Origin of the sequence: Enterobacter sp. BWH64 (assembly GCF_001037645.1) — a bacterium.
GTDB lineage: Bacteria > Pseudomonadota > Gammaproteobacteria > Enterobacterales > Enterobacteriaceae > Enterobacter > Enterobacter hormaechei_C.
Window position 1 is genome coordinate 2,278,504 of record NZ_KQ089922.1, and the last position, 110,622, is coordinate 2,389,125.

At 54.0% G+C, this 110,622-nt stretch carries 130 protein-coding genes and 1 tRNA gene (2 of these 131 cut by a window edge); 76 read left to right on the top strand and 55 right to left on the bottom strand.

Going from position 1 to position 110,622, the window contains the following annotated elements:
* From SK50_RS10825 to mdtH, 7 genes are all read right to left on the bottom strand, one after another.
* Positions 1–76, bottom strand: the 5' portion of a protein-coding gene (locus SK50_RS10825; protein WP_003858014.1) for a YceO family protein. 38 nt of this gene lie to the left of the window's left edge; the window shows 76 of its 114 coding nt (coding positions 1–76); it begins with the start codon at positions 74–76; the stop codon falls past the left edge of the window.
* Positions 77–126: 50 nt separating this feature from the next.
* On the bottom strand, positions 127–1,245 hold the full coding sequence (gene solA / locus SK50_RS10830; protein ID WP_045344094.1) for an N-methyl-L-tryptophan oxidase: 1,119 nt from the start codon (positions 1,243–1,245) through the stop codon (positions 127–129).
* A gap of 114 nt (positions 1,246–1,359) precedes the next feature.
* Positions 1,360–1,614: a biofilm formation regulator BssS gene (bssS, locus tag SK50_RS10835; RefSeq protein ID WP_015570838.1), complete on the bottom strand. Its 255-nt coding sequence runs from the start codon at positions 1,612–1,614 to the stop codon at positions 1,360–1,362.
* Between the two features lie 274 nt (positions 1,615–1,888).
* Entirely contained in the window at positions 1,889–2,134 is a 246-nt protein-coding gene (gene dinI / locus SK50_RS10840; protein WP_017384741.1) for a DNA damage-inducible protein I, read from the bottom strand.
* A 74-nt stretch (positions 2,135–2,208) separates the two neighbouring features.
* Positions 2,209–3,255: a dihydroorotase gene (pyrC, locus tag SK50_RS10845; protein WP_017384740.1), complete on the bottom strand. Its 1,047-nt coding sequence runs from the start codon at positions 3,253–3,255 to the stop codon at positions 2,209–2,211.
* Positions 3,256–3,383: 128 nt separating this feature from the next.
* Entirely contained in the window at positions 3,384–3,944 is a 561-nt protein-coding gene (locus SK50_RS10850; RefSeq protein ID WP_017384739.1) for a lipoprotein, read from the bottom strand.
* 99 nt (positions 3,945–4,043) lie between these two features.
* On the bottom strand, positions 4,044–5,252 hold the full coding sequence (gene mdtH, locus SK50_RS10855) for a multidrug efflux MFS transporter MdtH (RefSeq protein ID WP_003858008.1): 1,209 nt from the start codon (positions 5,250–5,252) through the stop codon (positions 4,044–4,046).
* 236 nt (positions 5,253–5,488) lie between these two features.
* Here mdtH and rimJ point away from each other — a divergent pair, with 236 nt between their 5' ends.
* The 4 genes from rimJ (at position 5,489) to murJ (ending at position 9,324) form a co-directional block, all read left to right on the top strand.
* Entirely contained in the window at positions 5,489–6,073 is a 585-nt protein-coding gene (gene rimJ / locus SK50_RS10860) for a ribosomal protein S5-alanine N-acetyltransferase (protein WP_003858007.1), read from the top strand.
* Between the two features lie 9 nt (positions 6,074–6,082).
* Complete coding sequence (locus SK50_RS10865) at positions 6,083–6,733, top strand: YceH family protein (protein ID WP_045344096.1); 651 nt, start codon at positions 6,083–6,085, stop codon at positions 6,731–6,733.
* 2 nt (positions 6,734–6,735) lie between these two features.
* Positions 6,736–7,659 carry a Gfo/Idh/MocA family protein gene (locus SK50_RS10870; RefSeq protein ID WP_045344099.1) on the top strand — a complete coding sequence of 308 codons (924 nt, stop codon included), beginning with the start codon at positions 6,736–6,738 and terminating at the stop codon, positions 7,657–7,659.
* Between the two features lie 129 nt (positions 7,660–7,788).
* Positions 7,789–9,324, top strand: a complete 1,536-nt coding sequence (gene murJ, locus SK50_RS10875; RefSeq protein WP_017384735.1) for a murein biosynthesis integral membrane protein MurJ — start codon at positions 7,789–7,791, stop codon at positions 9,322–9,324.
* A 59-nt stretch (positions 9,325–9,383) separates the two neighbouring features.
* On the opposite strand, the gene flgN is transcribed toward murJ, so the two are convergent.
* The 3 genes from flgN to flgA form a co-directional block, all read right to left on the bottom strand.
* Positions 9,384–9,809 (bottom strand): flagella biosynthesis chaperone FlgN, encoded by a 426-nt coding sequence (flgN, locus tag SK50_RS10880; RefSeq protein WP_003858003.1) that lies wholly within the window; start codon positions 9,807–9,809, stop codon positions 9,384–9,386.
* 4 nt (positions 9,810–9,813) lie between these two features.
* Positions 9,814–10,107: a flagellar biosynthesis anti-sigma factor FlgM gene (flgM, locus tag SK50_RS10885; protein ID WP_003858002.1), complete on the bottom strand. Its 294-nt coding sequence runs from the start codon at positions 10,105–10,107 to the stop codon at positions 9,814–9,816.
* A gap of 93 nt (positions 10,108–10,200) precedes the next feature.
* Positions 10,201–10,860 (bottom strand): flagellar basal body P-ring formation chaperone FlgA, encoded by a 660-nt coding sequence (flgA, locus tag SK50_RS10890; RefSeq protein ID WP_045344268.1) that lies wholly within the window; start codon positions 10,858–10,860, stop codon positions 10,201–10,203.
* A 157-nt stretch (positions 10,861–11,017) separates the two neighbouring features.
* On the opposite strand from flgA, the gene flgB reads away from it, so the two are divergent.
* The 11 genes from flgB (at position 11,018) to flgL (ending at position 20,875) form a co-directional block, all read left to right on the top strand.
* The gene (gene flgB, locus SK50_RS10895; RefSeq protein WP_003857999.1) at positions 11,018–11,434 is read left to right on the top strand and encodes a flagellar basal body rod protein FlgB; all 417 of its coding nucleotides are present in this window, start codon (positions 11,018–11,020) and stop codon (positions 11,432–11,434) included.
* 3 nt (positions 11,435–11,437) lie between these two features.
* Positions 11,438–11,842, top strand: coding sequence for a flagellar basal body rod protein FlgC (gene flgC / locus SK50_RS10900; protein WP_003857997.1), 405 nt, complete (start codon positions 11,438–11,440; stop codon positions 11,840–11,842).
* An 11-nt stretch (positions 11,843–11,853) separates the two neighbouring features.
* Positions 11,854–12,564 (top strand): flagellar hook assembly protein FlgD, encoded by a 711-nt coding sequence (gene flgD, locus SK50_RS10905; RefSeq protein WP_003857994.1) that lies wholly within the window; start codon positions 11,854–11,856, stop codon positions 12,562–12,564.
* Between the two features lie 26 nt (positions 12,565–12,590).
* On the top strand, positions 12,591–13,799 hold the full coding sequence (flgE, locus tag SK50_RS10910; protein WP_015570832.1) for a flagellar hook protein FlgE: 1,209 nt from the start codon (positions 12,591–12,593) through the stop codon (positions 13,797–13,799).
* A gap of 20 nt (positions 13,800–13,819) precedes the next feature.
* Positions 13,820–14,575: a flagellar basal body rod protein FlgF gene (locus tag SK50_RS10915; protein ID WP_003857990.1), complete on the top strand. Its 756-nt coding sequence runs from the start codon at positions 13,820–13,822 to the stop codon at positions 14,573–14,575.
* A gap of 11 nt (positions 14,576–14,586) precedes the next feature.
* On the top strand, positions 14,587–15,369 hold the full coding sequence (flgG, locus tag SK50_RS10920; protein ID WP_000625853.1) for a flagellar basal-body rod protein FlgG: 783 nt from the start codon (positions 14,587–14,589) through the stop codon (positions 15,367–15,369).
* A gap of 57 nt (positions 15,370–15,426) precedes the next feature.
* Positions 15,427–16,125, top strand: a complete 699-nt coding sequence (gene flgH, locus SK50_RS10925) for a flagellar basal body L-ring protein FlgH (protein WP_003857987.1) — start codon at positions 15,427–15,429, stop codon at positions 16,123–16,125.
* A 12-nt stretch (positions 16,126–16,137) separates the two neighbouring features.
* Positions 16,138–17,235 carry a flagellar basal body P-ring protein FlgI gene (locus SK50_RS10930; protein WP_017384733.1) on the top strand — a complete coding sequence of 366 codons (1,098 nt, stop codon included), beginning with the start codon at positions 16,138–16,140 and terminating at the stop codon, positions 17,233–17,235.
* A complete protein-coding gene (flgJ, locus tag SK50_RS10935) occupies positions 17,236–18,189 on the top strand; it encodes a flagellar assembly peptidoglycan hydrolase FlgJ (protein WP_017384732.1) in 954 nt (317 codons plus the stop codon).
* A 75-nt stretch (positions 18,190–18,264) separates the two neighbouring features.
* Positions 18,265–19,905: a flagellar hook-associated protein FlgK gene (gene flgK, locus SK50_RS10940; protein ID WP_017384731.1), complete on the top strand. Its 1,641-nt coding sequence runs from the start codon at positions 18,265–18,267 to the stop codon at positions 19,903–19,905.
* Between the two features lie 16 nt (positions 19,906–19,921).
* On the top strand, positions 19,922–20,875 hold the full coding sequence (gene flgL / locus SK50_RS10945; protein ID WP_017693643.1) for a flagellar hook-associated protein FlgL: 954 nt from the start codon (positions 19,922–19,924) through the stop codon (positions 20,873–20,875).
* A gap of 75 nt (positions 20,876–20,950) precedes the next feature.
* Here flgL and SK50_RS10950 read toward each other — a convergent pair whose 3' ends face one another.
* Positions 20,951–22,162, bottom strand: coding sequence for an MFS transporter (locus SK50_RS10950; RefSeq protein WP_017693642.1), 1,212 nt, complete (start codon positions 22,160–22,162; stop codon positions 20,951–20,953).
* Positions 22,163–22,256: 94 nt separating this feature from the next.
* On the opposite strand from SK50_RS10950, the gene SK50_RS10955 reads away from it, so the two are divergent.
* Positions 22,257–23,210, top strand: a complete 954-nt coding sequence (locus tag SK50_RS10955) for a LysR family transcriptional regulator (protein WP_048229404.1) — start codon at positions 22,257–22,259, stop codon at positions 23,208–23,210.
* A 40-nt stretch (positions 23,211–23,250) separates the two neighbouring features.
* Here the strand turns inward: SK50_RS10955 and rne are convergent, their stop codons facing one another.
* A complete protein-coding gene (gene rne, locus SK50_RS10960) occupies positions 23,251–26,367 on the bottom strand; it encodes a ribonuclease E (protein WP_045344104.1) in 3,117 nt (1,038 codons plus the stop codon).
* Positions 26,368–26,937: 570 nt separating this feature from the next.
* Here rne and rluC point away from each other — a divergent pair.
* Positions 26,938–27,885 (top strand): 23S rRNA pseudouridine(955/2504/2580) synthase RluC, encoded by a 948-nt coding sequence (gene rluC / locus SK50_RS10965; RefSeq protein WP_003857970.1) that lies wholly within the window; start codon positions 26,938–26,940, stop codon positions 27,883–27,885.
* Between the two features lie 77 nt (positions 27,886–27,962).
* On the opposite strand, the gene SK50_RS10970 is transcribed toward rluC, so the two are convergent.
* A complete protein-coding gene (locus SK50_RS10970) occupies positions 27,963–28,547 on the bottom strand; it encodes a Maf family protein (protein ID WP_017693639.1) in 585 nt (194 codons plus the stop codon).
* 140 nt (positions 28,548–28,687) lie between these two features.
* Here SK50_RS10970 and yceD point away from each other — a divergent pair, with 140 nt between their 5' ends.
* The 14 genes from yceD (at position 28,688) to ptsG (ending at position 41,014) form a co-directional block, all read left to right on the top strand.
* The gene (yceD, locus tag SK50_RS10975; protein ID WP_003857966.1) at positions 28,688–29,209 is read left to right on the top strand and encodes a 23S rRNA accumulation protein YceD; all 522 of its coding nucleotides are present in this window, start codon (positions 28,688–28,690) and stop codon (positions 29,207–29,209) included.
* Between the two features lie 16 nt (positions 29,210–29,225).
* Complete coding sequence (rpmF, locus tag SK50_RS10980; RefSeq protein ID WP_003857964.1) at positions 29,226–29,399, top strand: 50S ribosomal protein L32; 174 nt, start codon at positions 29,226–29,228, stop codon at positions 29,397–29,399.
* 81 nt (positions 29,400–29,480) lie between these two features.
* Positions 29,481–30,515 (top strand): phosphate acyltransferase PlsX, encoded by a 1,035-nt coding sequence (gene plsX, locus SK50_RS10985; protein ID WP_219810776.1) that lies wholly within the window; start codon positions 29,481–29,483, stop codon positions 30,513–30,515.
* A 6-nt stretch (positions 30,516–30,521) separates the two neighbouring features.
* On the top strand, positions 30,522–31,475 hold the full coding sequence (locus SK50_RS10990) for a beta-ketoacyl-ACP synthase III (protein ID WP_003857960.1): 954 nt from the start codon (positions 30,522–30,524) through the stop codon (positions 31,473–31,475).
* Positions 31,476–31,490: 15 nt separating this feature from the next.
* Positions 31,491–32,420, top strand: coding sequence for an ACP S-malonyltransferase (gene fabD / locus SK50_RS10995; protein ID WP_015570824.1), 930 nt, complete (start codon positions 31,491–31,493; stop codon positions 32,418–32,420).
* 12 nt (positions 32,421–32,432) lie between these two features.
* Positions 32,433–33,167, top strand: coding sequence for a 3-oxoacyl-ACP reductase FabG (gene fabG / locus SK50_RS11000; RefSeq protein WP_003857956.1), 735 nt, complete (start codon positions 32,433–32,435; stop codon positions 33,165–33,167).
* Positions 33,168–33,321: 154 nt separating this feature from the next.
* Positions 33,322–33,558: an acyl carrier protein gene (gene acpP / locus SK50_RS11005; protein ID WP_003857954.1), complete on the top strand. Its 237-nt coding sequence runs from the start codon at positions 33,322–33,324 to the stop codon at positions 33,556–33,558.
* A 91-nt stretch (positions 33,559–33,649) separates the two neighbouring features.
* Positions 33,650–34,891, top strand: coding sequence for a beta-ketoacyl-ACP synthase II (gene fabF / locus SK50_RS11010; RefSeq protein ID WP_017693637.1), 1,242 nt, complete (start codon positions 33,650–33,652; stop codon positions 34,889–34,891).
* A gap of 120 nt (positions 34,892–35,011) precedes the next feature.
* Complete coding sequence (gene pabC / locus SK50_RS11015) at positions 35,012–35,821, top strand: aminodeoxychorismate lyase (RefSeq protein ID WP_015570822.1); 810 nt, start codon at positions 35,012–35,014, stop codon at positions 35,819–35,821.
* A gap of 2 nt (positions 35,822–35,823) precedes the next feature.
* A complete protein-coding gene (yceG, locus tag SK50_RS11020; RefSeq protein WP_017693636.1) occupies positions 35,824–36,846 on the top strand; it encodes a cell division protein YceG in 1,023 nt (340 codons plus the stop codon).
* Positions 36,836–37,477, top strand: coding sequence for a dTMP kinase (tmk, locus tag SK50_RS11025; RefSeq protein WP_015570821.1), 642 nt, complete (start codon positions 36,836–36,838; stop codon positions 37,475–37,477). Before yceG ends, tmk begins: the two co-directional genes overlap by 11 nt.
* The gene (holB, locus tag SK50_RS11030) at positions 37,474–38,478 is read left to right on the top strand and encodes a DNA polymerase III subunit delta' (RefSeq protein ID WP_017384721.1); all 1,005 of its coding nucleotides are present in this window, start codon (positions 37,474–37,476) and stop codon (positions 38,476–38,478) included. Before tmk ends, holB begins: the two co-directional genes overlap by 4 nt.
* 10 nt (positions 38,479–38,488) lie before the next feature.
* Positions 38,489–39,283: a metal-dependent hydrolase gene (locus SK50_RS11035; protein ID WP_017384720.1), complete on the top strand. Its 795-nt coding sequence runs from the start codon at positions 38,489–38,491 to the stop codon at positions 39,281–39,283.
* Between the two features lie 297 nt (positions 39,284–39,580).
* On the top strand, positions 39,581–41,014 hold the full coding sequence (gene ptsG / locus SK50_RS11040) for a PTS glucose transporter subunit IIBC (RefSeq protein ID WP_003857942.1): 1,434 nt from the start codon (positions 39,581–39,583) through the stop codon (positions 41,012–41,014).
* Positions 41,015–41,155: 141 nt separating this feature from the next.
* On the opposite strand, the gene fhuE is transcribed toward ptsG, so the two are convergent.
* Complete coding sequence (fhuE, locus tag SK50_RS11045) at positions 41,156–43,345, bottom strand: ferric-rhodotorulic acid/ferric-coprogen receptor FhuE (RefSeq protein ID WP_048229407.1); 2,190 nt, start codon at positions 43,343–43,345, stop codon at positions 41,156–41,158.
* 353 nt (positions 43,346–43,698) lie between these two features.
* Between fhuE and hinT the strand changes: the two genes are divergently transcribed.
* The 8 genes from hinT (at position 43,699) to SK50_RS11085 (ending at position 49,782) form a co-directional block, all read left to right on the top strand.
* Positions 43,699–44,058, top strand: coding sequence for a purine nucleoside phosphoramidase (hinT, locus tag SK50_RS11050; protein WP_006809243.1), 360 nt, complete (start codon positions 43,699–43,701; stop codon positions 44,056–44,058).
* Between the two features lies 1 nt (position 44,059).
* A complete protein-coding gene (locus SK50_RS11055) occupies positions 44,060–44,434 on the top strand; it encodes a YcfL family putative periplasmic lipoprotein (RefSeq protein ID WP_003857939.1) in 375 nt (124 codons plus the stop codon).
* Between the two features lie 13 nt (positions 44,435–44,447).
* On the top strand, positions 44,448–45,092 hold the full coding sequence (gene lpoB / locus SK50_RS11060) for a penicillin-binding protein activator LpoB (protein WP_085939398.1): 645 nt from the start codon (positions 44,448–44,450) through the stop codon (positions 45,090–45,092).
* Complete coding sequence (gene thiK, locus SK50_RS11065; protein WP_017384718.1) at positions 45,073–45,897, top strand: thiamine kinase; 825 nt, start codon at positions 45,073–45,075, stop codon at positions 45,895–45,897. The genes lpoB and thiK overlap by 20 nt, the downstream gene beginning before the upstream one ends.
* An 11-nt stretch (positions 45,898–45,908) precedes the next feature.
* Positions 45,909–46,934, top strand: coding sequence for a beta-N-acetylhexosaminidase (gene nagZ, locus SK50_RS11070; protein WP_003857934.1), 1,026 nt, complete (start codon positions 45,909–45,911; stop codon positions 46,932–46,934).
* Positions 46,935–46,965: 31 nt separating this feature from the next.
* Positions 46,966–47,508, top strand: a complete 543-nt coding sequence (gene ycfP, locus SK50_RS11075; protein WP_006809239.1) for an alpha/beta hydrolase YcfP — start codon at positions 46,966–46,968, stop codon at positions 47,506–47,508.
* Positions 47,509–47,744: 236 nt separating this feature from the next.
* A complete protein-coding gene (locus tag SK50_RS11080) occupies positions 47,745–49,049 on the top strand; it encodes an NAD(P)/FAD-dependent oxidoreductase (protein WP_017693633.1) in 1,305 nt (434 codons plus the stop codon).
* Between the two features lie 193 nt (positions 49,050–49,242).
* Positions 49,243–49,782 (top strand): glycine zipper 2TM domain-containing protein, encoded by a 540-nt coding sequence (locus tag SK50_RS11085; RefSeq protein WP_017384715.1) that lies wholly within the window; start codon positions 49,243–49,245, stop codon positions 49,780–49,782.
* A 60-nt stretch (positions 49,783–49,842) separates the two neighbouring features.
* Here SK50_RS11085 and SK50_RS11090 read toward each other — a convergent pair whose 3' ends face one another.
* Positions 49,843–50,478, bottom strand: a complete 636-nt coding sequence (locus SK50_RS11090) for a TetR/AcrR family transcriptional regulator (protein ID WP_015570813.1) — start codon at positions 50,476–50,478, stop codon at positions 49,843–49,845.
* Positions 50,479–50,723: 245 nt separating this feature from the next.
* Here SK50_RS11090 and bhsA point away from each other — a divergent pair, with 245 nt between their 5' ends.
* The gene (gene bhsA / locus SK50_RS11095; protein WP_048229409.1) at positions 50,724–50,981 is read left to right on the top strand and encodes a multiple stress resistance protein BhsA; all 258 of its coding nucleotides are present in this window, start codon (positions 50,724–50,726) and stop codon (positions 50,979–50,981) included.
* A gap of 77 nt (positions 50,982–51,058) precedes the next feature.
* On the opposite strand, the gene SK50_RS11100 is transcribed toward bhsA, so the two are convergent.
* The 3 genes from SK50_RS11100 to SK50_RS11110 all read right to left on the bottom strand — a co-directional run bounded on the left by SK50_RS11100 (position 51,059) and on the right by SK50_RS11110 (position 57,257).
* A complete protein-coding gene (locus tag SK50_RS11100; RefSeq protein WP_045344111.1) occupies positions 51,059–52,024 on the bottom strand; it encodes a L,D-transpeptidase LdtC in 966 nt (321 codons plus the stop codon).
* Positions 52,025–52,169: 145 nt separating this feature from the next.
* Positions 52,170–55,616, bottom strand: a complete 3,447-nt coding sequence (mfd, locus tag SK50_RS11105) for a transcription-repair coupling factor (RefSeq protein WP_045615711.1) — start codon at positions 55,614–55,616, stop codon at positions 52,170–52,172.
* 567 nt (positions 55,617–56,183) lie between these two features.
* Positions 56,184–57,257, bottom strand: coding sequence for an acyltransferase family protein (locus SK50_RS11110; RefSeq protein WP_040117497.1), 1,074 nt, complete (start codon positions 57,255–57,257; stop codon positions 56,184–56,186).
* 256 nt (positions 57,258–57,513) lie between these two features.
* On the opposite strand from SK50_RS11110, the gene lolC reads away from it, so the two are divergent.
* From lolC to cobB, 5 genes are read left to right on the top strand one after another with little or no spacing between them, the layout of a single operon-like run.
* Positions 57,514–58,713, top strand: a complete 1,200-nt coding sequence (gene lolC / locus SK50_RS11115; RefSeq protein WP_017384712.1) for a lipoprotein-releasing ABC transporter permease subunit LolC — start codon at positions 57,514–57,516, stop codon at positions 58,711–58,713.
* Positions 58,706–59,407 (top strand): lipoprotein-releasing ABC transporter ATP-binding protein LolD, encoded by a 702-nt coding sequence (lolD, locus tag SK50_RS11120; RefSeq protein WP_017693629.1) that lies wholly within the window; start codon positions 58,706–58,708, stop codon positions 59,405–59,407. Before lolC ends, lolD begins: the two co-directional genes overlap by 8 nt.
* Entirely contained in the window at positions 59,407–60,651 is a 1,245-nt protein-coding gene (gene lolE, locus SK50_RS11125) for a lipoprotein-releasing ABC transporter permease subunit LolE (RefSeq protein WP_017384711.1), read from the top strand. The genes lolD and lolE overlap by 1 nt, the downstream gene beginning before the upstream one ends.
* A 54-nt stretch (positions 60,652–60,705) precedes the next feature.
* On the top strand, positions 60,706–61,617 hold the full coding sequence (gene nagK / locus SK50_RS11130; protein ID WP_045344128.1) for an N-acetylglucosamine kinase: 912 nt from the start codon (positions 60,706–60,708) through the stop codon (positions 61,615–61,617).
* Between the two features lie 14 nt (positions 61,618–61,631).
* Positions 61,632–62,453: a Sir2 family NAD+-dependent deacetylase gene (gene cobB / locus SK50_RS11135; RefSeq protein ID WP_048229411.1), complete on the top strand. Its 822-nt coding sequence runs from the start codon at positions 61,632–61,634 to the stop codon at positions 62,451–62,453.
* A gap of 34 nt (positions 62,454–62,487) precedes the next feature.
* Here cobB and potD read toward each other — a convergent pair whose 3' ends face one another.
* Genes potD through potA form a run of 4 tightly spaced genes read right to left on the bottom strand, consistent with a single transcriptional unit; the run spans position 62,488 to position 66,296 of the window.
* A complete protein-coding gene (potD, locus tag SK50_RS11140; protein WP_045344131.1) occupies positions 62,488–63,522 on the bottom strand; it encodes a spermidine/putrescine ABC transporter substrate-binding protein PotD in 1,035 nt (344 codons plus the stop codon).
* Positions 63,519–64,310 carry a spermidine/putrescine ABC transporter permease PotC gene (potC, locus tag SK50_RS11145; RefSeq protein ID WP_015570805.1) on the bottom strand — a complete coding sequence of 264 codons (792 nt, stop codon included), beginning with the start codon at positions 64,308–64,310 and terminating at the stop codon, positions 63,519–63,521. The genes potD and potC overlap by 4 nt, the downstream gene beginning before the upstream one ends.
* The gene (gene potB / locus SK50_RS11150) at positions 64,307–65,164 is read right to left on the bottom strand and encodes a spermidine/putrescine ABC transporter permease PotB (protein ID WP_017693625.1); all 858 of its coding nucleotides are present in this window, start codon (positions 65,162–65,164) and stop codon (positions 64,307–64,309) included. Before potB ends, potC begins: the two co-directional genes overlap by 4 nt.
* A complete protein-coding gene (potA, locus tag SK50_RS11155; protein WP_162837914.1) occupies positions 65,148–66,296 on the bottom strand; it encodes a spermidine/putrescine ABC transporter ATP-binding protein PotA in 1,149 nt (382 codons plus the stop codon). The genes potB and potA overlap by 17 nt, the downstream gene beginning before the upstream one ends.
* 237 nt (positions 66,297–66,533) lie before the next feature.
* Here potA and pepT point away from each other — a divergent pair, with 237 nt between their 5' ends.
* Both pepT and SK50_RS23695 read left to right on the top strand, forming a co-directional pair.
* Positions 66,534–67,757, top strand: a complete 1,224-nt coding sequence (gene pepT, locus SK50_RS11165) for a peptidase T (RefSeq protein WP_006809220.1) — start codon at positions 66,534–66,536, stop codon at positions 67,755–67,757.
* A gap of 100 nt (positions 67,758–67,857) precedes the next feature.
* Positions 67,858–68,349, top strand: a complete 492-nt coding sequence (locus tag SK50_RS23695; RefSeq protein ID WP_017693623.1) for an REP-associated tyrosine transposase — start codon at positions 67,858–67,860, stop codon at positions 68,347–68,349.
* 88 nt (positions 68,350–68,437) lie between these two features.
* Here SK50_RS23695 and SK50_RS11175 read toward each other — a convergent pair whose 3' ends face one another.
* From SK50_RS11175 to phoP, 3 genes are all read right to left on the bottom strand, one after another.
* Positions 68,438–69,559 (bottom strand): ribosomal protein uL16 3-hydroxylase, encoded by a 1,122-nt coding sequence (locus SK50_RS11175; RefSeq protein ID WP_017384706.1) that lies wholly within the window; start codon positions 69,557–69,559, stop codon positions 68,438–68,440.
* A gap of 91 nt (positions 69,560–69,650) precedes the next feature.
* A complete protein-coding gene (phoQ, locus tag SK50_RS11180) occupies positions 69,651–71,114 on the bottom strand; it encodes a two-component system sensor histidine kinase PhoQ (protein WP_015570801.1) in 1,464 nt (487 codons plus the stop codon).
* Complete coding sequence (gene phoP / locus SK50_RS11185; RefSeq protein WP_026094318.1) at positions 71,115–71,786, bottom strand: two-component system response regulator PhoP; 672 nt, start codon at positions 71,784–71,786, stop codon at positions 71,115–71,117.
* A 389-nt stretch (positions 71,787–72,175) separates the two neighbouring features.
* Between phoP and SK50_RS11190 the strand changes: the two genes are divergently transcribed.
* Positions 72,176–72,568, top strand: a complete 393-nt coding sequence (locus SK50_RS11190) for a hypothetical protein (protein WP_168928031.1) — start codon at positions 72,176–72,178, stop codon at positions 72,566–72,568.
* An 86-nt stretch (positions 72,569–72,654) separates the two neighbouring features.
* Here the strand turns inward: SK50_RS11190 and purB are convergent, their stop codons facing one another.
* Genes purB through rluE form a run of 5 tightly spaced genes read right to left on the bottom strand, consistent with a single transcriptional unit; the run spans position 72,655 to position 76,990 of the window.
* The gene (purB, locus tag SK50_RS11195) at positions 72,655–74,025 is read right to left on the bottom strand and encodes an adenylosuccinate lyase (protein ID WP_023305884.1); all 1,371 of its coding nucleotides are present in this window, start codon (positions 74,023–74,025) and stop codon (positions 72,655–72,657) included.
* Positions 74,026–74,044: 19 nt separating this feature from the next.
* A complete protein-coding gene (gene hflD, locus SK50_RS11200; RefSeq protein ID WP_006809213.1) occupies positions 74,045–74,674 on the bottom strand; it encodes a high frequency lysogenization protein HflD in 630 nt (209 codons plus the stop codon).
* 27 nt (positions 74,675–74,701) lie between these two features.
* Positions 74,702–75,814, bottom strand: coding sequence for a tRNA 2-thiouridine(34) synthase MnmA (gene mnmA, locus SK50_RS11205; protein ID WP_032667904.1), 1,113 nt, complete (start codon positions 75,812–75,814; stop codon positions 74,702–74,704).
* 40 nt (positions 75,815–75,854) lie between these two features.
* The gene (locus SK50_RS11210) at positions 75,855–76,328 is read right to left on the bottom strand and encodes an NUDIX hydrolase (protein ID WP_032619915.1); all 474 of its coding nucleotides are present in this window, start codon (positions 76,326–76,328) and stop codon (positions 75,855–75,857) included.
* Complete coding sequence (rluE, locus tag SK50_RS11215) at positions 76,328–76,990, bottom strand: 23S rRNA pseudouridine(2457) synthase RluE (RefSeq protein WP_017693618.1); 663 nt, start codon at positions 76,988–76,990, stop codon at positions 76,328–76,330. Before rluE ends, SK50_RS11210 begins: the two co-directional genes overlap by 1 nt.
* A 117-nt stretch (positions 76,991–77,107) precedes the next feature.
* Here rluE and icd point away from each other — a divergent pair, with 117 nt between their 5' ends.
* Both icd and SK50_RS11225 read left to right on the top strand, forming a co-directional pair.
* Positions 77,108–78,358 (top strand): NADP-dependent isocitrate dehydrogenase, encoded by a 1,251-nt coding sequence (gene icd, locus SK50_RS11220; protein ID WP_003857898.1) that lies wholly within the window; start codon positions 77,108–77,110, stop codon positions 78,356–78,358.
* 75 nt (positions 78,359–78,433) lie between these two features.
* A complete protein-coding gene (locus SK50_RS11225; RefSeq protein ID WP_022650806.1) occupies positions 78,434–78,679 on the top strand; it encodes a YmjA family protein in 246 nt (81 codons plus the stop codon).
* Positions 78,680–78,683: 4 nt separating this feature from the next.
* Here SK50_RS11225 and SK50_RS11230 read toward each other — a convergent pair whose 3' ends face one another.
* Positions 78,684–80,183, bottom strand: coding sequence for an EAL domain-containing protein (locus SK50_RS11230; RefSeq protein ID WP_017693617.1), 1,500 nt, complete (start codon positions 80,181–80,183; stop codon positions 78,684–78,686).
* Between the two features lie 123 nt (positions 80,184–80,306).
* On the bottom strand, positions 80,307–80,399 hold the full coding sequence (yncL, locus tag SK50_RS23850) for a stress response membrane protein YncL (protein WP_071524166.1): 93 nt from the start codon (positions 80,397–80,399) through the stop codon (positions 80,307–80,309).
* A gap of 369 nt (positions 80,400–80,768) precedes the next feature.
* On the opposite strand from yncL, the gene SK50_RS11235 reads away from it, so the two are divergent.
* Complete coding sequence (locus SK50_RS11235; protein ID WP_003857896.1) at positions 80,769–81,017, top strand: GlsB/YeaQ/YmgE family stress response membrane protein; 249 nt, start codon at positions 80,769–80,771, stop codon at positions 81,015–81,017.
* Between the two features lie 53 nt (positions 81,018–81,070).
* On the opposite strand, the gene yoaJ is transcribed toward SK50_RS11235, so the two are convergent.
* The 3 genes from yoaJ to SK50_RS11245 are packed head-to-tail and all read right to left on the bottom strand — an operon-like array spanning position 81,071 to position 82,318.
* A complete protein-coding gene (gene yoaJ, locus SK50_RS24275) occupies positions 81,071–81,145 on the bottom strand; it encodes a protein YoaJ (RefSeq protein ID WP_015570794.1) in 75 nt (24 codons plus the stop codon).
* Entirely contained in the window at positions 81,146–81,244 is a 99-nt protein-coding gene (locus tag SK50_RS23860) for a YoaK family small membrane protein (RefSeq protein ID WP_015570793.1), read from the bottom strand.
* 45 nt (positions 81,245–81,289) lie between these two features.
* Positions 81,290–82,318 (bottom strand): sensor domain-containing diguanylate cyclase, encoded by a 1,029-nt coding sequence (locus SK50_RS11245; RefSeq protein WP_045344202.1) that lies wholly within the window; start codon positions 82,316–82,318, stop codon positions 81,290–81,292.
* Between the two features lie 311 nt (positions 82,319–82,629).
* On the opposite strand from SK50_RS11245, the gene SK50_RS23705 reads away from it, so the two are divergent.
* Entirely contained in the window at positions 82,630–82,884 is a 255-nt protein-coding gene (locus tag SK50_RS23705; protein ID WP_045341642.1) for a putative hemolysin, read from the top strand.
* An 80-nt stretch (positions 82,885–82,964) separates the two neighbouring features.
* A complete protein-coding gene (locus tag SK50_RS11255; protein WP_015570790.1) occupies positions 82,965–83,270 on the top strand; it encodes a hypothetical protein in 306 nt (101 codons plus the stop codon).
* Here SK50_RS11255 and SK50_RS11260 read toward each other — a convergent pair whose 3' ends face one another.
* Positions 83,271–83,615: a DUF488 domain-containing protein gene (locus tag SK50_RS11260; protein WP_015570789.1), complete on the bottom strand. Its 345-nt coding sequence runs from the start codon at positions 83,613–83,615 to the stop codon at positions 83,271–83,273.
* A 151-nt stretch (positions 83,616–83,766) separates the two neighbouring features.
* Here SK50_RS11260 and SK50_RS11265 point away from each other — a divergent pair, with 151 nt between their 5' ends.
* Positions 83,767–84,474: a CTP synthase C-terminal region-related (seleno)protein gene (locus SK50_RS11265; protein ID WP_045344203.1), complete on the top strand. Its 708-nt coding sequence runs from the start codon at positions 83,767–83,769 to the stop codon at positions 84,472–84,474.
* A gap of 31 nt (positions 84,475–84,505) precedes the next feature.
* On the opposite strand, the gene SK50_RS11270 is transcribed toward SK50_RS11265, so the two are convergent.
* Entirely contained in the window at positions 84,506–85,693 is a 1,188-nt protein-coding gene (locus SK50_RS11270) for a CynX/NimT family MFS transporter (RefSeq protein WP_017384696.1), read from the bottom strand.
* 99 nt (positions 85,694–85,792) lie between these two features.
* Here SK50_RS11270 and SK50_RS11275 point away from each other — a divergent pair, with 99 nt between their 5' ends.
* A complete protein-coding gene (locus SK50_RS11275; protein WP_017384695.1) occupies positions 85,793–86,584 on the top strand; it encodes an AraC family transcriptional regulator in 792 nt (263 codons plus the stop codon).
* On the opposite strand, the gene SK50_RS11280 is transcribed toward SK50_RS11275, so the two are convergent.
* From SK50_RS11280 to SK50_RS11290, 3 genes are all read right to left on the bottom strand, one after another.
* Positions 86,568–87,014, bottom strand: a complete 447-nt coding sequence (locus tag SK50_RS11280) for a DUF441 domain-containing protein (protein WP_017693614.1) — start codon at positions 87,012–87,014, stop codon at positions 86,568–86,570. The two genes, SK50_RS11275 and SK50_RS11280, sit on opposite strands and share 17 nt — an antisense overlap.
* Before the next feature lie 106 nt (positions 87,015–87,120).
* A complete protein-coding gene (locus SK50_RS11285; protein ID WP_048229414.1) occupies positions 87,121–89,157 on the bottom strand; it encodes a glycoside hydrolase family 31 protein in 2,037 nt (678 codons plus the stop codon).
* Positions 89,158–89,172: 15 nt separating this feature from the next.
* Entirely contained in the window at positions 89,173–90,504 is a 1,332-nt protein-coding gene (locus SK50_RS11290) for a glycoside-pentoside-hexuronide (GPH):cation symporter (RefSeq protein WP_048229416.1), read from the bottom strand.
* 286 nt (positions 90,505–90,790) lie between these two features.
* On the opposite strand from SK50_RS11290, the gene yoaI reads away from it, so the two are divergent.
* Positions 90,791–90,892, top strand: coding sequence for a small membrane protein YoaI (gene yoaI / locus SK50_RS24150; RefSeq protein ID WP_017384693.1), 102 nt, complete (start codon positions 90,791–90,793; stop codon positions 90,890–90,892).
* A 20-nt stretch (positions 90,893–90,912) separates the two neighbouring features.
* Here yoaI and SK50_RS11295 read toward each other — a convergent pair whose 3' ends face one another.
* The 10 genes from SK50_RS11295 to SK50_RS11330 all read right to left on the bottom strand — a co-directional run bounded on the left by SK50_RS11295 (position 90,913) and on the right by SK50_RS11330 (position 95,687).
* On the bottom strand, positions 90,913–91,413 hold the full coding sequence (locus SK50_RS11295) for a YbaK/prolyl-tRNA synthetase associated domain-containing protein (protein ID WP_015570783.1): 501 nt from the start codon (positions 91,411–91,413) through the stop codon (positions 90,913–90,915).
* A gap of 219 nt (positions 91,414–91,632) precedes the next feature.
* A complete protein-coding gene (locus SK50_RS11300; RefSeq protein ID WP_048229417.1) occupies positions 91,633–92,775 on the bottom strand; it encodes a phage integrase Arm DNA-binding domain-containing protein in 1,143 nt (380 codons plus the stop codon).
* A complete protein-coding gene (locus SK50_RS23235; RefSeq protein WP_022650818.1) occupies positions 92,750–93,013 on the bottom strand; it encodes an excisionase in 264 nt (87 codons plus the stop codon). Before SK50_RS23235 ends, SK50_RS11300 begins: the two co-directional genes overlap by 26 nt.
* Before the next feature lie 35 nt (positions 93,014–93,048).
* Positions 93,049–93,318, bottom strand: coding sequence for a hypothetical protein (locus tag SK50_RS11305; RefSeq protein WP_048229418.1), 270 nt, complete (start codon positions 93,316–93,318; stop codon positions 93,049–93,051).
* Between the two features lie 10 nt (positions 93,319–93,328).
* A complete protein-coding gene (locus SK50_RS11310) occupies positions 93,329–93,592 on the bottom strand; it encodes a hypothetical protein (RefSeq protein ID WP_048229420.1) in 264 nt (87 codons plus the stop codon).
* 2 nt (positions 93,593–93,594) lie between these two features.
* Positions 93,595–93,909, bottom strand: a complete 315-nt coding sequence (locus SK50_RS11315) for a hypothetical protein (RefSeq protein ID WP_053070544.1) — start codon at positions 93,907–93,909, stop codon at positions 93,595–93,597.
* Positions 93,906–94,049 carry a hypothetical protein gene (locus SK50_RS23865; protein WP_156171091.1) on the bottom strand — a complete coding sequence of 48 codons (144 nt, stop codon included), beginning with the start codon at positions 94,047–94,049 and terminating at the stop codon, positions 93,906–93,908. The genes SK50_RS11315 and SK50_RS23865 overlap by 4 nt, the downstream gene beginning before the upstream one ends.
* The gene (locus tag SK50_RS11320; RefSeq protein ID WP_053070545.1) at positions 94,046–94,504 is read right to left on the bottom strand and encodes a hypothetical protein; all 459 of its coding nucleotides are present in this window, start codon (positions 94,502–94,504) and stop codon (positions 94,046–94,048) included. Before SK50_RS11320 ends, SK50_RS23865 begins: the two co-directional genes overlap by 4 nt.
* Complete coding sequence (locus tag SK50_RS11325; protein WP_048229422.1) at positions 94,501–95,328, bottom strand: hypothetical protein; 828 nt, start codon at positions 95,326–95,328, stop codon at positions 94,501–94,503. The genes SK50_RS11320 and SK50_RS11325 overlap by 4 nt, the downstream gene beginning before the upstream one ends.
* The gene (locus SK50_RS11330) at positions 95,328–95,687 is read right to left on the bottom strand and encodes a hypothetical protein (protein ID WP_223832634.1); all 360 of its coding nucleotides are present in this window, start codon (positions 95,685–95,687) and stop codon (positions 95,328–95,330) included. The genes SK50_RS11325 and SK50_RS11330 overlap by 1 nt, the downstream gene beginning before the upstream one ends.
* Before the next feature lie 773 nt (positions 95,688–96,460).
* Between SK50_RS11330 and SK50_RS11335 the strand changes: the two genes are divergently transcribed.
* Positions 96,461–96,670: a hypothetical protein gene (locus SK50_RS11335; RefSeq protein WP_048229423.1), complete on the top strand. Its 210-nt coding sequence runs from the start codon at positions 96,461–96,463 to the stop codon at positions 96,668–96,670.
* A gap of 27 nt (positions 96,671–96,697) precedes the next feature.
* On the opposite strand, the gene SK50_RS11340 is transcribed toward SK50_RS11335, so the two are convergent.
* The 3 genes from SK50_RS11340 to SK50_RS11350 are packed head-to-tail and all read right to left on the bottom strand — an operon-like array spanning position 96,698 to position 98,241.
* Positions 96,698–97,006, bottom strand: coding sequence for a hypothetical protein (locus SK50_RS11340; protein WP_224019211.1), 309 nt, complete (start codon positions 97,004–97,006; stop codon positions 96,698–96,700).
* Positions 97,007–97,441: a hypothetical protein gene (locus tag SK50_RS11345; RefSeq protein ID WP_048229424.1), complete on the bottom strand. Its 435-nt coding sequence runs from the start codon at positions 97,439–97,441 to the stop codon at positions 97,007–97,009.
* A 47-nt stretch (positions 97,442–97,488) separates the two neighbouring features.
* Positions 97,489–98,241, bottom strand: a complete 753-nt coding sequence (locus tag SK50_RS11350) for an XRE family transcriptional regulator (protein WP_047727474.1) — start codon at positions 98,239–98,241, stop codon at positions 97,489–97,491.
* A 34-nt stretch (positions 98,242–98,275) separates the two neighbouring features.
* On the opposite strand from SK50_RS11350, the gene SK50_RS23240 reads away from it, so the two are divergent.
* The 12 genes from SK50_RS23240 (at position 98,276) to SK50_RS23245 (ending at position 104,490) form a co-directional block, all read left to right on the top strand.
* Complete coding sequence (locus SK50_RS23240) at positions 98,276–98,527, top strand: hypothetical protein (protein WP_071842884.1); 252 nt, start codon at positions 98,276–98,278, stop codon at positions 98,525–98,527.
* Between the two features lie 22 nt (positions 98,528–98,549).
* Positions 98,550–99,110 carry a YmfL family putative regulatory protein gene (locus SK50_RS11355; RefSeq protein WP_006809184.1) on the top strand — a complete coding sequence of 187 codons (561 nt, stop codon included), beginning with the start codon at positions 98,550–98,552 and terminating at the stop codon, positions 99,108–99,110.
* Positions 99,111–99,273: 163 nt separating this feature from the next.
* Complete coding sequence (locus SK50_RS11360) at positions 99,274–99,453, top strand: DUF4222 domain-containing protein (protein ID WP_032619902.1); 180 nt, start codon at positions 99,274–99,276, stop codon at positions 99,451–99,453.
* Positions 99,443–100,321 (top strand): conserved phage C-terminal domain-containing protein, encoded by an 879-nt coding sequence (locus SK50_RS11365; protein ID WP_048229425.1) that lies wholly within the window; start codon positions 99,443–99,445, stop codon positions 100,319–100,321. The genes SK50_RS11360 and SK50_RS11365 overlap by 11 nt, the downstream gene beginning before the upstream one ends.
* The gene (locus SK50_RS11370) at positions 100,318–100,812 is read left to right on the top strand and encodes a hypothetical protein (protein ID WP_048229426.1); all 495 of its coding nucleotides are present in this window, start codon (positions 100,318–100,320) and stop codon (positions 100,810–100,812) included. Before SK50_RS11365 ends, SK50_RS11370 begins: the two co-directional genes overlap by 4 nt.
* The gene (locus tag SK50_RS11375) at positions 100,812–101,471 is read left to right on the top strand and encodes an MT-A70 family methyltransferase (RefSeq protein ID WP_048229428.1); all 660 of its coding nucleotides are present in this window, start codon (positions 100,812–100,814) and stop codon (positions 101,469–101,471) included. Before SK50_RS11370 ends, SK50_RS11375 begins: the two co-directional genes overlap by 1 nt.
* A complete protein-coding gene (locus tag SK50_RS11380) occupies positions 101,468–101,695 on the top strand; it encodes a hypothetical protein (protein ID WP_022650831.1) in 228 nt (75 codons plus the stop codon). The genes SK50_RS11375 and SK50_RS11380 overlap by 4 nt, the downstream gene beginning before the upstream one ends.
* A complete protein-coding gene (locus tag SK50_RS11385; RefSeq protein WP_048229431.1) occupies positions 101,692–102,012 on the top strand; it encodes a LexA family protein in 321 nt (106 codons plus the stop codon). The genes SK50_RS11380 and SK50_RS11385 overlap by 4 nt, the downstream gene beginning before the upstream one ends.
* Positions 102,009–102,398, top strand: a complete 390-nt coding sequence (locus SK50_RS11390; RefSeq protein ID WP_045326198.1) for a RusA family crossover junction endodeoxyribonuclease — start codon at positions 102,009–102,011, stop codon at positions 102,396–102,398. The genes SK50_RS11385 and SK50_RS11390 overlap by 4 nt, the downstream gene beginning before the upstream one ends.
* 84 nt (positions 102,399–102,482) lie before the next feature.
* Positions 102,483–103,139, top strand: a complete 657-nt coding sequence (locus tag SK50_RS11395; RefSeq protein WP_040118293.1) for a phage antirepressor KilAC domain-containing protein — start codon at positions 102,483–102,485, stop codon at positions 103,137–103,139.
* Positions 103,136–104,125, top strand: a complete 990-nt coding sequence (locus SK50_RS11400; RefSeq protein ID WP_048229433.1) for a DUF968 domain-containing protein — start codon at positions 103,136–103,138, stop codon at positions 104,123–104,125. Before SK50_RS11395 ends, SK50_RS11400 begins: the two co-directional genes overlap by 4 nt.
* Positions 104,126–104,139: 14 nt before the next feature.
* The gene (locus SK50_RS23245; protein ID WP_074185088.1) at positions 104,140–104,490 is read left to right on the top strand and encodes an antiterminator Q family protein; all 351 of its coding nucleotides are present in this window, start codon (positions 104,140–104,142) and stop codon (positions 104,488–104,490) included.
* Here SK50_RS23245 and SK50_RS11405 read toward each other — a convergent pair.
* Both SK50_RS11405 and SK50_RS11410 read right to left on the bottom strand, forming a co-directional pair.
* Positions 104,476–105,717: a hypothetical protein gene (locus tag SK50_RS11405; RefSeq protein ID WP_048229435.1), complete on the bottom strand. Its 1,242-nt coding sequence runs from the start codon at positions 105,715–105,717 to the stop codon at positions 104,476–104,478. The genes SK50_RS23245 and SK50_RS11405 overlap by 15 nt on opposite strands.
* Positions 105,718–105,729: 12 nt before the next feature.
* A complete protein-coding gene (locus tag SK50_RS11410; protein WP_048229437.1) occupies positions 105,730–106,878 on the bottom strand; it encodes a nucleoid-associated protein in 1,149 nt (382 codons plus the stop codon).
* Positions 106,879–107,313: 435 nt separating this feature from the next.
* Between SK50_RS11410 and SK50_RS11420 the strand changes: the two genes are divergently transcribed.
* The 7 genes from SK50_RS11420 to SK50_RS23870 all read left to right on the top strand — a co-directional run.
* Positions 107,314–107,390: transfer RNA gene (locus SK50_RS11420), tRNA-Arg, on the top strand.
* 89 nt (positions 107,391–107,479) lie between these two features.
* Positions 107,480–107,671 (top strand): hypothetical protein, encoded by a 192-nt coding sequence (locus tag SK50_RS11425; protein ID WP_045344159.1) that lies wholly within the window; start codon positions 107,480–107,482, stop codon positions 107,669–107,671.
* A 719-nt stretch (positions 107,672–108,390) separates the two neighbouring features.
* Complete coding sequence (locus SK50_RS11430) at positions 108,391–108,780, top strand: phage holin family protein (RefSeq protein WP_017384387.1); 390 nt, start codon at positions 108,391–108,393, stop codon at positions 108,778–108,780.
* The gene (locus SK50_RS11435) at positions 108,770–109,048 is read left to right on the top strand and encodes a phage holin family protein (protein ID WP_048229440.1); all 279 of its coding nucleotides are present in this window, start codon (positions 108,770–108,772) and stop codon (positions 109,046–109,048) included. Before SK50_RS11430 ends, SK50_RS11435 begins: the two co-directional genes overlap by 11 nt.
* Complete coding sequence (locus tag SK50_RS11440) at positions 109,048–109,677, top strand: glycoside hydrolase family 19 protein (protein ID WP_048229442.1); 630 nt, start codon at positions 109,048–109,050, stop codon at positions 109,675–109,677. Before SK50_RS11435 ends, SK50_RS11440 begins: the two co-directional genes overlap by 1 nt.
* 7 nt (positions 109,678–109,684) lie before the next feature.
* Positions 109,685–109,954, top strand: a complete 270-nt coding sequence (locus tag SK50_RS11445; protein ID WP_047051639.1) for a hypothetical protein — start codon at positions 109,685–109,687, stop codon at positions 109,952–109,954.
* Positions 109,955–110,399: 445 nt separating this feature from the next.
* Positions 110,400–110,622: the 5' portion of a hypothetical protein gene (locus SK50_RS23870; protein WP_156171092.1), read on the top strand. The gene runs 200 nt beyond the window's last position; only the first 223 of its 423 coding nucleotides appear in the window; its start codon is at positions 110,400–110,402; its stop codon lies beyond the right edge, outside the window.

Genomic DNA, 110,622 nt, shown 5'->3' on the forward strand with positions numbered 1-110,622 from the left:
GCAGCGACCAAAGAACAATGTAGAGCATGAAATGCTCGCGGATGTTATTGATAAGGTAATTCACCAGTCTGCGCATCATGCCCCTCTCGCTAAACAGGCCCCGGTTATTCGGAGCCTGTAGAGGTATTATCGGTTAAAGCGCGAGAGCGCGAAGGGCTTGAGATCAAACGAAGGCGCGATCCCCTGCGCAAACTGGGCGGCGATTTCACCTAACACAGAGGCAAATTTAAACCCGTGACCGCTGAGCCCGGTTACGAGCAGGGTGTTATCGTGTCCCGGCAGGGTGTCGATGATAAAATCTTCATCCGGGGTGTTGTCGTAGGTGCACGCTGCGCCGTAAAGCAACCCGCCTACGCCCGGCAGGATATTACGCAGGAATGTGAAGGCTTCGGAACCATCCTGCGGATAAGCACCGTAAGGCTTGCGTTCTTCCGCAGAGGAAATTACCTGTCCGCCGTTATGTTTGCCAATCTTGAGCGCGTCTTTTTCCGAGGGGAAACCGTAGAACTGGTCGCCATTGGGTAACTCGCCTGTAAACGCCGGGAATTTGTTCTGGCTGCTGTAACGCCCGTCAGACTGGAACCAGGAGAAGACTTTTCGCACCGGCTGGATGGGCAGGTCCGGCAGCAGTTTCGTCACCCACGTTCCCGCACTCACCAGCAGACGCGTGGCGGTATATTCACCTTCAGAGGTGGTGACGGTTGAACCCTCTGCATGGTGGGTGATGCCCGTGACCGGACAGTTGAACAACTGTGCGCAGCCCGCTTTGGCGGCGAGATCAATCCAGGTCTTAATGGCCGTTTCGCTGTGCAGTACCCCGGAATTGGCTTCAAACAATCCAATGTAGTCTTCAGGAACAGAAATTTCCGGCCAGCGCGCCATGATGCCGTTTGCATCCAGACGCTCGACGTCCAGGCGGTAGGCTTTCGCGCTCTCCTCGACGGTCGCCAGAAACGTGGAGCTGGCTGGCCCCAGGTTAACGATCCCGGTGCGCTCAAAAATGCGATCTTCGGTGAGTGTGGCCAGCTCATCCCACAGCGTCTGAGCCCGAAGCACCAGCGGTACATAACGTTCACCTTCACCGTAAGCGTGACGGATCAGACGGGTATCGCCGTGATGGCTTCCTTCAGAGTGGGGGGGAAGGTGGGCGTCAATCATCAGCACTTTCAGACCCGCCTGCGTGGCGTAATAACCGGCGGCAGATCCTACGGAGCCGCTTCCGATAATGATTAAATCGTATTTCATAGGCTTCTCTTTACTAACGCTTTGTTAGCAGAGTAATTAACTAAGCGGGCTTATACAAGAGCGAAATAAATAAGGCACCGCGAGGGTGCCTGTTGAGTGAAAAGGGGCATAAGGTCAATGCCGTTTATACTCATTTTCCTGATAGTCGCCAGATTCTATTTTTGCGATGCCTGCTTCTAAAATAGAGATAAACTGACGGGCGACGTCTGTTGTAAGCCACAGCGTCTGTCCAACTTCCGCTTCATCACGGTTTTGCTGATTTGGGGTCTGGTAGTGCAAACGCAGCATCAGCGCATCGTAGCTGTCTACGGTGCTGATATCCCAGCCAACAAGCGGATGGGTCTGGATGACTTCACTATTCTTTTCCATTATAACCCCCTTAATGCGTGTTAGAAGACAACGACTTTGAGGTTCAATGCATGTTTTTCTGAAAGCAATTTCAGTATATCAATTAATAAGGGTTCAGAAGGAAAAAATAAACGGGTAGCAACACATTTTTATGCTTTTTAGGATTGTTCGAACAATAAAACGCCATCTTGTTCACGATTTTCTAAGAAGATGCTGAAATATTTTGAACTTTCAGGAGACGAAACGAAAAAAAGCCGGGGCGACCCGGCAAAAAAACACAATGAGGGAGCAAATTTTAATCAGTGATGAACCAGTCGTCGGCGCTTTCCCATGTTTCCTGCAAAATTTCGCTGATGCGTTCTTTGTCTTCTTTCGCGCCGCCGATGACGGAAAGATGGTTTGCTGTCGCATAACGTACCGTTACGGCGCCATCGTTTTCAGGAAAAGTGCTGCTAATACGTCGGGATAGTTCACCCGCCAGAGCGTCGAGTGCGCCAGCAGGCAGGACGGTGGATTTGGCAATGGTGACTTCGATACGCATAAATGCCCCCTGTGTAATATACTGTTTATTTATACAGTTATATTGTCGCTTTGACAACAGGGGGCGCGATTTTTTTAGCGTTTTACCGTCCAGTTTACGGTTTCACCGGCCAGGAAGGGGATCAGCGTATCGTCGGTGAGCGCAATCGACGCTTCAACCTGGCTTTCTTTGCGCTCCAGCTCAATGAACGTGTCATTAACCGGCAGACCGTAGAAACGCGGGCCGTTAAGGGAGCAGAAGGCTTCGAAATGGTCTAACGCATTCATCTCTTCAAACACGGTTGCGTAACTTGCCAGGGCGGTCGGGGCGTTAAAGCAGCCTGCACAGCCGCAGCTCGCCTCTTTACGGTGACGGGCATGCGGGGCGGAATCCGTGCCGAGGAACGCGCGTGGAAAGCCGCTGGCGACCAGCTCACGTAGCGCCTGCTGGTGGATGTTGCGCTTGAGGATCGGCAGACAATACAGATGTGGGCGAACGCCGCCCACCAGCATGTGGTTACGGTTAAACATCAGGTGCTGAGGGGTGATGGTGGCGGCAATCAGCTCGTTTCCATCCCGGACATACTCTGCGGCATCTTTAGTCGTAATGTGTTCAAACACCACTTTCAGCCCAGGAAGACGCTGGCGCAGCGGCTCCATGACCGTTTCGATAAAACGTGCTTCGCGATCGAAAATATCAATGTCAGCGTGGGTCACTTCCCCGTGCACCAGCAGCGGCATGCCCAGTTTTTGCATACGCTCCAGAACGGGCATGATGGCGTCAATGCTGGTCACCCCATGGCTGGAGTTGGTGGTGGCATTCGCCGGGTAGAGCTTCGCGGCGGTGAATACACCTTCGTTAAACCCGCGCTCAACTTCATTCGGATCCAGCGAGTCCGTCAGATAGCAGGTCATCAATGGGGTAAAATCGTGTCCGGCCGGAACGGCGTCAAGGATACGCTGGCGATAGGCAATCGCGGCCTCGACGGTAGTGACTGGCGGAACCAGGTTAGGCATAACAATCGCACGGCCATAAATTTCGCTGGTATACGGCACGACGGTTTTCAGCATGTCGCCATCACGAAGATGGATATGCCAGTCGTCTGGGCGGCGGATTTTGAGAACCTGGGATTGTACAGTCATGGAAGCTCCGGCTTGAAAGAGATCAGTCATAAGAGGGCTGTTTTTGCCGGACACAAATCATAAGCGGAAACGTTTTCGTTTGCACACTATTCCGTTAAAAAAAACGGGCGCCTGAGCGCCCGGAGTGTTTAGTCGGTGAAAGGGATGATGATTTCACCCGGTTTCACCTCTATCCCTTTGGCATATTTTTTCGCCAGAGATTCGCCTTTGCTCTTGTCTTCGCTCAGAACATAGGCAGGCTGTTGGTTAAAGTAGTTCTGCAACGACTGGTTGAGATACGGCATCAGCGTTTGCAGCACCGGTTTCATTTTTTCCGGCGTCACAACCGCATCGACGATTTCCATCTCTTGCAGGAAAATTGCCCCTTTCTCTTTATTAAAGACCGGCAGCGCCTTGAGCTTCAGCTTGATATCCGCTTTCTGATTGCCGAAGAGCGAGGTCATATCGAGGCTGGCATCGCCGGAAAGGGTGACTTTGTTAGGCTCCTCGCGCCCAATCTGGCTGGCGAGATTCGTCAGGACGATATGCGCATCCGCAAGGCCGGGCACGCCGATATCTTTTGAAAAGTTATTATGTTTTTCCAGCGCCTGATTAATTTCCTGCTCACTGACGGTGTACTGCGTAAGCTGGTTACATCCCACCAGCAGACCACTGACAATTAACGCAGCGGCAATAACGATCTTTTTCATGGCGTTCCTCAACATAAAATCGGCGCATCTGTCCTGATACGCCAGTATGTCAGGGTGATCCAACAGAAACCAGCAGAAAAAACTGATAGTGAAAGAGGGTCAGGCGCCAGGCTCCAGCATCCCGCGGGTGCTGCGTTTATCACTGAACTGCCACCAGAGGGCAATCAGCGTCATAAAGCCGACCATGCCGAGCATGACCCACGGCAGCTCCGGCTGATGGAGCGCTTTTCCGGCATCAAACAGCCAGCCGCCACCGGTGTAACCCAGTGCGCCGCCAAGCGCCAGCCCGAGACGGCTGAAGCCCATGTAGCTGCCTCGGGCCCGGGCGTCGGCAAGTGACGCGCTCAGCGTTTCACGGGCTGGCTCGGCAATGATTGAGCCAATATAGAAGGTGCAGATGAGCATAAACAGTTGCTGAAGAGAACTCACCAGGCCGATGGGCATCATGCTCAGCGTCATCAGCAACAGCCCGGCCATCAGACGGTGCTCAAGCCGGAAACGGCGCTCGCTCCAGCGGGCAATCGGATAGAGCAGCGTCAGAGAGAGGCAGGCCTCAATGGCATACATCCATTTCACCGCTGCCGGCGTGCCGGCAATATCGTTAACCATAATGGGCAGCATCAGCATGACCTGCACGGCGAGCATGTAGTAGCCGGTCAGGGTTAACACATAGGTGACGAAGCGTTTATCGCTCAGCACGCGGTCAAGCCCTTCCCGCACAGGCGCCTTCACCGTCGACAGCTTCCACGCGGGCAGAAACAGACCGTTAAACAGCGCGCAGAGAATAAACAACACCGCGCCGGTGGCGCAGACCAGGCGGAAATCGTATTGCAGCAGCCAGCTTCCCAGCAGGGCGCCCACCACCGCGCCAGCGCTGTCCTGCATCATCAAAATCGAAAAGAAGCGCCCCCGGTGTTGCGGACGGATAAGCTTAACCACCAGCGCGGTACGCGGTGGGTCGAAAAGGGTGCCGCCAATCCCGGAAAGGAAACAGGAGAACCACAGCAGCCAGGGTTCATGAGCGATTGCCATGGTGGCGAATCCCGCCGCACGTAACAGCATGCCGGTGACGATCATCGGTTTCGCGCCGAAGCGGTCGGCTATTGCGCCGCCAAACACGCCCAGACCCTGTTGTACAAACTGGCGTAGACCCAGCGCGATCCCGACCATCAATGCCGCCCAGCCCATTTGATCGACAAAACGAATCGATATAAGCGGAAAAACGACAAAAAAGCCGAGCACGACCAGCATGTTATCGACGAGCAGGAAATATTTACCCAGGCTCCTGGCCTGTGATACGCGGGACATTTTCCCTCCAGGGAAAATAAAAGGTGAGCACGCTAACATTCTGCGGTGTCGCCGGGCTTTTTCCCATACCCGCTGGCGACAATATTTTTTTATCAAAAAGGTGCTTTGATAGAGAGTTCTCATCGAAAAATGTGAAAAGCGATCAAAATGGTATGTCACTGTTTTCACAGAAGGCACAGGCGCAGGTATAGTAAAGCTAACAGGCAGAGCAGAAGCGACGGGAAGGAGTGGTAACGATGTTTGGCTATCGCAGTAATGTGCCAAAAGTGCGTCTGACGACGGACAGGCTGGTCGTTCGTCTGGTGCATGAGCGTGATGCCTGGCGTCTGGCGGATTATTACGCCGAGAATCGCCAGTTTTTAAAACCCTGGGAACCCGTTCGGGACGAGAGCCACTGCTACCCCTCTGGCTGGCAGGCGCGCCTCAGTATGATTGCGGAATTTCATAAACAGGGAAGTGCGTTTTATTTCGCGCTTCTCGATCCGGAAGAGAAAGAGATCGTTGGCATTGCCAATTTTTCAAACGTGGTACGCGGGTCGTTTCACGCCTGTTACCTCGGGTATTCCATCGGTCAGAAATGGCAGGGGCAGGGGCTCATGTTTGAGGCGCTGACGGCGGCGATTCGCTACATGCAGCGCACGCAACATATCCATCGCATTATGGCCAACTACATGCCGCACAATAAGCGCAGCGGCGATCTGCTGGCCCGCCTGGGGTTTGAGAAAGAGGGCTATGCCAAAGATTATCTGCTGATTGACGGCGAGTGGCGGGACCATGTGCTCACCGCGCTCACCACCCAGGAGTGGACCGCGGGTCGTTAAGGAGAAAAAATGAAATATCAGTTAAATGGCGCCGAAGCGCGCGTGGTCGGCTGCCTTCTGGAAAAGCAGGTCACCACGCCGGAACAGTATCCTCTGTCCGTGAATGCCGTCACGATGGCCTGCAACCAGAAGACGAACCGTGAGCCGGTGATGAGCCTTGGCGAGCACGAGGTGCAGGATACCCTTGACGAGCTGGTGAAGCGCCACTACCTGCGCACCGTCAGCGGCTTCGGTAATCGCGTCACTAAATATGAACAGCGCTTTTGTAATTCCGAATTTGGCGATTTAAAACTCAGCGCTGCGGAAGTGGCGGTGATCACCACGCTGCTGCTGCGCGGGGCGCAGACGCCGGGGGAACTGCGCACGCGCGCCTCTCGCATGCATGAATTTCGTGATATGCAGGACGTTGAACAGACGCTGGAGGGGCTGGCATCACGCGAGGACGGTCCTTACGTGGTGCGTCTGCCCCGCGAGCCGGGCAAGCGTGAAAGCCGCTACATGCACCTGTTTAGCGGCGACGTGGAGGCCTCTGCGCTGGCCGTCGAATCTGATACGCCAGCATCAAACGACAGCCTGACCGCGCGCGTGGCAGCCCTGGAAGACGAGGTTGCCGGGCTGAAGCAGCGTCTGGATGCGTTACTCGCACATCTGGGAGATTAATCGTGACAACATTACGCATTGGTGTTGTGGGGCTGGGAGGAATTGCGCAAAAAGCCTGGCTGCCCGTTTTAGGCGCCGCGTCCGACTGGACGCTGCAAGGGGCGTGGTCGCCCACCCGCGAGAAAACTGAGCGCATCTGCAAAACCTGGCGCATCCCTTATGCCGGTTCGCTACAGGATTTAGCCCGTGAATGTGATGCGGTATTTGTGCATACCTCAACCGCGACGCACTATCAGGTGGTGAGCGAGTTGCTTAACGCAGGCGTTCACGTCTGCGTGGATAAACCCCTGGCGGAAAATGTACAGGATGCTGAACGACTGATTGAGCTGGCCGCGCGTAAAAAGTTGACGCTGATGGTCGGCTTCAACCGCCGTTTTGCACCGCTCTATCAGCAGCTTAAAGCGCAGTCCGGCTCGTTCGCCTCTCTGCGTATGGATAAGCACCGTACCGACAGCGTGGGGCCGAACGACCTGCGCTTCACGCTGCTGGATGATTATCTCCACGTCGTGGATACGGCCCTTTGGCTGAGTAACGGAAAAGCCCAGCTGCAAAGCGGCACGCTGCTGACTAACGAGCAGGGTGAGATGGTTTACGCCGAACATCATTTTGCCGTTGAGCATTTGCAGGTGACGACCAGCATGCATCGTCGGGCGGGCAGCCAGCGCGAGTCCGTGCAGGCCGTTACGGATGGCGCGCTGTATGACGTCACCGATATGCGAGAGTGGCGGGAAGAGAAGGGCAATGGCGTGGTCGCGTTACCGGTTCCCGGCTGGCAAAGCACCCTGGAGCAGCGTGGCTTCGTGGGCTGCGCGCGTCACTTCATCACCTGCGTGCAGAATCAGACGGTTCCTGAAACGTCCGGGGAGCAGGCTATTCTGGCGCAGCGCATTGTGGAACGACTCTGGCGCGAAGCCATGTCGGAATAACGCGTTGTAACATCTGCCGATAGTAATTCGTTGAAATCCGGTTAGACTAAGCGCCGCTTGTTGGCTTTGCCGGGTGGCGCTAACGCTTATCCGTCCTGGAAATCCGTAGGGTTGTGGAACTTCACGTTAATGAACTTATTAAAATCGCTGGCGGCCGTCAGCTCGATGACCATGTTTTCCCGCGTGCTTGGCTTTGCGCGCGATGCCATTGTGGCAAGGGTTTTTGGCGCCGGGATGGCGACTGACGCCTTTTTCGTCGCTTTTAAGCTGCCAAACCTGCTGCGCCGTATTTTTGCCGAAGGGGCCTTTTCACAGGCATTTGTTCCGATCCTCGCAGAATATAAAAGCAAACAGGGCGAAGATGCCACCCGCGTCTTTGTGGCCTACGTTTCCGGATTACTGACGCTGGCGCTGGCGATCGTGACCGTCCTGGGGATGCTGGCAGCGCCCTGGGTGATCATGGTGACGGCGCCGGGTTTTGCTGACACGGCGGATAAATTTGCCCTGACCACCCAACTGCTGCGTATAACCTTCCCCTATATTCTGCTGATTTCGCTGGCGTCGCTGGTGGGTGCCATCCTGAATACCTGGAACCGCTTCTCCGTTCCGGCCTTTGCCCCCACGTTCCTTAACGTCAGCATGATTGGCTTTGCGCTGTTCGCCGCGCCGCATTTTAACCCACCGGTGCTGGCGCTGGCCTGGGCCGTGACCGTCGGCGGCGTGTTACAGCTTGCTTACCAGCTTCCGCACCTGAAAAAAATCGGCATGCTGGTTCTGCCGCGCATTAATTTCAAAGATGCGGGCGCAATGCGCGTTATCAAACAGATGGGACCGGCGATACTCGGCGTGTCCGTTAGCCAGATCTCGCTGATCATCAATACCATCTTCGCCTCTTTCCTGGTGTCGGGCTCGGTGTCCTGGATGTACTACGCCGATCGTCTGATGGAGTTTCCATCCGGGGTGCTGGGCGTGGCGCTGGGGACTATTCTGCTGCCTTCGCTGTCGAAAAGTTTCGCCAGCGGCAACCACGATGAATACTGCCGCCTGATGGACTGGGGCCTGCGTCTCTGTTTTCTGCTGGCGCTGCCAAGCGCGGTGGCGCTGGGGATCCTGGCGAAACCGCTGACGGTGTCGTTGTTCCAGTATGGAAAGTTCACCGCCTTTGATGCCGCTATGACCCAGCGTGCGCTCGTAGCCTACTCGGTGGGGCTGATGGGGCTGATTGTCGTGAAGGTGCTTGCGCCCGGTTTCTATTCACGTCAGGACATCAAAACGCCGGTTAAGATTGCCATTGTGACGCTGATCATGACGCAGCTGATGAACCTGGCGTTTATTGGACCGCTGAAACACGCGGGGCTGTCATTGTCGATTGGTCTGGCGGCCTGTCTGAACGCCGGGCTGCTGTACTGGCAGCTGCGCAAGCAGGATATCTTCACACCGCAGCCGGGCTGGGCAAGCTTCCTGCTGCGTCTGGCGATTGCGGTGGTGGTGATGGCGGCCGCGCTGGTTGGCATGTTGTATGTCATGCCTGAGTGGGCGCAGGGCACCATGCCTTACCGCCTGATGCGTCTGATGGCCGTGGTGGTGGTCGGTGTGGTGGCGTACTTTGCCACGCTGGCGGTGCTTGGCTTCAAAGTGAAAGAGTTCACCCGCCGCACGGTATAAACGCCAAAAGGGGAGTTCACCAGAAGGTGCTCCCCGCTTCATGACGTGCCGCTACTGCGTCAAATCGAAATCTTTTTCCCACCCGTGATACGTGCCGTGGCCGTCTGACCATCCGCACCGTACAGCCCCGGCTCTTTATAGGGCTTTAACACTTCAAGCGCCTGCTGATTACGGATAATCTGTCCTTCCAGCAGCCAGCCGTTATGCTGGTTGAGATCGCGAAGATGCTGGGTTTTTTCTGTAATGGTCTGCCAGCGTTCGTTGATCTCATCATTGGCGCTGCGTTTCGCGTCTTGCTCAGCGCGTCGCTGTTTTTCCAGATAATCCAGGGTCGCCAGCAGCGAGCTTTTATCTTCAGTTATGCGTTGCAACGCGCTGCCGTTGATTTGACCAGAAGAGAGGTGGTGCTGTTCTGCATCCATCACCGTTTTCAGGTCGTTCAGGACCACCGTCATCTGATCCAGTATTTCTGACAGTCGACTCATACGGTTAGTTACTCTGGAGGAAACTCTGTGCGTCCTGAATCAGCGCATCAGCGATTTTGCTGGTATCCATTTTCAGTTCGCCGTTACGGATAGCCGTTTTCAGCGCTTCAACACGTTCCATATTGATATCGCTGCTGCCTGGCTGCATCAGCTTCGACTGCGCATCGCTCAGCGTGACGCTGGTGCTGTTAGCCGTCGACGTTTTTTCCAGACGCGTTTTTTGCGGGGCAGCCTCATTCGTTTCGCGAGGTTGTACAGTGCTAACCGGCTTCAGGGCTGATGTACGATCAATGCTCATAGTGTTGTCCTCATTGAGGGTTCGCGGCGTTTGCGCCTGACATCATCATTTGTTGAATATTTATCGGCAGTCGCCGCGAAATCTTTAAAAAGATTACAGGTTAATCAGAATATTCCCATCAGGACCGACCGTGCCGCTGACCACCTGGCCTGAGGACATTCTGACCCGGGCATTTTGCGCCACTGCGGCATTATTCAGCGCTTTTCCTTCACTGTTGATACTAAAGCCTTCGCCATTGGCGACCACCATCACCTGTTGTCCCGCTTTCACCCGCCACGCCTGGCGCAGCATGGATAGCTGTATCGCCTGTCCAGGAGCGACATCGCGCAGGCTGACCGCCTCCTGAGCCTGGTTGATATCCAGCATCGTCCGCGGTGGAAGCTGATCCAGACGGCCTCGCTTCAGCGTTACGCTGTCAGGTTGCAGCAGGCTGCCCCGGGGAATGGGAACGGCGGCGACAACATAATTGCCCGTCGCCTGAACCGCGACCTGTAAATAGCGTTTTTCGTTGGCGCAACGCGCCAGCACGTTCACGTTGCCCCATAAGCGGGTGCTGCCGGTCACGCTAAATGACGGGGCTTCGCAGGAAGGGTAAAGGTTAGGCGGGGTGCGCACGGTCACGCGTACGTCATCGCTGAAACCGGCCAGCTTCTGCGCAAAGAATGCATTGAGCTGGTCCTCTAACCCCTCAGCCTGCACCAGAGGGCTTAAAAGCAGTAGGGCCGCCGCCAGGCCACGTTTAAAAGTCCGCATCGCACGTTCCACCATGTCCAGAATTTAGCAAATTCTACCCGCAGTGGTTTTCCATCAACGCAACAAATAGCGACGCATTTTGCGCTTATTCCGTCGATAGGGGAGACGGGGTGAGATTTAAGCTGTGAACTGAAATTTTCTCATCAGCGGAGGAGACATGCTCGATAAACTCGACGCCGCGTTACGTTTTCAGCAGGAAGCGCTCAATTTACGCGCCCAGCGGCAGGAGATTTTAGCCGCCAATATCGCCAACGCGGATACCCCCGGGTATCAGGCGCGCGATATTGATTTTTCCAGTGAACTCAAAAAAGTGATGGAGCGTGGACGTGCCGAAGGAACGGGTGTCTCACTGGCCCTGACATCCTCACGTCATATTCCCGCTCAGGCGATGACCGCGCCAACGACCGACCTGCTTTACCGTATTCCCGATCAGCCCTCACTTGATGGTAACACCGTCGACATGGACCGGGAGCGCACACAGTTTGCCGATAACAGCCTGCAATACCAGACAGGTCTGACGCTACTCGGCGGGCAAATTAAAGGCATGATGACCGTCCTACAGGGGGGCAATTAGTAAATGGCCTTGCTGAATATTTTTGATATCGCCGGTTCGGCATTAACGGCGCAGTCCAAACGACTGAACGTGGCCGCCAGTAACCTGGCCAACGCCGACAGCGTGACCGGCCCTGACGGGCAACCGTATCGCGCTAAACAGGTTGTCTTCCAGGTTGATGCTGCACCGGGTGCGGCAACGGGCGGCGTAAAAGTGGCGGACGTGGTTGAGAGCCAGGCGCCCGACAAGCTGGTTTACGAGCCTGGCAACCCGCTCGCGGATGCCAGCGGCTACGTGAAAATGCCGAACGTGGATGTGGTCGGGGAGATGGTGAACTCCATGTCCGCGTCGCGTAGCTACCAGGCAAACGTCGAAGTGCTTAATACCGTGAAGAGCATGATGCTCAAAACACTCACTCTCGGCCAGTAAAGGAGACACGCATGTCCATCGCCGTAAACGTGAATGACCCGACAAATACCGGCGTCAACAGCACCAGCAGTGCGACCGGTTCCAGCTCTCTCACCGGGAGCAATGCCTCCGATTTACAGAGCAGCTTTCTGACCCTGCTGGTGGCACAACTGAAAAATCAGGACCCGACCAATCCGATGCAGAACAACGAACTGACCACGCAGCTTGCGCAGATCAGTACCGTCAGCGGCATTGAGAAACTGAACACTACGCTCGGCTCGGTCTCCGGTCAAATCGATAACAGCCAGTCCTTGCAGGCCGCCAACCTGATCGGTCACGGGGTGATGATCCCGGGGACCACGATTCTGGCGGGCACCAGCACTACCGATGGCACCTCCACCACCACCACGACGCCGTTTGGCGTTGAATTGCAGCAGCCGGCCGACAAAGTCACCGCCACAATCAAAGACGCCAGCGGCAACGTGGTGCGCACGATTGAGATTGGCGAGCTTAAAGCGGGCGTTCATACCTTTACCTGGGATGGCAGCCTGACCGACGGCACTAAAGCGCCTAACGGCTCGTATCAGGTTGCGATTAGCGCCAGCAACGGCACCACTCAGCTGGTGGCTCAGCCGCTACAGTTTGCCCTGGTTCAGGGCGTCATCAAGGGTAGCGATGGCAACAAACTGGATTTGGGTACCTCCGGTACCACCACACTCGACGAAGTTCGGCAGATTATCTAAGCCTTAATACTTATCAGGAGTAAGTCATGGCCTTTTCTCAAGCGGTCAGCGGCCTGAATGCTGCGGCCACCAACCTGGACGTCATTGGCAACAACATCGCCAACTCCGCGACCTATGGTTTTAAATCCGGTTCTGCGTCTTTTGCAGATATGTTTGCAGGCTCTAAAGTGGGTCTGGGCGTGAAGGTGGCGGGTATCACCCAGGACTTCACCGACGGGACGACCACCAACACCGGTCGCGGTCTGGACGTCGCCATCAGCCAGAACGGTTTCTTCCGTATGGTGGATGCCAACGGTTCCGTGTTCTACAGCCGCAACGGCCAGTTCAAGCTGGATGAAAACCGTAACCTGGTGAACATGCAGGGGCTTCAGTTAACCGGTTATCCGGTTGCCGGCACACCGCCTACGGTGCAAACCGGTGCGAATCCGCAGGCGATCTCCATCCCAACGACGCTGATGGCGGCGAAGTCCACCACCACTGCCTCTCAGCAGATCAACCTGAACTCCACCGATACCGCGCCAACCGTCGCCTTCGATCCGTCCAACCCTGACTCTTACAACAAGAAAGGCACCGTGACGGTGTTTGACAGCCAGGGTAATGCGCACAACATGAACCTGTTTTATGTCAAAAACGAGACGCCAGCTAACTCCTGGAAAGTGTATTCGCAGGACGGCAGCGTAGCGGGAGATGCAGCGAAACTGGCAACCACGCTGACCTTTAACGAGAGTGGTGTGCTGACGGGTGGCGATGATATCAAGATCACAACGGGCACCGTTCCGGGCGCGACGCCAGCCACGTTTGACATGAGCTTCGCCAACTCCATGCAGCAAAACACCGGTGCGAACAACATCGTGGCGACGAGCCAGAACGGCTATAAGCCGGGCGATCTGGTGAGCTACCAGATCAACGATGACGGTACCGTTGTCGGTAACTATTCGAACGAACAGACCCAGGTGCTGGGCCAGATCGTACTGGCAAACTTCGCCAACAACGAAGGCCTGAAATCCGAAGGGGATAACGTCTGGTCTGCCACGCAGTCTTCCGGGGTTGCCCTGCTGGGAACCGCGGGTTCCGGTAACTTCGGCACGCTGACTAACGGTGCGCTGGAAGCCTCCAACGTCGATCTGAGTAAAGAGCTGGTGAACATGATCGTCGCGCAACGTAACTACCAGTCCAACGCGCAGACCATCAAAACCCAGGATCAGATCCTCAACACGCTGGTTAACCTGCGTTAAGCAGCTGACGGGAAAGCGCAATGGATCACGCAATATATACAGCGATGGGCGCAGCAAGCCAGACGCTCAATCAGCAGGCTGTTACCGCCAGCAACCTTGCGAACGCTTCCACGCCAGGTTTTCGTGCGCAGCTCAACGCGCTGCGTGCGGTGCCGGTAGAAGGGCTGTCATTGCCCACGCGTACGCTGGTCACCGCCTCCACGCCGGGCGCCGACATGACGCCAGGCCAGATGGATTACACCGCGCGTCCGCTGGACGTTGCCCTTCAGCAGGACGGCTGGCTGGCGGTGCAAACGGCTGACGGCGGGGAAGGGTATACCCGCAACGGTAATATCCAGGTGAGCGCCACCGGGCAGCTGACGATTCAGGGGCATCCGGTTATGGGCGAAGCCGGTCCGTTGACGGTGCCGGAAGGGTCAGAGCTGACCATTGCGGCAGACGGGACGATCTCGGCGTTAAACCCGGGCGACCCGGCGAACACCGTTGCGCCTGTCGGTCGTCTGAAGCTGGTGAAAGCGGAAGGCAACGAAGTACAGCGTGGCGATGACGGGATGTTCCGTCTGACCCAGGCGGCGCAGGCCACGCGTGGCGCCACGTTACAGGCCGACCCGACCATCCGCGTGATGTCCGGCGTGCTGGAAGGCAGTAACGTCAAACCGGTGGAAGCCATGACCGACATGATCGCCAGCGCCCGCCGCTTCGAAATGCAGATGAAAATCATCAGCAGCGTCGATGAAAACGCAGGCAAGGCTAACCAACTTCTGGCTATGAGTTAACAGGACTCCCTATGATCAGTTCTTTATGGATCGCGAAAACCGGTCTGGACGCACAGCAAACCAATATGGATGTGATTGCCAACAACCTGGCAAACGTCAGCACCAATGGTTTCAAGCGCCAGCGTGCGGTTTTCGAAGATTTGCTTTATCAAACGATTCGTCAGCCAGGGGCGCAGTCTTCTGAGCAAACCACGCTGCCGTCCGGTCTGCAAATTGGTACCGGCGTGCGCCCGGTCGCCACCGAGCGTCTGCACAGCCAGGGCAACCTGTCCCAGACCAACAACAGTAAAGACGTTGCCATTAAAGGTCAGGGTTTCTTCCAGGTGCAGCTGCCTGACGGGACCTCCGCCTATACCCGCGATGGTTCGTTCCAGGTGGATCAGAATGGTCAGCTGGTGACGGCGGGAGGTTTCCAGGTTCAGCCTGCGATCACCATCCCGGCGAACGCGCTGAGTATCACCATTGGTCGTGACGGCATCGTCAGCGTCACTCAGCAAGGTCAGGCCGCGCCGGTCCAGGTTGGACAGCTCAACCTGACCACCTTCATGAACGATACCGGACTGGAAAGCATCGGCGAGAACCTCTACACCGAAACGCAGTCTTCCGGCACGCCAAATGAAAGTACCCCGGGCCTGAACGGGGCGGGGCTGCTGTATCAGGGGTATGTGGAAACCTCGAACGTTAACGTGGCGGAAGAGCTGGTGAATATGATCCAGGTCCAGCGCGCCTATGAAATTAACAGTAAAGCAGTGTCGACGACCGACCAGATGCTGCAAAAACTGACGCAACTCTAAGGTGTAGCCCGGTGCGGTAAACGTCGCACCGGCTCCCTGTTTTCGAAGATGAAGGCAATGCAAAAAAACGCGGCGTTTCGTTATCCGATCCTGACTGTTCTGGCCGTCACCCTCAGCGGGTGTGCCTGGATCCCGTCTAAACCATTGGTACAGGGTGCGACTACCGCCCAACCCGTTCCCGGCCCCGCGCCGGTGGTGAACGGCTCTATTTTCCAGACCGCGCAGCCGATTAACTACGGTTATCAGCCGCTGTTTGAAGACCGTCGTCCGCGTAACGTTGGCGATACGCTGACCATTGTGTTGCAGGAAAACGTCAGTGCGAGTAAGAGCTCGTCGGCGAACGCCAGCCGCGACGGCAAAACCAATTTTGGCTTCGACACCGTGCCGCGCTATCTGCAAGGGCTGTTCGGCAACGCCCGTGCGGATGTGGAAGCCTCCGGCGGCAACACCTTTAACGGTAAAGGTGGTGCGAACGCCAGCAACACCTTCAGCGGAACGCTGACGGTTACGGTTGACCAGGTTCTGGTGAACGGCAACCTGCACGTGGTGGGCGAAAAACAGATCGCCATTAACCAGGGTACGGAATTCATTCGCTTCTCCGGTGTGGTTAACCCTCGCACTATCAGCGGCACCAACACCGTACCGTCCACCCAGGTGGCGGATGCGCGCATTGAGTACGTCGGCAACGGCTACATTAACGAAGCGCAAAATATGGGCTGGCTGCAACGCTTCTTCCTTAACTTATCGCCGATGTAAGCGAGGTGACCTATGTATAAATTTCTCTTCGCCGTGGCGCTGTCGCTGGTCGCTACCGTTGCGCAGGCCGATCGCATACGCGATCTCACCAGCGTGCAGGGCGTGCGCGAAAACTCGCTGATTGGCTACGGCCTGGTGGTGGGGCTGGATGGGACGGGTGACCAGACGACCCAGACGCCGTTCACCACCCAGAGCCTGAACAATATGCTCTCGCAGCTCGGTATTACCGTACCGGCCGGGACCAACATGCAGCTGAAAAACGTGGCGGCCGTGATGGTGACCGCGTCTTATCCGGCCTTTGCGCGTCAGGGGCAGACCATCGACGTGGTTGTCTCGTCGATGGGTAACGCCAAAAGCCTGCGCGGCGGTACGTTGCTGATGACGCCGCTGAAAGGCGTCGACAGCCAGGTGTATGCTCTGGCGCAGGGCAACATTCTGGTTGGCGGAGCAGGCGCGTCGGCGGGCGGCAGCAGCGTGCAGGTGAACCAGCTGAACGGGGGACGTATTACCAACGGCGCGATCATCGAACGTGAGCTGCCGACCCAGTTCGGCACCGGCAACACCATTAACCTGCAACTGAATAACGAAGACTTTACGATGGCGCAGCAGATCGCTGACACCATCAACCGCAGCCGGGGCTACGGCAGCGCCACCGCGCTGGATGCCCGTACCGTGCAGATCCGCACGTCAACCGGCAGCAGCAACCAGGTGCGGTTGCTGGCCGATATCCAGAATATGGAAGTGAACGTGCCGGTGCAGGATGCGAAAGTCATTATCAACTCCCGTACCGGCTCGGTGGTGATGAACCGCGAAGTGACGCTGGACAGCTGCGCCGTGGCGCAGGGCAATCTCTCCGTCACGGTTAACCGCTCGGCCAACGTCAGCCAGCCGGATACCCCGTTTGGTGGCGGTCAGACGGTAGTGACCCCGCAAACGCAGATTGATTTACGACAGAGCGGCGGTTCGTTGCAGAGCGTGCGCTCCAGCGCCAACCTGAACAGCGTGGTGCGTGCTCTGAATGCGCTGGGTGCAACGCCAATGGATCTGATGTCCATTCTGCAATCCATGCAAAGTGCAGGCTGCCTGCGCGCCAGACTGGAAATCATCTAAATGCTGACCGATAGCAAACTGTTGACCAGTGCCGCCTGGGATGCCCAGTCGCTCAACGAGCTGAAAACCAAAGCGGGCAAGGATCCGGCGGCGAATATCCGCCCGGTTGCCCGTCAGGTGGAAGGCATGTTCGTACAAATGATGTTGAAAAGCATGCGTGAAACCCTGCCGAAAGATGGCATGTTTAGCAGCGATTCCACGCGGCTTTACACCAGCATGTACGATCAGCAGATTGCCCAGCAAATGACCGCCGGAAAGGGGCTCGGCCTGGCGGACATGATCGTGAAGCAGACCGCAGCCGCTCAGGGGCTCCCGCCTGAAGAGGCCCCGCCGCAGGTGCCGCTGAAGTTTGATCTGGAAAAGGTGACCAGTTATCAAAATCAGGCGCTGACGCAGATGGTGCGTAAGGCGATGCCGAAGCCGGCAGAAACGCGTGACGAGCCGCTCTCCGGCGACAGCAAAGACTTCCTGGCGCAGCTCTCCCTGCCGGCGCGTCTTGCCAGTGAAGAGAGCGGCGTGCCGCACCATCTGATTCTGGCGCAGGCGGCGCTGGAGTCGGGCTGGGGGCAACGTCAGATCCGCAGGGAGAACGGTGAGCCGAGCTTCAACATCTTTGGCGTGAAGGCCACCTCCAGCTGGAAGGGGCCGACCACCGAGATCACTACCACCGAATATGAGAACGGTGCGGCAGTGAAGGTGAAAGCCAAATTCCGCGTCTACAGCTCGTATCTGGAAGCGTTGTCGGATTATGTCGGGCTGCTGAGCCGGAATCCGCGCTACACCGCCGTGACCCAGGCCGCCACGCCAGAGCAGGGCGCTCAGGCATTGCAGAATGCTGGCTACGCGACCGATCCAAACTATGCGCGCAAGCTGACCAGCATGATCCAGCAGCTGAAATCCATGTCTGAGAAGGTCAGCAAAGCGTATAGCACAGATCTCGAAAATCTGTTCTGAAAGTTCTCAAGTCCCGGTGGAGGTTGCCGATAACCTTCATCAGGACTCGTGTCTGAACGTATAAAAGGAACCCCCATGTCCAGTTTGATTAACAGCGCCATGAGTGGCCTCAGTGCTGCGCAGTCGGCACTCAATACCGTCAGTAATAATATTTCAAGCTACAACGTGGCAGGTTATACCCGCCAGACCACCATTCTGGGGGCATCAAACAGCACCCTGACCGGCGGTGGCTGGGTGGGTAACGGGGTCTATGTCTCCGGTGTTCAGCGTGAATATGATGCGTTTATCACCAACCAGCTGCGCGCGGCGCAGAACCAGAGCAGTGGGCTGACCACGCGCTACCAGCAGATGTCAAAAATTGACGACGTGCTTTCTGATACCACGAACTCGCTTTCTGCCAACCTCCAGGATTTCTTTAAAAGCCTGCAAACGCTGGTGAGTAACGCAGAAGATCCGGCTGCTCGCCAGACGGTACTCGGGAAGGCGGATGGTCTGGTAAACCAGTTTAAAACCAACGATCAATATCTCCGCGATCAGGATGCGCAGGTCAATACGGCGATTTCTACCAGCGTCGATCAGATCAATAACTACGCGAAACAGATTGCCAATCTTAACGATCAGATCTCCCGGCTGACTGGCGTCGGTGCGGGCGCATCCCCGAATGAACTGCTCGATCAGCGCGATCAGCTGGTGAGTGAACTGAACAAGATTGTCGGTGTGGACGTCACCGTACAGGACAGCGGCACCTACAACATCTCTATCGCCAACGGTTACACCCTGGTACAGGGCAGCAACGCCAGCCAGCTGGCGGCGGTGAAATCCAGTGCGGACCCAGCGCGTACAACAATTGCGTATGTGGATACCGCAGCGGGCAACGTGGAGATCTCAGAAAAACAGATCACCACGGGGTCGCTTGGGGGGCTGTTAACGTTCCGTTCTCAGGATCTGGATCAGGCGCGAAACACCCTTAACCAGATGGCGCTGGCGTTTGCGGATGCCATGAATACCCAGCACCAGGCTGGCTTTGATGCCAACGGGGATGCAGGCGGCAAGCTGTTTGATTTTGGCTCGCCGGCAGTGCTGAGTAACGGTAAAAACACCGGAAGCGCGTCCGTTACGGCCACGATGACGGACAGTACAAAGGTCCAGGCGACAAACTATAAAGTCGAGTACAACGGTACTGACTGGACAATCACGCGTCTGTCGGACAACACCAGCTTCACGGCCAAGCCTGACGCCAGCGGTAATCTGTCGTTTGATGGTCTCAACGTTAAGATTAGCGGCTCAGCCGATAATAAAGACAGTTTCATCGTCAAACCGGTGAATGACGTCATTGTCAATATGGACGTAGCGATCAGCGACGAATCCAAACTGGCGATGGCCTCCGCGAAAGGAAGCGGTGAAAGCGACAATACCAATGGCCAGAAGCTGCTGGATTTACAGAGCGCCAAATTGGTGGGAGGGAACAAAACCTTTAACGATGCTTATGCCGCGCTGGTCAGTACGGTGGGCAGCACCACGGCGTCGCTGAAAACCAGCAGCGAAACCAAAGTTAACGTGGTGACGCAGCTGACCAAACAACAGCAGTCAATCTCCGGGGTTAACCTGGATGAAGAGTATGGCAACCTGCAACGCTATCAGCAGTACTATCTGGCGAATGCGCAGGTGCTGCAAACGGCGAGCACGCTGTTTGATGCATTGATCAATATCCGCTAAGGCTGAGGCATAAAAAATGCGTATTAGTACTCAAATGATGTATGAGCAAAGCATGCGCGGCGTGACGAACTCCCAAAGTCTCTGGCTCAGCTACGGCGAGCAGATGTCTACGGGGAAGCGTATCAACCGTCCGTCTGACGATCCGATTGCCGCCTCGCAGGCCGTTGTGCTCTCTCAGGCTCAAACGCAAAACAGCCAGTATGCGCTGGCACGTTCTTTCGCTACGACGAAAGTCTCGCTGGAAGAGAACGTGTTATCGCAAGTGACAACCGCCATCCAGGCTGCTCAGGAAAAGATTGTCAATGCGGGCAACGGTACGTTAAGTGACGATGACCGCGCTTCGCTGGCCACAAACCTGCAAGGTATTCGCGATCAGCTCATGAACCTGGCTAACAGCACGGACGGTAACGGTCGCTATATTTTTTCCGGTTACAAGACCGAAGCGGCGGCTTTCGACCAGACTACGGGTGATTATAAGGGCGGCGGAACGCCAATCAGCCAGCAGGTTGACTCCGCGCGCACGATGCAAATTAGCCATACGGGCACTGAAGTTTTCGATAGCTTCACCAGCAATGCCAAGCCAGAGCCAGATGGTAGTGCGCCGGAAACGAATTTGTTCAAGATCCTCGACTCCGCAATTGAAGCGCTGAATACGCCGATTGGGGAGGATGAAACGAAAGCCGAGGCGTTTACGGCGGCTATTGATAAAGCCAACCGTGGCCTGAGCAACTCCCTCAACAACGTGCTGACCGTGCGCGCCGACCTCGGCATCAAGCTGGATGAGCTGGGCAAGCTGGACGCTCTGGGTGAAGACCGCGCGCTGGGTCAGACGCAGCAGATGAGTAACCTGGTTGACGTGGACTGGAACTCGGTGATTTCGTCCTACACCATGCAGCAGGCGGCGTTGCAGGCCTCGTATAAAGCCTTTAGCGATATGCAGGGTATGTCTTTGTTCCAGATGAACAAATAAGACTCTGACCTGTTTGACATGTCTTGAAACTGGGCATGTTTTGACTGCCCAACCCGTCCGGGTTGGGCATTTTTTTTACACACTTTCTGCCTGTGCGGACAGCACCCGGGCGCTTTCAATCACTCTGATAGCCAGCGCAATGGCACCACACAGGGTTGCCAGAGCCACCACGCCAGACCAGCCTGCCAGCGTATAGATATTGCTGCCTAATGCCGAACCCAGCGCCATTCCGATGAAAATGACGGTAAACAGCAGGGCGTTCAGGCGTCCGCGGGCCTGCGGCTCAAGGCTGTAGACCAGGTTCTGGTGGGCCACGAGGCTGGACTGCAAGCCGAGATCGAAACCGACCGCTGAGAGGGCAATCAGGATCAACTGACCGTGTACACCCAGTGCCGGCATCAGGAACATCAGGGCAAACGAGAGGGTCACCAGCGCGGCACCCAGCTGGGTCACTTTACCGGCGCCCAGCTTATCTGCCAGACCCCCTGCCAGCGGTGCAGCCAGCGCACCAGCGGCTCCGGCAATACCAAATCCACCCGCTACGGCGCTGCCAAGGTGATACCGTTCCAGCAGCATGACCGCCAGCGTTGACCAGAATGCGCTAAAGGCAATCGACAGAAAACCCTGAGCCAGCGCCGCGCGACGCAGTGCCGGGTAACGACGCCACAGGTGCTCCATGGAACGCATCAGCGCGGGATAGCTCAGCGTGGAGTGAATAGCAAAACGTGGGAGTACGGCCCACATCACCACGCCGACAAAGGCAATGCTTGCAGCAGCCAGCTGATACATCACCCGCCAGCCAAAGGCTTCACCGACCACGCCGCTGACGGTTCTGGAGAGCAAAATCCCCAGCAGCAGGCCGGTCATCACCGTGCCGACCGTTTTTCCCTGTTTACCTTCCGGCGCGAGGATCGCTGCGGCCGGGACAATATCCTGCGCCATGGTGGCGGCCATGCCAATCAGCAGGCTGGTGAGCAGCAGGGAGTGCAGTTGTCCGGTCAGGCTACAACCCAGCAGGAACAGCGCCAGGGCCGCACTTTTTATCAGGATCAGCGTTCTGCGGTCATGACGATCGCCGAGCGGGAGCAGAAACAGGATGCCCAGGGCATAACCCGCCTGGGTGAGCGTCGGGACCATGCCCATGCCTTCGATGCTCAGATGCAGGTCTGAGCCCATCAGCGGCAGCAGAGGCTGGGCATAATAGATGGATGCCACGCTAAAGCCCGCACCGAGCGCCAGCATTAAGATTACCCAGCGGCTTACGGCCCGGGTGGTGGTTGTGTTCATAAGATGTTCCTCATTCGTTGTGTGCGGCTATTTTTTATCAGTACGCCTTGCGACGGTAGCGGGCGCGGTGGTAAAACGCTTATACGTGCGGCGTATGGGTAAAAATGGTATGAAAAGGTCTGAGCGTATAGATCGGGTAGAACTGATGCGAACGTTTGTTCGCATTGTGGAGGCGGGGTCTCTTTCTGCGGCGGCACGTCAGCTGGCAACAACCCAGGCCACGGTGAGCCGACGGTTGCAGTCGCTTGAGACCATGCTGGGAGTACGCCTGATGCTGCGCACAACCCATACGACCCGGCTGACCGATGACGGCGAACGCTGCTATCAGCATGCCCGACGGGTGATTGACAGCTGGCTGGCGCTGGAAGACGAGGTAGGGCAGACGGAAGATGAACCGGTTGGGGTGCTGAGGGTGCGCGCCCCGCACGCGTTTGGCCAGGATCAGCTTCTGAAACCGTTAACCGAATTTTTACAGCGCTATCCCCAGCTTTCTGTTGAGTGGATGCTCAACGATCGCTCGGTTGATTTCCTCGGCGACAACCTTGACTGTGCTATTCGGGTGGGTGTGGAAGTCGATCCGGCAACCGTGTCCGTGCTGCTGGCTGACGTGCCGCGCTCGGTGGTGGCTTCACCGGAATTACTGGCCCGTTATCCCGCGGTTAAAACGCCGGAAGATTTGCAGCAGCTTCCCTGGATTGCCATCAGCTCTTTTTATCAACGTCATGTGGAGCTTTTCCTCGATGCATCATCTGCCCCGGCGCGGGTTACCATTACGCCACGCCTGAGTACCGACAGCCTGTATGTGGCGCGCAATACGGCACTCACCGGGCTGGGCGTGGCGGTGGTATCCAGCTGGACAGTACAGGATGATATTCAGGAAGGACGACTGGTGCATCTACTGCCAGAGTGGCAGCCGGCAGCGTTACCGGTACATCTGGTTTACCCCTGGTCTCGTTATTATCCGGCGCGCTTGCGGCGTTTTCTGGAGCTGATGCGGCAGATAATGCCGGAGGTCACCGGAATGAGAAAGCCCCTGCAACAGCCATAAAAAAGCCGACCCGAAGGTCGGCTTTCAGTCTTAGCGTGCGTTATTCAACAGGCTGAGGACGGGTCGCTGGCGCAGTAGCCATGTGCGTTGCACTGTGACCACCGGCAGCACCTTTGCCTTCGAAGTTGAATGCCGGACGAACCCAGTCGCTATGGCGTGGCGCTTCAGGTACATACTCAGGTGCCGGGGCGCGAGTCATCGGCGCGGTAGCAACGTGAGCAGGCGCTGGAGCGGCAACGACCTCAACCGGCTCGGATTTCACTTCAGCCTCTTTGACCTCTTCGACAACAGGCTCAACCTGAATCTCGACGTCCTGAACAACCTCTTCCGTCACCGTTTCGACGGTAACGTCTGCGGGTTCTTCTGCTGCGGAGACCGGCTCAGCTTCCTCCGCGACTTCTTCAGCCACCACGGTATCTTCTTCGGCAATGATCTGCGGGGCGGCATCAACCGGCGCAGCAATCACTTCAGGATGGGTCGTTTCCACTTCCACAGCCTGCGGTGCCGCCGTGTCAACAACCTGCGGTTCAACCACGGTTGCCGCTTCAGTCACGACGTCTTCCACCGCTGCTACCGGTGCAATCACCTCTTCGGTCACAGCCTGTTCTTCAACAGCCTGCTCCGGGCGAGCAACCGGATAACGGATCCAGACTTTACCGGATGCCATCTCAGGTGACGCGCACGCCACGGTCAGCGGCATTGGCGACTGAGTCGGGTAACGCTCGTCACGGTAGCGACGACGACGCTGGCCGCTCACGCGCAGGTGACGCGGAGAACGACGGGAGCGACGCGGCATACCTGCGTTGTCACGGTTTTCGCTGCTTTCGTCCTGCTCAACCTGATTTTCCACTACGGCTGGCAGGTCAACTTTTGCAACCTGGGTACCCGTTGTGCTTTCTGCTGTTTCAACCGCGATAATGTCGTTTTCTTCCGTCTGAACAGCACCCACACGTACTTTCTGGGTCAGCTGACGCTGCTTACGACGCGGCATAACCTGAGTACGCTCTTCCTGCTCCGTGTCCTGCTGTTCAACAGGCGCTTCGCGGTTCAGGTTTTTGACTTCCTGCTGGGCCTGGCGTTTCTCGTCGTTACGACGACGGTTACGCTCGCGGCGAGGTTGCTGCTCGTCACGCTGTTTGCTCTTCTCGGACTCATCGCCCGCCTGCTGGCGAATCTCACGATCTTCAACGTTCTGCTGTTGCTTCTCGCGACGGTTGCGACGGTTGTCCTCGCGTTGTTCACGACCTTCGTTGTTCTCGGAACGATTATCACGGCGCTCGTTACGATCGCTACGGTCGTTGCGGTCATTACGATCGCGACGATTGTTCTGACGCTTACGACGGTCCTGCTGACGCTCTGGCTTCGCTTCTTTTGGCGCTTCTTTCGGCTGCTCAGGATGAACTTCTTCGCCAGCAAACATTTTTTTCAACGCGCCGAAGATGCGGCTGAGGAGACCCGGCTGCTCAGGCTGCGCTTTTGGCGCGGCAGGGGCCGCCTTTTGCACGGCAGGTTTTGCCGCTGGTTTTTCCAGCGTCGCTTCCGGCGGGGCTTCCGGCATGATGAAGGTTGCTAATGCAGGCTGCTCAGGCAGTTTACGCTCGGCAGGCTCTTCATCCGATGGCAGCGCCATTTCTTCTTCATGCAGCTTCGGTAGCAGGTAGCTGAGGGTGCTTGTCTCTTCGCCTTTACGCACGCGCAGCACGTGATAGTGCGGGGTTTGCATCTCGTCGTTTGGCACGATGATGCAGCGAACACCGCCCTGACGCGCTTCGATTGCGCTTACCGCTGCACGTTTTTCGTTCAGCAGGTAGGAGGCAATCGGCACCGGAACGATGGCGTGAACCTCTTTGGTGTTCTCTTTCAGCGCTTCTTCTTCAATCAGACGCAGAATAGAGAGGGAGAGCGATTCATTGTCACGCACGGTACCCGTACCGGAACAGCGCGGGCAGACGTGATGGCTGGACTCGCCGAGTGACGGGCTCAGACGCTGACGGGACATTTCCAGCAGGCCGAAGCGCGAGATATGGCTAATCTGGATACGTGCGCGATCCTGGCGCACCGCTTCACGCAGACGGTTTTCAACCGCACGCTGGTGGCGAACCGGGGTCATGTCGATGAAGTCGATAACAATCAGACCACCCAGGTCGCGCAGGCGGAGCTGGCGGGCGATTTCATCAGCGGCTTCAAGGTTGGTGTTGAAGGCGGTCTCTTCGATGTCGCCGCCACGGGTTGCACGCGCGGAGTTGATGTCGATAGCGGTCAGCGCTTCGGTGGTATCAATTACGATAGAACCGCCGGACGGCAGACGCACTTCACGCTGGAAGGCAGACTCGATCTGGGATTCAATCTGATAGTGGCTGAACAGCGGGATTTCACCGGTGTACAGTTTAATTTTGCTGGTGAAATCCGGGCGACCCAGTGCGGCGATGTGCTGGCGAGCCAGCTCAAGCACTTTCGGGTTATCAATAAGAATTTCACCGATGTCCTGACGTAGATAATCACGGAAGGCACGCACAATAACGTTGCTTTCCTGGTGGATCAGGAACGGAGCAGGACGGCTCTCAGCCGCTTTCTTGATGGCTTCCCAGTGCTTCAGACGGAAGCTCAGGTCCCACTGCAACGCTTCGGCAGATTTGCCGACGCCTGCGGTGCGCACGATAAGGCCCATGCCGTCTGGCAGCTCGAGACTTGCCAGCGCTTCTTTCAGCTCGGTACGGTCATCGCCTTCGATACGGCGAGAGATGCCACCCGCACGCGGGTTGTTTGGCATCAATACCAGATAGCTTCCTGCCAGGCTGATAAAGGTGGTCAGTGCGGCACCTTTGTTGCCACGCTCTTCTTTATCGATCTGGACGATAACTTCCTGACCTTCACGCAGAACATCTTTAATGTTCGGACGGCCATGGGAGTTGTAGTTTGCAGGAAAATATTCGCGGGCGATTTCTTTGAGAGGAAGGAAACCGTGACGCTCAGCACCGTAATCGACAAATGCAGCTTCAAGGCTTGGTTCAATGCGGGTGATTTTGCCTTTGTAAATGTTCGCTTTTTTCTGTTCGTGTCCAGGACTTTCGATATCCAGATCGTACAGGCGCTGCCCATCCACAAGGGCGACACGCAACTCTTCTTGCTGAGTTGCGTTGATTAACATTCTTTTCATCGTAACTTACTCGTTATTCTTACATTGACGACAAAGCTGCGGGCAAGGTGACGCTTTCCGGGGTATGAACCGATGGCCTCGTGTCTATTCACGTCGCCAACCTCACGGTTGTCGCTCGCTTAAGAGGCGCAGAGTGTCGGTTGCCTGTGTTTCATACGGAAACACAGCGCAATTATCAGGGGAATTGCCTGGGAAAACTCTCCAGAGAACAATCCTTATACCGGGAAGTACTGCAACCCGCAGCCCGCTAACTGCCTGAAAGATCAATACGTCTTACGCCATTGCTGCGTGGATGATCGGTCAGACAAAATTGGTCATTCCGTCGACATCCTTACAAAACCCGGATTTAACGCGGAAAACGGATTCATTATTCCACTGCTCGCCGGGTTATAGCAAGATGACTTTTACCAATTATCACCCGGTTACTCACAGTTTCTTCACTTCAACGGGGTGATTGGTTTAATAACCACCAAATCGATTGCGCGAAAGGGGAGTGGTCCGGATAAAAGTAAATATAAGCATAGAAAAATGAGTGGCGCTAATGTCTGACGCTATTTAGAATCGCCAACCATGAAAACAGAGACTCCAGCCGTAAAAATGGTTGCCATCGCCGACGACGAGGCGGGGCAACGTATCGATAATTTTTTGCGCACCCAGTTGAAGGGCGTGCCAAAAAGTATGATTTATCGCATCTTGCGTAAGGGCGAGGTGCGGGTGAACAAAAAACGCGTGAAGCCAGAGTATAAGCTCGAGGCGGGCGATGAAGTCCGGATCCCACCGGTACGTGTTGCAGAGCGTGAAGAAGAGGTCGTTTCTCCGAAGCTGCAAAAAGTCGCGGCCCTGAGCGACGTTATCCTTTATGAGGACGACCACATTCTGGTGCTGAATAAACCGTCCGGAACGGCGGTACACGGGGGGAGTGGTCTGAGCTTCGGCGTGATTGAAGGGTTACGCGCGCTGCGCCCGGAAGCGCGTTTCCTCGAACTGGTTCACCGTCTTGACCGCGATACCTCTGGCGTGCTGCTGGTGGCGAAAAAACGTTCTGCGCTGCGTTCTTTGCACGAGCAACTTCGTGAAAAAGGGATGCAGAAAGATTACCTGGCGCTGGTTCGCGGCCAGTGGCAGTCCCACGTGAAAGTGGTGCAGGCGCCGCTGCTGAAAAATATTCTGCAAAGCGGCGAGCGCATTGTTCGTGTTAATCAGGAAGGGAAACCGTCTGAGACGCGCTTTAAAGTTGAAGAGCGCTACGAATTCGCCACGCTGGTGCGCTGTAGTCCGGTGACGGGGCGTACCCACCAGATTCGCGTCCATACCCAGTTTGCGGGCCATCCGATTGCGTTTGATGACCGCTATGGCGATCGCGAATTTGATAAGCAGCTGGCGGGAACAGGGCTGTCGCGTCTGTTCCTGCACGCGGCAGCGCTGAAATTTACCCATCCTAATACCGGCGAAGTTATCCGTATTGAAGCGCCGCTGGATGAGCAGCTCAAACGCTGTCTGAAAGTTCTGCGCGGCTGATTTTGTGCCGGGTGGCGCTGCGCTTACCCGGCCAACATGTTTTTCTCCCTCTCCCTGTGAGCATCAGGCCGCAACGGTCACATCGTCAGCGGATTACACTCTTCTCGCCTTAACATCTGGCACAGTGCAATCAGCGGCAACCCCACCAGCGTGTTGGGATCGCGGCCATCGAGCTTGTCGAACAACGCAATCCCTAGTCCTTCACTTTTAAAGCTCCCTGCACAGTTTAGCGGACGTTCCCGACGCACATAATCCATAATCTCCTGCTCGCTAAGATGACGGAAGTGCACATCAAACGGCTCGCACTCGGTTTGCAGATGACCGGAAGCCGAATTATAAAGCGCCAGGCCGGTATAAAAGGTCACGATACCGCCTCGCGCACGCAACAGCTGCTGGCAGGCGTTTTCTTCCGTATGCGGTTTGCCGGTGATTTCGCCGTCCAGCACACAAACCTGATCGGAGCCTATAATCAGATGTGCGGGGTAACGTACGGCCAGCGACTGTGCTTTCTCTTTCGCGAGACGGGTCACCAGATGACGCGGTGACTCGCCCGGCTGTGGCGTTTCATCCACCTCCGGCGCAGCGCATTCAAACGGGATCCCGAGCTTTTCCAGCAGCATTCGGCGATAAGGTGAAGTGGAAGCAAGGACGAGATTTGGCATATTTTTATCACCAGATATAGCGTATCGATGCCAGCCATTTTAAACTACAGGCCGCAATGTGTGCGAATAATTGGCAAAAGGCAGCTCTGGTTGCCTTTTTCTTTGACTCTATGACGTTACAAAGTTAATATGCGCGCCCTATGCAAAAGGTAAAATTACCCCTGACTCTTGATCCGGTTCGTACGGCTCAAAAACGCCTCGATTACGAAGGAATCTATTCTTCCGATCAGGCTGAGCGTATTGCCGAATCTGTAGTCAGTGTGGACAGTGATGTAGAATGCTCCATGTCGTTCGCTATCGACAACCAGCGTCTCGCCGTGTTAACCGGTGATGCAAAGGTGACGGTAACGCTCGAATGTCAGCGTTGCGGGAAACCGTTTGTACAGCATGTTCACACAACGTATTGTTTTAGTCCGGTTCGTTCTGACGAACAGGCTGAAGCACTCCCGGAAGCGTATGAGCCGATTGAGGTTAACGAATTCGGTGAAATCGATCTTCTGGCGCTGGTTGAAGATGAAGTCATCCTCTCCCTGCCAGTCGTTCCGGTGCATGATTCTGAACACTGTGAAGTGTCCGAGGCGGACATGGTCTTTGGGGAACTGCCTGATGAAGCGCAAAAACCAAACCCATTTGCCGTATTAGCCAGCTTAAAGCGTAAGTAATTGAGGAGTAAGGTCCATGGCCGTACAACAGAATAAACCAACCCGTTCCAAACGTGGCATGCGTCGTTCCCATGACGCGCTGACCGCAGTTACCAGCCTGTCTGTAGACAAGACTTCTGGTGAGAAGCACCTGCGTCACCACATCACCGCTGACGGTTTCTACCGCGGCCGCAAGGTTATCACTAAGTAATCACGCGTCAGCGTGATTAGGCTTAGTGAGGAACTTCCCCGTGCAAACGGGGAGTTTACCGAACCAGGCTGCGACGATACCTTGACACGTCTAACCCTGGCGTTAGATGTCATGGGGGGAGATTTTGGCCCTACCGTGACAGTGCCTGCAGCATTGCAGGCACTGAATTCTAATTCGCAACTCACACTTCTTTTAGTCGGTAATCCCGACACAATCACGCCATTACTTGCAAAAGCTGACTTTGAACAACGTTCGCGTCTGCAGATTATTCCTGCGCAGTCAGTTATTGCCAGTGATGCCCGGCCATCGCAGGCTATTCGTAATAGCCGTGGCAGCTCTATGCGAATGGCGCTGGAGCTGGTGAAAGAAGGGCGAGCGCAGGCTTGCGTCAGCGCGGGAAATACTGGCGCGCTGATGGGGCTGTCGAAATTATTGCTCAAGCCGATTGAGGGCATTGAGCGTCCGGCGCTGGTGACGGTATTACCGCATCAGCAGAAGGGCAAAACGGTGGTGCTGGATCTGGGCGCTAACGTGGATTGTGATAGTACAATGCTTGCTCAGTTTGCCGTTATGGGGTCGGTGCTGGCTGAAGACGTGGTCGGGATTAACAATCCCCGCGTTGCTTTACTGAATATTGGTGAAGAAGAGGCTAAAGGCCTGGACAGTATCCGCGACGCTGCGGAAATACTCAAACAGGTCCCCTCCATCAACTATATTGGTTATCTCGAAGCCAATGAGTTGCTGACGGGCAAAACGGATGTATTAGTGTGTGATGGCTTCACCGGAAACGTGACGTTGAAGACCATGGAAGGGGTCGTACGAATGTTCCTTTCTCTGCTGAAATCGCAGGGAGAAGGTAAAAAAAGGTCCTGGTGGCTGATTTTATTAAAGCGTTGGTTACAAAAAAGCCTGACGCGGCGATTCAGTCACCTCAACCCCGACCAGTATAATGGCGCCTGTCTGTTAGGATTGCGCGGCATCGTGATTAAGAGTCATGGCGCCGCCAATCAGCGAGCATTTACCGTCGCGATTGAACAGGCAGTGCAGGCGGTGCAGCGTCAAGTCCCTCAGAGGATTGCCGCTCGCCTGGGATCTGTATTAGCTAAAAGTGACTGAGCGTACATGTATACGAAGATTTTAGGTACCGGCAGCTACCTGCCAAAACAAGTGCGTACCAACGCCGATCTTGAAAAAATGGTAGATACGTCTGACGAGTGGATTGTCACGCGCACAGGTATCCGTGAACGTCGTATCGCCGCGCCAGACGAAACTGTGTCCACCATGGGCTACGAAGCCGCTCAGCGAGCGCTTGAGATGGCTGGCATTGATAAAGAACAGATCGGGCTTATTGTGGTGGCGACAACCTCTGCCACGCATGCCTTCCCAAGCGCAGCGTGCCAGGTGCAGAACATGCTCGGCATCAAAGGCTGCCCGGCATTTGATGTTGCAGCAGCGTGCGCGGGTTTCACCTATGCGCTGAGCATCGCCGATCAGTATGTAAAATCGGGCGCCGTAAAATATGCGCTGGTGATCGGCGCTGATGTGCTGGCGCGTACCTGCGATCCGACCGATCGCGGCACGATCATTATTTTTGGCGATGGCGCGGGCGCGGTGCTGCTGGGGCAGTCCGAAGAGCCGGGCATCATCTCCACGCACCTGCATGCCGATGGCCGCTACGGCGAGCTGTTAACGCTGCCTAACGCCGATCGCGTTAATCCGGACAGTTCGATTTACCTGACAATGGCAGGTAACGAAGTGTTTAAAGTGGCCGTGACTGAACTGGCTCACATCGTTGATGAGACGCTGGAAGCGAACAATCTGGACCGCGCCGCACTCGACTGGCTGGTACCGCATCAGGCGAACCTGCGTATCATCAGCGCGACGGCGAAGAAGCTGGGCATGTCTATGGATAACGTTGTGGTGACGCTTGATCGCCACGGCAACACCTCTGCGGCATCGGTACCGTGCGCATTTGACGAAGCGGTACGCGATGGACGAATCAAACGGGGCCAACTGGTCTTGCTTGAAGCCTTTGGTGGCGGGTTCACCTGGGGTTCCGCGCTGGTTCGTTTCTAGGATAAGGATTAAAAAATGACGCAATTTGCTTTTGTGTTCCCGGGACAGGGCTCGCAAACTGTCGGGATGTTGTCTGAAATGGCAGCAAACTATCCGGTTATTGAAGAGACTTTCCGTGAAGCCTCTGACGCGCTGGGTTATGATCTGTGGGCGCTGACCCAACAGGGCCCCGCTGAAGAGCTGAACAAAACCTGGCAGACTCAACCGGCACTGCTGGCAGCCTCCGTCGCATTGTGGCGCGTATGGCAGCAGCAGGGCGGCAAAGCGCCGACGCTGATGGCGGGTCATAGCCTGGGTGAATACTCTGCGCTGGTCTGCGCAGGGGTGATTGCCTTCGCTGACGCGGTACGCCTGGTTGAATTGCGTGGTAAATTCATGCAGGAAGCGGTGCCAGAGGGCACGGGCGGCATGTCTGCCATCATCGGTCTGGATGATGCGTCTATCGCTAAAGCCTGTGAAGAATCTGCTGAAGGTCAGGTCGTTTCTCCGGTAAACTTTAACTCGCCAGGCCAGGTGGTTATCGCGGGTCATAAAGAAGCGGTTGAGCGTGCAGGTGCTGCCTGTAAAGCTGCGGGCGCAAAACGTGCACTGCCCCTGCCGGTGAGCGTACCGTCTCACTGCGCGCTGATGAAGCCCGCTGCCGATAAGCTGGCGGTTGAGCTGGAAAAAATGACCTTTAACGCACCGACGATTTCCGTTGTGAATAACGTCGATGTGCAGTGCGAAACCGCGCCGGAGGCTATCCGTAACGCGCTGGTTCGCCAGCTCTACAGCCCGGTTCAGTGGACTAAAACCGTTGAATTTATGGCGTCTCAGGGCGTTGAACATCTGTATGAAGTTGGTCCAGGTAAGGTACTTACCGGTCTGACAAAACGTATTGTAGACACCCTGACTGCCTCGGCGATTAACGAGCCGGAAGCCATGAAAGCGGCACTCTCGCAATAAAAGAGGAATACCATGAGTTTTGAAGGAAAAATTGCCCTGGTGACCGGCGCAAGCCGCGGTATTGGGCGCGCTATTGCTGAAACACTGGTTGCGCGCGGCGCGACGGTGATCGGGACTGCGACCAGTGAGAATGGCGCACAGGCCATCAGCGACTATCTGGGTGCGAACGGTAAAGGTCTGGTACTGAATGTGACTGAACCAGCATCTATCGAATCTGTTCTGGAAAATATTCGCGCAGAGTTTGGCGAAGTGGATATTCTGGTCAATAATGCCGGGATCACTCGCGACAACCTGCTGATGCGAATGAAAGACGACGAGTGGAACGATATTATCGAAACCAACCTGTCATCTGTATTCCGTCTGTCAAAAGCGGTAATGCGCGCTATGATGAAAAAGCGTCATGGTCGTATTATCACTGTAGGTTCTGTGGTTGGTACCATGGGAAATGCTGGTCAGGCTAACTACGCTGCGGCGAAAGCAGGTCTGATCGGTTTCAGTAAGTCGCTGGCGCGTGAAGTCGCGTCCCGCGGAATTACTGTAAACGTTGTTGCTCCGGGCTTTATTGAAACGGACATGACGCGTGCGCTGACTGATGAGCAGCGTGCGGGTACGCTGGCGGCAGTTCCGGCGGGTCGTCTTGGCGACCCTAAAGAAATCGCCAGCGCGGTTGCATTTTTAGCCTCTGACGAAGCGGGTTACATCACTGGTGAAACCCTCCACGTCAACGGCGGGATGTACATGGTTTAATCACGATCGAAAATATTTGCGTTATTTGGGCAAATGGCCTCAAAATAACGTAAAATCGTGGTAAGACCTGCCGGGATTTAGTTGCAAATTTTTCAACATTTTATACACTACGAAAACCATCGCGAAAGCGAGTTTTGATAGGAAATTTAAGAGTATGAGCACTATCGAAGAACGCGTTAAGAAAATTATCGGCGAACAGCTGGGCGTTAAGCAGGAAGAAGTTGTGAACTCCGCTTCCTTTGTTGAAGACCTGGGCGCAGATTCTCTTGACACCGTTGAGCTGGTAATGGCTCTGGAAGAAGAGTTTGATACTGAGATTCCGGACGAAGAAGCTGAGAAAATCACCACCGTTCAGGCTGCCATTGATTACATCAACGGTCACCAGGCGTAAGTGAACATCTCCAGGCGGTCATTCGACCGCCTGAGTTTTATCTTTTGTTGTCCCACGAATCTCTTTTTTTATCCCTCCCTGGAGGACAAGCGTGTCTAAGCGTCGTGTAGTTGTGACCGGACTTGGCATGTTGTCTCCTGTCGGCAATACCGTAGAGTCCACCTGGAAAGCTCTCCTTGCCGGTCAGAGCGGCATCAGCCTAATCGACCATTTCGATACTAGCGCCTATGCAACGAAATTTGCTGGCTTAGTAAAGGATTTTAACTGTGAAGAGATCATCTCGCGCAAAGAACAGCGCAAGATGGATGCCTTCATTCAATATGGAATTGTCGCTGGCGTTCAGGCCATGCAGGATTCTGGCCTTGAGATTACGGAAGAGAACGCGACCCGTATCGGCGCCGCTATCGGCTCCGGGATTGGCGGTCTGGGTCTGATTGAAGAAAACCATACATCTCTGATGAATGGCGGCCCGCGTAAAATCAGCCCGTTCTTCGTTCCGTCTACGATTGTCAACATGGTGGCAGGTCACCTGACCATTATGTTCGGCCTGCGTGGCCCAAGCATCTCAATCGCGACAGCCTGTACGTCTGGCGTGCATAACATCGGCCAGGCCGCGCGTATCATTGCGTACGGCGATGCAGATGCTATGGTTGCGGGCGGCGCTGAAAAAGCCAGTACCCCGCTGGGCGTCGGTGGCTTCGGTGCAGCGCGTGCGCTCTCTACCCGAAACGATAATCCTCAGGCGGCGAGCCGTCCGTGGGATAAAGACCGTGATGGTTTCGTGCTGGGTGACGGTGCAGGCATGATCGTACTGGAAGAGTACGAACACGCGAAAAAACGTGGCGCGAAAATTTATGCTGAAGTTGTTGGCTTTGGCATGAGCAGCGATGCTTATCACATGACGTCTCCTCCAGAGAACGGCGCAGGCGCTGCGCTGGCGATGGAAAACGCCATCCGCGATGCGGGCATTACGCCAGCACAGATTGGCTACGTTAACGCCCATGGGACGTCTACCCCTGCGGGCGATAAAGCAGAAGCGCAGGCTGTTAAGTCTATCTTCGGCGAATCTGCCGGCCGCGTAATGGTAAGCTCCACGAAATCCATGACCGGTCACCTGCTGGGTGCTGCGGGGGCAGTAGAGTCAATCTACTCTATTCTCGCGCTGCGCGATCAGGCTGTACCGCCAACCATCAACCTGGATTATCCGGATGAAGGTTGCGATCTGGACTTCGTTCCTCACGAAGCGCGCCAGGTTAGCGGTATGGAGTATACCCTGTGTAACTCCTTCGGCTTCGGTGGGACTAACGGCTCTCTGATCTTCAAAAAGGTCTGAGTCTGGTTAGTCGCTGACGATAAAAAAGGTCCGCTTGCCGGGCCTTTTTTATTAGGTGAAATCCCCTTGTCCGGCTGCTCACATCCTGCCAGACTGAGCCTCCACGCATAAGGAGCCACCATGTTTTTGATTAATGGCCTTGAGCAAGAAACGCTGCCAGCCAGCGACAGGGCGACCCAGTTTGGCGATGGCTGTTTCACGACTGCGCGTATTCTCGACGGTGGCGTGTGTCTGCTCGGGGCCCATATCCTTCGTTTACAAAAAGCCTGCGAAGCATTACTGATCCCCTTCTCGCAGTGGGACATTCTTGAAAGTGAAATGCGTCGGCTGGCGTCAGATAAAGCAAGCGGCGTCCTGAAAGTCATTATTAGCCGCGGGAGCGGTGGCCGGGGCTATAGCGGTTCTGCCTGTCTGCATCCTACGCGGGTCCTTTCCGTTTCAGATTATCCTTCCCATTATGCGCACTGGCGTGAAGAGGGCGTAGCCCTGGCGCTAAGTCCGGTACGTCTGGGGCGAAACCCGATGCTCGCTGGTATAAAACATCTCAACCGCCTTGAACAGGTGCTTATTCGTACTCATCTTGAGCAGACGGAGGCCGGGGAGGCGCTGGTTCTTGACAGCGAAGGGTACATTACGGAATGCTGTGCGGCTAATTTACTCTGGCGGAAGGGCTGTGATGTGTTCACGCCTTCGCTGGAGCAGGCCGGCGTCAACGGCATTATGCGGCAGTTTTGTATGCACCAGCTGGCACGTGCAGGCTTTCGCGTTGTCGAAGTCAACGCTAAGGAAGAGGCGCTGCTGTCTGCCGATGAAGTTGTTATCTGCAATGCGCTGATGCCCGTTGTCCCCGTTCGCGCTTATGGCCGCAAATGCTGGTCATCCCGCGAGCTGTTCCAGTTTCTGGCCCCGTTATGTGAGCAAACCAGGTAGTCATGAAGAAAATGTTACGCTTTGTCCTCCTTCTTATCGTTGCGTTCGGTATCGCTGGCGGAGCGGGAGTGTGGAAAGTCCGTCAGCTGGCGGAGAGTCAGATCCTGATTAAAGACGAGACGATTTTTACCCTGAAAGCGGGTACCGGGCGGCAGGCGCTTGGTCAGCAGCTGTATGACGACAAAATTATCAATCGCCCACGCGTATTCCAGTGGCTGCTGCGTATTGAACCGGACCTGTCCCATTTCAAGGCCGGCACCTATCGCTTTACCCCTGGCATGACCGTGCGCGAGATGCTGCAACTGCTGGAGAGTGGTAAAGAAGCCCAGTTCCCGCTGCGTTTTGTGGAAGGTATGCGTCTGAGCGATTACCTCAGGCAGCTGCGGGACGCGCCATACATTAAGCATACGCTGAAAGATGACCGCTACCAGACCGTGGCAGACGCCTTAAAATTCGAACATCCCGAGTGGGTGGAAGGCTGGTTCTGGCCCGATACGTGGATGTATACGGCAGGCACGACGGATGTGGCCATTCTGAAGCGCGCGCACAACAAAATGGTCGCGGCGGTAGACGCTGCCTGGAAAGGGCGAGCAGAGGGCCTGCCTTATAAAGATCAAAACCAGTTCATGACGATGGCCTCGATCATCGAGAAAGAGACGGCCGTTGCTGCCGAACGTGACCAGGTTGCCTCGGTGTTTATTAACCGTCTGAGCATCGGCATGCGTTTGCAAACCGATCCTACCGTCATCTACGGCATGGGCGAAAACTACAACGGCAGGATTTCCAGAAAAGATCTGGAGACGCCAACGGCGTATAATACCTACGTGATTAGCGGCCTGCCGCCTGGACCGATCGCGACGCCGAGTGAAGCATCGTTGAAGGCCGCCGCGCACCCGGCCAAAACGCCGTATCTCTATTTTGTGGCTGACGGAAAAGGGGGGCATACGTTTAATACCAACCTGGCCAGCCACAATCGCTCCGTTCAGGACTATCTGAAGGCACTTAAGGAAAAAAATGCGCAGTAAATACATTGTCATTGAGGGACTCGAAGGGGCGGGCAAAACAACTGCCCGTAACGTGGTGGTGGATACGCTTACGTCGCTTGGCGTTGCCGACATGGTCTTTACCCGCGAGCCGGGCGGTACGCAGCTGGCGGAAAAACTGCGCAGCCTGGTTCTGGATATCAAATCCGTTGGCGATGAAGTTATTACCGACAAAGCGGAAGTGCTGATGTTCTATGCTGCGCGCGTTCAGCTGGTGGAGACGGTGATCAAACCCGCTCTGGCAGAAGGGAAATGGGTGATTGGCGATCGCCACGATCTCTCAACCCAGGCGTATCAGGGCGGGGGCCGGGGTATCGATCAGGCCATGCTGGCTACGCTTCGCGACGCGGTTCTGGGCGATTTCCGTCCTGACCTGACGCTGTATCTGGACGTAACTCCTGAGGTGGGCCTGAAGCGCGCCCGTGCCCGCGGCGAACTGGACCGCATTGAACAGGAGTCTTTTGATTTCTTTAACCGCACCCGTGCGCGTTATCTGGAACTGGCCGGGCAGGACAAGACCATTCGTACCATCGATGCGACGCAATCCCTTGAAGACGTTACGCGTGATATTCAGCAGACCGTTACGCAGTGGCTACAGGAGCAGCAGGCATGAAATGGTATCCATGGTTGCGCCCACACTTTGAACAGCTGATCGGCAGCTATCAGGTTGGTCGGGGGCATCATGCGTTACTGATCCAGGCGCTGCCGGGAATGGGTGATGATGCGTTGATTTACGCCATCACCCGCTTTCTGATGTGCCAACAGCCGGAAGGACATAAAAGCTGCGGTAAATGCCGGGGTTGCCAGCTCATGCAGGCGGGCACGCATCCTGACTATTACACCCTCGAACCCGAGAAGGGCAAAAATACGCTCGGTATCGACGCGGTGCGTGAGGTCAGTGAGAAACTGTACGAATATGCGCGTCTGGGGGGGGCGAAAGTGGTGTGGCTGAATGACGCCGCGCTACTCACGGAAGCCGCAGCCAACGCCCTGTTAAAAACCCTGGAAGAGCCGCCAGAGAATACCTGGTTTTTCCTCTCCTGCCGCGAGCCGGAACGCTTGCTGGCGACGCTGCGCAGTCGCTGCCTTCTTCACCACCTCGCTGTCCCTCAGGAATCCTGGGCGCTCGCCTGGCTTGAGCGAGAAGTGACGGTGTCACAAGATGCGGCGCGCTCGGCGTTGCGCCTGTGCAGCGGTGCGCCTGCGGCTGCGCTGGCCTTATTGCAGCCGGAAGTGTGGTCCCAGCGTGAAACGCTATGTCGTGCGGTTGAATCAGCCCTCGACAGCCATGACTGGCTTAGCGTGCTGCCAGCGCTGAACAGCGATCAGGCACCGGAACGGCTGCACTGGCTGGCCGCGCTGCTGCTGGATGCGCTCAAAATCCAGCAGGGGGCGACGCTTCTGACTAACCCTGACGTGTGGGCGCTGGTCACCACGCTGGCGAATCGCCTGTCAGGGCAGTCGCTGCACGCTATCCTTCATGATATCTGCCAGAGTCGTGAACAACTTTTGACGGTAACCGGTCTCAATCGCGAGCTTTTACTGACCGACCAGTTACTGCGTATCGAACACTACCTGCAACCAGGCGTCATACCGCCGGTTTCCCACCTCTGAGAGAGACATTATGTTTTTAGTCGACTCACACTGCCATCTCGATGGCCTGGATTATCAGTCCCTGCATAAAAATGTGGACGACGTGCTGGCGAAAGCCGCCGCGCGCGATGTGAAATTTTGCCTGGCCGTGGCGACCACGTTGCCGGGTTACCGCGCCATGCGTGAACTGGTAGGCGAGCGCGATAATGTCGTCTTCTCCTGCGGCGTGCATCCGCTGAATCAGGATGAAGCGTACGACGTTGAGGATTTACGCCGTCTTGCCGCAGAAGAGGGCGTAGTGGCGATGGGCGAGACCGGTCTCGACTATTTCTACACCCCGGAAACGAAACCTCGCCAGCAGGAATCCTTCCGCAACCACATCCGTATTGGCCGTGAACTGAATAAGCCTGTTATCGTTCATACCCGCGATGCGCGCGCCGACACGCTGGCGATCCTGCGGGAAGAAAAGGTGACGGATTGCGGTGGCGTACTACACTGTTTCACTGAAGACAGAGAAACGGCGGGTAAGCTGCTTGATTTAGGCTTTTATATCTCGTTCTCGGGGATTGTAACGTTCCGGAATGCTGAGCAACTGCGTGATGCGGCGCGATATGTTCCGCTGGATCGTATTCTGGTGGAAACCGATTCCCCGTACCTGGCACCGGTGCCTCATCGCGGCAAAGAAAATCAGCCAGCGATGACCCGGGATGTCGCTGAGTATATGGCCGTTCTGAAAGGTGTCAGTATTGAAGAGCTGGCTCGCGTGACAACGGAAAACTTCGCCAGTCTGTTCCATATCGACCCCGCCCACCTGCAATCTGTCTGATACGCCTGTTATTTTTAGGCTCGTAATTAATAAGTAAAACGAGTAAAGTTCACCGCCTCATTTGGGGCGGTGATGGCGTTTTTAGACACATCCAGACATGCTTTATGTAAATATCTGCAAGTTTTTTGGCCGTCTTGAACTGAAACGTGATAGCCGTCAAACAAACTCAGAGGGAATTATTTTACTCTGTGTAATAAATAAAGGGCGCTTAGATGTCCTGTCCACGGCGCGGTACTCCCCCCGGGCCAATGCGTGAAAACGTAAAAAAAGCACAAATACTCAGGAGCACTCTCAATTATGTTTAAGAATGCATTTGCTAACCTGCAAAAGGTCGGTAAATCGCTGATGCTGCCAGTATCCGTACTGCCTATCGCAGGTATCCTGCTGGGTGTCGGTTCTGCAAACTTCAGCTGGCTGCCAGCCGTAGTTTCCCACGTGATGGCCGAAGCAGGCGGTTCTGTTTTTGCTAACATGCCGCTGATCTTCGCTATCGGTGTTGCTCTGGGCTTCACCAATAACGACGGTGTATCCGCGCTGGCGTCCGTTGTTGCTTACGGCATCATGGTGAAAACCATGGCTGTGGTTGCGCCGCTGGTACTGCACTTACCTGCTGAAGAGATTGCCGCTAAGCATCTGGCGGACACCGGTGTTCTCGGTGGTATCATCTCCGGTGCGATTGCAGCGTATATGTTTAACCGCTTCTATCGCATCAAGCTGCCTGAGTATCTGGGCTTCTTCGCGGGTAAACGTTTTGTGCCGATCATTTCTGGTCTGGCCGCGATTTTCACCGGTGTGGTTCTGTCTTTCATCTGGCCACCAATCGGTACAGCAATCCAGACCTTCTCTCAGTGGGCGGCTTACCAGAACCCGGTTGTGGCGTTCGGTATCTACGGCTTCATTGAGCGCTGCCTGGTACCATTTGGTCTGCACCACATCTGGAACGTTCCATTCCAGATGCAGATTGGTGAATACACCAACGCAGCAGGCCAGGTGTTCCACGGCGACATCCCACGCTACATGGCGGGTGACCCAACGGCAGGTAAACTGTCTGGTGGCTTCCTGTTCAAAATGTACGGTCTGCCGGCCGCCGCAATTGCGATCTGGCACTCTGCTAAACCAGAGAACCGTGCAAAAGTGGGCGGTATCATGATCTCCGCAGCGCTGACCTCGTTCCTGACCGGTATCACCGAGCCGATCGAGTTCTCCTTCATGTTCGTTGCGCCGATCCTGTACATCATCCACGCGGTACTGGCAGGTCTGGCATTCCCAATCTGTATCCTGCTGGGTATGCGTGACGGTACGTCCTTCTCTCACGGTCTGATCGACTTCATCGTTCTGTCCGGTAACAGCAGCAAGCTGTGGCTGTTCCCAATTGTGGGTGCGGGCTACGCAGTGGTGTACTACACCGTCTTCCGCGTGCTGATCAAAGCACTGGACCTGAAAACGCCGGGTCGTGAAGATGCAACGGAAGACAGCAAAGCCGGTGCGACCAGCGAAATGGCGCCTGCTCTGGTAGCTGCCTTCGGTGGTAAAGAGAACATCACTAACCTGGACGCGTGTATCACTCGTCTGCGTGTGAGCGTTGCCGACGTTGCGAAAGTAGACCAGCCGGGTCTGAAAAAACTGGGCGCAGCGGGCGTCGTTGTTGCAGGTTCTGGTGTTCAGGCAATCTTCGGTACGAAATCCGATAACCTGAAAACCGAAATGGATGAGTACATCCGCAACAACTAAGCTGTGACCTGGGGAGACTAAGGCAGCCGAATGGCTGCCTTTTTTATTACTGCGGCTTGTGGTGCCGGGTGGCGGCGGCACCTTACCGGGCCTACGTGATGGGTAGGCCCGGTAAGCGCAGCGCCACCGGGCTTCTGTCACTCAGAAATCGTAGCTCGCGCTCACCGAGACGTTCAGCGGCGCGCCATACACTACATAAGAGCCGACGTAATCGTAATACTCTTTGTCGAACAGGTTGTTGACGTTAGCCTGCACCGCAAAATCTTTGGTGACCTGATAACGGCTGAACAGGTTCACCAGCCCATAGCTGCCTTGCTCCGCGCGGGAACGTCCTGCCGGGCCGCCTTCCACGTCCGTCCACACTTTGTTCTGCCAGTTTACGCCACCGCCCACGGTCAGTTCCGGCAGCATTGGCAACTGATAGCGGGTGAAGAGCTTCATGGTTGTGCGCGGCTGATCGGAGCTGACGGCGTTGCCATTCTTATCTTCTGCGATGTAACGCGTCGCGCCGAAGGTCAGCTGCCAGTTATCGGTCAGGGCACCATTGAGCTCGAACTCGACCCCTTTGCTGACCACCCCGTCCAGCGATTCATAGATCGACTCACCGCTCGGCATGTAGGTATAGGTGTTGCTGGCGACGTTATCCTGCTCAATGCGGAAAATCGCCAGCGAGGTGGTGAGGCGGGTATTAAACCAGTCCGCCTTCACCCCGGCTTCGTAGCTTTTACCCGTGGTAGGGTCAAGATAACGTCCGCTGGCATCGCGCTTATCCTGCGGCTGGAAGATAGAGGTATAGCTGACGTAGGTCGACCAGTCCTCATTGATGTCATACACCAGGCCGGCGTACGGCGTGACATCATCTTTGGTGCTTTCCAGACGGGTATTCGGCGATCCTGCCGGGTTATAACGAATGTTATATTGGGTGTAGCGCGCGCCCAGGATCAGGTGCAGCGGATCGGCCAGCGAGAAACGAGCCGACGAATAGGCTGAAGACTGGCGAATATCATCCTTGCTGTAGAGTTTCCACGGCGTCCACTGGGGATCGGCGATGTTCCCGTTCCAGTTCTTAAAGTTGCCGACATCAACCATGCCGTATACCGCATCCGGCATGGAGTTGTCGTAATGGTTACGCTGACGGCTGAAGCTGCCGCCGAACATCATTTCGTGCTGACGGCCAAAGAGATCGAAGCCGCCGCGCAGGAAGGCGTCAACCGCATCCTGTTTACGTTCCCCACGGTTCCAGCCTCCGTAACCCACCAGGCCCGCACCGGTCTCTTTATCCGGATAGCCGGACATATACATCAGTTTGGAGTCGAAGTTGGTTTCAGCGTGCATACCGTTGATGTGCGCTTCCCAGCCATTATCGAAACGCTGAGTCAGGTTAGCGAAGATGCGGGTGCTGTCTTTATCTGAATAAGCCCAGTCAGGTGCGACAGTCTGGCTGCGATTGTAGTGGGTCTTACTTCCGTCGCTGTACCAGGTCGGCAGCCCGCCCCAGGTTGGGTCGGCGGTATGGCTTTCCTGATACTCATACCCTACCGAGAGGGTGGTGCTGTCGGTGACATCCGCGTCCATCACACCGTAGAGGAATTTCTTCCGGTAGTGGTAGTTATCCAAGAAGCTGTCGTTGTCCTGATAACCCGTAATCAGACGGCCCCGTACCTTACCTGACTCTACCAGCGGCGCCTGGAGATCCAGCACGTAGCGCTGCTTGTCCCAGCTGCCGTAACTGGCGGAGACGTTACCTTTAAATTCCGGGCTGTCCGCGTGCTTACGCACCATATTAACGTACGCCGCCGGGTTGCCCGTGCCGGACATCAGGCCGGTGGCGCCGCGAACCACTTCGATGCGGTCATAAATCGCGGTATCCGCGGCGGTATCACCAAAGTTCCACACTTCACTGATGGAGGTTGGCAGGTCGTCATAGGCGTAGTTGCTGACGAAAAAGCCGCGTGAGTAAAACACGGTACGGTCGCTGTCCTGCACCTGGGCCGTAATGCCCGTGGTATTCGTCAGCACCTGTCCGATGGATTGCAGATTCTGGTCAGCCATACGTTGCTGGCTGATAACGCTGACGGACTGTGGGATGTCGCGGGGAACCAGCAACAGTTTGGTGCCGGTGGTGGTGGTTTTTACGCTGTAATCCTGATCCTGGCTGGCAGAAAGATCCTGTGTGTTGTCAAAACCCCCGTCTACGACGACGGTATCTTCGGTGGTTGAAGCAGCGAAAGCGGCGGTTGGCGTCAATGCCATAGCAATGCAGGCGGCCAGCAACGAAGGTGTTGCGGCAGGCTGATGTTGCCCATCCCTGGTGTGATTAATGAAAGACATCATCAAACCCTTAGTGAATGGTGAAGGTAATTCGCGACAGTCCCGCTAGCACGGGCTGACGTCGTTTTCTATGTTAAAAATGCTCATGAAAATGCAAATGCGAAATATACGCATTGTGATTAACGCTGTAAACAGATGTTTCGGGATGAACTGAAATAAGGTTTCAGAAAAGAAATGTCCTAAAGCGATGCCTCTTCAGCCAGATGGCGGACAATCAGGAAAGAAATCACGGGAGAAGGTTGAAAGGACAGGAGAAACTCGCTCATACTCTTGTCTTGTGTCACGCAGTAAATCAGACAATGTGTGTTAACAACGGACGCACGACGCCAGATTAAACTTAAAAGGAAAAGGTCATGGCTGAAGAAACGATTTTCAGTAAAATTATCCGCCGAGAAATTCCGTCGGATATTGTCTATCAGGATGAACTGGTCACGGCTTTCCGCGACATTTCTCCCCAGGCGCCGACGCACATCCTTATTATTCCCAATATTCTGATCCCGACCGTCAATGACGTTAAAACCGAGCATGAAGTGGCGCTGGGCCGTATGCTTACGGTGGCCGCGAAAATCGCAGAGCAGGAAGGGATTGCTGAAGACGGATACCGTCTGATCATGAACTGTAATCGCCATGGCGGCCAGGAAGTCTATCATATTCATATGCATCTGCTGGGTGGACGTCCACTGGGACCGATGCTGGCACATAAAGGTCTTTAATATGTTAACTGGGCGTATTGCAGCGCTGATCGTGACGCTGGTAATGGTTGGGTGCAGCGCGCGTCCCGCCATCCCGGTCAGTGAAGAACAGACGCTGGTGATGGAGTCCTCAGTGCTTGCTGCGGGCATCACGGCGGAGAAACCTTCGCTGACCATAAGCGAAATCCAGTCTTCAGCCTCCTCTACGCTCTATAACGAAAGGCAAGAGCCAGTGACGGTGCATTATCGCTTCTACTGGTATGACGTGAGAGGTCTTGAGATGCACCCGCTTGAGGCGCCGCGCAGCGTGACTATCCCGGCAAGATCGTCAGTCACGCTCTACGGCAGCGCCAGCTATCTGGGTGCACATAAGGTGAGACTTTATCTTTATTTGTAAGGAGTGAACCTTGATTAAAACAATGAGCCGTTATGCGCTCCTGAGTGCTTTTGCACTCTTTCTGGCGGGTTGTGTGACGCGAACGGAAGAACCAGCACCGGTAGATCAGGCGAAGCCGGGAACGGAACAGCCAACAACGCCAGCGCAGCCTGTTCCAACCGTGCCGTCTGTACCGACCATTCCGGCGCAGCCTGGCCCGATCGAACATCCGGACGACACCGCACAGCCTGCGCCGCGAGTACGCCACTATGACTGGAACGGCGCAATGCAGCCGATGGTGGGCAAAATGTTGCAGGCACAGGGCGTTACGCCCGGTAGCGTGCTGCTGGTGGACAGCGTGAACAACCGTACAAACGGTTCCCTGAATGCGGGAGAAGCGACGGAAACCCTGCGCAACGCGCTGGCAAACAACGGTAAATTTACGCTGGTCTCAGCTCAGCAGCTCGCGGTCGCCAAGCAGCAGCTTGGTCTGTCGCCTCAGGACAGCCTGGGTTCGCGCAGTAAAGCGATGGGTATTGCCCGCAACGTTGGCGCGCAGTATGTCCTTTATTCTAACGCGACAGGCAACGTGAACACGCCGTCGTTGCAGATGCAGTTAATGCTGGTTCAGACCGGCGAAATTATCTGGTCAGGTAAAGGTGCCGTTACGCAACAATAAGCGCACGCGTCATGACGTCCTGACGCGTTATTTCCCTCAGTACCGTGTTATCGCGCCGCAAGCCCCCGCCGGGCTTGGCGGCGCGAGTTGCATTATTGAGCGTGGCGACCATCGGCTGGTTTTACGTCAGCATCACGATGCCGCCGCGCCTGCCTCCCATTTTCGTCGCCAGTTCCGCGCCCTGAAGCGCCTGCCCGCCGACCTTGCGCCACAACCTCATCTCTTTATCAGAGACTGGATGGCGGTGGCGTTTATTGCGGGTGAGATCAAAAGCGAGCTTCCCGATACGCCTGCGCTTGCAGCCATGCTGTATCATCTGCATCGCCAGCCGCGTCTGGGCTGGCGGGTAACGTTACTTCCTTTGCTGGATCACTACTGGCAGCAGGCTGCGCCTGGACGACGCACGCCCTACTGGCTGGCGCAGCTTAAGCGGCTACGCAGAGCGGGAGAGCCGCAGGCGTTACGTCTGGCGCCGCTGCATATGGATGTCCACGCGGGTAATATCGTTCATACCACGGCAGGCGAGAAACTTATCGACTGGGAATATGCCGGAGACGGTGACGTGGCGCTCGAACTCGCTGCGGTCTGGATGCCTGATGAGGCGTCGCGCGAGCAGCTGATAACCGCCTATGCCCGAAACGCCAACATCAATGCGCTCACCCTTGCGCGGCAGGTCGCGCGCTGGCGTCCGTGGGTGTTGATGCTGATGGCGGGATGGTTTGAAATGCGCCTTCAGCAGACAGATGACAAACAATTTATTGCGCTGGCAAATGATGCCTGGCGTCAGTTACAAACGAAAGGATAAGAGAGGTAGGTGTGGGTCCAGTAATGTTGGATGTCGAAGGGTTTGAGCTGGATGCGGAAGAGCGCGAAATTCTGGCGCATCCGCTGGTAGGGGGGCTGATTCTTTTCACCCGCAATTATCATGATCCGGAGCAGTTGCGTGAGCTGGTTCGCCAGATCCGTGCGGCGTCGCGCAATCACCTGGTGGTGGCCGTAGACCAGGAAGGTGGGCGTGTGCAGCGTTTCCGCGAAGGGTTTACCCGTTTACCCGCCGCGCAATCTTTTGCTGCGCTGCTGGGGATCGAAGAGGGCGGTCAACTGGCGCAGGACGCCGGCTGGCTGATGGCCAGCGAGATGATCGCCATGGATATCGACATCAGCTTCGCCCCGGTGCTGGACGTAGGACACATTAGCGCGGCAATTGGTGAGCGTTCGTATCATGACGATCCGCGTATTGCGCTGGCAATGGCGACGCGCTTTATTGACGGTATGCATGCTGCGGGCATGAAAACCACCGGCAAACATTTCCCGGGCCACGGGGCGGTGACGGCGGATTCCCATAAAGAAACCCCGCGCGATCCGCGCCCGGAAGCAGACATTCGCGCTAAAGACATGTCGGTTTTCCGCTCGCTGATCGCTGATAACAAGCTGGATGCCATCATGCCTGCGCACGTCATCTACAGTGAGGTCGATCCTCGTCCGGCCAGCGGCTCTCCGCACTGGCTGAAAACCGTACTGCGTCAGGAATTAGGCTTCAATGGCGTAATTTTCTCTGACGATTTATCCATGGAGGGGGCGGCAATTATGGGTAGCTATGCCGAACGTGGGCAGGCTTCGCTGGATGCGGGTTGCGATATGATCCTCGTCTGCAATAATCGTAAAGGGGCGGTGAGCGTGCTGGATAACCTGTCGCCGATCAATGCTGAACGTGTTACACAATTGTATCATAAAGGTTCATTTAGTCGTCAGGAGCTGATGGACTCGGCGCGCTGGAAAACGGTAAACGCCCGGCTTGAAGCCCTGAACGAGCGCTGGCAGGCACATAAAGCAGCCCTTTAATTCATCCCGGAAGGCGTAGCGTGGTGAGACGATGATCATTTATTTACACGGTTTTGACTCAAACAGTCCTGGTAATCATGAGAAAGTGCTGCAATTGCAGTTTATCGATCCGGATGTCCGGCTGATCAGTTACAGCACACGTCATCCGAAGCATGACATGCAGCATCTGCTTAAAGAAGTGGATAAAATGTTGCAGCTCAATATCGACGATCGCCCGCTGATCTGCGGCGTGGGGTTAGGAGGATACTGGGCAGAGCGCATCGGTTTTTTGTGCGATATCCGTCAGGTCATTTTTAATCCTAACCTCTTTCCGAACGAAAACATGGAAGGCAAAATCGATCGCCCGGAGGAGTACGCCGACATCGCAACTAAATGCGTGAGCAATTTCCGTGAAAAGAACCGCGATCGGTGTCTGGTGATCCTTTCCCGCAACGATGAAGCGCTGAACAGCTCCCGCGCCGCCGAGCTTCTGCACCATTACTACGAAATTGTCTGGGACGAAGAGCAGACCCACAAGTTCAAAAACATTTCCCCGCACTTGCAGCGTATTAAAGCCTTTAAAACGCTGGGCTGATCTCCCTGAACCTGATAAAGGCCCGGTACGTGAAAGCGTACCGGGCCTCTTTTTTGTCAGAGTTGTCTACTTTTAAACCATCAAAACTTGATACATATCAATTTTGGTATGACCAATGCGCCTGACGTGCTATTCTCAATGAATCTGAATGGTTTCAGCGCAGTAACCTGTTGTTAATTAAGGGTTATTTATATAACTTTTAATTAACAATTGGTTAATAATTTGAGGGGGTCACGTTGACTACGCCATTGAAAAAGATAGTGATTGTCGGCGGTGGTGCTGGCGGACTGGAGCTGGCGACACAGCTGGGTAAGAAGCTGGGTCGCGGTAAGAAAGCCAAAATCACGCTGGTGGATCGTAACCACAGTCATCTGTGGAAGCCGTTACTGCACGAAGTGGCGACCGGGTCACTGGATGAGGGCGTGGATGCGCTGAGCTATCTGGCGCATGCGCGTAACCACCACTTCCAGTTCCAGCTGGGTTCGGTGGTGGATATCAATCGTGAAAACAAAACCATCACGCTGGCTGAGCTGCGTGATGATAAAGGCGAGTTGCTGGTTCCTGAGCGCAAGCTGGCCTATGACACGCTGGTGATGGCCCTGGGCAGTACCTCCAATGATTTCAACACCCCAGGCGTAAAAGAGCACTGCATCTTCCTGGATAACCCGCATCAGGCGCGTCGTTTCCATCAGGAGATGCTTAACCTGTTCCTGAAGTACACCAATAACATGGGTGCTAACGGCAAGGTCAACATTGCTATCGTGGGCGGCGGCGCAACGGGCGTTGAATTATCGGCGGAGTTGCACAATGCGGTCAAACAGCTGCACAGCTACGGCTACAAAGGGCTGACTAACGAAGCGCTGAATGTGACGCTGGTGGAAGCAGGTGAACGTATTCTGCCTGCGCTGCCGCCGCGTATTTCCGGCGCGGCGCACAACGAGCTGACCAAACTGGGCGTGCGCGTGCTGACCCAGACCATGGTGACCAGCGCGGATGAGGGCGGCCTGCATACCAAAGACGGCGAATATATCCAGGCCGACCTGATGGTTTGGGCTGCGGGGATCAAAGCGCCTGATTTCATGAAAGATATCGGTGGGCTGGAGACGAACCGCATTAACCAGCTGGTGACAGAGCCGACGCTGCAAACCACGCGCGATCCGGACATCTTCGCCATTGGCGACTGTGCCTCCTGCGCACGTCCGGAAGGCGGATTTGTACCGCCTCGCGCCCAGGCCGCGCACCAGATGGCAAGCCTCGTGCTGCATAACATCCTGGCGCAGATGAAAGGCAAACCGATGAAAGCCTATGTCTACAAAGACCACGGCTCTCTGGTGTCGCTCTCAAACTTCTCCACCGTGGGCAGCCTGATGGGTAACCTGATGCGCGGCTCCATGATGGTGGAAGGGCGCATCGCCCGCTTCGTGTACATTTCTCTGTACCGTATGCACCAGATTGCGCTGCACGGCTACTTCAAAACCGGCCTGATGATGCTGGTTGGCCGCATCAACCGCGTGATCCGTCCACGCCTGAAGCTGCACTAATTTCTCTCTCCCTCCGGGCCCTCCGGAGGGAATTCTTAGCACATCATGCTGTGCATTTCCCTCCTGACGCTTAAGAGTTCTCTTAAACCCACGTTGTCCCGGTCAACAGCCCTGATTTTGATCCTTTATCTTATTGGCGAAGCGTTTATTGCGCTGCAAAATTGCTACCAATTGCAACAAAGGAGGAAGTCCCGTGAATAAATCAATGTTGGCGGGTATAGGGATTGGCGTCGCAGCTGCGTTAGGTGTGGCTGCCGTTGCCAGTCTGAACGTACTTGATCGTGGCCCGCAGTATGCGCAGGTGGTTTCCGCTACACCGATCAAAGAGACGGTCAAGACGCCTCGTCAGGAGTGCCGTAATGTTTCTGTCACCCACCGTCGTCCGGTTCAGGATGAAAACCGTATCGCTGGCTCCGTGCTGGGCGCGGTTGCTGGTGGGGTGATTGGTCATCAGTTTGGTGGCGGCCGTGGTAAGGATGTCGCGACGGTGGTTGGTGCGCTGGGTGGCGGTTATGCCGGTAACCAGGTACAGGGCGCGATGCAGGAAAATGATACCTACACCACAACGCAGCAGCGCTGTAAAACCGTGTATGACAAGTCTGAAAAAATGTTGGGCTACGACGTAACCTACAAAATTGGCGATCAGCAGGGCAAAATCCGCATGGATAAAGATCCTGGCACGCAGATCCCTCTCGACAGCAACGGTCAGCTGATACTGAATAACAAAGTGTAAAAAAGATGTTCTCTGAACTTAGCTCCTCATGCGCTCAGGCTGAGGAGCTTTTTTTTTGCGTCAGAGTTTAAGAAGTTCAGGCCACAGGCGCAGCGTTGTTTGCGTAATCCCCTGCAATTTTTCCAGCGTCGCGCCTTCACGGGCGCTGATGGACATCCCCTGTAAAATACAGCTCAGATACTGGGAAAGCTCCTGCGGACGGCAATGCGCCGGTATTTCGCCGCGCTGCTGACGCTGAGCCAGAAACGTGCTGAGCGTCTCCTCCTGCATCGCATGTCGCGATTTGACCGTGTTGGCAATCTCTTTAGACGATGCCGCGAGGGTCGCGGAGGTGTTGATCATAAAACAGCCCGCAGGCGTGTCCTTGCTGGTATAGCAGGTCGCGATTGCCGTGAAATAATCCTGCAATGCCTGCTCAACCGTTTTTTCTTCGCAGAACAGCTGGGCTTCATGTTTTGCCGCGAAGCGCGCGATGTATCTGTCCAGAACGGCCCGGAATAAGCCTTCTTTGTTGGTGAACTCTGCGTACAGGGTAGGGGCTTTCGCGCCCGTTGCTTCCACGAGATCGGAAAGCGACGTGGCTTCATACCCATGCTGCCAGAAGAGCGTCATGGCCTTATCGAGCGCCGCATCCCTGTCGAACACTTTTGGTCGGCCACGGCTTTTCTTCGCGCAACGCGTGACATCGGTTGTCATGTGCCGTTGGTCCTCTGTTGTTTTGTTGAATAGTCATTATAAAAATAAACGTCTGCAACGACCAGCGGTGATTTCTGAAAAATAATTTAATTTTATCTTTATGAAATATAAGGCAAATGAAATTAATTTAACGACCATTATAAAAATGGGTTGACGTGTGACCTGGATCACATCTATCATTTACCTATCGATCGTTAACTAAATAACTAACGACCACTACATCATCTGCCTAAAGGTATAAAATCATGAAAAACGTTAAAACCCTCATCGCTGCCGCCGTTCTGAGCTCACTCTCTTTCGCAAGCTTCGCTGCTGTTGAAGTGCAATCCACGCCAGCAGACCAGCAGAAAGTCGGTACCATCTCTGCCACTGCCGGGACTAATCTGGGCTCTCTGGAAGATCAGCTGGTACAAAAAGCTGACGAAATGGGTGCGAAATCATTCCGCATCACCTCTGTGACCGGTCCTAACACCCTGCACGGTACCGCTGTTATCTACAAATAAGCGTAACGCAACCCTCCGTTATGCCACTGCAATAAAAAACGCCCTGCTGATGCAGGGCGTTTGTCGTTATTACTGCTTTACATTGATTGCTGAGCAACCTCATGATGCCGCGTGACATCGGTTGGCATCCCCGAGCGCGCTTCCATCGCCCGCTCCATCACCGCGCCATCGGTATTGGCATTCGTTTTAAAGCTCACCATCGAGGCATTCAGATTAATCGGCAGCGTCTGCGGATCGTCATTGATGTTTTTCGATAGCGGCTGGTGGATCTCAACCAGACGGACGCCACCCGGCTCTTCAGACACTTTAACCGGCGTATTAATGATATTCACTTTCGTGCCAGGGGCGATCACGCGGTAGAGCGTTTTGATATCGTCATCGCGCAGGCGAATGCAGCCGGAGCTGACGCGCATCCCGATCCCGAAATCCGCATTCGTTCCGTGCAGAAGATAAACCCCACCGTATGCCGCCAGGCGAATCGCATGGTGCCCCATCGGATTATCCGGGCCAGCAGGCACCACGGCAGGAAGGTCGATACCTTGAGCTTTATAACGGGCGCGAATGTTTGCCGTCGGGGTCCAGGTAGGATTAGCGCGCTTATCAGAGACGGTGGTGACCATGGTAGGCGTGAGCGTATCGCCCCCCAGCTGACCAATGCCGATAGGGTAGACGGCCACTTCGTTCTTGCCCGGCGGGTAGTAATACAGACGCAGCTCGGCGAGGTTAATCACAATGCCCTGACGCGGCGCGTCCGGCAGGATGGTTTGCAGCGGAATCGTCAGTACGCTGCCTGCCCGGGGCACGTATGGATCTACGCCCGGGTTGGCCTGCAACAGCGCCAGGAACCCGACGTTATATTTTTTGGCAATCGCTTCCAGCGAACCGCCATCGTTTTCAACCACGTGAAAGCGGTTTTCACCTACGACGTTGCTGCCGGCAGGCGGAAGAGGCCAGGTATTTGCGCGAGCAGGGAGCGCGACGGCAACCGTCGCGGCCAGCGCAAACAGAGTTAACCAGCGGGTAAAATGCGAAGAAATCATCATTATCATAATCCATACAAATGATAAGGTTATTGTTTTATAAGGCGTTAATGATAATTATGGCGAATGTATAGTCGGGAAGTTCGGGCGAAGTGCAAAGAGTTTGTAAATTGTCCCCCCGCCAGCCGGGCGCTGGCGGGGGATACCGTTATGCGATGGCGTTCTCTTCCAGCTGACGCATAAAGTTACGCACCCAGTCCATGCGGGTTTTACGTTCCGTCAGATCCTGAGTGAATTTCAGACGCGTCGGGCCATCAAGACGGAAATGCTGCGGCTGTTTTTGCAGGAGGCCAATCAGCCACATCGGATCGACGTGGTTCTTCTCGGCAAACTCAATGACGCCGCCTTTCTCATTGCCTTCAAGCTTGCGAATGCCCAGCTTCTGCGCCTGCTGACGCAGGCGGGCAATATCCAGCAGGTTACGCGCCGCATCGGGCAATATCCCAAAACGGTCAATCAGTTCGACTTTGATCTCTTCCAGCTCGCCTTCGCTTTTCGCGCTGGCAATGCGTTTGTAGAACGACAGACGGGTATTCACGTCAGGAATAAAATCATCCGGCAGCAGAGAAGGCATGCGCAGTTCCACTTCGGTCTGCTGGCTGGTGAGATCTTCCAGAGACGGTTCACGTCCGGTTTTAAGCGCGTCGACGGCATTTTCCAGCAGCTCCATATACAGCGAGAAACCGATGGTTTCCATGGAGCCGCTCTGGTCTTCACCCAGCAGCTCACCGGCGCCGCGGATCTCCAGGTCGTGGGTCGCCAGCGCAAAGCCAGCACCCAGATCTTCCAGCGAGGCGATAGCTTCCAGACGCTTTTGCGCGTCGGTGGTCATCGCCTTCGGATGCGGCGTCAGCAGCCAGGCGTAGGCCTGATGGTGCGAGCGCCCGACGCGCCCGCGCAGCTGGTGCAGCTGGGCCAGGCCGAAGTGATCCGCACGTTCGATGATGATGGTGTTCGCCGTCGGAATGTCGATCCCGGTCTCAATGATGGTGGTACACACCAGCACGTTGAAACGCTGGTGGTGGAAATCGTTCATCACCCGCTCCAGCTCGCGCTCGCGCATCTGGCCGTGACCAATGGCGATGCGCGCTTCCGGTACCAGCTCTGCCAGCCTGTCGGCGGCTTTCTGAATATTTTCGACGTCGTTATAAAGGTAATACACCTGGCCGCCGCGCAGCACTTCGCGCAGGATCGCCTCGCGCACCACCAGATTGTCGTACTCGCGAACAAAGGTTTTCACCGCCAGACGGCGCGCCGGTGGGGTGGCGATTATCGACAGATCGCGCATGCCGCTCATCGCCATGTTCAGGGTGCGCGGGATCGGCGTTGCGGTCAGGGTCAGAATGTCGACGTCGGCGCGCATCGCTTTGATGCGCTCTTTATGGCGCACCCCGAAGCGGTGCTCTTCATCCACGATCAGCAGCCCCAGATCTTTCCAATTCACGTCGCTTTGCAGCAGCTTGTGAGTGCCGATCAGAATATCAATTTTGCCTTCGCTTGCCTGTTCCAGGATTTGCGTCTGCTCTTTGGCGCTGCGAAAACGCGACAGCATCTCAATGCGCACCGGCCAGTTGGCGAAGCGGTCGCGGAAGTTGTCGAAGTGCTGCTGGGCGAGGAGGGTAGTCGGCACCAGCACCGCCACCTGCTTGTTGTTTTCCACCGCCAAAAAGGCGGCACGCATCGCCACTTCGGTTTTGCCGAAGCCCACGTCACCGCAGACCAAGCGGTCCATGGCCAGCGGCTGGCACATGTCGCTCAGCACGGCGTTAATGGCCTGGGCCTGATCCGGCGTAGTTTCAAACGGGAAGCTGTCGCAGAACAGCTGATACTGCTCTTTATCATGCTTAAACGCATAGCCCTCTTTGGCCGCACGCTGGGCGTAAATATCCAGCAGCTCGGCGGCCACGTCGCGTACTTTTTCCGCTGCCTTCTGGCGCGCGCGCGCCCAGGCATCGCCGCCCAGCTTATGCAGCGGCGCGTTGTCTTCCGCGCCCCCGGCGTAGCGACTGATCAGGTGCAGGGACGACACCGGCACGTACAGTTTGGCGTCGTTGGCGTAGGACAGCATCAGGTATTCACCTTTGATGCCGCCTGCTTCGAGGGTGGTCATCCCCTGATAGCGACCCACCCCGTGTTCAAGGTGAACGATCGGCTGACCGGGGTGCAGTTCGGCCAGGTTACGGATCAGGGTGTCTGGGTTGATGGTGCGACGGCTGTCCTGACGACGGCGCGCGACGCGCTCGCCCAGCAGGTCGCTTTCACAAATCAACGCCAGGTTATTGAGCGTATCAATGAATCCGTGCTCGGCGGCGCCGATCATCAGGTAACGGCCATTTCCGGTCGCTTCGCTCAGGCGAAGAATGCGCTTCGGCGCAACTTTGATCCGTCCCAGCAGTTCGCCCAGCGCTTCACGGCGACCCTCACTTTCAACGGAGAAGACCACCGGCCCGGTGAAGGACTCAAGAAACTTGCGCAGATTATCAAGGGGGGATTTCTGCTGCGCCTGGACGGCCAGATCAGGCAGCGTCCGGAACGCGAGATTGGTGTTCGCCGCCTTCTCGGCAAGCGCGTCGGTTTTGAGCTGCATGCGCGGCCAGCGTTTCAGCTCGGCGTTGAGCTCGTCGGTACGTAGCCACAGCATTTCCGGCGGCAGCAGCGGACGCATCGGGTCAACGCCCCGGTTTTCAAAGCGGGCGCGCGTTTCGCTTTCAAAGCGGCTGGCACTGGCGTCGATATCCCCGGTGTTAACAATCAGCGTATTCGCCGGGAAGTAGCTGAACAGCGCCGGCAGCGGTTCGTTAAAGAACAGGGGCTGCCAGTACTCGATCCCGGCCGGAAGGGTGCCCTTGCTGACTTGCTGGTAGATATGTTCGGCATCGCGCTTCACGTCGAACCTGTCGCGCCACTGGCTGCGGAACAGCTCGATGGCGGTTTTATCCGTCGGGAACTCATGGGCGGGCAGTAGGTTAATGGAGTCCACTTCCTCCAGCGTGCGCTGGGTGTCAGCGTCGAACACGCGCAGGCTGTCGATCTCATCATCAAAGAAATCCAGACGATATGGCCGATCGCTGCCCATCGGATAGAGATCCAGCAGCGCACCGCGCGTCGCATATTCGCCGTGCTCCATCACCTGGTCGACATGTCGATAGCCGGCTCCGTCCAGCTGCACGCGCAGGGCATCGCGCGACAGGCGTTGGCCTTTTTTCATCACCAGCGCATGGCCGTGCAAATAGCTGTGCGGACAGACGCGCTGCATCAGGGTATTCACCGGCACAATCAGCACGCCGCGCTGCATGGTGGGAAGCTGATACAGCGTCGACAGGCGCGAGGAGATGATCTCCTGGTGCGGAGAAAAACTGTCGTAGGGAAGCGTTTCCCAGTCGGCCAGGCTGAATACCAGACTGTCGGTGAACTGACGAATTTCGTCGTGCAGGCGCAGGGCGTTTTGCATGTCCGGGGCAACCAGCACCACCGGCCCTGGATGCCGCTCAGCAATTTCCGCCACCAGGGTGGCGCAGGCCGCGCCCGTGAGTTCGCCCAGCTGGCGCTGGTCGCCCGCTTTGACAGGCAAGGAGTAACGATAGTGTTCAGGCATGGCTATGTCAGAGTCTCTTGGGGATATACCAACAGTATTGGGGCATATCACTGATACGCAATGTCTTTATTATCCTCGATCGTTTTACATAAGCAAATCGTAACCGCACAAGAGGGAAAGTGCCCCCGGATGGGTAGAGGGTTCCTCAGTAATTTGAAAGCAGAAGCAATAACGTTGTCTTCAGACTAACTGAGGGCTTTCAGCGATGCCCTGGTCCGGCTGTAAATCGCTGAGGCGTTTCCTGAAGGCCGGGGCGAGGCGCAGGGATGCGCCGAGAGGGCGTGGCCTGCATGGATGCAGGCTCATGCCCGACCCGATAGCCGGAAGGAATAAGCCGAGGGTATCGCGAAGCGACGATTTACCGCCGGGAGCCCGGGTTGCCAGGGTGGTGGCGACTGAGCCACCCTGGCACGTTCACCGCTCGTGCGGTTATAGAATAGCAAGGAACATAAGGTGAACGGAACGAGCACCACAGCTGTATGTTCACCCTCACCCCAGCCCTCTCCCATAGGGAGAGGGAGCCGTCTGTGCAGGCCTTATTTTGTAGCCCGTATGGGACAGGGTTAGTTAGCGGGTCGTGGGCACGGGCGAAAGCCGCGCGGGAGGGGAGAAGAAAAGATCGCCAAAGAGGGCGGTCGAGAGCTTACGTGCCCCCAGCCCAACCAGCGTGCAGACGAGCAGGCTGATAAACGGGTAGACCAGAATCAGCGTTAACTCCGCCCAGATCGGCCAGTACGCCGCATTCATTTCGCGGATCATGAGCAGGCTAAACGCCTCAATTAAAATGCGGTGGGTGGTATAAATCGCGATGGTGTTTGAACCGATGACGTTCAGCAGGTTATTGGGATGAACGGCATAACGCTGCTCGAAGCTGTAAAAGAGCTTCATGATAACCACGATTGACAGCAGAGAGAGCGGCAGAGGGACATTAGCGAACCACAGCACCACCGACACCGCACCAGAGGCGATGAGGATCAGCCAGCTGCGGCGCAAATTCATCCCTTTCATCCACGCCATCAACTGCGCGCCGTACCATGCGCCGAGGCTGTAGTAGACCATGTTGCGCACCACGCTGTTCATTCCCCACCACGGTAACGGCAGGAAGTTGATGGCGATGCTTGCCAGCGCCAGAAGCCCCAGCATCGGCAGTTTCCAGCGGCTCAGCAGCTTACAGAGCGTAAAGTAGACCACTAAGGCGTACAAATACCACAGGCTGGTGCTGGCCGTGAGCATTCCCCGTATAAACCCTGAAACGGAATCGGCGTAGGCCGCATTAGATGCTGTCGCCAGCTCTCGCTCGGGGGCGAGCCAGGCATTCAGATGAGTCAGCGCCTGCCATTGCAGGACGCCCCACAGGGCCAAAACCCAGACAATGCTCCAGATCCGCTTGTCGAGACTGGTGCGCCAGTTCACCTCGTCAATATATCGACGGATCAAATAGCCGGAGATAAAGAAAAACACCGGCATACGGAACGGGGCAAGGTAAAGATTAAAGTAGACCCAGCATTTGGCGAGCAGGCTCGATAACGGATGCTGTAGCCCGTCCAGGTGAGGATAAAAGGTGATCACCGAGTGGTAAATCACCACCAGGCAGATGCACAGACCTTTTATCTGGTTAATCCATAATGCTTTTTGTTTCATTGTGCGTGACGACCTTGTTGCCATAAACGAAAGGACGATTGTTGTAAAATGAAACCCTGATGTAATGGGTAACAGTCTGTATCAGGACGATTTTCGGAAAAGGTGGAGGCTGTCTGGCGGAAGTTCAGTCAGTAGCATGATGATTTATCTGAATTTTTCGGAAAAATGATTACCGAATCTTACGGTTTCAGTCATTTACGCTTAGCGGATTCGCTTATATACTCGTGGGTCTGCTATCAGCAAACAGACGGATTTCATGTATCAACCTGTCGCACTCTTTATAGGCTTACGTTACATGCGTGGGCGCGCCGCGGACCGCTTCGGTCGCTTTGTCTCCTGGCTTTCGACTATTGGCATTACGCTTGGCGTGATGGCACTGGTGACGGTGCTTTCCGTCATGAACGGCTTCGAGCGCGAGCTGCAAAACAATATCCTGGGGCTGATGCCGCAGGCCGTTCTCTCTTCCACTCAGGGTTCCGTTAATCCGCAACAGCTGCCGGAAAGCGCGGTGAAGTTACAGGGTGTCACGCGCGTTGCGCCGCTCACGACGGGCGATGTGGTGCTGCAAAGCGCCCGTAGCGTGGCGGTCGGGGTGATGCTGGGTATCGATCCGGCGCAAAAAGATCCGCTGACGCCGTTCCTGGTCAATGTGAAACAAACCGACCTGGAAGCGGGTAAATACAACGTCATCCTCGGCGAGCAGCTTGCCGGGCAGCTCGGGGTCAACCGTGGCGATCAGCTGCGTGTGATGGTGCCGTCAGCCAGTCAGTTTACGCCGATGGGGCGTCTGCCAAGCCAGCGTCTGTTCAACGTGATTGGCACGTTTGCGGCGAACAGCGAAGTTGATGGTTACCAGATGCTGGTGAACATTCAGGACGCCTCGCGTCTGATGCGCTACCCGGCGGGAAATATCACCGGCTGGCGTCTGTGGCTTGATGCGCCGCTGAAGGTGGATACCCTTAGCCAGCAGACGCTACCGGAAGGGACGAAATGGCAGGACTGGCGCGACCGGAAGGGCGAACTGTTCCAGGCCGTGCGCATGGAGAAAAACATGATGGGGCTGCTGCTGAGCCTGATCGTGGCCGTTGCCGCGTTTAATATCATCACCTCGCTCGGGCTGATGGTGATGGAGAAGCAAGGCGAAGTCGCCATTCTGCAAACCCAGGGGCTGACTCCGCGCCAGATCATGGCGGTATTTATGGTCCAGGGTGCCAGCGCTGGCATCATTGGCGCGCTGCTCGGCGCGGCGCTGGGGGCGCTGCTCGCCAGCCAGCTCAACAATCTCATGCCGATTATCGGCGCGCTGCTTGATGGCGCGGCGCTGCCGGTGGCTATCGAGCCGCTCCAGGTGGTCGGTATTGCGCTGGCCGCGATGGCCATTGCGCTGCTTTCTACGCTTTATCCTTCCTGGCGGGCTGCCGCCACTCAACCCGCTGAGGCTTTACGTTATGAATAAGATCCTGTTGCAGTGCGACAACCTGTCCAAACGCTATCAGGAAGGCACTGTGCAGACCGACGTGTTGCACAATGTGAGTTTTAGCGTGGGTGAAGGCGAAATGATGGCGATTGTCGGCAGCTCCGGTTCCGGTAAAAGTACGTTGCTGCATCTGCTTGGCGGGCTGGACACGCCAACCGAAGGCGATGTGATCTTCTCCGGGCAGCCGCTGAGTAAAATGTCGTCTACGGCGAAAGCCGAGCTGCGTAACCGCGAGCTGGGCTTTATCTATCAGTTCCACCATCTGCTGCCGGACTTTACGGCGCTGGAAAACGTCGCAATGCCGCTGCTGATTGGTAAAAAGAAACCCGCGGAAATTAATGCCCGCGCCAGCGACATGCTAAAAGCGGTAGGGCTGGATCATCGCGGGAATCACCGTCCGTCTGAGCTTTCCGGCGGCGAGCGTCAGCGTGTGGCCATCGCCCGTGCGCTGGTCAACAACCCGCGCCTGGTGCTGGCGGATGAACCGACAGGTAACCTCGATGCGCGTAACGCAGACAGCATTTTCCAGCTTCTCGGCGAACTGAACGCCGCGCAGGGAACCGCGTTTCTGGTGGTCACCCACGATTTACAACTGGCTAAGCGGATGGGGCGTCAGCTGGAAATGCGCGACGGTCGTTTGAATGCTGAACTGACGCTGATGGGAGCGGAGTAATGGCTTCACCGTTATCGTTACTCATCGGGTTACGCTTTAGCCGCGGTCGTCGCCGGAGCGGGATGGTATCCCTTATCTCCGTGATCTCCACCATCGGTATCGCCCTGGGCGTGGCGGTGCTGATCGTGGGCTTAAGCGCTATGAACGGCTTTGAGCGTGAACTGAATAACCGCATTCTGGCCGTTGTCCCCCACGGTGAAATCGAGCCGGTTAACCAGCCGTGGTCCAGCTGGCGTGATGCCCTTAACAAAGTGGAAAAGGTGCCCGGCATTGCGGCGGCTGCACCTTACATCAACTTTACCGGGCTGGTAGAGAGCGGGGTAAACCTGCGCGCCATTCAGGTGAAAGGGGTAAATCCTCGTCAGGAAGAGCGTCTGAGCGCGCTGCCGCGCTATGTGCAAAATGGCGCATGGGCAAACTTTAAGGCTGGCGAGCAGCAGATCATCATGGGCAAAGGCGTTGCCGATGCGCTGAAGGTGAAGCAGGGCGACTGGGTCTCGATCATGATCCCGAACGCCAGCGCTGATCACAAATTGCAGCAGCCTAAGCGCGTACGTCTGCACGTCACCGGTATTTTGCAACTGAGCGGCCAGCTCGACCACAGCTTCGCGATGGTGCCGCTGGAAGATGCGCGCCAGTATCTGGATATGAGCGACAGCGTGACGGGCATTGCCATTAAGGTTAACGACGTCTTCAACGCCAATAAACTGGTGCGTGACGCTGGCAGCGTGACCAATAACTATGTCTACATCAAAAGCTGGATCGGCACTTACGGGTATATGTACCGTGATATCCAGATGATCCGCGCGATTATGTATCTGGCGATGGTGCTGGTGATTGGGGTGGCGTGTTTTAATATCGTCTCGACGCTGGTCATGGCCGTTAAGGATAAGAGCGGCGACATCGCCGTGCTGCGTACCTTAGGGGCGAAAGACGGTCTTATTCGCGCCATCTTCGTCTGGTACGGTTTGCTGGCGGGGCTGTTTGGCAGCCTCTGCGGCGTGGCGATCGGCGTGGTGGTTTCCCTTCAGCTGACGCCGATTATCAACGGGATTGAAGCGCTTATTGGCCATCAGTTCCTGTCAGGCGATATCTATTTTATTGACTTCCTGCCGTCTGAACTGCACTGGCTGGACGTTATTTATGTGCTGGTTACAGCACTTTTACTGAGTCTGCTGGCAAGCTGGTATCCGGCGCGTCGCGCAAGCCGAATTGATCCGGCGAGGGTATTAAGTGGCCAGTAATTTCGTCATGGTTTAGCGGTCTTTTGGCCGCTGAATCAAACAGAGGAATGCATCATGTATTACGGATTTGATATTGGCGGCACCAAGATTGCGCTCGGCGTGTTCGATAAAGACCTTAAGCTACAATGGGAAACCCGCGTACCCACGCCGCGCGAAAGCTACGATGAATTTTTAACCGCCATTGCCGCGCTGGTGGCGCAAGCGGATGGACGCTTTGGCGTCATAGGCAGCGTCGGCATTGGTATTCCGGGTATGCCCGAAACCGACGATGGCACGCTGTATGCCGCCAACGTTCCTGCCGCCAGCGGCAAACCGCTGCGTGCCGATCTCTCTGCTCTCCTTGAGCGCGACGTGCGCTTAGACAACGATGCCAACTGTTTTGCTCTCTCAGAGGCCTGGGACGACGAGTTTCGTCGCTATCCGCTGGTGATGGGGCTGATCCTCGGAACCGGCGTGGGGGGCGGGATAGTCATTAACGGTAAGCCCATTACCGGGCGCAGCTACATTACCGGCGAATTTGGTCATATCCGTCTGCCGGTGGATGCGTTGGATGTTGTCGGACGTGATTTCCCGTTGATCCGCTGCGGTTGTGGTCAGCACGGCTGTATTGAGAGTTACCTTTCAGGCCGTGGGTTTGCATGGCTTTATGAACACTTCTATCATCAGAAACATGACGCCCCCCAAATCATTACCCTGTGGGAACAAGGGGATGCGCAGGCGCGAGAGCACGTTGAACGCTATCTCGACCTGCTGGCCGTGTGCCTGGGGAATATCCTGACCATCGTCGATCCGGATCTGCTGGTGATCGGGGGAGGGCTGTCAAATTTCACTGCGATTACGGAACAGTTGTCCGGGCGTCTGCCCCGACATTTATTGCCGGTCGCCCGCGTGCCGCGCATTGAGCGTGCGCGACACGGGGACGCAGGAGGCATGCGCGGAGCCGCATTCCTTCATCTCACCGATTAGTTTACGAGGTTATTATGCTGTCGCGTCGCCAGGGTCGACTCAGCCGTTTTCGCAAAAATAAACGCCGCTTACGTGAACGCCTGCGTCAGCGGATCTTTTTCAGAGACAGGATGATGCCAGAAGCGATGGATAAACCCAGAGTGGTGGTGTTGACCGGGGCGGGGATCTCCGCCGAATCCGGTATTCAGACCTTCCGCGCGGCGGACGGACTGTGGGAAGAACACCGAGTTGAAGATGTGGCGACGCCGGAAGGTTTCGCCCGCGACCCGGCGCTGGTGCAGGCGTTCTACAACGCCCGCCGTCGCCAGCTTCAGCAGCCGGAGATTGCGCCGAATGCGGCTCACCTGGCGCTGGCAAAGCTGGAGGAAGCGCTGGGGGATCGTTTTCTGCTGGTCACGCAGAACATCGACAATCTTCACGAAAGGGCCGGAAACCACAACATCATTCACATGCACGGCGAACTGCTCAAGGTGCGGTGCGCATGGAGTGGTCAGGTGCTGGACTGGAAAGAGGACGTGCTGGACGAAGACCGCTGCCACTGCTGTCAGTACCCTTCGCGTCTGCGTCCGCATGTGGTCTGGTTTGGCGAAATGCCGCTGGGAATGGATGAGATCTACAGCGCCCTGGCTATGGCGGACGTCTTTATCGCCATTGGTACCTCAGGACATGTCTATCCGGCGGCAGGATTTGTTCACGAAGCGCGACTGCAAGGTGCCCATACGGTGGAGCTTAATCTGGAGCCAAGCCAGGTCGGAAGCGAGTTTGAAGAGAAACATTACGGTCTGGCGAGCGAGGTGGTGCCAGCCTTTGTGGATAAACTCCTGAAGGGGCTGTAAGAGTAACGGGCGACATTGCGTCGCCCGTTATGCATTAACGGCCTGCTTTTAGCTTCTGATAATACTCTTCATACAGGCGGCTCGCGTCACCGACGTCGTTCTGCCATTCCCCTTTGCTGATGGTTTCAGCGTCCGGATAAAGCGATTTATCATTTGCCACTTCAGGGCTGAGCAGCTTCCGCGCGGCCAGGTTTGGCGTCGGGTAGCCGATGGTTTCCGCCACCTCTTTTGCCACATCCGGGCGCAGCAGGAAATTGATCAGCTTCAGGGCGCCCTCGACGTTTTTCGCATTCGCCGGGATCGCGAGGCTGTCCATCCAGAAGATGCCGCCCTCCTTCGGCCAGACCACCTCCAGCGGCGTCCCGGCCTGACGCGCCACAAACGCAGAGCCGTTCCAGACCATACCCAGATTCACTTCACCTTCCATATACGGGTTAGCCGGGTTGTCCGAGTTGAACGCCGCCACGTTTGGCATCAGCTTTTTCAGTTCGTTATACGCCGCTTCGATCTCTTTCGGATCGGTGGTGTTACCGGAATAGCCGAGTTTACGCAGCGCAACCTGGAACACTTCGCGCGCATCGTCGGTTAACAGCAGGCTGCTTTTGTATTCCGGCTTCCACAGGTCAGCCCAGGATGAAACCGTTTTTGGATCAATGGCATCGCTGTTGACGCCAATTGCCGTCGCGCCCCAGATGTACGGAATGGAGTAGTCGTTGTTCGGGTCGAACGGCTTGTTTAGCATCTCAGGATCGAGGTTTGAAAAATTGGTTAGCTTCGTTTTGTCGATCTTCTGGATCATGCCTTCTTTGCGCATCTTGTCGACGAAATAGGTCGACGGCACCACCAGGTCATACGCGCCATCTTTATAGGTTTTGAGCTTGGCGTACATGGTTTCATTCGACTCGTAGGTCGAATAGATCACCTTGATGCCCGTCTCTTTGGTGAACTGCTCCAGCAGGCCCGGCGGCACATACTCGGTCCAGTTGTAGAAATAGAGCGTTTTGCTGTCATCAGCATGCGCGGAGCCCATTCCGAGCACCAGTGCCGCAGCGGCAAGCATTTTTTTCATTTCTGTGTCCCCTGAGATTTTGTTTTATCACGAGCAATAACCTGGCTGGCAATTACCAGAACCAGCGATAACACCAACAGAATAGTCGCCAGCGCGTTCACTTCGGGTGAAACACCGACTTTAACCATTGAGTAGATCTTCAACGGCAGAATTTCATAGCTCGGCCCGGTGACGAAGGAGGACACGACCACGTCGTCCATCGACAGGGTAAAGCTGAGCAGCCATCCTGCTGCCACGGCGGGCATCGCCAGCGGCAGAATGATTTTGCGCAGAATGGTCATCTCGCTCGCACCCAGATCTTTCGCCGCTTCCAGCATGCGTACGTCGAACCCTTTCAGACGCGCGTAGACGGTTACCACCACAAACGGCAGACAGAAGGTGATATGCGAGAACAGCAGCGACCAGAAACCGAGCTGGACGCCCAGCAGCATAAACAGCACCAGCAGTGAAATGGCCATCACGATATCCGGGGACATCATCACCACAAACAGCATGCCACTGACGAACGGCTTACCGCGAAAACGGTAGCGGTACAGCGCCACGGCGGTCAGCGAGCCAATCAGCGTCGCGAAGGTGGCAGAAAATACCGCCATCGTCAGCGAGTGCTGAGCGGCCTGTAGCAGGCTGTCATTGTTCATCAGCAGGCCATACCATTTGGTGGTAAACCCTTGCCAGTTGATCCCGAAGCGTGAGCTGTTAAAGGAGTTCACGATCAAAATGATTATCGGAATATAGAGATACGCATAAATGGCGGTCATAAAACCGCCGCGAAGCAGTCGACCGATCATTCCAGCTCCACCTTCTTATTCAGCAGGCGTGATGCACGCCAGTAAACCAGCAGCATCAGTCCCATCACCACCGTCAGCGTTATGCTGGTGGCCGAGCCGAACGGCCAGTCGCGGATATTCAGGAACTGACTCTTAATCACGTTACCGATCAGCAGGTTTTTCGCCCCGCCCATCAGGTCCGATACGTAGAACAGGCCCATCGCAGGCAGCATGACCAGCAGACAGCCGGCGATAATACCCGGCATGGTCAGCGGAATAATGATGCGGACAAAGGTTTGTAACTTACTGGCGCCCAGGTCTTTCGCCGCTTCCAGCAGCGGTTTATCGAGCTTTTCAATGCTGGAGTAGAGCGGCATCACCATAAACGGCAGCAGGATATAGACCAGGCCGACAATCACCGCGCCCGGGGTGAACATGATGCGGATCGGCGTCTCGATCACCCCCAGCCACAGCAGAAACTCGTTCAGATAACCTTTGGTGCTGAGGAAGATTTTCAGCCCGTAGATGCGGATTAACGAGTTGGTCCAGAAGGGTACAATCAGTAAAAACAGCAGCAGCGGCCGTACTTTTTGCGGCAGGCGGGCCAGGAACCAGGCGAATGGATACCCCAGCACCAGACAGGCGAGGGTAGCAATCAGCGCCATATTGAGCGAGTGCAGCAGCACGTCAAAATAGAGCGGATCGAGCAGGCGCGCGTAGTTGTCCAGCGTAAAGACCATCGCGACGAAGTTCGCGTCGTCGCGGGTCAGGAAGCTGGTCACGATGATCATCAGGTTGGGTAGAAAGACAAACAACACAAGCCAACCGACGATCGTGGCAATCACCACATTCTGGAACTTACTTGTGTTCTTCATCAGCCAGTACAACCTCCCAGCTTTCTACCCAGTTGATGACCATTTTCTGATCCAGCGAGTGGTCGAAGTCCGGATCGTCCTCGTTAAAGAACTCGCTGACCATCACCATTTTGCCGTTTTCCAGTTCCACAACGGATTCGAGGGTCATCCCTTTGTAGTTGCGTTCGCGAACGTAACCGATCAGACCTTCGACGTCAGCCGTGTCGTGGATCTCATCAACGCGGAGATCTTCCGGGCGCAGCAGGACGTTGAGCTTTTGCCCCTTCTCGACGGCAAAGTTGACGGTAATATTGCATTCGCGGCCTTCCACGTTCGCGCGAACGCGCTGCTCGTCCAGACGCTCGATCACCGTGGCGTTAAAGATATTGATTTCGCCAATAAAGCTGGCGACGAACAGGTTTTTCGGCTCTTCGTAAATTTCACGCGGGGTGCCATCCTGCTCAATCTTGCCGTCGCGCATCACCACGATACGGTCTGACATGGTCAGGGCTTCTTCCTGATCGTGCGTGACAAACACGAACGTGATGCCGAGCTTACGCTGAAGCGCTTTCAGCTCGTTCTGCATCTGCTTGCGCAGCTTGTAGTCCAGCGCGGAGAGGGATTCATCCAGCAGGAGCAGGCGAGGTTTGTTGACCACGGCGCGGGCAATGGCCACACGCTGCTGCTGACCACCGGAAAGTTGATGCGGCTTGCGCTGGGCGAACGCCTCCAGCTGTACCATGCGCAGGGCTTCGGTAACCCGAGGTGGGATCTCGCTGGCCGGTGTTTTTTGCATCCGCAGGCCAAACGCCACGTTCTCAAACACGGTCATGTGCGGGAACAGGGCATAGCTCTGAAAGACGGTATTGACGTGGCGATCTTCGGCTGGAACCTGGGTTATGTCCTGGTTCTCAAGATGGATATGGCCGTTATCGACGCTTTCCAGCCCGGCGATAAGGCGCAGGACGGTGGTTTTGCCGCAGCCGGAGGGGCCGAGCAGCGTGAGAAACTCACCGTCATTGATGGTCAGATTAAGGTCGGAAATGACATCTTTGCCATCGAAACTTTTACGAATTCGTTCCAGTTGCACCAGCGGTGAAAGGGAACGGGGTTGTGTATTCAATTTTCGCGCTGTCCCATATAGACGCCTCAGGCAGCAGACTGAAGCGGGGTTTGTGTGTAACCACCTTGGTGACTCGTAATGAGGGCGGACATTCTACGGCAAACCCATTGAATCGCCAATCCTTCTCACTTATTCATAAGCTACATTTATTAACGCACAACGATATAAACGTAAAAAGTTCTCGTTTGCGGGATAAAAGTGACCTGACGCAATATTTGCGTTTTGCTGCTTAATGATAATGTTGTCACAAAAAGTGAGGGTGACTGCATGGATAAACTACTTGAGCGTTTCTTACATTACGTTTCGCTGGATACCCAATCTAAGCCGGGGGTCCGACAGGTGCCAAGCACCGAAGGCCAGTGGAAGCTGCTAAATCTGCTGAAAGAGCAGCTGGAGGCCATGGGGCTGGTTGATGTCACGCTCAGCGAAAAAGGGACCGTGATGGGAACGCTACCGGCGAATATTGACGGCGATATCCCGGCAATTGGCTTTATTTCTCATGTCGATACCTCACCTGATTTTAGCGGTAAACACGTAAACCCGCAGATTGTTGAAAACTATCGCGGCGGTGATATTGCGCTGGGCATTGGCGACGAAGTGCTGTCGCCGGTGATGTTCCCGGTACTGCATCAGCTGCTGGGGCAGACGTTAATCACCACTGACGGCAAAACCTTGCTGGGGGCCGATGACAAAGCGGGCATCGCCGAGATCATGACGGCGCTGGCGGTGCTGAAGGGCAAAAATATCCCACATGGCGATATCCGCGTGGCCTTCACGCCGGATGAAGAGGTTGGAAAAGGCGCAAAACACTTTGACGTTGAGGCGTTTAACGCGCAGTGGGCCTACACCGTCGACGGTGGCGGCGTGGGTGAACTGGAGTATGAAAACTTTAACGCGGCATCGGTAACGATCAAAATCGTCGGGAATAACGTGCACCCGGGGTCTGCGAAAGGGGTGATGGTGAATGCGCTGTCGCTGGCTGCGCGTATTCATGCGGAAGTGCCCGCCGAAGAGAGCCCGGAGATGACGGAAGGGTATGAGGGTTTTTATCATCTGACCAGCATCAAGGGGACCGTGGACAGCGCGCAGATGCACTATATTGTCCGCGATTTCGACCGCAAAGCCTTTGAAGCACGCAAACGTAAGATGATGGAGATCGCGAAAAAGGTCGGCAAGGGGCTACATCCGGATTGCTATATTGAACTCATCATCGAAGACAGCTATTACAATATGCGCGATAAGGTGATGGAGCATCCGCATATTCTTGATATCGCCCAGCAGGCGATGCGCGATTGTGACATCGAGCCGGTGATGAAACCGATCCGTGGCGGTACCGATGGTTCACAGCTGTCGTTTATGGGCCTGCCGTGCCCGAACCTGTTTACCGGTGGATATAACTACCACGGCAAGCATGAATTCGTGACGCTGGAAGGGATGGAGAAAGCGGTGCAGGTGATCGTGCGGATAGCGGAGTTAACCGCGAAGCGGTAAAAAAATGCCCGGTGGCGCTTCGCTTACCGGGCCTACAGGAATGGCTTTTGTAGGCCGGGTAAGGCGTAGCCGCCACCCGGCACATGAACAGGGAGTTCAAATGTCAAACTACCGCCGCCACTACATCCCCGGTGGGACCTGGTTTTTCACCGTCAATCTGCAAAACCGCCAGAGCGATTTACTTACTCGCCACATCGACAGCCTGCGTTCCGCTACCGCCACGGTTAAGCGTGCAAAGCCCTTTACCATTAACGCCTGGGTTATCCTGCCTGAACATATGCACTGTATCTGGACCCTGCCGGAAGGAGACAGTGACTTTTCAGCGCGCTGGCGCGACATCAAAAAAACGTTTAGCCGCAACATTGAAATGCGCCACGTCTGGCAACCGCGTTTCTGGGAGCACACTATTCGCAATGAGCAGGATTACCGGCGGTATATGGATTACGTCTACATCAATCCGCTGAAGCATGGCTATGTCGGGAAAGTCGTCGACTGGCCATATTCAACGTTTCATCGGGACGTGCGGGAAGGGTTATATCCGGCAGACTGGGCGGGTGAGATTGAGGATTTTGCGGCGGGGGAGCGGAAGTAAAACAAAGCCGGGTGGCGGCTACGCCTTACCCGGCCTACATTTCGATCGTAGGCCCGGTAAGCGCAGCGTCACCGGGCATTAAAGCGGCTCAGTCCTCAAAAAACCAGTACCCGCTGTTCACCAGCGCGGCCAGCATGGCGAGGAAGGAGGGATCGTCCAGTGCGTCGCCAAAGGTATCCGCAGTCAGCACCATATGGCTGGCAATCGCTTCCAGCGCCGGGCGATGCGGAGAGTCCAGGCGCTCGCCGTTGACGAATACTTCTTCGCCAATGCGCAGTACGCGTAATCCGCCCAGACGAACCAGCTTATCGCCCTGCTGGAGCGCATCATAAATTTCATCTGCCTGATACGGCGGCTCTGGCGGTGCGACGTCCAGTTCGTGACGCGACTGGCTGATAAACTCGCCAAACCACTGTCTGAAGTGCTCCGGTTCGTTGATCAGATCCAGCATCATCCCGCGCAGCTTATCCAGCTCCTCTGGCAGAATATCCGCCGGGTGCTCACGCGCCGGAACGTCCGGATCGCTGTAACGGTAGCTGCCCAGCTCACGCTGTAAAACATAGTCAGCAAATCCGCTGATCATCTCGCGCCCGCTTGGCGCGCGGAAACCAACCGAATAGTTCAGCGAGTTTTCCAGGGAATAACCTTCATGCGGGAAGCCCGGTGGGATATAAAGAATGTCACCTGGCTCCAGCTCTTCATCAATGATCCCTTCAAACGGATCAACCTGAAGCAGATCCGGGTGCGGGCAGTGCTGCTTCATTGGCACTTTTTCGCCCACGCGCCAGCGACGGCGCCCGGTACCCTGAATGATAAACACGTCGTACTGATCCAGATGCGGACCCACGCCGCCACCGGGAACGGAGAAGGAGATCATCAGATCGTCCATTCGCCAGTCTGGCAGGGCGCGGAAGGGACGCATTAAGGCTGCGGTGGGTTCGTGCCAGTTGTTGACCGCCTGCACCAGTAAAGACCAGTTGTTTTCGCCCAGGTGATCGTAGCTTTCAAAGGGACCGTGGCTGACCTGCCATTTCCCGTCCTGGTGGCTCACCAGACGGCTGTCTACCTCGTTTTCCATCGCCAGACCAGCGAGTTCGTCAGGAGAAATAGGGTCGATAAAATTGCTGATCCCGCGTTTAAGAACGACCGGGCGTTTTTGCCAGTAACGTTCAATAAATTCGGGCCAGTTAAGCGTTAATTGATAATCCATATTTTTGTATTCCGCAGGCTCTTACTGAGACGGATTATAACGGAAGCACCGCCCCCTGACTGCGAGATCCGCGTATTTTTCACATTTCGGGTCAACTATCGTTCGATACGGGATGCTGGCGGCCAAAAATGACTTCCATACGGGCACCGCCCAGCAAACTTTCACCGGTTTCAATCTTGCCCTCGTACTGATCGACGATTTCCCTGGCGACGGATAATCCGACGCCCTGGCCTGGCCGCAGCGTATCGGCGCGCTGGCCGCGATCGAACACCACTTCGCGTTTATTACGGGGAATACCAGGACCATCATCCTCAACGATAATATGCAGTTCGTTATCCGTTACCCGCGCGGATACCTCGACAAACTCCAGACAATATTTGCAGGCGTTATCGAGCAGGTTTCCCATCACTTCCATAAAGTCATTTTTCTCACCGACAAAGCTGATTTCCGGTGAGATATCCAGACTGATGTTGACCCCTTTACGCTGGTACACCTTGTTCAGCGCAGAGGTGAGGTTATCCAGCAGCGGGGCTACCGGGTGCAGTTCACGGCTCAACAGGGCGCTTCCGGAACGCATGCTCGCGCGGTGCAGGTAATAGCCGATCTGCTGTGAAATACGGCTGATTTGTTCCAGCATCACCGGCTCGGCGTCATCCACGCTCATTTTCGAACTGCGCATGGAACGCAGGGTACTCTGCATCACGGCCAGCGGGGTTTTCAGGCTGTGCGTAAGGTCGGTGAGCGTGGTGCGATACTTGTCGTAGCGTTCACGTTCGCTTTTCAGCAGTCGATTGAGGTTGCGCACCAGGCTGGTCAGCTCACGGGTGGTCTCCGGGTTGAGCTTCTCGCGGTGATGTTCCTCCAGCTCGCGCACCTCTTTGGCAAGGGATTCAATCGGGCGGAGGCTCCACCATGCAGCAACCCACAGGAGAGGGATCACCAGCAGCAGGTTGGCAGCCAGAACATACACAAACCAGTTCCAGACCATATACGAGCGTTTCAGCTCAACCGGTATGGTATCGATCACCACAATGGTTAACTGCGGCATGTTCAGGGTGGCGGGGTAAAGGTTGATGGCCACAGAGTGGGTCATCTCCGTGTCGTCATCTTCGGCACGGATCTCATTAAGCTTGATCTGTAAGGCGCGATCGTCACGCAGCAGGCTGCTGGTGGAGTTGAGGTCGGCTTCTATTTCATGAAAACCGTTGGTTTTCAGCCATTCCGGACGGATGCGCTTTTTCAACCACGGGACATCGCGCTGGGCCCACAGCAATTTCCCTTTTTCATCATAGATCAGCGCCAGCGTCGGGCTCTGCTGATTCAGGTTTTCCGGCATCTCGACGGTGATTCGGTTGTTCTCCCACTTCGCCAGGGTATAAAACAGGTTACTTTCGCCGCGAAGCAGGCGGAAGGTGGTTTTATCGAAGCTCACGCTATAACCGACCAACGCCACCATCCCGTAAGAGAGCGACAGCACCAGCACGACGGCGGCGGTTGCCAGCAAAAAGCGAACCCGCAGCGAAAGGGGTAAAATGTGGCGCAATATCCCTTTCATTTAGCGTAATTCGAACAGATAGCCCTGACCACGCACGGTGGTGATCACGTCATGCGGGTACTGCGCCTGAATTTTTTTACGCAGGCGACCCATCAGTACGTCAATGGTGTGGCTTTCGCGCAGCTCGGCATCCGGATAGAGCTGAAGCATAAGGGAATCTTTGCTCACCACTTTACCGTTGTTACGGATCAGCGTTTCCATGATGGTATATTCGAATGCGGTCAGCTTGATCACTTCATCATTAATAGAAAATTCGCGGCGAGAGAGGTCCACCTGGAACGGCGGCAGAGAGATAACCTGTGACGCCAGCCCGCTGTTGCGGCGCAGCAGCGCCTGCATACGCGCAGCGACTTCTTCAATATGGAAGGGTTTGGTCACGTAGTCATCCGCGCCAGCGCTCAGGACTTCAACCTTGTCCTGCCAGCCTTCGCGGGCAGTCAGCACCAGCACCGGCAGGGAAACATCATGGCTACGCCAGCGGCGGATAAGGGACAATCCGTCTTCATCCGGCAGCCCTAAATCGACAATGGCGATGTCCGGCAGGTGTTCATTGAGATAATAATCGGCCTCTTTTGCGTCTTCAGCATCGTCCACCTGATGACCCATCTCCTGAAGTTGAACTTTCAGGTGATGACGTAGCAATGCGTTATCCTCAACAACCAGTACGCGCATCATCACTTCTCCCTTTATAAATGGTATGAATAGTTTAACGCTGATTATTCAGGTTGACACCAGCGCGATGAAATTAATGATTTTTTCATGCTTCCGAACACAGAGGGCATGACGCCAGGCGCGGGTAATATAAACGGACTTGTTATCGCAAGCTTCCGCAATCCGGATAAAACAGCCATCCGTTTATGAACTGTTGAAGGCGAGTCGCTTTTTGACAGAACGGCATACCAGTTTTGTAAAGATTGCCCTTTTTTTTGTAAGGATGTTCTCACTATGTCTGTCTTTGTCTACGCTTATTTTATGGTGCGAAATTAGATTTGCATAAGATGTGCCAGAAAAGCAGCATTTTTACACAACAAAACAGCAATATAGCGAGTAAAGAGGATTTTATGGAATGGAAGGTTGTTGAGACTATTGCGAGCCCGGAAAGCGGAACCATTTTTTGCAAAGTTGAAACACAGTATGGCCTGAATTATATCCTGTGGTTAAAGGGAGATTATTACGTTCGTACAGGTGAAATCATCACCACCTCAAACCAGGGGATCCTGATTAACGATCGGCGCCGCAGAGTATGGATAGCGCAGGCAATGCCCTTTACATCCATAGGCTGGATGGGGTTCAAACAGAAAAACGCGTGTCCAGGCAACCGACAGGAAATGGATCGCCCGTGCACGGCTGAAACCCCGTGCCAGTTCAAACTGTGCCCGTTCGGCTTAAAACGGTATATACCGGAAAGTTATTCCACAGCGAAAATTAACAATCAGCCTGACGGCAGGCTTTAATCACGGCAAACAGGGAATGTAATGTAAAAACATCGGCTCGATGATGAAAAGCAGCCCCCTTTCCGGATGGAAAGGGGGAAGGGCGATTACTTCAGCTCGTCAACCATAGTAATGGCGCGGCCAATGTAGTTTGCCGGGGTCATCTCTTTCAGGCGCGCTTTTTCTTCTTCTGGCAGCGCCAGACCGTCGATAAACTGTTTCATACCTTCAGCATCAACACGTTTACCGCGGGTCAGCTCTTTGAGTTTCTCGTACGGTTTTTCGATGCCGTAACGACGCATCACGGTCTGAATCGGCTCCGCCAGCACTTCCCAGTTGTGATCCAGCTCGTCCAGCAGACGGTCGCGGTTAACTTCCAGTTTGCTCACACCTTTCAGGGTGGACTGGTAGGCGATCAGCGCGTAGCCAATACCTACGCCCAGGTTACGCAGCACCGTGGAGTCAGTCAGATCACGCTGCCAGCGAGATACCGGCAGCTTGCTCGCCATATGCTGCAACACGGCATTCGCCAGACCCAGGTTACCTTCGGAGTTTTCAAAGTCGATTGGGTTCACTTTGTGCGGCATGGTGGACGAACCGATTTCCCCGGCGATGGTCTTCTGCTTGAAGTGGTTCAGGGCGATGTAACCCCATACGTCACGATCGAAGTCGATCAGGATGGTGTTGAAGCGCGCAATGCAGTCAAACAGCTCGGCGATGTAGTCGTGCGGCTCAATCTGGGTGGTGTACGGGTTCCACTGGATCCCCAGAGAGGTCACAAACTCTTCGCTGAACTGGTGCCAGTCCACTTCCGGGTACGCGGCGATGTGGGCGTTATAGTTACCCACCGCGCCGTTGATTTTGCCGAGGATCTCAACCTGCTCCAACTGACGATACTGGCGTTCCATGCGGTACGCCACGTTCGCCATCTCTTTACCCATGGTGGATGGGGTTGCTGGCTGGCCGTGAGTACGGGACAGCAGCGGAATGTCGCGGTATTCCACGGACAGCGCTTTCACCGCATCAATGATTTTACGCCAGTAAGGGAGTACTACCTCTTTCCGCGCGGTAGAGAGCATCAGTGCGTGAGACAGGTTGTTAATATCTTCAGACGTACAGGCGAAGTGAATAAATTCAGATACCGCGTGCAGGGCAGGGACGCTTGCCACTTTCTCTTTCAGGAAGTATTCAACCGCTTTCACGTCGTGGTTGGTGGTGCGTTCGATGGTTTTAATGCGCGCGGCATCTTCTTCGCTGAACTCAGCAACGATTTTATCAAGGTAATCGTTTGCCTTTGCGTCAAAAGCAGGAACTTCCTTGATTGCTGTCTGGGCGGCCAGCTTTTGCAGCCAGCGTACTTCAACCTGAACACGGAACTTCAGCAGGCCATATTCGCTGAAGATCCCGCGCAGCGCGCTGACTTTATCGCCGTAGCGTCCATCGACAGGGGATACGGCGGTCAGTGAGGATAATTCCATAATTCGCAACTCCGGGAGGTTAACAATGAGCAAGAATTTGTTTTGCCTGAGTCGTCAGGCGATGACGAGAAAACATTAACTGTAGGCGGCCACCGCCGACCTGTTGCCACAGCACGGCGGCACGGATGCCTGCCAGCAGCGAAGCGCGTACCTTCGCCTGTACCTGTGGGCTTTGCAATACGGCAGGCGAACCGGTGACCTGAATACGCGGGCCGAGCGGGCTAATCACGTCAACGTAGATACCGGCCATCGCGCTGAGCAGGGTCTCAGACTGGAGGTCAAAGTGGTCGAGCTGGCGCTGTAGCCCGGCGATGCGGTCGCCCAGGGTATTCATTGCGCCTTTTGCCGCATTAAGCTTACGTTCCAGTACCATCAGGCTTAAGGTGTAGCGGGTCAGTTCCGCGTTCAACCCCTGACGGTTGCTGGCGTTGAGCACGCCGAGCAGAGTTTCAAGACCGAGACGAAGATTGGTTTCACTGCCGCCAAAGACGCCCAGCGTGGAGCCTGGGTTAAGATCGATAACGCTGTTGAGTGAAACGTGCAGGGCATCAGCGTCGCAATGACCCTGATGCGCCAGCTGTTGCACCAGACGGGCTGACTGGCAAATTCCCGCCAGCGCCAGGGTGATGTCGTAATAGTTCTTCGCCACACGGTCTCCTTTATGTGTGCAAACGGTTTAAACAGCAGGCAGCGGCAGGCGCTGTTCAATGATCCCACCGCCGAGGCAAATTTCGCCGCGGTAGAAAACAGCAGACTGGCCAGGGGTAACGGCGGAAACCGGCTCGTCGAAACGCACGTCAATGCGATCGTCATCCAGTGCGGTTACGGTGCAAGGGATGTCCGTCTGGCGGTAGCGCGTTTTCACTGTGCAGCGCAGCGTGCCTTTCAGCGGCTCGCGATCGACCCAGTGCAGCTGTTGCGCGATCAGTCCAACGGACATCAGGCGCGGGTGGTCGTGACCCTGAGCCACAACCAGAATATTGTTTTCGACGTCTTTGTCGACCACGTACCACGGATCTTCGCTGCCCTCTTTGGTGCCGCCGATTCCCAGACCTTTACGCTGGCCGAGAGTGTGGTACATCAGCCCCTGGTGCTGACCAATCTCGTCACCGTCAACGGTGACGATTTTGCCCGGCTGTGCAGGCAGGTAGCGCCCCAGGAACTCGCGGAATTTACGCTCGCCGATAAAACAAATACCGGTGGAGTCTTTTTTCTTCGCGGTGATCAGATCCAGATCTTCAGCAATCTTACGCACTTCCGGCTTTTCCAGCTCGCCGACCGGGAACAGGCTCTGGGCAATCTGTTCGTGGCTCAGCGTATAGAGGAAGTAGCTCTGATCTTTGTTGCCGTCCAGGCCGCGCAGCAGCTGGCTTTTGCCATTCACATCCGCGCGACGCACGTAGTGGCCGGTCGCAATGTAGTCTGCGCCCAGGTCTTCCGCGGCGAATTCCAGGAAGGCTTTGAATTTGATCTCTTTGTTGCACAGGATATCCGGGTTTGGCGTGCGGCCCGCTTTGTACTCTTCGAGGAAGAGTTCAAAAACGTTGTCCCAGTATTCTGCGGCAAAGTTAACGGTGTGCAGTTCGATGCCGAGCTTATCGCACACGGCCTGCGCATCGGCGAGATCCGCAGCGGCAGTGCAGTATTCCTCGCCATCGTCTTCCTCCCAGTTCTTCATGAACAGGCCCTCCACCTTATAGCCCTGTTGCTGCAACAGGTAGGCGGAAACGGAGGAATCGACACCGCCGGACATGCCGACGATTACTTTTTTCTGGCTGTTATCTGACATGGAATACTCACGACATTGAACTTCAAGGCGGCGTATTCTATCACGCCCCCCCACCATTGACACCCTCTGTAAACGGCCAGTTAAATTCTGCAATGACATCCAGCGGCAGGCGCGCCGCAGACTGCCAGCAGCGGATGCTTTCCGCCACCAGCGGCGAACGCAGGTTTGGCGCGTTCAGGATCTCCTCGGCAGTCACCCACAGGCAGCGATCGATATCGTCGTCGTGCGGTTCAGTGGCGCACGTTTCGTTAAGTTCAACGGCGAATAAGAAGCGCAGGAAAGGCGTCTGGTCAGGCGCTATCCACTGATGCATACGGATAAAATGCTGCGGTTCGGCGCGGATACCCGTCTCCTCCCACAGCTCACGGGCTGCCGCCTGGCGTAAGGTTTCATTGGCTTCAAGATGCCCGGCAGGCTGGTTCCACAGCGCTTTGCCGTTGATGGTCTCTTCCACCACCAGGAATTTCCCCTGCGCATGGACCACGCAGGCGACCGTAACATGAGGTTTAAACATCAGTTCTCCTTAGGGGTAACATCCCGCCATTCCCCGTTTGCCAGCGAGTCCAGCGTGTAGCTGCCCATGGCATAGCGAATGAGTCGCAGGGTAGGGAAGCCCACATGCGCAGTCATGCGCCTGACCTGTCGGTTGCGGCCTTCATAAAGGGTGATTTTAAGCCAGCTGGTGGGAATGGATTTCCGCTCACGAATCGGCGGGTTGCGCGGCCATAGCCACTCGGGTTCATTCACGCGCTCAATACCAGCCGGCAGGGTGGGACCGTCGTTCAGCGTTACGCCGTTACGCAGTTTTGCCAGCGACGCGTCGTCCGGCTCGCCTTCAACCTGCACAAAGTAAATTTTCCCGGTACGCTTGCCCGGCTGAGTGAGCCTGGCCTGGAGCACGCCGTCATTGGTGAGCACCAGCAACCCTTCGCTGTCACGATCCAGACGTCCCGCCGCGTACACTCCCTGAACGGGAATAAAGTCCTTCAGCGTGCTGCGCCCGGCCTCGTCGGTAAACTGTGGCAATACATCGTAGGGTTTATTGAACAGTATGACCCGCGTTGGCTGGGGTTCTGGCGTTCTTCTGGTGGCTTGTCGTGAGCTGAATCGCTCAACCCGGTGTTTTCTAAAAGAAGTTTTCGTCATGGTATTTTCAGGCGTTATCAATTGCCGCATTATAGCCTAATAACGAAGACCTTTCATGGCGTCGGACAATCAGGTACTATCGGAAGGCTCATTACAATTTATTAACATAAGATCAGTAACAACCAGAAGCGCTCGAAGGAGAGGTTAATGGAAAGCAAAGTAGTTGTTCCGGCGGAAGGTAAAAAGATCACCCTGCAAAACGGCAAGATTAACGTTCCTCACAACCCGATTATCCCGTTCATTGAAGGCGACGGTATCGGCGTAGACGTTACCCCGGCAATGCTGAAAGTGGTTGATGCCGCTGTTGAGAAAGCCTACAAAGGCGAGCGTAAAATTTCCTGGATGGAAATTTACACCGGTGAAAAATCGACTCAAGTTTATGGCCAGGACGTCTGGCTGCCAGCCGAAACGCTGGACCTGATCCGCGACTATCGCGTTGCTATCAAAGGCCCTCTGACCACGCCAGTTGGCGGCGGCATTCGCTCCCTGAACGTGGCGCTGCGTCAGGAACTGGATCTATATGTGTGTCTGCGTCCGGTGCGTTACTACCAGGGCACCCCAAGCCCGGTTAAGCACCCGGAACTGACCGACATGGTTATCTTCCGTGAAAACTCAGAAGACATCTACGCCGGTATCGAATGGAAAGCGGACTCTGCTGATGCAGAAAAAGTGATTAAATTCCTGCGCGAAGAGATGGGAGTGAAGAAAATTCGCTTCCCTGAGCATTGCGGCATCGGCATCAAGCCATGCTCCGAAGAAGGGACCAAGCGTCTGGTGCGTGCCGCCATCGAATACGCTATCACCAACGATCGTGACTCTGTGACCCTGGTTCACAAAGGCAACATCATGAAGTTCACCGAAGGCGCGTTCAAAGACTGGGGCTACCAGCTGGCGACCGAAGAGTTCGGCGGTGAACTGATCGACGGCGGCCCATGGCAGAAAATTAAGAACCCGAACACCGGTAAAGAGATCATCATTAAAGATGTGATTGCCGATGCGTTCCTGCAACAGATCCTGCTGCGACCTGCTGAGTATGACGTGATCGCCTGTATGAACCTGAATGGTGACTACATCTCCGATGCGCTGGCCGCGCAGGTGGGTGGTATCGGTATCGCCCCGGGCGCGAACATCGGTGACGAGTGCGCCTTGTTCGAAGCAACTCACGGTACTGCACCTAAATACGCAGGCCAGGACAAAGTCAACCCAGGCTCTATCATTCTGTCCGCAGAGATGATGCTGCGTCATATGGAATGGTTCGAAGCCGCAGACCTGATCGTTAAGGGTATGGAAGGCGCGATTAACGCGAAAACCGTCACCTATGACTTTGAACGTCTGATGGAAGGCGCTAAACTGCTGAAATGCTCAGAGTTTGGCGACGCGATTATCGCGAACATGTAATCCACTCGCTGGGTTAAATGACAACGGGAGCCTGAGGGTTCCCGTTTTTTATGCACACAACACGGAAACAACGCTATGACCCATGATATCCCGCTCAAGTATTATGACATCGTCGACGAGTATGCGACTGAAACGGCGAAACCGGTAGAAGAGGCAGAGCGTACGCCGCTGGCACACTATTTCCAGCTGCTGCTCACTCGCTTATACAACAATGAGGAAATCAGTGAAGAGGCGCAGCGGGAGATGGCTGTCCAGGCGGAGATAGACGAAGCGCGCATTGACGATATTGCGAACTTCCTGAATCAGTGGGGCAATGAATAACGCGTCATCGCGCTGAGTCTGCCAGCAGCCTGGCGAGGTCGTGCCGGGTTAGCGACTTTGAAAAGTACCAGCCTTGTACGAGGGCATCGGGGTATCTCTGCGCGATGAACTGATATTGCGTTTCGCTTTCAACCCCTTCAAAAACCAGGGTTTTGTGCAGTTTAGCGAGCGCGTCGCTGAAGATCACCAGGATATCCTGTTTATAGTGCTCGCTGATGCCGTCCACTAACGACTTATCCACCTTGATTTCGTCATATTTGAGATTTGAGAGCCTGGCCAGATTAGAGTTTTGCACACCAAAATCGTCTATTGAAATTTTGACGCCTGCCGATTTAAGCTCCTCACAAAACACTTCAAGGATGGCCGAGGTGGAAACGCCATTCTCAGATAACTCAACTTTGATTAACGATAAGGGAATCGCGTTCTCTGAGCATGCATAACGTAATACCGCCAGGAATTTGCCGTCTTCAATTTCCGTCCGGCCAACGTTCAGTGAAATCATTAACTGATGTTCAGCGGCCAGCGCGGCAATTTCCGCCAGGGATTTCTTTATCATGTTCTGATAATAAACGTTATACAGGCCAATTTTTTTAATTAACGGGATAAACAGCTCAGGAGAAACCTCTTTGTGATTGTTATCCTGCCATCTTGATAACACTTCAACCCCGACGATTTTCTTATCAGCAACCCGAATAACAGGCTGAAAATGAACGCTGATGGTATTCGTTTTTACCGCTTTGACCAGCGTTCGTTCCAGAGAACGTCGGTCTTCATAAAGTCGAAGAGAAAACAGCGTCAGGGATACCCAGATAAAGTATAAAAACAAGCACAGAAGCACCATCACTACGTGGGAGAGCGAAGCCAGTCCGGCATCATGGTGTGTGACGGTAACGCACAAATCCCAGCGTGTACTGCACTCTGTCACAGCCAGCGTAAATAACAGAGACTGTAAGCGGCTGAAGTTTTCTGATGGCGGCGTAACGGTGAAAAAGGTGCGGCCGAAATCTTTAGTGGAAGAACGAAGCGAATAGTTGGCGGTAACGGGGGCAAATTTATCGTAGGCTGAACGGGAGGTGAAGATAATAAGGTGGTTATAGATTGTTGCATTGCCGACAAAGAAATCTTTCTGCGAAAACTGCGCCAGGCTGAATCCGTTCTGGGTATTATGCAGCTCAGAGGGAAGGGCGATGGGATTTGCCAGCTTGCCCCAAAACGCGGTGCAGGTGATTTTCCCCTTTTCAATAAACCCCACATCGGCGAAATAGAGACTTCGCATCTTTAATTTTCGGTAGACGTTCAGACTGGCGCTATCGCATCCCTGCGCGGAGGTATTTTTAAGCGTACTGGCGATATTTTGCGTTAACTCTTCAGAATAGCTTAAGAGCGTGTGGGAGATCTCCCTCTGCCGGTTCTTTTGCTGCTCAGCGATAATGGCGTTAACCGCATACAGCGACAGGACGACCATAAAGGTTGAGATGATAGCAACGGCAATGGCCTTCTTCATTTTCCTGTTGTCCCACCACGTCTGAGGTGCAGGGATCTTAACACAGGTCATAAAAGCTACAAGTATGAGAGTTGAGGCTGCACGGAATCGAAAGGAAAGCCACCATGCCAGGCTCCTTTCATCTCAGAACCACTCAAACCGTGTTGAGAGCAGTAGCAGTAACGTACTGGCAGAAACAAGATTAAGGCAGATGACAAACTTGCTTGATACGTTCATGTTATCAACGTTTTTGTTGTTCAGTAGCCACAGAGAATAGCGTTTCACCTCCACTGAAGAAACGCCAGATTTTGGTGGGTTCGGGCAAAAAAAAGCCCACTCAAGAGTGGGCAAGAAATACTGGAAGCAATGTGAGCAATGTCGTACTGAATACCTGAGTGATTTGCTCAACTATTCAGTAATGAGAAAGATAATCTTTCTCAGTAAAAGATGCAACCCCACGATGAGTGTGGAACGGCATTTTTTTACTGCTCATATTTTAATCAAACAAACCGTGTGATTCTTATCACAAATTTCCTTTCTCAGATCCTGTGCTATCCTTTTCTGTGTCGTTGATTTAATGACAAAAACCATACAGAGAGGAAAGCTATGGGAATTTTATCCTGGATTATCTTTGGGCTGATTGCGGGGATCCTGGCGAAGTGGATTATGCCGGGCAAAGATGGCGGCGGTTTCATCGTCACGATCATTCTGGGGATTGTGGGTGCAGTCGTCGGTGGCTGGATCAGTACCCTGTTCGGCTTTGGCAGAGTTGATGGCTTCAACTTCGGCAGCTTTGTCGTCGCGGTGATTGGCGCGCTGGTTGTTCTGTTTATCTACAGAAAAATCAAAAGCTAAATCTGACCTGTGTTAAAAAAGGCTGCCTGACGGCGGCCTTTTTACTTTGGGCGTTACCACCAGCCTAACTGCGTACCGGCGACGGCCACGATGGCGACAATCAACATGATGATGGTCGTTTTTCTCATTTAAGCCCCCGGCGCGGCGTAACCGCCAAGGAAAAACCAGCCTAAAAACACCACCGCTGTGATAAAAATAACCACCGGAAAGAGGATCCCTATTCTCATGCCATCACCTGTTTGAGTTTGTATAAGGCCGTAGAGTGTACGGTTTTAATCTAACGCGACAAAGCCTGTTTTGCTTTTTCCTTTTTTATCCTGATACATCGCGAGGTCTGCGGTGCGCAGGGCGCTATCTTCATCCGTGCTGTGAGGATCAACAATAACGACGCCAAGGCTTGCGCCGGGATAAAGAATAGTGGCATTGCCTAACCCGTATTCGCCCGCAATAAGACCATTGAGGCGGGTTTTGATTGCGTTGACCTCTGTACTGGCGTCGCCATCATCGCTGTGACTCAGGCTGGCAACCAGAAATTCATCGCCGCCGAGCCGGCCAATAATCTCATCCTGCGTTTGCTCGTGAGTCAGCCGCTTGCCGACCTGTACGAGGAAGCGATCGCCCGCCTCATGCCCGTACTGGTCATTGATTCGCTTGAAATCATCGAGGTCAATAAAGGCCATCATGACGTTGCGGTTAAGATGGCGCGCCAGTGAGAACAGGGTGGTAAGGTTTTCAAAAATGGCGCGACGATTCGGCAGGCCGGTGAGGGCGTCGGTGTAAGAGTGAGCAATGAGCGCCGCATTTGCTTCGCGAAGCTGAAGCACAAGCGACTCTTTCTGAATGTACTGACCAATTAAACCGGCAAAGAGTCTGATCACCTGCTCGCCACGCTCGCTGAACTGTTTCTGTGCGGTGCTGGCAGCGCAAAGCGTGCCATACAGAGAACCGTCAGCCAGGTGAACCGGCACGCTCATATAGGTTGTAATGCCCAGTGCTTTGGCCGCTTCACACTCCGGCCAGCGGTCGGGCACCTCGTTACTGAACAACGTGTCGCTGTCGATGGCGCGCTTACACAGTGTTTCGTCCCAGGGCACGCTGAACCCTTCCGGGATCTGCATTTGCTTGCTGTTACGGGCATATAAAATGTGCTGCAAACGCGCATTGATATCGACTTTCGTCAGGTAGGTTGATTCCATATCCGTCACAATTTCCAGCATTTCCAGTAGCTGACGCACCAGACTGTCGAGAGATTGCTCAGTGGAGAGGGTTTCTGAAACACGGGCAAGAATGATATCTGACATGAGGCAGGATGACTCCCATGCAGAAGACCTCTGTATCTGCATGTTATGCTGAAAATATAGACTCCGGTCATAGTAAAACATGAACAGGATTAATTTTATAGATTCTTCTGAAGGCAGATGAGGGGAAGACTAAAAAAAGCCCCGATGTTGAGATCGGGGCAAAACATCTTGATTACGGAATGATGTTCTCTGGTCAGTGTGAGAACAGGCATCACTATAAGGGGGAATCGTGCAGGTTTAATGGAGAAATCATGGAGAAAACGGCGATGACCCGTTACTCTGACATTTTTACACCCTGAAGGATCATGATAATGAAATATCTTCTCCTGGCGCTGGTTTTACCGCTGGCCGCCTGCTCAACAAAGACAACCCCTCCTGATGCGCCTCAACCGCCGCACGCTATTGGTATGGCAAACCCGGCGTCAGTGTACTGTCTGGAGAAAGGGGGAGAGCAAATCCCTGTTCAAAGCCCGCAGGGCGTACGTACCGAGTGCAAATTGCCAGACGGGGAAGTGATCGATGAATGGGATCTCTACCGCCGCGATCACCCGCAACCGACCAGATGACAACGGCAATAAAACTGCGATACACTTCTCTTTAGGATTATTCTTAGCCAGTTTCTGGCAGTACTTTTGCGAGAAGAAGTATGTTTCAGTTAAAACCGGGCAGCATGGCGATGATCGTGGGTGCGCGTACGGCGGCAGGCCGTCGAAATATCGGTAAATCCGTCGAGCTGTTTGGACTTTGTCAGCCGGGCCAGCGTTTTGTGAACCCGGTTAACGGCGTCATGACGCAATTACCCGCCACGTCAGCGCGTGCGCTGTGGCTGGTCACCGGTGATGTTTACGCCTTTGATAATCAGCACGGTTTTGCGTTTGTTCGCCCGGAACATCTGATGCCGCTTACTCCCGACGAGATGCCACACAACGTGGATGAGCTGGCGATCGGTTAATCACAGTTTACGCAGCCAGTCCGCCAGTACCTGCGCGTGATTCTGCTCCGTATTTTTCGCCCCATAGAGTAGCGTCACGGTCTGCTGTTTGGCGAGAGCCGCCAGGCGTTTGCCTTCATCCGGATGTTGCGCCAGCTCTTTACGATAGGCTTCACTGAACGCGGTGAAATCTATCGTTTCACTGTGAAAAGCTTTTCGCAGTTCGCTGGACGGCGTTAGCGCTTTACACCACTCGTCACAGGCGAGGTCGGTCTTTTTTATCCCTCGCGGCCAGAGTCTGTCGACCAGGATCCGGTAACCGTCTTTTGAGGTCGCCTGCTCATACACGCGTTTACATTGAATCATGGGTCCTCCTCATTTCCTTACGACGTTCTGCAAGAACACTATAGCACCCGGCTTTTATCCACCCAATTTAAGGTATTGTGATAATTGCAAAAGATCGGTAGTCTGAGGTTCCTTATGTTATCTGAAAATCCTCCGGCATAAGGAATCTCTGATGGAACTCTCCCCGGTTAAAACGACGCTGCGCATTGCGCTGGTTGGTGATTACAATCCCGATGTTATTGCGCACCAGGCGATCCCGCTGGCGATTGACGACGCCGCTGCGGTTCTGGAGCTCACCGCTGATTATGACTGGCTCGCCACGCCTGAGCTGACCAGCCCCGAAGACCTGGTCGGGTACGATGCCATCTGGCTGGTACCGGCAAGCCCGTATAAAAACACCGAGGCGGCGTTTATTGCGGCCCGTTACGCGCGTGAGAACAGCATCCCCTTTCTCGGCACCTGCGGCGGGTTCCAGCATGCGCTGATTGAGTATGCGCGTAATGTACTGGGCTGGCACGATGCAGGCCATGCCGAAACCGACACCGAGGGAAGGATGGTAATTGCGCCGCTGACCTGCTCGCTGGTGGAAAAAACCGACGCGATCGAGCTGCGGAATAACACGCTGATTGCTAAAGCGTATGGCAAGCCGGAAATTCAGGAGGGGTATCACTGCAATTACGGAGTCTCACCTGAGTTTGCCGACCAGCTTGAGCGGGGCGACATGCGCGTAACGGGCTGGGACGAGCAGGGCGAGATCCGCGCGGCAGAGCTGGTAACCCATCCTTTCTTTGTCCTCACCCTGTTCCAGCATGAGCGGGCCGCGCTGCAAGGGCGCCCGGTCGTGCTGGTACAGGCCATGCTGCGGGCGGCGCAGGGATAAAAAAAGCAGACCTCCGGGTCTGCCTTGAATGTCAGCGGGGTGTGATCTCCCGGTCACGCCCGGCAAGCATACCGCATAACGCCATCACCACCGCGGCCAGCGCGCAGGCGAGCAGCGGAATGCGCCAGTCTCCGGCGGTATCATGAATTTTCCCCATCAGCGGTGGGCCACAGGCCGCCAGAAGATAGCCAATCGACTGTGCCATGCCGGAGAGCGCCGCGGCCTGATGGGCCGAGCTGGCGCGCAGCCCGATAAACGTCAGGCCGAGGATCATGGTGGCGCCGGAGCCAAAGCCAAACACCAGCGTCCAGACGACGGCCAGCCCCGGCGCGAACCAGAACCCGGCCGCGCTGACGGCGCACATCAGGGCGACTAGCCCGGCAATGCCACGCTGATCGTTAAGACGGTGCAGGATCAGCGGAATGGCGAGACCGGGAACCGCGGTTGCCAGCTGGAGAAGCCCGTGCATGGAGCCAGCCTGCGTTTCGCTGTAGCCATGGCTAAGCAAAATCGCGGGTAACCAGCCGATAATGACGTAGTAAATCAGCGAGTTAATGCCCAGAAAAAGCGTCACCTGCCAGGCGAGCGCCGAGCGCCAGATAGCCCGATTGTGCAGCGCGCCCGCTCCGGTCAGGGTGGCGGCCGGCTTCTGGCGCCATTGCGGTAACCACAGCAGCAGCGCCACCAGCGGGAAGAACATCAGCATCAACAGCGCCCCGTGCCAGCCACCACTCCCCAGCGACAGCGGGACGATCAGCGCCGACCCTGCGGCAGCAGCGGCTCCCATCGTCAGCGAATAAGCCCCCGTCAGTTTTGCGACCTGGCCCGGAAAATCACGTTTGATTAAGCCAGGTAGCAGGACATTGCCCAGCGCAATCCCACAGCCCACGATCGCCGTACCGATAAATAGCAGCGAGGCCGACGGCAGCGAACGTACGCCAATCCCGATGCAAATCAGCAGCAGAGCGATAAAAAGGCTGCGCTCCATGCCCAGGCGCCGGGCGACGCCTGCGGCAAGGGGAGAGATAAAGGCGAAGGCCAGCAGAGGCAGCGTCGTGAGCAGGCCGGTTTGCGCCGTGCTTAAGCCATAGTCCTGTCGGATGGTATCGAGCAGGGGGGCGACACCGGTAAAGGTGACGCGCAGCGTCGTGGCAATCATCAGGATGCCTGCAATCAGCAGCGCACCCTGTTTCCCGGAAGGTTGAATAGCAGTAGTCATTATTGTCTCTTACGTTCAGGCGAGCGCATACCATACCGATTTAAGTCGTGGTTGAAATCAGGCTAAAATGACAGTTTATCGCTAATATCGGACAACTTTATGTACGGACTGGGGCTCGATGGCTACGATCCCGATAGCCAGCACGACGCGGCGGTGGCCTTTCGCATCCGCGTGGTGGCACAGGAACAATATATTCCGCTGCATCAGCACCGCAAAGGGCAGCTGATTATGGCGCTGGGTGGCGCGATCACCTGTGAAGTGGAGAACGCGATGCTGATGGTGCCGCCCCAGTATGCGGTGTGGATCCCGGGACAAACGCCGCACAGCAACAAGGCGACGCCCGGCGCGCAGCTCTGTCTGCTGTTTATTGAACCCGGTGCGCTCGAATTGCCGACGCGTACCTGTACGCTGAAAATATCGCCCCTGGTGCGGGAGCTGGTGCTGGCGCTTGCGGACAGGTCACGGGAGGAACTGCCTCTTCCCGCTACCGGAAGGCTGGTTGACGTCCTGTTTGATGAACTGCCCCTGCAACCGCAGGAGCATCTACAGCTGCCGGTATCTCCGCATCCAAAAATTCGCCTGATGAGTGAGACCATGGCAAACGAACCTGCCGCCTGGCAGACGCTGGCGCAGTGGGCCAGCCACTTTGCCATGAGCGAACGCAATCTGGCGCGGCTGGTGGTGAAAGAGACTGGCTTGAGCTTTCGCCGCTGGCGGCACCAGCTCCAGCTGATTGTCGCATTGCAGTTTTTGATCGGCGGAAAGTCGGTTCAGCAGGCGGCGCAGGCGCTGGGGTATGACTCCACCACCGCCTTCATCACCATGTTTAAGAAAGGACTGGGACAGACGCCCGCTCGCTATATCGCCAGCCTGACTACGACTTCCCGATAAACAGCGAAACCAGTCCGGCAGCAATCAGCGGGCCAACCGGCACGCCACGAAACAGCGCCACGCCTAACACGGTGCCCACCAGCAGCCCGGCCACCAGTGAAGGCTGGCTGCTCATCAGCGTCACGCCGCGCCCGCCAAGCCATGAGACAAAAACGCCCACCGCAATCGCCACCAGCGATTTCCAGTTTACAAAGGAGTGCAGCAGCGTTGAGGCCGGTAGCGTTCCGCTGGCAATCGGGGCCATCACGCCGATGGTCAAAATAATGATCCCGATGGTAAGCCCCTGTTTTTCTATCCACGGGAAGAAGGTATTCAACGGTGTGACGCGAACAATGATCAGGACCAGAATGGAAATCGCGACGGTGGTGTTGTGGCTGACAAAACCCAGAGCAGCCAGGGTCAGAAGTATGAGCAGAGTAGGGTCGAACATGACGGGATCCTTGCCAAAAATAGTAAGCCTGCTTACTTTACGCGCAAACGCGACGGCAGGCAGGCTTTACTGAAAAAATTGTCTATTTTTGGGCACTTGCCTGACGTCAGTCCACCAGCTGCTGGATAAGCGGACTCCCTTCGCGGATAAACACCGGGATGGTTTCCAGCGCCGCAGGCACCCGGATATGCTCCCCACCGGCGTAGCGCTCACCGTTGAGAGCGACCCAGCTATTGCCCGTCGGCAACCAGACATCGCGCTCACGCTGACCGGCCTGCATAACCGGCGCCACCAGAAGATCTTCGCCAAACAGATACTGATCTTCACACGCCCAGCTCTGCTTATCCTGCGGATAGTGCCAGAACAGCGGACGCATGAGCGGGTCTCCGTGCAGATGAGCCTGCTGGTACAACGCGTCAATATACGGGCGCAGGGTTTCGCGGACGGTAAGCCAGTGCTGCATGATGGCGTAATTCTCTTCTCCGTAACTCCACAGCTCATTAGGCGAACCGCTGTTACACTGAGGAATGCCGTCACGGTAGCGCTCCGGGGGCTGGATCTGCGGTTCGCGATAGCCGTGCATGCGCAGAACCGGTGTAAACACCGCCCACTGGAACCAACGGATCAGCAATTCGTGGAACGCCGGGTCGTTAACGTTCCCTCCCTGGAAGCCACCGATATCGGTTGTCCACCATGGGATCCCCGCCAGCCCCATATTCAGTCCCGCGGCGAGTTGATTGCGAAAAGCATGGAACGAGGAGTGGACATCACCCGACCACGCCAGCACGCCGAAGCGCTGGCTGCCTGCCCAGGCGCAGCGTACCAGGTTAACAATGTCGGTTTCACCATTTGCCTGGAGCCCATCGTAAAAGCCCTGCGCAAAGTCACGCGGGTAGCGATTACCCACTTCCAGCACCGGACCGGCGTGGTAGCGATAGTTGTCAAAATCATAGGCGCGGTATTCCGGTTCGGCTTCGTCCAGCCAGAACAGCTTAATGCCCATGTCGTAGTAATTTTTCTTCACCGTATCCCAGACGAATTTCCGCGCCTCAGGATGGGTCGCATCAAAGAAGGTGGTATTGCCCATAAAATCGAGGTTGACCTGCACGCCACGTTCACTGCTGACCAGCCAGCCTTTGGCTTTCATCAGCGGGTAGAGAGGGCTGCGCGCCTCTACCGTTGGCCACACCGACACCATCAGCGCAATACCCATTTCGCGCAGCTCGTCGACCATCCCTTCAGGATCGGGCCAGTCTACGGGGTCGAAGCACCAGGTGCCCTGATTCGGCCAGTGGAAAAAGTCGATGACCATCACCGACAGCGGCAGATTACGGCGGCGATACTCCCGCGCAACCTCCAGCACCTCCTGCTGGGTGCGGTAGCGTAATTTGCACTGCCACAGCCCGCTGATAAACGCCGGGGCGGAGGGCGGAGTACCGGTGGCTTTCACATACTGGCGGGTGATATCCGCCACCGTGTCGGCGGCGGTGATCCAGTAGTCCATTTCTCCTGTGACGCGGGCGCGCCATTCCGTCTGATTTTTTGCAAAGCTGGCTTCACCAATCGCCGGGTTGTTCCACAGCAGGCCATAGCCAAGGCTGGACTGCATAAAGGGCACGCTGGCCTGGGAGTTGCGCTGTGCCAGTTCCAGCGTACAGCCTTTCAGATCCAGCCACGGCTGTTGATACGGACCCATGCCATAGATGCGTTCATCCGGACGCGATTCAAACCGGACGGTGAGCTGATATTTCCCCCCCATTAGCGGCTTAAATTCGCGGCCATCCAGCTTCAGGGCGCTGACATATTTATCCTGGCTCTTCTCGCTGGCACCGATACCCACCGTTGAACGCTGGCGCCACATCTCTTCCAGCAGCAGTTCGCCGCGCTGATTGTAGAAGGCCAGCTGACCTTTAAGGTTCAGCGTCGCGGTAATATTGCCGTTGCGCAGCGTCAGGCTTTCCGCTTCGGTGACAATCTCAGCCTGGCAAGGGGCGGCGGGCAACAGTGCCTGTAAGGCGTCATCAAAAGTCGGGGAGCAGGTGGCCCTGACGCGCAGGCTGTTTTCACCCCACGGTTCAATACGCAGGATCTGGCGTTCAAAACGCCATTCGATACTGTTGGAATGTTGGATCAGCTCACTCATGGAAAACGCGTCCTTCTAAACAGGGTGTTTGGCAAGATGGATGGATTGCATTGTGCTGTCGTCGAGCTTGTACCAGCGCAGCGTGGCAAACGCGCAGAGTGACAAGACGCCAGGCACGACGGTGAAGAGGGCGATGATGCAGTACATGGCCGTGGTGGTCTGTTCCGGGGCATTGGCGACATAGCCGCTTAAGCCCAGCGTCCAGCCAACAATCGCGCCGCTGATCGCCATCCCCAGCTTGAGTACGGCGAGGAAGGTGGAGAAGATCACGCCGTCCATCCGTTTGCCCTGTTTCCATTCGCCGTAATCGGCGACGTCCGCCATCATTACCCACATCAGCGTGGTGGTGGCCTGGTAAAGGGTGGAGACGATAAACGTCATGGGCACCAGAATAAGCACTGACTTAGGCGCAAAGAACAGGGCGATGCTGAGTACCCCCGCCAGTACGGAACAGTATCCAAACATCTGTACTTTGCTGACGTTCTGCGTCAGACGTTTGGCCAGCGCGCTGCCTGCGGCTTTCCCGAGAATATGCGCCCCGAGCATCCACATAAAATAGCTTGCGCTACCGAGATAATAAGTGACGAAATACATCATTGCGCCAAGGCGAATAACGCCAAAACCAATGTTGGTTAATACCAGGACGGCGACAACCCGCCATTGGTCGTTTCGTAATAAATCCCGCAGTTCCGCAAGATAATTATTGTGGGTAGCGGGAGCCTTAATACGTTCACGCGTATTGACGAAGCAGATCCAGAACATGATGACCGCGATGGTCGCCATAATGGCCATCGCCCAGCGGTAGCCCAGTAATTTATCATCGCCGCCTAAAAACTCTGCGAGCGGCATCATAAAGAATGTCGACAGCGCGCCACCCAGCGTGGCCAGGAAAAAGCGATAGGACTGGAGGGAAATTCGCGCATCGTTGTCGGGCGTGATCACCGCGCCCATGGAGCAATAGGGAATATTGATTGCGGTATACATCAGCATCATCAGGGTATAGCTGACGGTGGCGAAAATCATTTTACCGTGCAGGTCGAGCGACGCCGGAACGGCGTAGGTCAGCAGACAACTTGCGCCAAAGGGCAGCGCCAGCCACAGCATCCAGGGGCGGAATTTGCCCCAGCGCGTGCGCGTCCTGTCTGCGATATAGCCCATCGCCGGGTCTATTATGGCATCGGCGGTTCTCGCCAGAAGAAACATGGTGCCCACGAATGCGGCAGGTAGCCCCACCACGTCCGTATAGTAAAACGTCAGAAAAATAATGACGTTATCCAGCCCAATATGGCTCACCATATCGCCTAACCCATAACTGATCTTTTCTTTACGGGTAATTATTTCGGTCATTGTATTCACCTTGCCAGTGTAAGGTTTATTTTTGAGGTGCTCCGTAAACAGGGTTAACCATGATGAAAAGGTTAACAATTGCGAGATCTGGCATCGGGGTTACGTAAATTTCTTTTCGTGATACCGGTAACAAATAATATATTTAAACAGTGACTTTATACGGTGGAGGATAGGTAACAGCGAATCGTTTCAGCGAAAAAATAGTCATTTCACGGACGCGTCATTGTCATTTAACTGTCATTGTGCGGGGGTAAAAAAGAGGCAAATGGGCAAAGCAGAGGGCATCATGAACGATCCTATGTTTGTCGAAACGCTGATTATCTCCTCATCGTTTTTTATTATCGCGATTATTTTGATTGCTTCCGTGCTGCTGCTGGAAAACGGCTGACCGTTAGCCAGCCGCAGTATTTATTGTTTACGGAACGTCACCAGTTCAGGACGGGCGATACGCAGATAGTCCTGGGTGTCCATAATCACCGACTTTTCCAGCAGGCCGGCGTTAAAGGCGATCTCATCGAAGCGCTCAAACAGCAGCGGATCGGCGACCAGCGTCAGATCCGGATGAAAGCTGAAGGGGGGAATGGCGCCGAAGACGCAGCCGGTAAGCGCATCCACTTCAGCCGGACTGGCGAGAGAGGCCTTTAGCCCACCGAAATGACTGGCCAGAAGGCTCAGATCGGCCTGCCGATCGGCGGCGAGGATTGCCAGAATATGTTTCTTAACACCGTTGCCTTTTACCTTGCAGACCAGTGCTTTTGCACCCTGCCGGAGATCGGTCCCGCGAATTTCACTGACCGCTTCGCATTTCCCAACGGCCTCATGCGCCACCACGCGAAAGCGCGCCTCCTGCTCGGTTAATAAGCTGATTAGCCGCTGATGGGTCGTCGTCCCGATCACGTCATCAGACATAACGATTTCACCTGTGATTTGCCAATACGTAGCTTGCTACATTAGCACGGGACGGAGAGGGCTGAAAGAAAACAGCCAGCGGGTGCGCTGGCTGTTGGGTCATGCGTTGCTGGTGGACGACTGTTTCTGGAGCAATTCGCTAAATTCTAAGTGACTGAATTTAATTTATAAAACTCTTTCCCCAAAACATCCCCAAAATAATTCCCCAAAACTCCCTGTTTAAATCACAACTTTTTTCCATTCTAGACCACGATCATCTCCATACATTACGCTCATTGCTTCGGTTTTATGCCCTAAAAGAGTTTTGACATCTATACCCTGAGCTTTGTATGTTCTTGATGAAAGCGAGCGCTGTTCATGAAACGGCGGAAGGGCAGTGCAATCCTTAGGCCAGGTAATATTTGCTTTATCTCTTGCCTCCTTAAAATATCTTGATATCGTTTTTTCTGGAACGTGAGATCCCGCTTTACCGTAAGCGTGATGCTTAACATGGTGGATCAGATAAGGGCTTACTACTCTATCGCGACACTTACTAATAACATCAGCCAGAGTCAACCCGATTGCATCGCACCTTAAATTTAAGGGGATAGCTAACTTCATTCCGGTTTTATTTTGGGTAACATGAAGGTGATTATCCCAAATGTCACTAAACTTCATCTCGACTATGTCACCTATCCTTTGCCCGGTTACTAAAGCCAAAAGCATAGAATTTTGAGCGCAAGGAGGTAAAGAGCCTGCGCTTTCAAAAATCAACTTCCATTGTTCAATGCTAAGTCTGCTTCGTTTTACTTTGGCTATTGGATTTTTTACAGCTAAGGCTGGGTTGTAGCCAGGATCAACCTCGCCAGCATGCTGTGCCTCTTTGAACACGTCGTTTAGTACGCTTCTTATCAGTTGGCCCATTCTGTGCTTTCCCTCTGCCTTATATTCATCAATAATTTTTGCAATGAGTCTTGTATCAACATCCTTCAGGCGAAGGTTTGGCACTCTATCTGCGAGAATCTGAGAACATAATCGTCTGGATTTTACAGTAGGGTTTTTTATCTCACCGTCACGCAACCTTTCCATCTGAATTTCGATATATTTTTTAATCCACTCAGAAACACGTATACCTTGATCCTTTTTCCCTGAGCTCTTCATTGCCATATCAATCAGAGCATAAGATTGCTGAGTTTCTTGTTCTGCGGTTATACGGTTCATCTCGATTGCAGCAGCTTTTGCCGCTTCCTCATCTGTTCCGAATCCAATAAATGAACCTGTTACAGGGTGGCGATATTGCCAATAAATTTTTGAAGTACGCTTATCTAACTTACAGTAAAGGTTGGGTATTTTGACATTATGTTTTCTGGGGCGAGCTGCCATTTATTGCTTTCTCCACTAACTGGCGGGCCTTGTCTGATAATGATGACGAAATATCAACACTGCCAACCATGCCAACAAAACGAGCATCTTCATCTATAACCCAGCGTCGACCTTGCTTTAAGGCTGGCGGATAAGTCTGTTTGGTCTTTGCTATTTTGTTTAATGCTGAGTTGCTTAATGGATATTTGAATCCATTAGGACCAGATGCCCACTCATGAAGTGTTACTAACTGCCCCATGCGTTTCTCTCCACTTAACCGGCTGCACCCGGTGTTTATTTCTGCAAATTATCTTTCATGCTCTTAATTGTTACCGTAAGCAGATCGATATCAGTAACTTTTCCGTGAACGATTTCAGCTATCCGCTCAACAATAGCGCGGTAGTTTGTTTGTTCGGCTTTACCATAAAGCAGCGATGCCAGAGCAATCTTCATCGCCTCAAGCGCCATCACCGCATCTTCGTTTACTACTCCTGGCGTCGCATCGCGCTCTTCTTCAAGCACAGCGATTGTCTTCAGGAGCCAGTCTTTAGTGAGAGTGCTCATGGATTAGTCCTCATCCTGCGGTGCTTTCAACGGGCGATGGGAAATCGATCGTCCCTTCAATGTACGCCCCTGCAACACGGCACGCCGGAGACCAGTCGGACGCTTTGCCCATGTCTAATGCCTCTTCAACTTCTTTGTATTTGCGCAGGTCATACAGGTGAATATTTGGATCGCCGATGGTGTAAAAACCGATTTTTTTCGGTGATGGGCAACGGTCAAGCACCTCTTGCAATTCATCGATCCATGCCTGTTCTTTTTTGGTCAACTTAACCATACTCACTCTCCTTTCCCGGCTGTGGCGTTTTCTGCTTCATACAGCCATGCATCTACCGGATTAAGCGAGCTTTCGATTGGCGTGCCACCTGATTGATGCATCAGAGCTTTTGCGCGTAGAAATAGTTCCTCCAGCTCTTCAAGCTCAGCAATCCGCTTCTCTGCGGCTTCCAGCGCTGCTATCAACTCGTCTGTATAGCTCTCTACTTCTGACGCCACTATCCGAAGCTCATCGCTATGAACCTCCATAGTAAGACGTGAAAGACGGTGCTGGTTGGCGTGTTTCGGCACGCCTAATAATTGGTGCTTGTTGTTCATTTGGCTGCTCCTTCTGCTTTCCGGCGGCTGACATAAGCACGAATTGCATCGCGAACTTCTTTTCGCTCTGATTCTGTTAGCTTCCTAGTCGGTCTCATCCACTCAGGAACGTTATTAGTTTCTTTGGCTGGCTTGCTCATGACTGCACTCCTTTGCGAAGCTCGTCGGCGAAGTTCTCAGCATCAGCGGCCATGCCAGCAGCCTCTTCAGACATCCTCATGCTTCGGCTACGCAGAGCCTGCTGTCGTTCTCGCTTATGTGCGGCAAACATCTCCACACCCTGCGCCCGCACTTCAGCCAGGAAAGCGTCGGTCGCTGGTGTTTCGTCCAGCAAATCAGTCAACGCATCAAATTCGGAAGGCTCGACGACATATTTCAATTCGTCACCGTTAATCTCACACTCTTCTGATGTTTTGCTTACTGCGGTGATTGCATTTTTCAGCCACGCATTCTCCGCAGCCAGCGCAGCGAGCTTGGCTTCTGATTCGGCAAGTTTCTTACGCAAACCAGTTTCACAGCTATGCGCACCGCTGCGCCCCCTCTCAAAGGAGAATCCGCAGTCACAATAAAAAACGTTTTCTTTTTCGGTAATCATGATGCTGCTCCATGACGCTGAACGGCGATAGCTTTGTGCTCGTCGATGATTTCCACGACTTCTGCATGGACCAATCCTTTGAGATAGATAACACCTGTGTCGCTTATACCCGCCAGGCTGATCAGCTCTACAAGGCGACGCGCTTTCTTAACGCTAATTTCTGGCGCTATAACGCTGCGGGTGACTTTCTTCTTACCTTTGGCAGCAGCAGAAGCTTTATCCTTCTGAAGAACCTCACCGGCCTTTTCGCCAAACTCTTTTACTCGGTCAACGGCCACATCTACAGACACGGTCCCGGACTTAACTTCTTTCTGAACGTCGTGATTGGCTGTGCTAAGAAGCAGAAGCTTTTCGACAGTAGGGACAGACTTGTTGACCAGTTTTGCTATCTCGCTGGTGGTCTGGTTGAAGGCGTTATGAAGCTCCTGAATAACAGCTGCCTGTTCCATATCGGATAGCGGGAGCTGGTTGTTACTGGTCATGATGCGCGCCAGGCGCTGAACATCGCTACCGTTGAACGGCATGATGTGGATGCGGTCTACTGGCTTACCAGCTTCTGCACAACGCGCATAGCAGCGACGACGACGGTGGCCTTCAACAACCCACACTCCACCTTCATCACGGGCTATAACTTCCAGCGGGGGAACGGAGCCACCGTTCATCAGATAGTTGAAGAGGTCATCATCTGCCTGGCGGGTACGTTCATCATCTTCGCGTTTGTTGAAACCTTCCCGCACATGGATTTGGTCGAGGCTGATGAACATCCCGGTATCGGTGCGCTTGATGGTCCCGTCACGGGTCATTTGCTTGAATGAGTTAGCCATCAGAGAGCCACCTCGCTATTTTGGGAAATGACGACGGTAGACAACTCACGTAGTTCTCGCTGGGCTTCCAGTAAATGCATATTTGTTCTGATCTTCGTGTGGCGTTCAACAATGCGGTCACACTCTTTGGCCCAGCTTGCGACATCTTCACGCAACGTGGCGTTCTGAACAGCCAGTTCCTTACGCTGAGCCATCGCTTCACAAAGCGCGACGCTGGTATAGTCCAGGCGGTTAGCCAGTTCTTTCATAATGCCGCAATAAGCTGGCGGAAGGAGAGGGGCTGCCTTACGCGCTGCGTCAATCAGCTGCTCCCGGGTCATGCGTGGTTGTAACTCGGTGACGTTCTGTGTGTTAGTCATGGATAGTTTCTCCGTGTTATACGCGCTCTGCACAGCGCTGAATTTTGGTTGCACGAATCCCTCGCCGATTGGCGACAAAAAATAAAGGGGTTTCGTTTTAATAAGCACCCAACCAGGGCACTTAGTGAAACGGGCGGCTGCCACCGCCAGTTAGCTTCTCCACAATTGGAAGCGCGTTCTCCTGAGTTGATTTAACGACTACGGCCTCTCAAGTTGAACGCTGAACGCGCTTTCAGTTGTGTAAAAGGGGCGGTCGACAATAAGGACATTCAAAACTGCCGACCGCCAAGACTACACACAGCATGTGGTACAGCTACTACGGTTAACACAACTGGAAGCGCACTCCGTTCGTTTACTTACCTGCCATCCACAACCGATAGTTGATGGAGTGCGCTTTCATGTTGTGTGCCGGGATTCCACCGGCTCCCATCTGTTTTTATAGCCACTCAGATATCGTCTGGGCTGTCACCTGATCGCCACGCTGGTGAAACGTCTCTGGCCGTCGTACTTGCCTGGCTTGCACATTCCGGCTACCCGCTGGATCTGGAAAAAGTAATGCAAGGAATCCTCGGACCGCTGCGGCACATGTGCCATATGCCGTACTGCTAACTGTTAGTAGCTAATGGAATTAATATGTACCAATAGTTCAATTATGTAAAGTACCAAAAGTACATTTAATGATTGCAATGCAATAATGTATTGATTTTTCGGGTTATTTATTTTTATCAGATAATGATGTTATGATTAAATAAACATCAGAAAGGGGCGCATTAATGGATTTGGACGATGAAAGGGTAAGTATGATTGTTCATGCCATGGGCAGGGCGGTTAAGGATTTGTCGCTCTCAGGCCAGCCATTGACGCAGGAAGCTATCATCAAGAAGCTGGAACAGTATCGCAGAGAAACGGGCAATGTGATCGGCAAGGGAGTTAACAGGGATGCTGCGGAGATAGTGAGGAAAGGTAGTAAGGCTGTGAAGTAAGCATTAAAACCCGGCCTGACGCCCGGGTCATTTGATAAAGTATTTAGAAAAGACAGCTAAAAGCACAGTTATGACTAGAGCTGTAATGATTTTCCATGTTTGAGCATTCAACTCTTTATGTAGCTCTGTCTTTACTGACTGAATATCTTCTTTTGAAGCTAGCTTGTCTTTGATGATTGCAACATCGGTTACAAGGGTTGCGACTTTTGTTTCAAGCTCTTTCACTCTCTGAAGCATATCGTCACCTCCGCCACTGCCGCTACCATGCTCAGTATTATGAGGTGCATAATTTGTGTTTTCAAGGTTAGGACTATTTAATTTAAAAAGCTCTCCCATCTACTCAAAATCCCCCGCTACGATAAAGTGACTTTCCTTAATATCAATTAGATTTCCTTTATTCCCGTCTGCCCCGCTGTCATAGAGGGAAACCTTCGCAGTGTATAAACCTGGGTTTGTTAACCTTATGCCTTTCAGGTAGAAAGAAGAAACGGAGGAGTAGTGATCTTTGTTTGGGTATCCACTGCCTAATACGTTGAAAGTGCTTTCACCATCGAATGTAGGATCAATAACAGATTTATCATTAAAAGTTACGTCAATCTCGTTCCAGTAAATTTTAGATGTATCTGTTAAAAATCCGCACGTCACAACTAATGAATAGATCTTAAGTGGGTCAACATCAAAAAGAACCACGTTTGGAGTGTTAAAACCGGCAGCCGCGATTCCTTCCTGCAATAAAGTGGTATAAATAAATAAAACCTTTTCATAAATCATAATCTTAATTCCGCAGAAAGGAACTTAAACCAGCCGCAGCTTCGTCTCTACAGCTTGTTATACGCTATTGACTCATGGATGAGGGCTTTGCCCATGATGTATAGCTGGTCCTGATTCTCTTCAGTTACGTACCAGTCTTTGTATGCCGGGTTATCTGAAAGCACGGCTAACTGTAATCCCTGCATTTGCAGACGTTTGACATGAAAGTGTTGCCCGAAAACAAATGCATAAACTCCGTCAACCTTGAAGTTCCTCACTGACACATCAAAGAAGAGGCGGTCACCAGATTGAATCGTTGGGCACATGCTGTCACCGTCTACAGTCATGACCTTCACATCGTGCTGAGGTCGGTTACCAAAGAGGGAGCGCGCATGTTCACTTGTGAACTCAATAGCATGCAGAACTTCTACAAACTCAGAAATCATGAACGAGCCTGGCCCCGCACTGACAGTCAGGTCGAGAACGTCGACGCGGTAAACGTCATTGGCAATACTGGCTTGTCTTTTGATAATCCCATCCTCAGAAGAGTCACCTAACAGGTAAGTGGCAGACGTGCCAAGATAAGCTGCTAATTCCTGCAACTTTCCGCGCCTTGGTATTGCTTCCCCGTTAAACCATTTGCTCACAGCTTTAGGTGTTAGCTTCATTTTCTTAGCAATTTCTGCCTGTCGACCATGAATCTGTAAACCAGCTTTTTCACAGGCCAGCGCTAGCCTTTTGGAGAAGTCTTGTCGCGCTCTTTCTTCCTGAACCATGAGTTCAATAATAGGTGTACTTGCGTGAACTATCAGTTCCGTCATAATATGTACTTTAAGTTCATAAAGTGAGGTTCATATGCAAGAGAAAAAACTCCCAACTCTTACCGAAGCAATTAAGGAGATTGGTGTAATTACCATTTCTTCTGCTTGCGGATGTAGTGCTCGTTCCATCTATAAGTGGATGAAAAAAGGATGTCTGCCTCGTACAGATTTTACTGGCGAGACTAACTATGCGGAAAAAATCGCTTTAGCCTCCGAGGGAAAATTCTCAAAGGAATTGATCAAGGCGATTAGTCGTCCCCAAAAGCCTACAGATTCAGCGGTTTGATAGAAACCACAGAAAAGAGGATATGACCGTGGGTATAGAACCTGAATGGAAAGTTGAGAAGCAGCCCGCATGGCTGGTGGCTGCAATCAGGAAGACAATTGCCGCTTTGCCAGGCGGATACGCTGAAGCGGCGGAGATTCTGGACGAAACCCAGAACTCACTCTTTAACCGCCTTCGTGCTGGTGGCGACCAGATCTTTCCAATGGGCTGGGCAATGGTGCTGCAAAGCGCTGCTGGAGTAAGTTACATCGCTGACGCGTTCTCTCGTGAAACTGATAACGGAATTCACGTTCCCGGCGCCGTGCCTGATGATGAAAACGAAGAGATTGGCCTGAAACTGGCCGAGCTGGTGGGGAGGCTTGGTGAGCTGGTCAACGCTTACCGTCATTACATTGAAGATGGTGTGGTTGACCGGAGCGAGTGGCAAAGTCTTAACGATATCGCATATCAGTTCAGGGTCACTCTCATGACGTTCCTGAACCTTATTTCCCGTGTTTATTGCCTCCCAGAAATGGGTGAGGCCCGCGAGTGTGCAGCTCCGGGCCCCTTGGCGTGTCGTATCAGTGGAGAAACTAACGCATGAACAGTGTAACGGTAAACAACCGTCTCCCGCAACTACGTGGTATTCCCGTTGTTGGCACCTCGTCGTTTCGGTATGAGCGGATGGTATCAGGCCGCTGGGTTCCATGTAACCACAGCAGGGCTATGGCGATTGTGGGTGTCTGGCGTCGGAAGGGGAGAGCGCTATGCGAGAACTTAACCGGCGTTTCAGAGATCACTATGGCGTCCCGGTGCGCGTCATCAGATGGGAGCCCGAGACCCGACGCGTTATATACCTCCGCGAAGGGTACGATCATGAGTGCTTCAGCCCTCTTGAGCAATTCCAGCGTAAATTTACAGAGTTAAAGGACGACCATGAGCACTAAATTAACCGGTTACGTTTGGGACGCTTGCGCTTCTTCAGGCATGAAGCTGTCCAGCGTTGCCATCATGGCGCGCCTGGCAGACTTCAGCAGTGATGAAGGGGTTAGCTGGCCTTCTGTTGCTACCATCGCGCGCCAGATTGGTGCTGGCGAGAGCACGGTTCGCACAGCTATATCTCAGCTGGAAAAAGACGGTTGGTTAACCCGCCAGCAGCGTCGTAAAGGCAACCGCAATGCATCGAATGTTTACCAGCTCAATGTTTCGAAATTACAGGCAGCTGCCTTTTCTCACCTGTCAGAATCTGACGCGTCAAAATCTGATGCATCAAAATCCGACCCGTCAAAATTTGATGCGTCGAAAAACAGTAATAATGGCAGTTTTCACCCGTCAGAATCTGGTGGGGATCCGTCAGTAAAATCAACTACTGATCCATCAGATAAAAAACCTAATTGTCAGGTTGCGTCGCAACCCGACACTGCATGTGTCAATCAGGTTGATTTGATAACTGGTCAGGCAGTCTTAATCCTCAACCATCTCAATGACGTTACTGGTAAGACATTCCGCAAGGGGAAAAGCTCCCTGGATAATATTCGCGCCAGACTTCGTGAGAACTTCACACACGATGAGTTGCTGTTGGTTATTGATTACAAGCACGAGCAGTGGAAAGACACGAAATACTACGAACACATGCAGCCAACAACTTTGTTCAGGCCGACCAAGTTCGAAGGATATTTGCAGAACGCGTTGCGCTGGAATAGCAAAGGCCGACCTAAGCGTGAGGACTGGGACGCTGTCCGCAAACAAGATCCATTGAAATTCGGTCAGCCAGACAAAGCCATCCCGGCAGGCTTCAGAGGAGCGAACTCATGAGCCTTCTGAAAGATATTCAAATTTTCATCGCTGAAAACCCTGGGTTAACTAACAAACAGATCGCAGCTTCAATGCCTCAGTACCGCCTTCATGCTGTACAGCGCGGTGTATGCCATCTGGTCAAACTAAATCGCGCAACCCGCCAGCATAACGGTAAGTGCTACCAGTATTTTGCCAAAGCGCCGGGTGGTGACGTTAGCGAGGGGCGTTCTGCAATAAAAATTAACCGGGCAGATACACCAGCTGTATCAGAACAGGAAGAAGCTCTGAATCCGGCTGTGACCACAATGATGGATAAGGCTCAAGGCCTGTTTGAAAAAGGGCTCTACCAGCGGGCAGCCACGGTTCTGATGGATGCCTTCAATCGCTCTAAGAACGAAGAGCAGAGGATGAAGATACTGATTGAGCGTCAGCGTTACCTGAGCATGGCGCCGAAAGTGAAAGCACCCTCTAATGCATGGTGTCTGGCTGGCCGAGCGAGGAATGTCTGATGAAATATTCACTGATTTATGCCGACCCTGCGTGGGAATACGGGAACACCATCAGTAATGGCGCTGCAAATAACCATTACGGCACGATGAAGCTTATCGACATGAAGCGCCTCGCGGTTTGGGACCTGGCTGCCGAGGATGCTGTTCTGGCTATGTGGTTCACCGGTACACACACCCGAGAGGCTATCGAGCTGGCTGAAGCGTGGGGCTTTAAGGTCCGCACGATGAAGGGCTTTACCTGGGTAAAGTTCAACCCACTGGCAGAGAAGCATATCAACAAAGTACTTCAGGCAGGCCGTGTGGAAGATTTTTACGACTTCCTCGACCTGCTGAACGCACAGACACGCATGAACGGCGGGAACTACACCCGAGCCAATACCGAAGACCTATTGATCGCCACCAGGGGAAATGGACTTGAACGCAAGTGCGCCAGCATCAAGCAGGTTATTTACAGCCCACTCGGTGAGCACAGCCAGAAGCCAGCAGAGGCGCGTTTCCGTCTGGAGAAGCTTTACGGTGATGTTCCACGCATCGAACTATTCAGCCGTTGCGGTGCGCCTGGCTGGGACCACTGGGGAAATCAATCTGAATCACCAGCTGTTGAGCTTATACCGGCAGTTGCCGTTCCCATGAAAAAACTACAGGAGCGCGCCGCATGAAAAAGCTATCTACCGAGCATGAGAACGCTGTGCGTGATGTAGCCCGTCAATGCAACGATGCCATCAAAAAAGCCCTAAAGCAGAAGCCAAAGCCAAGCTGGAATGTCGTAGTGCCTCCGATCCTGAAGGAGTACCACGAGAAGGTTAAACCTATGGGAGTTAGCCTGGTGATGTTCAATAGCGTAATCGGACGCCTGAACGGGCGTTATGGAGTCGAGTCATGATCGAATTAACGCCGCGTCAGAATGAAGTGTTCGAAGCTATCAAGCTTCATATCGAAAAGGCTGGCTTCCCACCTACGATGCTGGAGCTTGCCGGATTAATTGGCTGCGCATCACCGAACGCTGCTGTAGCGCACGTGAAGTCACTTAAGAAAAAGGGTTACATCACTGTTGCTCCTGGCGCAGCCAGGGGCATTACCGTCGTCAAAACGGAATGGGAAGCAGATCCAGTAACGATCATCAAAGACCTGCTATCCGGCGGAGACAATGCCAGAGATAACGCTGTTGAATGGCTGAAAAAACAGGGAGTGAGTTTATGAAACTGGTGCTCCCGTTCCCACCGAGCGTAAACACATACTGGCGAGCCCCGAATAAGGGGCCGTTAAAGGGCCGCCATTTGATCAGCGCCAAAGGCAGGGCATATCAAAGCGCGGCCTGTGTCGCCATTGTCGAGCAGCTTCGCTTCCTTCCAAAGCCATCAACAGCACCTGCTGCCGTCGAAATTATATTGTACCCACCAGACGAACGCCGCCGCGACATCGACAACTACAACAAGGCGTTGTTTGACGCGCTCACGCACGCAGGCATTTGGGAGGATGACAGCCAGGTGCAGAGAATGCTGGTGGAGTGGGGGCCGAAGGTACCGGGTGGACGTGTAGAAATATCCATCAAGAAACATGAACCTCTGGCGGGTGCAGCCGCCTGATAAGTGGAGAAGAGCATGAATCAGATGAACATCACCGTAACGTGTCCGACGCACCATGCCGCCGCGATAGGCCCTCAGATAACGATGTCCAGTCGTGAAATTGCGAAGCTGGTCGATTCACGTCACAGCAATGTCTGCGTAACCATCGAGCGACTGATGAAATCCGGCGTGATTGGGGGGTATGCTGCAATGCAGTACACCCATCCTCAGAACCAGCAGACTTACCACTACTACGAAGTTAACAAGAGAGATAGCTATGTGATCGTCGCGCAGCTGTGCCCGGAGTTTACCGCCCGTCTGGTTGATCGCTGGCAGGAACTGGAGAGCGGGGCCGGGATGGTTGTTCCCCAAACACTCCCTGAAGCACTCCGGCTCGCCGCTGATCTTGCTGAACAGAAGCAACGTCTGAGTGAAGAGCTGGCAATTGCCGCACCAAAGGCTGAATTTGTTGATCGCTACGTCAAAGCCACCGGGTCAATGACATTCCGGCAGGTTGCCAAGCTCCTTAACGCCAAAGAACCCGAGTTCGCGATGTTCCTCATTGAGAACGGCATCATGTACCGCCTGAACCGCGTGCTTACTCCGAAGAGTAAACACATCGAAGCAGGCCGATTTGAAGTTAAGACCGGGACCACCAACCAGACCAACTATGCGTTCAATCAGTCTCGTTTCACGGCGAAAGGGGTGCGCTGGATAGGTGGACTTTGGGCAGAGTATGTCGCTAAGGGGCAAATTGCGTGAGAGCCATACTGACGCCTGAAATTGCGCCGATGACCGGGGTGGTTCTGTTCCGCCCTGGTAAAGAACTGCTCTGGCTATTCCGTCAGGGAAGGGTAGTTATTGAGCCACCATCCGAAGCCATCCAGCATCTGCCGTCCGGAATAATCCCTGAAGCCCACCAGCCTCTTACTGATGATGCCAATATGCAGGCCATTTTCGTTAACGAGAGGATCATTCAGCGAGCTGGTGGATTGAGTAGCCTTGATGCCTGGCTGGAGAGAAAATTTGAATGTCAGTGGCCTCACACTGACTGGCATGCCAGTGATTTTACGGTTATGCGCCACGCTCCGGGGAGCATTCGTGTTTGCTGGTCATGTGATAACCATTTACGTGAGCAAACCACTGAAAGACTGGCAGGAATTGCCATGCAGAACCTGGTAAAATGGCTGCTGGAAAGGGTAAATATTGATTTAGGTTTCAGCGCTGACCACACTCTTTCGCTTCCTGAGTTCTGCTGGTGGATGGTACGTAATGATCTGGCTGACCTTGTTCCTGAATCGGTGGCGAGTAAAGCACTCAGAATCAAGCCAGAACAGCACAGTTCAGTGATGAGGGAAAGCGACATTGTCCCGTCATTACCGGCTACGCAAATCTTTCAGGAGAAGGCAAAAAAGATAGTGGCGGTGAAGGTCGATCCTGAAACGCCGGAATCTTTCATGCTGAGGCCAAAGCGCCGACGCTGGGAAAACGAGAAATACACCCGCTGGGTGAAGTCGCAGCAGTGCAGTTGCTGCAATAATCCGGCAGACGACCCCCACCACCTGATAGGACACGGGCAGGGTGGAATGGGTACTAAGGCGCATGACCTGTTTGTGATACCGCTGTGCAGAGCGCATCACGACGAGTTACACGCTGATCCTGTGGCATTTGAAGCGAAATACGGCGACCAGTTAACGCTGCTGTTTCGGTTTTTAGATCGTGCGCTGGCAATCGGCGTATTAGCATGAAAAGTGGAGATAACATGCGTGATATGTATGAAGTTTTGGACTTATGGGGAGCATGGGCTGCATCAGAACATAGTGGAGTTGACTGGCAGCCTATTGCAGCAGGATTTAAAGGATTACTTCCTTATGGGAAAAAGTCTCGTTTGCAATGTTACGATGATCAGGGCATAAAAATCGATGGATGTGTTGCAAGACTGAGAAAGCACAAATCCGAACAATATGAACTAATTGTTGCTCATTTTATTCTCGGTATTTCTCTGCGAACTATTGCAAAAAAAAGAAAATGCTCAGATGGAACCATTAGAAAGGAGCTTAATGCTGCCCTAGGTTTTATAGAAGGGGTACTATGCATGTTAGACCTTGACTAATAATTTATATAAAACTACTAGGGTGCCAATTGAAGTTGGCACCCATGAAGCAGAAAGCAAAAAGTATAAAACTTTTTTACAAAATGATTCATTATCCTTTAAGTGAGCCTTAGCTTCGCTGATTCGCGTTTCTAAATCAGAATTTTTCAACAATTCCTCATCTTCACTGTCAATCTTCTTTAATAATGATGTGAACACAATTTCTTTAGCGTGAATTACTCTCTTAAATTGTTTTTGTTGTGAAATAATAACCAAGTGCATAATGATTGAAGTTAAAACAATGCCAATAAATGCAACAATTATTTCTCCAGTTTCAATTAACTTAAACAATGCAATAGAACCCACTAAGGAAATTGGTATGGCCAATACTTTATTAGATAAGTCTAATAGTGTTTTCGAGATTTTTTCTGCGAAATCAATTTCCGCGTCTGCTATTTCTTTTCTTGCTTTGTGAAATGAGAAGGCAGACATATAAACTGCAAGATTATTAGAGTATAATTTGTTTATTGACTCCAGATTTGATACCAAATTAGTGAAGCTGGGTTTATGGTTTATAATGTATTCTATTAGGGTATTTCGGAAGGTGTTTATTTTTTCCTCGTAATGAGCATCTGTGAGTGGGTTTATGGCTACAAGACTATTAATTAGCTGGGATTGAATATTATTAACGTTTAGAATGTCGGCTTGAATAGAGGTTTCTAAAACAGCAGAGGTTGATTTTGACTCAGAATCCATCACAAATACGAGGCGATAGAAGCTATTTCCGCCCTCATGTTTAATATCATGATAATGCGCAATTTTCGCTAGCGAGCAAATGAGTGTTAGGATTTTTTCAAGCTGTAATATGAATGTGGGTTTCTTTTCCTCTTGAGAGTAGAAGTTATCTTCAACAATAAAGTACTCTTCTGGGAAACACCCTTTTGAAAGGCAGTTGGCTTGAATAAAATCATTGCAGTCCAAATAAAATTTGCTTGCGTCGCCTTGGTTAATAATGAAAGTGTAGCGGCATGTTGCCCACGAATTAGGGTAATCATCTGCATGGTCAATGTTAATGTTGTCAAGTTCTAATTCGCTCAATCTGCCTGCCGAAAAGAACTCCTCCATAATATTTTTCAAGATAGTGTCTACTAATGCAGAATAGCCAACTGTGCCCGTAATACAGGCACCGTCAAAATCAACTTGTGTTGAAGTTCTGAATAGTTGAACAATTTTATATAAATCACTCATGTGGCTACCTTGTTAATTATTATTCATTTTTTTGCTAAGCGCCGCTTTCCGCTCTTTAATCGCTGCCTCAATCTTGTTTTTTGCTTCGGCCGGAAGTTTATTGAAACTTAAACTTCCGCTTTTTTCATCATAGTAAACCATAGCATCATTTGTCTCTCCGAGCAATTCTTTATCAAAGTTGAAACTTAAGAGTTTATCCTTATATGATACGTTTTTTATTTTATCAAGAGTGGATTTATTGATAACGAACTCTGAGGGAATGCGCATGTTTTCATTATTTAAATGTTGCATGAATCCTTCAATTATTTCGTTTCTTTTATCTTCTTCGAGCGAAGTCAATTGTGCTGCTGCGATATCTGCTATGTCAGTAAGTTTCGCTGGTTGATCGGCACGGTTTGTTTCATCTAAATATCTTATAACTTTATTACGAAATGCTTCAGCAAAGGGTTTTGAATCAACATCTTTTTTAAAAAAGTTTCGTGCTTCTCGAGGTAATGCACGTGTTGCTGCTGAGGATGCTATCCCTTTATCACATCCTAACGCCGAGATAAAATAAGCTGATGCAGATTGCCCCTTAGTTTTACTAACAAAACTTAAGAATGTCAGTTCCGTACGGGCTGTTTCATCTGCGGAGAGATATTGATTGTAAAGATGAAAGTTGATTTTTGCTGCTTGATTAATATTGCTGAGATCTAGATGAATCATTTCCTCAGGCTCAAGTGCCGGACTGATGCGCATTCCACCTTTCTTTTTTATCATGGTCACGAGAAGAAATCTTACGCCATTGGATATGTAATCAGTAAAAACAATATATCCACCTGATGGCCAAGATTGACCTTTTGCGCTTTCAAATAATTGCTTCATAATTGATATGGAAAGGTTTATAAAATCTTTGGAACTATAATTTGTTAATGAAAAATAGTTATTGAATTCATCTGGTATAGGCCCCCTGTCATTATCCTTTTTAAAGATACCGTAATGCGCTGTATTTCCTCTTGAGCCATACAGTTTAATGACATCTTCAACTAACTTATTAACTATCTTATTTTCTTTATCTAGCTCTGTTTTCCTTAAGTTAAACGGATTCTCATAATCAAAATCATTTCCACTTTCTTTAATTAATTCATGGACAATTACATGCTTGATATCAGGTTTGCTCATTTTTTGTGCAGATCCTTGTTGCAAAGTGTTTCGTTCTAGCATAAAGAAACACTAACGCGTACGCAAAATATATCGTAACCTGTTAAGAGTGGTTTCTACGCCACAGACTTAAAACGAGTCGAAAACCTCGCCACGACGAGGTTTTGTCGTATTTGAGGCTGCCTAAAGGTGGCCTTTTTCAAATCCGCGCCACGCTCGGCGCAGTTCATCCACAGAGCCTTTCAGGGGGCAGCCATAGGGAACAGTCGATGTGACTGTCTCTGCGGGCTGATCATTCCTGATGGCCTTTGACAGAGTGATTTTTTTCATCGGTGCTATAGTTAATCTGGCATTCGATAATGCTCTCGATACATAAAACACTTGGTGGGGATACACCAACTTCGCAGAGACAACTGCATGACCCATGACCAGCAACCCAATGCTGGTCTTTTTTTTCCGCCATTAGCTCAACTGGAAAGAGCACGGAGCTTCTACCTCTGTGGTTCGGGGTTCGAATCCTCGATGGCGGACCAGAGAATTACTTAATTAACGATTTAGTATTTCTAACACTATCACTCACACCGCCGCCATATAATCAAATCCTCACACTGAGGAGATAGCAATGAAAGAAGGTTTCTACTGGATACAGCACAACGGCAGAGTGCAGGTAGCTTACTACACCGATGGTGTCACTGAGGATCTTGAAACGGGCCAGACAATAACTGGTGTCTGGCATCTGACACGAGGTGATGATATTTGCCATAACGGTGAGGCTGAAGTGATTGAAGGCCCACTGTCTGTGCCATTGAAATGAATATATTCAACTGATTACTTGGCAGATTCTTTGTACTGCACATATGCTATTTAAGCATCCTGCGGAATGGATGTGTTCTGAAAGCATTTTGGTGGTGAATCCCCCTATGCGGAGGGGCGTTCCAGCAGTTACCTGAAAAGGAAACCTCTCAGACGCGGGAATGTTTGCTGGAGTAATTCTCACCGGGAGGCACCCGGCACCACTCTCTAAGCTATTGCCAACTTAGCAACTATGCCTGCTGTCCGAGCAGGCTTTTTTTTGGCCACACAGATAAACTATTGACCGCATGAATATAACCTGAGTAGGTTATGCATGTGGTGAATCCCATCTAAGCGATGGGGCGTCTGGTTAACTGCTATGTGCAGGTATGCGCGCGACTTTGATAACCAGAGATAAGTCACCGGGAGGCACCCGGCACCACGATAACAATAATATCGAATTGATAATTCCTTGAGAGCCTGCTTTAAACAGCAGGTTTTTTTTGCTCGTTTCCCGAAGTTACGGCTACGCTAAAGAAGAAGGGGATATATCCGCTGGCAGGTGGTTCTCCTGAACCATCAGTGAATCGGCCTCGATACCCGGACGTCACTACCTGTCTTTCGGATGATCTCCTTTCTACCTTCTTGTGATAATCATCACTTTAGCCTGCTCTCGCGAGCGGGCTTTTTTTATTCCCCTCAAATTTCCTGAGAGGGATCACAGCAATAAGAGGGGGCTTAATGTCCGATCCATTAACCGGCACCGGCGCTGTTCTCGGCGGCGGCCTGCTGGGTTCAGTCCTGTACGGCGTCTTTACTCATACAGATTTTGGTGTGGTGTTCGGGGCGTTTGGTGGTGCGGTGTTCTACGTCGCGACAGCCACAAACCTGTCCCGCGCCCGACTGGCAGCATATTTCCTGACGTCGTTTATCGTTGGGGTGCTCGGGGCAGGACTTATTGGCTCACTGCTAAATGCAGCTTCGCACTATGAAAAACCGCTGGATGCACTGGGCGCAGTGATTCTGTCTGCCCTGTGTATAAAAATCCTCACTTATCTTAACAACCAGGATTTGAACAACGTGTTCAAGTTTTTCTCGCGGTTACGCGGGGGAGGGGGAAATGGCAATTGACCCGTCAGCATTCTTTAATGCGTTTATCTGTGCGGCCATAGTTATCGTGCTGATGTTTTACCAGCGACATGGCGCCCGGCATCGCCCCTTTATTTCTGTCATGGCGTATATAACCGTGCTGGTTTACGCCGCGATCCCCTTGCAGTTCATCTTCGGCCTTTATCGTGATTCCAGTTGGCTGGTGGTGGTCGCAAACATTCTTATCTTCGCCGCCATCCTGAAGGTTCGTGGAAATATGGCGCGGCTGGTTGATCGTCTGAGGCACTAATGAACCAAACACAATTTCAGAGGGCGGCTGGTATCAGCGCCGGGTTAGCTGCGCGCTGGTTTCCACATATCGACGCCGCTATGAAGGAATACGGCATCACCGCACCGCTCGATCAGGCCATGTTTATTGCCCAGATGGGGCATGAAAGCACCAGATTTACCCGGCTGGTGGAGAACCTGAATTACGCGGTTGAAAACCTAGTACCGACGTTCGGTAGCCACCGCATCACGCAACAGCAGGCAGCAGCACTTGGCAGAACAGCAACGCAACCGGCAAACCAGAAAGCGATCGCTAATCTGGTTTACGGCGGTGAATGGGGAAAAGAACACCTTGGCAATCAGGTAGCCGGTGATGGCTGGAAATATCGCGGTCGCGGGCTGAAACAGGTTACCGGCCTGAGCAACTACCGCAGTTGTGGCCATGCTCTAAAACTTGACCTTGTTAGCCATCCGGAGCTGCTTGAACAAGATGAATACGCCGCGCGCTCAGCTGCATGGTTCTTTGCCTCCCGCGGTTGCCTGCTTCATTCCGGCGATGTTGAGCGCGTTACGCTGCTAATCAATGGCGGCCGCAACGGGCTGGATAAACGCCGCGCACTATTTAACCTGGCGAAATCCGTTCTGGTGTGAGGTGAATGTGGGGATCGAAACGATAATCGGACTGGTCGCATTGGTTATTTCCGCTATCGCCGGAGCTTTTGGCCTAGGCCATATTCGCGGCACCAGCAAAGCTGAAGTGAAAGCCGACCAGCAGCGCACCGAAGATAACGCAGCGGCAACGGTCGCAGCAGCCGAACGCCGGGTAGAAGCTACGAAAGAGGCCAGCAATGTACAGCAGACTGTTAACCATATGCCTGGCGACGATGTTGATCGCGAGCTGCGGGACAACTGGACCCGTAAGGGTTGAGGTAGTGGATACCGCTTGCGATTGGATTAAACCCATTTACGGCACAGCGCACGACTGGGATGTGCTAGACCGCCAGACGAAGCGCGACATCCTGGCGCATAACAAAGCGTGGCAGGCGAACTGCCAGAAGTAGGAGTTATGCATGCTGCTGTTGATAGTTCCGTTGCCTTCCGCGAGCTGAGGTACCTCCAAGCTGTTCTGTGGATTAATCCTTTAATGTTGACCATTCAAAAGGCGAATAACCAGTTGAGTAGTCTCCGGATCTTGAACGAAGCAGAGGAATAGAGCTGAGAAGAAGCGTGAGACCTAACGTGCGGATTTAACACTTTAAGATTCACATTTTGTAAACTTTTGCTATATTGCATCTGATGCCAGCGGTCGTTTCCTTATTAGAATAAATTGTTATCGTGTTGGCAGTTTTTTTATGACTACACGGAATGATGCTATGTCAGAAGTTGCAGCGGAGCTAGCCGAGCAGACTTGGCCTGATTTTTATCCAAATGGTGTTCCTCCAAAAACGGCTGTAGATGCTGAGGGTGAGTTTTATCGTTTGGTTAGAGCTAACCCTCCGACTCCAAATTGTTTCCTTTCTACCCATGAAGAGTATCCGAATAGACATAAAAAATGTCGCGGAGAAGCTCTCCAGTGCGTATATGGCACATCTTTTT

Bases quoted from the DNA above. Each gene is read 5' to 3' on its own strand.
- solA (WP_045344094.1), bottom strand. From the start codon at position 1,245: ATGAAATACGATTTAATCATTATCGGAAGCGGCTCCGTAGGATCTGCC.
- bssS (WP_015570838.1), bottom strand. From the start codon at position 1,614: ATGGAAAAGAATAGTGAAGTCATCCAGACCCATCCGCTTGTTGGCTGG.
- dinI (WP_017384741.1), bottom strand. From the start codon at position 2,134: ATGCGTATCGAAGTCACCATTGCCAAATCCACCGTCCTGCCTGCTGGC.
- pyrC (WP_017384740.1), bottom strand. From the start codon at position 3,255: ATGACTGTACAATCCCAGGTTCTCAAAATCCGCCGCCCAGACGACTGG.
- SK50_RS10850 (WP_017384739.1), bottom strand. From the start codon at position 3,944: ATGAAAAAGATCGTTATTGCCGCTGCGTTAATTGTCAGTGGTCTGCTG.
- mdtH (WP_003858008.1), bottom strand. From the start codon at position 5,252: ATGTCCCGCGTATCACAGGCCAGGAGCCTGGGTAAATATTTCCTGCTC.
- rimJ (WP_003858007.1), top strand. From the start codon at position 5,489: ATGTTTGGCTATCGCAGTAATGTGCCAAAAGTGCGTCTGACGACGGAC.
- SK50_RS10865 (WP_045344096.1), top strand. From the start codon at position 6,083: ATGAAATATCAGTTAAATGGCGCCGAAGCGCGCGTGGTCGGCTGCCTT.
- murJ (WP_017384735.1), top strand. From the start codon at position 7,789: ATGAACTTATTAAAATCGCTGGCGGCCGTCAGCTCGATGACCATGTTT.
- flgN (WP_003858003.1), bottom strand. From the start codon at position 9,809: ATGAGTCGACTGTCAGAAATACTGGATCAGATGACGGTGGTCCTGAAC.
- flgM (WP_003858002.1), bottom strand. From the start codon at position 10,107: ATGAGCATTGATCGTACATCAGCCCTGAAGCCGGTTAGCACTGTACAA.
- flgA (WP_045344268.1), bottom strand. From the start codon at position 10,860: ATGCGGACTTTTAAACGTGGCCTGGCGGCGGCCCTACTGCTTTTAAGC.
- flgB (WP_003857999.1), top strand. From the start codon at position 11,018: ATGCTCGATAAACTCGACGCCGCGTTACGTTTTCAGCAGGAAGCGCTC.
- flgC (WP_003857997.1), top strand. From the start codon at position 11,438: ATGGCCTTGCTGAATATTTTTGATATCGCCGGTTCGGCATTAACGGCG.
- flgD (WP_003857994.1), top strand. From the start codon at position 11,854: ATGTCCATCGCCGTAAACGTGAATGACCCGACAAATACCGGCGTCAAC.
- flgE (WP_015570832.1), top strand. From the start codon at position 12,591: ATGGCCTTTTCTCAAGCGGTCAGCGGCCTGAATGCTGCGGCCACCAAC.
- SK50_RS10915 (WP_003857990.1), top strand. From the start codon at position 13,820: ATGGATCACGCAATATATACAGCGATGGGCGCAGCAAGCCAGACGCTC.
- flgG (WP_000625853.1), top strand. From the start codon at position 14,587: ATGATCAGTTCTTTATGGATCGCGAAAACCGGTCTGGACGCACAGCAA.
- flgH (WP_003857987.1), top strand. From the start codon at position 15,427: ATGCAAAAAAACGCGGCGTTTCGTTATCCGATCCTGACTGTTCTGGCC.
- SK50_RS10930 (WP_017384733.1), top strand. From the start codon at position 16,138: ATGTATAAATTTCTCTTCGCCGTGGCGCTGTCGCTGGTCGCTACCGTT.
- flgJ (WP_017384732.1), top strand. From the start codon at position 17,236: ATGCTGACCGATAGCAAACTGTTGACCAGTGCCGCCTGGGATGCCCAG.
- flgK (WP_017384731.1), top strand. From the start codon at position 18,265: ATGTCCAGTTTGATTAACAGCGCCATGAGTGGCCTCAGTGCTGCGCAG.
- flgL (WP_017693643.1), top strand. From the start codon at position 19,922: ATGCGTATTAGTACTCAAATGATGTATGAGCAAAGCATGCGCGGCGTG.
- SK50_RS10950 (WP_017693642.1), bottom strand. From the start codon at position 22,162: ATGAACACAACCACCACCCGGGCCGTAAGCCGCTGGGTAATCTTAATG.
- SK50_RS10955 (WP_048229404.1), top strand. From the start codon at position 22,257: ATGGGTAAAAATGGTATGAAAAGGTCTGAGCGTATAGATCGGGTAGAA.
- rne (WP_045344104.1), bottom strand. From the start codon at position 26,367: ATGAAAAGAATGTTAATCAACGCAACTCAGCAAGAAGAGTTGCGTGTC.
- rluC (WP_003857970.1), top strand. From the start codon at position 26,938: ATGAAAACAGAGACTCCAGCCGTAAAAATGGTTGCCATCGCCGACGAC.
- SK50_RS10970 (WP_017693639.1), bottom strand. From the start codon at position 28,547: ATGCCAAATCTCGTCCTTGCTTCCACTTCACCTTATCGCCGAATGCTG.
- yceD (WP_003857966.1), top strand. From the start codon at position 28,688: ATGCAAAAGGTAAAATTACCCCTGACTCTTGATCCGGTTCGTACGGCT.
- rpmF (WP_003857964.1), top strand. From the start codon at position 29,226: ATGGCCGTACAACAGAATAAACCAACCCGTTCCAAACGTGGCATGCGT.
- SK50_RS10990 (WP_003857960.1), top strand. From the start codon at position 30,522: ATGTATACGAAGATTTTAGGTACCGGCAGCTACCTGCCAAAACAAGTG.
- fabD (WP_015570824.1), top strand. From the start codon at position 31,491: ATGACGCAATTTGCTTTTGTGTTCCCGGGACAGGGCTCGCAAACTGTC.
- fabG (WP_003857956.1), top strand. From the start codon at position 32,433: ATGAGTTTTGAAGGAAAAATTGCCCTGGTGACCGGCGCAAGCCGCGGT.
- acpP (WP_003857954.1), top strand. From the start codon at position 33,322: ATGAGCACTATCGAAGAACGCGTTAAGAAAATTATCGGCGAACAGCTG.
- pabC (WP_015570822.1), top strand. From the start codon at position 35,012: ATGTTTTTGATTAATGGCCTTGAGCAAGAAACGCTGCCAGCCAGCGAC.
- yceG (WP_017693636.1), top strand. From the start codon at position 35,824: ATGAAGAAAATGTTACGCTTTGTCCTCCTTCTTATCGTTGCGTTCGGT.
- tmk (WP_015570821.1), top strand. From the start codon at position 36,836: ATGCGCAGTAAATACATTGTCATTGAGGGACTCGAAGGGGCGGGCAAA.
- holB (WP_017384721.1), top strand. From the start codon at position 37,474: ATGAAATGGTATCCATGGTTGCGCCCACACTTTGAACAGCTGATCGGC.
- SK50_RS11035 (WP_017384720.1), top strand. From the start codon at position 38,489: ATGTTTTTAGTCGACTCACACTGCCATCTCGATGGCCTGGATTATCAG.
- ptsG (WP_003857942.1), top strand. From the start codon at position 39,581: ATGTTTAAGAATGCATTTGCTAACCTGCAAAAGGTCGGTAAATCGCTG.
- fhuE (WP_048229407.1), bottom strand. From the start codon at position 43,345: ATGTCTTTCATTAATCACACCAGGGATGGGCAACATCAGCCTGCCGCA.
- hinT (WP_006809243.1), top strand. From the start codon at position 43,699: ATGGCTGAAGAAACGATTTTCAGTAAAATTATCCGCCGAGAAATTCCG.
- SK50_RS11055 (WP_003857939.1), top strand. From the start codon at position 44,060: ATGTTAACTGGGCGTATTGCAGCGCTGATCGTGACGCTGGTAATGGTT.
- ycfP (WP_006809239.1), top strand. From the start codon at position 46,966: ATGATCATTTATTTACACGGTTTTGACTCAAACAGTCCTGGTAATCAT.
- SK50_RS11090 (WP_015570813.1), bottom strand. From the start codon at position 50,478: ATGACAACCGATGTCACGCGTTGCGCGAAGAAAAGCCGTGGCCGACCA.
- bhsA (WP_048229409.1), top strand. From the start codon at position 50,724: ATGAAAAACGTTAAAACCCTCATCGCTGCCGCCGTTCTGAGCTCACTC.
- SK50_RS11100 (WP_045344111.1), bottom strand. From the start codon at position 52,024: ATGATGATTTCTTCGCATTTTACCCGCTGGTTAACTCTGTTTGCGCTG.
- mfd (WP_045615711.1), bottom strand. From the start codon at position 55,616: ATGCCTGAACACTATCGTTACTCCTTGCCTGTCAAAGCGGGCGACCAG.
- SK50_RS11110 (WP_040117497.1), bottom strand. From the start codon at position 57,257: ATGAAACAAAAAGCATTATGGATTAACCAGATAAAAGGTCTGTGCATC.
- lolC (WP_017384712.1), top strand. From the start codon at position 57,514: ATGTATCAACCTGTCGCACTCTTTATAGGCTTACGTTACATGCGTGGG.
- lolD (WP_017693629.1), top strand. From the start codon at position 58,706: ATGAATAAGATCCTGTTGCAGTGCGACAACCTGTCCAAACGCTATCAG.
- lolE (WP_017384711.1), top strand. From the start codon at position 59,407: ATGGCTTCACCGTTATCGTTACTCATCGGGTTACGCTTTAGCCGCGGT.
- nagK (WP_045344128.1), top strand. From the start codon at position 60,706: ATGTATTACGGATTTGATATTGGCGGCACCAAGATTGCGCTCGGCGTG.
- cobB (WP_048229411.1), top strand. From the start codon at position 61,632: ATGCTGTCGCGTCGCCAGGGTCGACTCAGCCGTTTTCGCAAAAATAAA.
- potD (WP_045344131.1), bottom strand. From the start codon at position 63,522: ATGAAAAAAATGCTTGCCGCTGCGGCACTGGTGCTCGGAATGGGCTCC.
- potC (WP_015570805.1), bottom strand. From the start codon at position 64,310: ATGATCGGTCGACTGCTTCGCGGCGGTTTTATGACCGCCATTTATGCG.
- potB (WP_017693625.1), bottom strand. From the start codon at position 65,164: ATGAAGAACACAAGTAAGTTCCAGAATGTGGTGATTGCCACGATCGTC.
- pepT (WP_006809220.1), top strand. From the start codon at position 66,534: ATGGATAAACTACTTGAGCGTTTCTTACATTACGTTTCGCTGGATACC.
- SK50_RS23695 (WP_017693623.1), top strand. From the start codon at position 67,858: ATGTCAAACTACCGCCGCCACTACATCCCCGGTGGGACCTGGTTTTTC.
- SK50_RS11175 (WP_017384706.1), bottom strand. From the start codon at position 69,559: ATGGATTATCAATTAACGCTTAACTGGCCCGAATTTATTGAACGTTAC.
- phoQ (WP_015570801.1), bottom strand. From the start codon at position 71,114: ATGAAAGGGATATTGCGCCACATTTTACCCCTTTCGCTGCGGGTTCGC.
- phoP (WP_026094318.1), bottom strand. From the start codon at position 71,786: ATGCGCGTACTGGTTGTTGAGGATAACGCATTGCTACGTCATCACCTG.
- SK50_RS11190 (WP_168928031.1), top strand. From the start codon at position 72,176: ATGGAATGGAAGGTTGTTGAGACTATTGCGAGCCCGGAAAGCGGAACC.
- purB (WP_023305884.1), bottom strand. From the start codon at position 74,025: ATGGAATTATCCTCACTGACCGCCGTATCCCCTGTCGATGGACGCTAC.
- mnmA (WP_032667904.1), bottom strand. From the start codon at position 75,814: ATGTCAGATAACAGCCAGAAAAAAGTAATCGTCGGCATGTCCGGCGGT.
- SK50_RS11210 (WP_032619915.1), bottom strand. From the start codon at position 76,328: ATGTTTAAACCTCATGTTACGGTCGCCTGCGTGGTCCATGCGCAGGGG.
- rluE (WP_017693618.1), bottom strand. From the start codon at position 76,990: ATGCGGCAATTGATAACGCCTGAAAATACCATGACGAAAACTTCTTTT.
- icd (WP_003857898.1), top strand. From the start codon at position 77,108: ATGGAAAGCAAAGTAGTTGTTCCGGCGGAAGGTAAAAAGATCACCCTG.
- SK50_RS11225 (WP_022650806.1), top strand. From the start codon at position 78,434: ATGACCCATGATATCCCGCTCAAGTATTATGACATCGTCGACGAGTAT.
- SK50_RS11230 (WP_017693617.1), bottom strand. From the start codon at position 80,183: ATGAAGAAGGCCATTGCCGTTGCTATCATCTCAACCTTTATGGTCGTC.
- yncL (WP_071524166.1), bottom strand. From the start codon at position 80,399: ATGAACGTATCAAGCAAGTTTGTCATCTGCCTTAATCTTGTTTCTGCC.
- SK50_RS11235 (WP_003857896.1), top strand. From the start codon at position 80,769: ATGGGAATTTTATCCTGGATTATCTTTGGGCTGATTGCGGGGATCCTG.
- SK50_RS23860 (WP_015570793.1), bottom strand. From the start codon at position 81,244: ATGAGAATAGGGATCCTCTTTCCGGTGGTTATTTTTATCACAGCGGTG.
- SK50_RS11245 (WP_045344202.1), bottom strand. From the start codon at position 82,318: ATGTCAGATATCATTCTTGCCCGTGTTTCAGAAACCCTCTCCACTGAG.
- SK50_RS23705 (WP_045341642.1), top strand. From the start codon at position 82,630: ATGAAATATCTTCTCCTGGCGCTGGTTTTACCGCTGGCCGCCTGCTCA.
- SK50_RS11255 (WP_015570790.1), top strand. From the start codon at position 82,965: ATGTTTCAGTTAAAACCGGGCAGCATGGCGATGATCGTGGGTGCGCGT.
- SK50_RS11260 (WP_015570789.1), bottom strand. From the start codon at position 83,615: ATGATTCAATGTAAACGCGTGTATGAGCAGGCGACCTCAAAAGACGGT.
- SK50_RS11265 (WP_045344203.1), top strand. From the start codon at position 83,767: ATGGAACTCTCCCCGGTTAAAACGACGCTGCGCATTGCGCTGGTTGGT.
- SK50_RS11270 (WP_017384696.1), bottom strand. From the start codon at position 85,693: ATGACTACTGCTATTCAACCTTCCGGGAAACAGGGTGCGCTGCTGATT.
- SK50_RS11275 (WP_017384695.1), top strand. From the start codon at position 85,793: ATGTACGGACTGGGGCTCGATGGCTACGATCCCGATAGCCAGCACGAC.
- SK50_RS11280 (WP_017693614.1), bottom strand. From the start codon at position 87,014: ATGTTCGACCCTACTCTGCTCATACTTCTGACCCTGGCTGCTCTGGGT.
- SK50_RS11285 (WP_048229414.1), bottom strand. From the start codon at position 89,157: ATGAGTGAGCTGATCCAACATTCCAACAGTATCGAATGGCGTTTTGAA.
- SK50_RS11290 (WP_048229416.1), bottom strand. From the start codon at position 90,504: ATGACCGAAATAATTACCCGTAAAGAAAAGATCAGTTATGGGTTAGGC.
- yoaI (WP_017384693.1), top strand. From the start codon at position 90,791: ATGAACGATCCTATGTTTGTCGAAACGCTGATTATCTCCTCATCGTTT.
- SK50_RS11295 (WP_015570783.1), bottom strand. From the start codon at position 91,413: ATGTCTGATGACGTGATCGGGACGACGACCCATCAGCGGCTAATCAGC.
- SK50_RS11300 (WP_048229417.1), bottom strand. From the start codon at position 92,775: ATGGCAGCTCGCCCCAGAAAACATAATGTCAAAATACCCAACCTTTAC.
- SK50_RS23235 (WP_022650818.1), bottom strand. From the start codon at position 93,013: ATGGGGCAGTTAGTAACACTTCATGAGTGGGCATCTGGTCCTAATGGA.
- SK50_RS11305 (WP_048229418.1), bottom strand. From the start codon at position 93,318: ATGAGCACTCTCACTAAAGACTGGCTCCTGAAGACAATCGCTGTGCTT.
- SK50_RS11310 (WP_048229420.1), bottom strand. From the start codon at position 93,592: ATGGTTAAGTTGACCAAAAAAGAACAGGCATGGATCGATGAATTGCAA.
- SK50_RS11315 (WP_053070544.1), bottom strand. From the start codon at position 93,909: ATGAACAACAAGCACCAATTATTAGGCGTGCCGAAACACGCCAACCAG.
- SK50_RS23865 (WP_156171091.1), bottom strand. From the start codon at position 94,049: ATGAGCAAGCCAGCCAAAGAAACTAATAACGTTCCTGAGTGGATGAGA.
- SK50_RS11320 (WP_053070545.1), bottom strand. From the start codon at position 94,504: ATGATTACCGAAAAAGAAAACGTTTTTTATTGTGACTGCGGATTCTCC.
- SK50_RS11325 (WP_048229422.1), bottom strand. From the start codon at position 95,328: ATGGCTAACTCATTCAAGCAAATGACCCGTGACGGGACCATCAAGCGC.
- SK50_RS11330 (WP_223832634.1), bottom strand. From the start codon at position 95,687: ATGACTAACACACAGAACGTCACCGAGTTACAACCACGCATGACCCGG.
- SK50_RS11335 (WP_048229423.1), top strand. From the start codon at position 96,461: ATGGATTTGGACGATGAAAGGGTAAGTATGATTGTTCATGCCATGGGC.
- SK50_RS11340 (WP_224019211.1), bottom strand. From the start codon at position 97,006: ATGGGAGAGCTTTTTAAATTAAATAGTCCTAACCTTGAAAACACAAAT.
- SK50_RS11345 (WP_048229424.1), bottom strand. From the start codon at position 97,441: ATGATTTATGAAAAGGTTTTATTTATTTATACCACTTTATTGCAGGAA.
- SK50_RS11350 (WP_047727474.1), bottom strand. From the start codon at position 98,241: ATGACGGAACTGATAGTTCACGCAAGTACACCTATTATTGAACTCATG.
- SK50_RS23240 (WP_071842884.1), top strand. From the start codon at position 98,276: ATGCAAGAGAAAAAACTCCCAACTCTTACCGAAGCAATTAAGGAGATT.
- SK50_RS11355 (WP_006809184.1), top strand. From the start codon at position 98,550: ATGACCGTGGGTATAGAACCTGAATGGAAAGTTGAGAAGCAGCCCGCA.
- SK50_RS11360 (WP_032619902.1), top strand. From the start codon at position 99,274: ATGCGAGAACTTAACCGGCGTTTCAGAGATCACTATGGCGTCCCGGTG.
- SK50_RS11365 (WP_048229425.1), top strand. From the start codon at position 99,443: ATGAGCACTAAATTAACCGGTTACGTTTGGGACGCTTGCGCTTCTTCA.
- SK50_RS11370 (WP_048229426.1), top strand. From the start codon at position 100,318: ATGAGCCTTCTGAAAGATATTCAAATTTTCATCGCTGAAAACCCTGGG.
- SK50_RS11375 (WP_048229428.1), top strand. From the start codon at position 100,812: ATGAAATATTCACTGATTTATGCCGACCCTGCGTGGGAATACGGGAAC.
- SK50_RS11380 (WP_022650831.1), top strand. From the start codon at position 101,468: ATGAAAAAGCTATCTACCGAGCATGAGAACGCTGTGCGTGATGTAGCC.
- SK50_RS11385 (WP_048229431.1), top strand. From the start codon at position 101,692: ATGATCGAATTAACGCCGCGTCAGAATGAAGTGTTCGAAGCTATCAAG.
- SK50_RS11390 (WP_045326198.1), top strand. From the start codon at position 102,009: ATGAAACTGGTGCTCCCGTTCCCACCGAGCGTAAACACATACTGGCGA.
- SK50_RS11395 (WP_040118293.1), top strand. From the start codon at position 102,483: ATGTCCAGTCGTGAAATTGCGAAGCTGGTCGATTCACGTCACAGCAAT.
- SK50_RS23245 (WP_074185088.1), top strand. From the start codon at position 104,140: ATGCGTGATATGTATGAAGTTTTGGACTTATGGGGAGCATGGGCTGCA.
- SK50_RS11405 (WP_048229435.1), bottom strand. From the start codon at position 105,717: ATGAGTGATTTATATAAAATTGTTCAACTATTCAGAACTTCAACACAA.
- SK50_RS11410 (WP_048229437.1), bottom strand. From the start codon at position 106,878: ATGAGCAAACCTGATATCAAGCATGTAATTGTCCATGAATTAATTAAA.
- SK50_RS11425 (WP_045344159.1), top strand. From the start codon at position 107,480: ATGAAAGAAGGTTTCTACTGGATACAGCACAACGGCAGAGTGCAGGTA.
- SK50_RS11430 (WP_017384387.1), top strand. From the start codon at position 108,391: ATGTCCGATCCATTAACCGGCACCGGCGCTGTTCTCGGCGGCGGCCTG.
- SK50_RS11435 (WP_048229440.1), top strand. From the start codon at position 108,770: ATGGCAATTGACCCGTCAGCATTCTTTAATGCGTTTATCTGTGCGGCC.
- SK50_RS11440 (WP_048229442.1), top strand. From the start codon at position 109,048: ATGAACCAAACACAATTTCAGAGGGCGGCTGGTATCAGCGCCGGGTTA.